General features: G+C 72.6%; 101 protein-coding genes and 2 riboswitches (2 of these 103 only partly in view). Of the genes, 67 read left to right on the top strand and 34 right to left on the bottom strand.

Annotation, left to right across the window (positions count from 1 at the left end; all coding sequences use genetic code 11):
* Positions 1-210, top strand: the 3' portion of a protein-coding gene (locus ACGFZN_RS07675; protein WP_055709718.1) for a hypothetical protein. The gene continues 3 nt to the left of window position 1, outside the view; the window shows 210 of its 213 coding nt (coding positions 4-213); its start codon lies off the left edge, out of view; the stop codon is at positions 208-210.
* Positions 211-280: 70 nt separating this feature from the next.
* Here ACGFZN_RS07675 and ACGFZN_RS07670 read toward each other — a convergent pair whose 3' ends face one another.
* The 3 genes from ACGFZN_RS07670 to ACGFZN_RS07660 all read right to left on the bottom strand — a co-directional run bounded on the left by ACGFZN_RS07670 (position 281) and on the right by ACGFZN_RS07660 (position 2,798).
* The gene (locus tag ACGFZN_RS07670; RefSeq protein WP_393857559.1) at positions 281-1,330 is read right to left on the bottom strand and encodes a S1C family serine protease; all 1,050 of its coding nucleotides are present in this window, start codon (positions 1,328-1,330) and stop codon (positions 281-283) included.
* A 56-nt stretch (positions 1,331-1,386) separates the two neighbouring features.
* Complete coding sequence (locus tag ACGFZN_RS07665; RefSeq protein ID WP_393857558.1) at positions 1,387-2,088, bottom strand: class I SAM-dependent methyltransferase; 702 nt, start codon at positions 2,086-2,088, stop codon at positions 1,387-1,389.
* Positions 2,089-2,171: 83 nt separating this feature from the next.
* Positions 2,172-2,798 (bottom strand): DUF3043 domain-containing protein, encoded by a 627-nt coding sequence (locus tag ACGFZN_RS07660; RefSeq protein ID WP_393857557.1) that lies wholly within the window; start codon positions 2,796-2,798, stop codon positions 2,172-2,174.
* A gap of 258 nt (positions 2,799-3,056) precedes the next feature.
* Here ACGFZN_RS07660 and ACGFZN_RS07655 point away from each other — a divergent pair, with 258 nt between their 5' ends.
* From ACGFZN_RS07655 to ACGFZN_RS07630, 6 genes are all read left to right on the top strand, one after another.
* Positions 3,057-3,848, top strand: a complete 792-nt coding sequence (locus ACGFZN_RS07655; protein ID WP_330340519.1) for a PspA/IM30 family protein — start codon at positions 3,057-3,059, stop codon at positions 3,846-3,848.
* Positions 3,849-3,881: 33 nt separating this feature from the next.
* Positions 3,882-4,160 (top strand): hypothetical protein, encoded by a 279-nt coding sequence (locus ACGFZN_RS07650; protein ID WP_393857556.1) that lies wholly within the window; start codon positions 3,882-3,884, stop codon positions 4,158-4,160.
* A 61-nt stretch (positions 4,161-4,221) separates the two neighbouring features.
* On the top strand, positions 4,222-5,439 hold the full coding sequence (locus ACGFZN_RS07645; protein ID WP_393857555.1) for a sensor histidine kinase: 1,218 nt from the start codon (positions 4,222-4,224) through the stop codon (positions 5,437-5,439).
* Positions 5,440-5,559: 120 nt separating this feature from the next.
* Positions 5,560-6,240, top strand: a complete 681-nt coding sequence (locus tag ACGFZN_RS07640) for a response regulator (RefSeq protein ID WP_393857554.1) — start codon at positions 5,560-5,562, stop codon at positions 6,238-6,240.
* Between the two features lie 153 nt (positions 6,241-6,393).
* Positions 6,394-9,495, top strand: a complete 3,102-nt coding sequence (locus ACGFZN_RS07635) for an efflux RND transporter permease subunit (RefSeq protein WP_393857553.1) — start codon at positions 6,394-6,396, stop codon at positions 9,493-9,495.
* Between the two features lie 124 nt (positions 9,496-9,619).
* Positions 9,620-10,771 (top strand): hypothetical protein, encoded by a 1,152-nt coding sequence (locus ACGFZN_RS07630; protein ID WP_393857552.1) that lies wholly within the window; start codon positions 9,620-9,622, stop codon positions 10,769-10,771.
* Between the two features lie 18 nt (positions 10,772-10,789).
* Here ACGFZN_RS07630 and nadA read toward each other — a convergent pair whose 3' ends face one another.
* On the bottom strand, positions 10,790-11,974 hold the full coding sequence (nadA, locus tag ACGFZN_RS07625; RefSeq protein ID WP_393857551.1) for a quinolinate synthase NadA: 1,185 nt from the start codon (positions 11,972-11,974) through the stop codon (positions 10,790-10,792).
* Positions 11,975-12,238: 264 nt separating this feature from the next.
* Here nadA and ACGFZN_RS07620 point away from each other — a divergent pair, with 264 nt between their 5' ends.
* Positions 12,239-12,595, top strand: a complete 357-nt coding sequence (locus tag ACGFZN_RS07620; RefSeq protein ID WP_028422454.1) for an iron-sulfur cluster assembly accessory protein — start codon at positions 12,239-12,241, stop codon at positions 12,593-12,595.
* 118 nt (positions 12,596-12,713) lie between these two features.
* Here ACGFZN_RS07620 and ACGFZN_RS07615 read toward each other — a convergent pair whose 3' ends face one another.
* Both ACGFZN_RS07615 and ACGFZN_RS07610 read right to left on the bottom strand, forming a co-directional pair.
* Positions 12,714-14,204 (bottom strand): hypothetical protein, encoded by a 1,491-nt coding sequence (locus ACGFZN_RS07615; protein ID WP_393857550.1) that lies wholly within the window; start codon positions 14,202-14,204, stop codon positions 12,714-12,716.
* 102 nt (positions 14,205-14,306) lie between these two features.
* Positions 14,307-14,516, bottom strand: a complete 210-nt coding sequence (locus ACGFZN_RS07610; protein ID WP_393857549.1) for a hypothetical protein — start codon at positions 14,514-14,516, stop codon at positions 14,307-14,309.
* Between the two features lie 129 nt (positions 14,517-14,645).
* Between ACGFZN_RS07610 and ACGFZN_RS07605 the strand changes: the two genes are divergently transcribed.
* Complete coding sequence (locus ACGFZN_RS07605) at positions 14,646-15,620, top strand: carbohydrate kinase family protein (RefSeq protein ID WP_393857548.1); 975 nt, start codon at positions 14,646-14,648, stop codon at positions 15,618-15,620.
* Positions 15,621-15,639: 19 nt separating this feature from the next.
* Here ACGFZN_RS07605 and ACGFZN_RS07600 read toward each other — a convergent pair whose 3' ends face one another.
* Positions 15,640-17,019, bottom strand: a complete 1,380-nt coding sequence (locus ACGFZN_RS07600; protein ID WP_393857547.1) for a cysteine desulfurase/sulfurtransferase TusA family protein — start codon at positions 17,017-17,019, stop codon at positions 15,640-15,642.
* Between the two features lie 246 nt (positions 17,020-17,265).
* Here ACGFZN_RS07600 and coxB point away from each other — a divergent pair, with 246 nt between their 5' ends.
* The 4 genes from coxB (at position 17,266) to ACGFZN_RS07580 (ending at position 21,807) form a co-directional block, all read left to right on the top strand.
* Positions 17,266-18,225, top strand: coding sequence for a cytochrome c oxidase subunit II (gene coxB, locus ACGFZN_RS07595; protein WP_330340530.1), 960 nt, complete (start codon positions 17,266-17,268; stop codon positions 18,223-18,225).
* On the top strand, positions 18,222-19,955 hold the full coding sequence (gene ctaD, locus ACGFZN_RS07590) for a cytochrome c oxidase subunit I (protein WP_393857546.1): 1,734 nt from the start codon (positions 18,222-18,224) through the stop codon (positions 19,953-19,955). The genes coxB and ctaD overlap by 4 nt, the downstream gene beginning before the upstream one ends.
* Positions 19,952-20,350: a cytochrome c oxidase subunit 4 gene (locus ACGFZN_RS07585; RefSeq protein WP_330340532.1), complete on the top strand. Its 399-nt coding sequence runs from the start codon at positions 19,952-19,954 to the stop codon at positions 20,348-20,350. The genes ctaD and ACGFZN_RS07585 overlap by 4 nt, the downstream gene beginning before the upstream one ends.
* Positions 20,351-20,547: 197 nt before the next feature.
* Positions 20,548-21,807, top strand: coding sequence for an Ig-like domain-containing protein (locus ACGFZN_RS07580; RefSeq protein WP_393857545.1), 1,260 nt, complete (start codon positions 20,548-20,550; stop codon positions 21,805-21,807).
* Positions 21,808-21,820: 13 nt separating this feature from the next.
* Here ACGFZN_RS07580 and ACGFZN_RS07575 read toward each other — a convergent pair whose 3' ends face one another.
* The gene (locus ACGFZN_RS07575; protein WP_393857544.1) at positions 21,821-22,222 is read right to left on the bottom strand and encodes a hypothetical protein; all 402 of its coding nucleotides are present in this window, start codon (positions 22,220-22,222) and stop codon (positions 21,821-21,823) included.
* A 167-nt stretch (positions 22,223-22,389) separates the two neighbouring features.
* Here ACGFZN_RS07575 and ACGFZN_RS07570 point away from each other — a divergent pair, with 167 nt between their 5' ends.
* The 6 genes from ACGFZN_RS07570 to ACGFZN_RS07545 all read left to right on the top strand — a co-directional run bounded on the left by ACGFZN_RS07570 (position 22,390) and on the right by ACGFZN_RS07545 (position 29,486).
* Positions 22,390-23,010, top strand: coding sequence for a heme-copper oxidase subunit III (locus ACGFZN_RS07570; protein WP_351203789.1), 621 nt, complete (start codon positions 22,390-22,392; stop codon positions 23,008-23,010).
* 63 nt (positions 23,011-23,073) lie between these two features.
* The gene (locus tag ACGFZN_RS07565; protein WP_393857543.1) at positions 23,074-23,886 is read left to right on the top strand and encodes a c-type cytochrome; all 813 of its coding nucleotides are present in this window, start codon (positions 23,074-23,076) and stop codon (positions 23,884-23,886) included.
* Positions 23,883-24,941, top strand: coding sequence for a Rieske 2Fe-2S domain-containing protein (locus ACGFZN_RS07560; RefSeq protein ID WP_393857542.1), 1,059 nt, complete (start codon positions 23,883-23,885; stop codon positions 24,939-24,941). Before ACGFZN_RS07565 ends, ACGFZN_RS07560 begins: the two co-directional genes overlap by 4 nt.
* A complete protein-coding gene (locus tag ACGFZN_RS07555) occupies positions 24,938-26,575 on the top strand; it encodes a cytochrome bc complex cytochrome b subunit (RefSeq protein ID WP_393857541.1) in 1,638 nt (545 codons plus the stop codon). Before ACGFZN_RS07560 ends, ACGFZN_RS07555 begins: the two co-directional genes overlap by 4 nt.
* Positions 26,576-26,694: 119 nt before the next feature.
* Positions 26,695-27,759, top strand: coding sequence for an anthranilate phosphoribosyltransferase (gene trpD, locus ACGFZN_RS07550; RefSeq protein ID WP_393857540.1), 1,065 nt, complete (start codon positions 26,695-26,697; stop codon positions 27,757-27,759).
* A gap of 91 nt (positions 27,760-27,850) precedes the next feature.
* Positions 27,851-27,967, top strand: a riboswitch (SAM riboswitch).
* A gap of 157 nt (positions 27,968-28,124) precedes the next feature.
* Positions 28,125-29,486 carry an aminotransferase class V-fold PLP-dependent enzyme gene (locus ACGFZN_RS07545; RefSeq protein ID WP_393857539.1) on the top strand — a complete coding sequence of 454 codons (1,362 nt, stop codon included), beginning with the start codon at positions 28,125-28,127 and terminating at the stop codon, positions 29,484-29,486.
* A 21-nt stretch (positions 29,487-29,507) separates the two neighbouring features.
* Here the strand turns inward: ACGFZN_RS07545 and ACGFZN_RS07540 are convergent, their stop codons facing one another.
* Together ACGFZN_RS07540 and ACGFZN_RS07535 are read right to left on the bottom strand one after the other, a co-directional pair.
* Positions 29,508-29,789, bottom strand: coding sequence for an Lrp/AsnC ligand binding domain-containing protein (locus ACGFZN_RS07540; RefSeq protein ID WP_330340541.1), 282 nt, complete (start codon positions 29,787-29,789; stop codon positions 29,508-29,510).
* Complete coding sequence (locus ACGFZN_RS07535) at positions 29,786-30,529, bottom strand: rhomboid family intramembrane serine protease (RefSeq protein WP_393857538.1); 744 nt, start codon at positions 30,527-30,529, stop codon at positions 29,786-29,788. The genes ACGFZN_RS07540 and ACGFZN_RS07535 overlap by 4 nt, the downstream gene beginning before the upstream one ends.
* A 165-nt stretch (positions 30,530-30,694) precedes the next feature.
* On the opposite strand from ACGFZN_RS07535, the gene ACGFZN_RS07530 reads away from it, so the two are divergent.
* The 5 genes from ACGFZN_RS07530 to ACGFZN_RS07510 all read left to right on the top strand — a co-directional run bounded on the left by ACGFZN_RS07530 (position 30,695) and on the right by ACGFZN_RS07510 (position 36,122).
* A complete protein-coding gene (locus ACGFZN_RS07530) occupies positions 30,695-30,934 on the top strand; it encodes a hypothetical protein (protein WP_014672226.1) in 240 nt (79 codons plus the stop codon).
* A gap of 40 nt (positions 30,935-30,974) precedes the next feature.
* A complete protein-coding gene (locus ACGFZN_RS07525) occupies positions 30,975-32,318 on the top strand; it encodes an NYN domain-containing protein (protein WP_393857537.1) in 1,344 nt (447 codons plus the stop codon).
* 220 nt (positions 32,319-32,538) lie between these two features.
* The gene (locus ACGFZN_RS07520) at positions 32,539-33,573 is read left to right on the top strand and encodes an NlpC/P60 family protein (protein WP_393857536.1); all 1,035 of its coding nucleotides are present in this window, start codon (positions 32,539-32,541) and stop codon (positions 33,571-33,573) included.
* Positions 33,574-33,868: 295 nt separating this feature from the next.
* Complete coding sequence (locus ACGFZN_RS07515; RefSeq protein ID WP_393857535.1) at positions 33,869-34,900, top strand: NlpC/P60 family protein; 1,032 nt, start codon at positions 33,869-33,871, stop codon at positions 34,898-34,900.
* Positions 34,901-34,928: 28 nt separating this feature from the next.
* Complete coding sequence (locus ACGFZN_RS07510) at positions 34,929-36,122, top strand: hypothetical protein (protein ID WP_393857534.1); 1,194 nt, start codon at positions 34,929-34,931, stop codon at positions 36,120-36,122.
* Positions 36,123-36,143: 21 nt separating this feature from the next.
* Here the strand turns inward: ACGFZN_RS07510 and ACGFZN_RS07505 are convergent, their stop codons facing one another.
* A complete protein-coding gene (locus ACGFZN_RS07505) occupies positions 36,144-37,379 on the bottom strand; it encodes a glycosyltransferase 87 family protein (protein WP_393857533.1) in 1,236 nt (411 codons plus the stop codon).
* A gap of 163 nt (positions 37,380-37,542) precedes the next feature.
* On the opposite strand from ACGFZN_RS07505, the gene ACGFZN_RS07500 reads away from it, so the two are divergent.
* Positions 37,543-38,685 carry a glycosyltransferase family 4 protein gene (locus ACGFZN_RS07500; protein ID WP_393857532.1) on the top strand — a complete coding sequence of 381 codons (1,143 nt, stop codon included), beginning with the start codon at positions 37,543-37,545 and terminating at the stop codon, positions 38,683-38,685.
* A gap of 53 nt (positions 38,686-38,738) precedes the next feature.
* On the opposite strand, the gene ACGFZN_RS07495 is transcribed toward ACGFZN_RS07500, so the two are convergent.
* Positions 38,739-40,535 (bottom strand): AMP-dependent synthetase/ligase, encoded by a 1,797-nt coding sequence (locus ACGFZN_RS07495; protein ID WP_393857531.1) that lies wholly within the window; start codon positions 40,533-40,535, stop codon positions 38,739-38,741.
* A gap of 295 nt (positions 40,536-40,830) precedes the next feature.
* Here ACGFZN_RS07495 and ACGFZN_RS07490 point away from each other — a divergent pair, with 295 nt between their 5' ends.
* The 6 genes from ACGFZN_RS07490 to ACGFZN_RS07465 all read left to right on the top strand — a co-directional run bounded on the left by ACGFZN_RS07490 (position 40,831) and on the right by ACGFZN_RS07465 (position 45,809).
* Complete coding sequence (locus tag ACGFZN_RS07490; RefSeq protein ID WP_393857530.1) at positions 40,831-41,628, top strand: metallophosphoesterase; 798 nt, start codon at positions 40,831-40,833, stop codon at positions 41,626-41,628.
* A 111-nt stretch (positions 41,629-41,739) separates the two neighbouring features.
* Positions 41,740-42,183, top strand: coding sequence for an SRPBCC family protein (locus tag ACGFZN_RS07485; protein ID WP_393857529.1), 444 nt, complete (start codon positions 41,740-41,742; stop codon positions 42,181-42,183).
* Positions 42,184-42,227: 44 nt separating this feature from the next.
* Positions 42,228-43,403: an ArsA family ATPase gene (locus ACGFZN_RS07480; protein ID WP_393857528.1), complete on the top strand. Its 1,176-nt coding sequence runs from the start codon at positions 42,228-42,230 to the stop codon at positions 43,401-43,403.
* 60 nt (positions 43,404-43,463) lie between these two features.
* Positions 43,464-43,964, top strand: a complete 501-nt coding sequence (locus ACGFZN_RS07475) for a DUF5304 domain-containing protein (RefSeq protein WP_393857527.1) — start codon at positions 43,464-43,466, stop codon at positions 43,962-43,964.
* A 67-nt stretch (positions 43,965-44,031) separates the two neighbouring features.
* Positions 44,032-44,985, top strand: coding sequence for an ROK family glucokinase (locus ACGFZN_RS07470; RefSeq protein ID WP_360149925.1), 954 nt, complete (start codon positions 44,032-44,034; stop codon positions 44,983-44,985).
* Between the two features lie 68 nt (positions 44,986-45,053).
* The gene (locus ACGFZN_RS07465; protein WP_393857526.1) at positions 45,054-45,809 is read left to right on the top strand and encodes an endonuclease/exonuclease/phosphatase family protein; all 756 of its coding nucleotides are present in this window, start codon (positions 45,054-45,056) and stop codon (positions 45,807-45,809) included.
* 56 nt (positions 45,810-45,865) lie between these two features.
* Here ACGFZN_RS07465 and ACGFZN_RS07460 read toward each other — a convergent pair whose 3' ends face one another.
* Complete coding sequence (locus ACGFZN_RS07460; protein ID WP_393857525.1) at positions 45,866-46,426, bottom strand: hypothetical protein; 561 nt, start codon at positions 46,424-46,426, stop codon at positions 45,866-45,868.
* Positions 46,419-47,198, bottom strand: coding sequence for an alpha/beta hydrolase (locus ACGFZN_RS07455; RefSeq protein WP_393857524.1), 780 nt, complete (start codon positions 47,196-47,198; stop codon positions 46,419-46,421). Before ACGFZN_RS07455 ends, ACGFZN_RS07460 begins: the two co-directional genes overlap by 8 nt.
* Positions 47,199-47,372: 174 nt before the next feature.
* Here ACGFZN_RS07455 and ACGFZN_RS07450 point away from each other — a divergent pair, with 174 nt between their 5' ends.
* The 4 genes from ACGFZN_RS07450 to ACGFZN_RS07435 all read left to right on the top strand — a co-directional run bounded on the left by ACGFZN_RS07450 (position 47,373) and on the right by ACGFZN_RS07435 (position 51,288).
* Positions 47,373-48,110, top strand: a complete 738-nt coding sequence (locus tag ACGFZN_RS07450; RefSeq protein WP_393857691.1) for a lysophospholipid acyltransferase family protein — start codon at positions 47,373-47,375, stop codon at positions 48,108-48,110.
* Positions 48,111-48,282: 172 nt separating this feature from the next.
* A complete protein-coding gene (macS, locus tag ACGFZN_RS07445) occupies positions 48,283-49,461 on the top strand; it encodes a MacS family sensor histidine kinase (RefSeq protein ID WP_393857690.1) in 1,179 nt (392 codons plus the stop codon).
* Complete coding sequence (locus ACGFZN_RS07440; protein ID WP_393857523.1) at positions 49,458-50,135, top strand: response regulator; 678 nt, start codon at positions 49,458-49,460, stop codon at positions 50,133-50,135. The genes macS and ACGFZN_RS07440 overlap by 4 nt, the downstream gene beginning before the upstream one ends.
* 124 nt (positions 50,136-50,259) lie before the next feature.
* A complete protein-coding gene (locus ACGFZN_RS07435) occupies positions 50,260-51,288 on the top strand; it encodes a 6-phosphofructokinase (RefSeq protein ID WP_393857522.1) in 1,029 nt (342 codons plus the stop codon).
* A 47-nt stretch (positions 51,289-51,335) separates the two neighbouring features.
* On the opposite strand, the gene ACGFZN_RS07430 is transcribed toward ACGFZN_RS07435, so the two are convergent.
* Both ACGFZN_RS07430 and ACGFZN_RS07425 read right to left on the bottom strand, forming a co-directional pair.
* Positions 51,336-53,198: an anthranilate synthase family protein gene (locus tag ACGFZN_RS07430; protein WP_393857521.1), complete on the bottom strand. Its 1,863-nt coding sequence runs from the start codon at positions 53,196-53,198 to the stop codon at positions 51,336-51,338.
* A gap of 90 nt (positions 53,199-53,288) precedes the next feature.
* Entirely contained in the window at positions 53,289-53,345 is a 57-nt protein-coding gene (locus ACGFZN_RS07425; RefSeq protein WP_115913573.1) for a trp operon leader peptide, read from the bottom strand.
* A 107-nt stretch (positions 53,346-53,452) separates the two neighbouring features.
* Here ACGFZN_RS07425 and ACGFZN_RS07420 point away from each other — a divergent pair, with 107 nt between their 5' ends.
* Both ACGFZN_RS07420 and ACGFZN_RS07415 read left to right on the top strand, forming a co-directional pair.
* Positions 53,453-54,805, top strand: coding sequence for a class II 3-deoxy-7-phosphoheptulonate synthase (locus tag ACGFZN_RS07420; RefSeq protein WP_393857520.1), 1,353 nt, complete (start codon positions 53,453-53,455; stop codon positions 54,803-54,805).
* 159 nt (positions 54,806-54,964) lie between these two features.
* Entirely contained in the window at positions 54,965-55,189 is a 225-nt protein-coding gene (locus ACGFZN_RS07415; protein WP_393857519.1) for a bacterioferritin-associated ferredoxin, read from the top strand.
* An 18-nt stretch (positions 55,190-55,207) separates the two neighbouring features.
* On the opposite strand, the gene bfr is transcribed toward ACGFZN_RS07415, so the two are convergent.
* The gene (gene bfr / locus ACGFZN_RS07410; protein WP_393857518.1) at positions 55,208-55,705 is read right to left on the bottom strand and encodes a bacterioferritin; all 498 of its coding nucleotides are present in this window, start codon (positions 55,703-55,705) and stop codon (positions 55,208-55,210) included.
* 184 nt (positions 55,706-55,889) lie between these two features.
* On the opposite strand from bfr, the gene ACGFZN_RS07405 reads away from it, so the two are divergent.
* Positions 55,890-56,522: a sulfite oxidase-like oxidoreductase gene (locus tag ACGFZN_RS07405; protein ID WP_393857517.1), complete on the top strand. Its 633-nt coding sequence runs from the start codon at positions 55,890-55,892 to the stop codon at positions 56,520-56,522.
* A gap of 50 nt (positions 56,523-56,572) precedes the next feature.
* Here the strand turns inward: ACGFZN_RS07405 and ACGFZN_RS07400 are convergent, their stop codons facing one another.
* The gene (locus ACGFZN_RS07400; RefSeq protein ID WP_393857516.1) at positions 56,573-57,469 is read right to left on the bottom strand and encodes a deoxyribonuclease IV; all 897 of its coding nucleotides are present in this window, start codon (positions 57,467-57,469) and stop codon (positions 56,573-56,575) included.
* 92 nt (positions 57,470-57,561) lie between these two features.
* Between ACGFZN_RS07400 and ACGFZN_RS07395 the strand changes: the two genes are divergently transcribed.
* The 4 genes from ACGFZN_RS07395 (at position 57,562) to ACGFZN_RS07380 (ending at position 61,135) form a co-directional block, all read left to right on the top strand.
* Positions 57,562-57,882, top strand: coding sequence for a CU044_2847 family protein (locus tag ACGFZN_RS07395; RefSeq protein ID WP_393857515.1), 321 nt, complete (start codon positions 57,562-57,564; stop codon positions 57,880-57,882).
* A 157-nt stretch (positions 57,883-58,039) separates the two neighbouring features.
* Positions 58,040-58,210 carry an FxSxx-COOH cyclophane-containing RiPP peptide gene (gene fxsA / locus ACGFZN_RS07390; protein ID WP_393857514.1) on the top strand — a complete coding sequence of 57 codons (171 nt, stop codon included), beginning with the start codon at positions 58,040-58,042 and terminating at the stop codon, positions 58,208-58,210.
* A gap of 7 nt (positions 58,211-58,217) precedes the next feature.
* Positions 58,218-59,375, top strand: a complete 1,158-nt coding sequence (locus ACGFZN_RS07385) for an FxsB family cyclophane-forming radical SAM/SPASM peptide maturase (RefSeq protein WP_393857513.1) — start codon at positions 58,218-58,220, stop codon at positions 59,373-59,375.
* Positions 59,372-61,135, top strand: coding sequence for an aKG-HExxH-type peptide beta-hydroxylase (locus ACGFZN_RS07380; protein ID WP_393857512.1), 1,764 nt, complete (start codon positions 59,372-59,374; stop codon positions 61,133-61,135). Before ACGFZN_RS07385 ends, ACGFZN_RS07380 begins: the two co-directional genes overlap by 4 nt.
* A gap of 32 nt (positions 61,136-61,167) precedes the next feature.
* Here ACGFZN_RS07380 and fxsT read toward each other — a convergent pair whose 3' ends face one another.
* The 7 genes from fxsT to thiO form a co-directional block, all read right to left on the bottom strand.
* On the bottom strand, positions 61,168-65,565 hold the full coding sequence (gene fxsT, locus ACGFZN_RS07375; protein WP_393857511.1) for an FxSxx-COOH system tetratricopeptide repeat protein: 4,398 nt from the start codon (positions 65,563-65,565) through the stop codon (positions 61,168-61,170).
* Positions 65,565-66,584 carry an AAA family ATPase gene (locus ACGFZN_RS07370; RefSeq protein ID WP_393857510.1) on the bottom strand — a complete coding sequence of 340 codons (1,020 nt, stop codon included), beginning with the start codon at positions 66,582-66,584 and terminating at the stop codon, positions 65,565-65,567. The genes fxsT and ACGFZN_RS07370 overlap by 1 nt, the downstream gene beginning before the upstream one ends.
* Complete coding sequence (locus ACGFZN_RS07365) at positions 66,581-68,521, bottom strand: hypothetical protein (RefSeq protein ID WP_393857689.1); 1,941 nt, start codon at positions 68,519-68,521, stop codon at positions 66,581-66,583. The genes ACGFZN_RS07370 and ACGFZN_RS07365 overlap by 4 nt, the downstream gene beginning before the upstream one ends.
* Positions 68,522-68,675: 154 nt before the next feature.
* Positions 68,676-70,592 (bottom strand): Stk1 family PASTA domain-containing Ser/Thr kinase, encoded by a 1,917-nt coding sequence (gene pknB / locus ACGFZN_RS07360; protein WP_393857509.1) that lies wholly within the window; start codon positions 70,590-70,592, stop codon positions 68,676-68,678.
* A gap of 90 nt (positions 70,593-70,682) precedes the next feature.
* On the bottom strand, positions 70,683-71,477 hold the full coding sequence (locus tag ACGFZN_RS07355) for a thiazole synthase (RefSeq protein WP_393857508.1): 795 nt from the start codon (positions 71,475-71,477) through the stop codon (positions 70,683-70,685).
* Between the two features lie 3 nt (positions 71,478-71,480).
* Positions 71,481-71,681 (bottom strand): sulfur carrier protein ThiS, encoded by a 201-nt coding sequence (thiS, locus tag ACGFZN_RS07350; protein ID WP_393857688.1) that lies wholly within the window; start codon positions 71,679-71,681, stop codon positions 71,481-71,483.
* A 2-nt stretch (positions 71,682-71,683) separates the two neighbouring features.
* Positions 71,684-72,847, bottom strand: coding sequence for a glycine oxidase ThiO (gene thiO / locus ACGFZN_RS07345; RefSeq protein WP_393857507.1), 1,164 nt, complete (start codon positions 72,845-72,847; stop codon positions 71,684-71,686).
* Positions 72,845-72,956, bottom strand: a riboswitch (TPP riboswitch). It overlaps the preceding gene by 3 nt.
* A 183-nt stretch (positions 72,957-73,139) precedes the next feature.
* Here thiO and ACGFZN_RS07340 point away from each other — a divergent pair.
* The 5 genes from ACGFZN_RS07340 (at position 73,140) to ACGFZN_RS07320 (ending at position 77,666) form a co-directional block, all read left to right on the top strand.
* Entirely contained in the window at positions 73,140-74,372 is a 1,233-nt protein-coding gene (locus ACGFZN_RS07340) for an NAD(P)/FAD-dependent oxidoreductase (RefSeq protein ID WP_393857506.1), read from the top strand.
* Between the two features lie 139 nt (positions 74,373-74,511).
* On the top strand, positions 74,512-74,877 hold the full coding sequence (locus ACGFZN_RS07335) for an Rv2175c family DNA-binding protein (RefSeq protein WP_393857505.1): 366 nt from the start codon (positions 74,512-74,514) through the stop codon (positions 74,875-74,877).
* Between the two features lie 93 nt (positions 74,878-74,970).
* The gene (thiE, locus tag ACGFZN_RS07330) at positions 74,971-75,618 is read left to right on the top strand and encodes a thiamine phosphate synthase (protein ID WP_393857504.1); all 648 of its coding nucleotides are present in this window, start codon (positions 74,971-74,973) and stop codon (positions 75,616-75,618) included.
* Between the two features lie 150 nt (positions 75,619-75,768).
* Complete coding sequence (gene metF, locus ACGFZN_RS07325) at positions 75,769-76,692, top strand: methylenetetrahydrofolate reductase [NAD(P)H] (RefSeq protein WP_393857503.1); 924 nt, start codon at positions 75,769-75,771, stop codon at positions 76,690-76,692.
* Positions 76,693-76,748: 56 nt separating this feature from the next.
* Positions 76,749-77,666, top strand: a complete 918-nt coding sequence (locus tag ACGFZN_RS07320) for a hypothetical protein (RefSeq protein ID WP_393857502.1) — start codon at positions 76,749-76,751, stop codon at positions 77,664-77,666.
* 34 nt (positions 77,667-77,700) lie between these two features.
* Here ACGFZN_RS07320 and ACGFZN_RS07315 read toward each other — a convergent pair whose 3' ends face one another.
* The 4 genes from ACGFZN_RS07315 to ACGFZN_RS07300 form a co-directional block, all read right to left on the bottom strand.
* Entirely contained in the window at positions 77,701-79,209 is a 1,509-nt protein-coding gene (locus tag ACGFZN_RS07315; RefSeq protein WP_393857501.1) for a phytoene desaturase family protein, read from the bottom strand.
* Positions 79,210-79,603: 394 nt separating this feature from the next.
* Positions 79,604-80,233 (bottom strand): TetR/AcrR family transcriptional regulator, encoded by a 630-nt coding sequence (locus ACGFZN_RS07310; RefSeq protein ID WP_393857500.1) that lies wholly within the window; start codon positions 80,231-80,233, stop codon positions 79,604-79,606.
* A gap of 56 nt (positions 80,234-80,289) precedes the next feature.
* Positions 80,290-82,374: a YhgE/Pip family protein gene (locus ACGFZN_RS07305; RefSeq protein ID WP_393857499.1), complete on the bottom strand. Its 2,085-nt coding sequence runs from the start codon at positions 82,372-82,374 to the stop codon at positions 80,290-80,292.
* The gene (locus ACGFZN_RS07300) at positions 82,361-83,227 is read right to left on the bottom strand and encodes an ATP-binding cassette domain-containing protein (protein ID WP_393857498.1); all 867 of its coding nucleotides are present in this window, start codon (positions 83,225-83,227) and stop codon (positions 82,361-82,363) included. The genes ACGFZN_RS07305 and ACGFZN_RS07300 overlap by 14 nt, the downstream gene beginning before the upstream one ends.
* A 180-nt stretch (positions 83,228-83,407) precedes the next feature.
* Here ACGFZN_RS07300 and ACGFZN_RS07295 point away from each other — a divergent pair, with 180 nt between their 5' ends.
* The 3 genes from ACGFZN_RS07295 to ACGFZN_RS07285 all read left to right on the top strand — a co-directional run bounded on the left by ACGFZN_RS07295 (position 83,408) and on the right by ACGFZN_RS07285 (position 85,630).
* Positions 83,408-83,971 (top strand): SAV_6107 family HEPN domain-containing protein, encoded by a 564-nt coding sequence (locus tag ACGFZN_RS07295; protein ID WP_393857497.1) that lies wholly within the window; start codon positions 83,408-83,410, stop codon positions 83,969-83,971.
* Between the two features lie 171 nt (positions 83,972-84,142).
* Positions 84,143-84,970: a methyltransferase gene (locus ACGFZN_RS07290; RefSeq protein WP_393857496.1), complete on the top strand. Its 828-nt coding sequence runs from the start codon at positions 84,143-84,145 to the stop codon at positions 84,968-84,970.
* 276 nt (positions 84,971-85,246) lie between these two features.
* The gene (locus tag ACGFZN_RS07285) at positions 85,247-85,630 is read left to right on the top strand and encodes a DUF3040 domain-containing protein (RefSeq protein ID WP_330340583.1); all 384 of its coding nucleotides are present in this window, start codon (positions 85,247-85,249) and stop codon (positions 85,628-85,630) included.
* 124 nt (positions 85,631-85,754) lie between these two features.
* Here the strand turns inward: ACGFZN_RS07285 and ACGFZN_RS07280 are convergent, their stop codons facing one another.
* The 4 genes from ACGFZN_RS07280 to ACGFZN_RS07265 form a co-directional block, all read right to left on the bottom strand.
* The gene (locus ACGFZN_RS07280) at positions 85,755-88,139 is read right to left on the bottom strand and encodes a DUF3488 and DUF4129 domain-containing transglutaminase family protein (protein WP_393857495.1); all 2,385 of its coding nucleotides are present in this window, start codon (positions 88,137-88,139) and stop codon (positions 85,755-85,757) included.
* Positions 88,136-89,497, bottom strand: a complete 1,362-nt coding sequence (locus ACGFZN_RS07275) for a DUF58 domain-containing protein (protein WP_393857494.1) — start codon at positions 89,495-89,497, stop codon at positions 88,136-88,138. Before ACGFZN_RS07275 ends, ACGFZN_RS07280 begins: the two co-directional genes overlap by 4 nt.
* Positions 89,497-90,573 carry an AAA family ATPase gene (locus tag ACGFZN_RS07270; RefSeq protein WP_393857493.1) on the bottom strand — a complete coding sequence of 359 codons (1,077 nt, stop codon included), beginning with the start codon at positions 90,571-90,573 and terminating at the stop codon, positions 89,497-89,499. The genes ACGFZN_RS07275 and ACGFZN_RS07270 overlap by 1 nt, the downstream gene beginning before the upstream one ends.
* Before the next feature lie 247 nt (positions 90,574-90,820).
* Complete coding sequence (locus ACGFZN_RS07265) at positions 90,821-91,369, bottom strand: beta-class carbonic anhydrase (RefSeq protein WP_393857492.1); 549 nt, start codon at positions 91,367-91,369, stop codon at positions 90,821-90,823.
* A 427-nt stretch (positions 91,370-91,796) separates the two neighbouring features.
* Here ACGFZN_RS07265 and rsmH point away from each other — a divergent pair, with 427 nt between their 5' ends.
* The 16 genes from rsmH to ACGFZN_RS07185 all read left to right on the top strand — a co-directional run bounded on the left by rsmH (position 91,797) and on the right by ACGFZN_RS07185 (position 109,639).
* Positions 91,797-92,801: a 16S rRNA (cytosine(1402)-N(4))-methyltransferase RsmH gene (gene rsmH / locus ACGFZN_RS07260; RefSeq protein WP_393857491.1), complete on the top strand. Its 1,005-nt coding sequence runs from the start codon at positions 91,797-91,799 to the stop codon at positions 92,799-92,801.
* 42 nt (positions 92,802-92,843) lie between these two features.
* Positions 92,844-93,443: a septum formation initiator family protein gene (locus ACGFZN_RS07255; protein ID WP_393857490.1), complete on the top strand. Its 600-nt coding sequence runs from the start codon at positions 92,844-92,846 to the stop codon at positions 93,441-93,443.
* A gap of 5 nt (positions 93,444-93,448) precedes the next feature.
* The gene (locus ACGFZN_RS07250; protein ID WP_393857489.1) at positions 93,449-95,416 is read left to right on the top strand and encodes a peptidoglycan D,D-transpeptidase FtsI family protein; all 1,968 of its coding nucleotides are present in this window, start codon (positions 93,449-93,451) and stop codon (positions 95,414-95,416) included.
* 163 nt (positions 95,417-95,579) lie between these two features.
* Positions 95,580-97,100, top strand: a complete 1,521-nt coding sequence (locus tag ACGFZN_RS07245; RefSeq protein ID WP_393857488.1) for a UDP-N-acetylmuramoyl-L-alanyl-D-glutamate--2,6-diaminopimelate ligase — start codon at positions 95,580-95,582, stop codon at positions 97,098-97,100.
* Positions 97,101-97,128: 28 nt separating this feature from the next.
* Positions 97,129-98,544 carry a UDP-N-acetylmuramoyl-tripeptide--D-alanyl-D-alanine ligase gene (murF, locus tag ACGFZN_RS07240; protein ID WP_393857487.1) on the top strand — a complete coding sequence of 472 codons (1,416 nt, stop codon included), beginning with the start codon at positions 97,129-97,131 and terminating at the stop codon, positions 98,542-98,544.
* On the top strand, positions 98,541-99,614 hold the full coding sequence (mraY, locus tag ACGFZN_RS07235; RefSeq protein ID WP_330340593.1) for a phospho-N-acetylmuramoyl-pentapeptide-transferase: 1,074 nt from the start codon (positions 98,541-98,543) through the stop codon (positions 99,612-99,614). Before murF ends, mraY begins: the two co-directional genes overlap by 4 nt.
* Positions 99,596-101,038, top strand: coding sequence for a UDP-N-acetylmuramoyl-L-alanine--D-glutamate ligase (gene murD / locus ACGFZN_RS07230; RefSeq protein WP_393857486.1), 1,443 nt, complete (start codon positions 99,596-99,598; stop codon positions 101,036-101,038). The genes mraY and murD overlap by 19 nt, the downstream gene beginning before the upstream one ends.
* Positions 101,039-101,121: 83 nt before the next feature.
* Positions 101,122-102,483: a putative lipid II flippase FtsW gene (ftsW, locus tag ACGFZN_RS07225; RefSeq protein WP_393857485.1), complete on the top strand. Its 1,362-nt coding sequence runs from the start codon at positions 101,122-101,124 to the stop codon at positions 102,481-102,483.
* A 6-nt stretch (positions 102,484-102,489) separates the two neighbouring features.
* Positions 102,490-103,578: an undecaprenyldiphospho-muramoylpentapeptide beta-N-acetylglucosaminyltransferase gene (gene murG, locus ACGFZN_RS07220; protein WP_393857484.1), complete on the top strand. Its 1,089-nt coding sequence runs from the start codon at positions 102,490-102,492 to the stop codon at positions 103,576-103,578.
* Positions 103,579-103,604: 26 nt separating this feature from the next.
* Positions 103,605-104,399, top strand: a complete 795-nt coding sequence (locus ACGFZN_RS07215; RefSeq protein WP_393857483.1) for a cell division protein FtsQ/DivIB — start codon at positions 103,605-103,607, stop codon at positions 104,397-104,399.
* A 279-nt stretch (positions 104,400-104,678) separates the two neighbouring features.
* Positions 104,679-105,893 carry a cell division protein FtsZ gene (ftsZ, locus tag ACGFZN_RS07210; RefSeq protein ID WP_393857482.1) on the top strand — a complete coding sequence of 405 codons (1,215 nt, stop codon included), beginning with the start codon at positions 104,679-104,681 and terminating at the stop codon, positions 105,891-105,893.
* Positions 105,894-105,910: 17 nt separating this feature from the next.
* Positions 105,911-106,618 (top strand): peptidoglycan editing factor PgeF, encoded by a 708-nt coding sequence (gene pgeF / locus ACGFZN_RS07205; RefSeq protein WP_393857481.1) that lies wholly within the window; start codon positions 105,911-105,913, stop codon positions 106,616-106,618.
* Between the two features lie 6 nt (positions 106,619-106,624).
* Positions 106,625-107,344 carry a YggS family pyridoxal phosphate-dependent enzyme gene (locus ACGFZN_RS07200; protein WP_393857480.1) on the top strand — a complete coding sequence of 240 codons (720 nt, stop codon included), beginning with the start codon at positions 106,625-106,627 and terminating at the stop codon, positions 107,342-107,344.
* 128 nt (positions 107,345-107,472) lie between these two features.
* Positions 107,473-108,114 (top strand): cell division protein SepF, encoded by a 642-nt coding sequence (locus ACGFZN_RS07195; protein ID WP_023551436.1) that lies wholly within the window; start codon positions 107,473-107,475, stop codon positions 108,112-108,114.
* A gap of 60 nt (positions 108,115-108,174) precedes the next feature.
* Entirely contained in the window at positions 108,175-108,462 is a 288-nt protein-coding gene (locus tag ACGFZN_RS07190) for a YggT family protein (protein ID WP_023551437.1), read from the top strand.
* A gap of 55 nt (positions 108,463-108,517) precedes the next feature.
* Positions 108,518-109,639 carry a DivIVA domain-containing protein gene (locus ACGFZN_RS07185; protein ID WP_055707296.1) on the top strand — a complete coding sequence of 374 codons (1,122 nt, stop codon included), beginning with the start codon at positions 108,518-108,520 and terminating at the stop codon, positions 109,637-109,639.
* A gap of 165 nt (positions 109,640-109,804) precedes the next feature.
* On the opposite strand, the gene ileS is transcribed toward ACGFZN_RS07185, so the two are convergent.
* Positions 109,805-112,948 (bottom strand): isoleucine--tRNA ligase, encoded by a 3,144-nt coding sequence (ileS, locus tag ACGFZN_RS07180; RefSeq protein ID WP_393857479.1) that lies wholly within the window; start codon positions 112,946-112,948, stop codon positions 109,805-109,807.
* A 595-nt stretch (positions 112,949-113,543) separates the two neighbouring features.
* Here ileS and ACGFZN_RS07175 point away from each other — a divergent pair.
* On the top strand, positions 113,544-114,979 hold the 5' portion of the coding sequence (locus tag ACGFZN_RS07175) for a TraR/DksA C4-type zinc finger protein (protein WP_393857478.1). Its footprint extends 4 nt past the window's final position; the window shows 1,436 of its 1,440 coding nt (coding positions 1-1,436); it begins with the start codon at positions 113,544-113,546; the stop codon falls past the right edge of the window.

Genomic DNA, 114,979 nt, shown 5'->3' with positions numbered 1-114,979 from the left:
ACGGCATGGACGTGGCGGTTCGAGAAGGCCGACGGGACGGAGGTCCAGCCCGCCGTGCAGCCCGAGGAGTTCACCACGCAGGGGGACGCCGAGTCCTGGATCGGCGAGCACTGGAAGGCGCTCCTCGAGGGCGGCGCCGACCAGGTGCGGCTGTTCGAGGAGAACACCGAGATCTACGGGCCGATGAGCCTGCACGCCGACGCGGCCTAGCCGGTGCGAGGGGTGCGGCCCCGGCGGCTCCCGCCGTCGTACGGGGGCGCCGCCGGCGCCGTACCCCTCGTCACTGCTCGCCCAGCGTCACCGTCGCCTTCTTCTCGTGGCCGTCCCGCTGGTAGGTCACCGTCGTCTTCTGGCCCGGCCTGTCCCCGGCCAGCGCCACCGCCAGGGACGTGAGGGTGGAGATGGACCGGTCGCCCAGCCTGGTGATGATGTCGCCGGTGCGCAGGCCCGCCTTGTCCGCCGCGCCACCGGACTTCACGCTGACCACGGCCACCCCGGCCGGCTGGTAGTTCTCGTCCACGACGGTCCGCGCGGTGATGCCGAGCGCCGCCCGCCCCGAGTTGGTGACCCGGCCCTTGTCCACGATCTGCGCGGCGATCGTCTTCACCATCGACGCCGGGATGGCGAACCCGATGCCGGGCGCCGCGCTGTTCCCGAGGCTCGGGTCGGCGGCGCCGAGCGTCGGGATGCCGATGACGTGCCCGGCCAGATCGACCAGCGCGCCGCCGCTGTTGCCGGGGTTGATGGGCGCCGAGGTCTGCACCATGTTCGCCAGGGTGGCGCCCGTGCCCCCGCCGGCCTCGCTGACGGTCCGCCCGGTCGCCGAGACGATGCCCTGGGTCACGCTGGAGGACAGCCCCAGCGGCGAGCCCATGGCCAGCACGATCTGGCCGACCTCCACCTTCTCGGAGTCGCCGAACACCGCCGCCTTCAGCCCGGACGGCACCTTGTCCAGCTTGATCACGGCCAGGTCCTGCTGGGGGTAGGAGTACACCAGACGCGCGGTGAGCGGCTGCTCGCTGCTGGCCGTGGTCACGTGGAACGTCTTCTGCGACGCGACCACGTGCGCGTTGGTGACGATGTGGCCCTTGCCGTCGTACACCACACCGGAGCCCAGCTCGCGGCTCGACTGGATCTGCACCACCGACGGCAGGGCCTGCTTGATGACCTTCTGGTACTGGCTCTGCAGATCGCTCGCGGCCATCGGCGCGTCCGCCACCCCGGGCGCGGAGGCGTTCTGCCGGGAACCGGTGGTGCAGCCGGCCGCCACGCAGCACACCAGCGTGGCGGTGGCCGCCTTCAGCAGGGCACGGTTCGGGGAAGCGTCCATACCCCGAGTCTCATCGGGCGCCGGTCGTCCGGCCCGCGGTGTTGGCCCGAACGGACTCAGCCCCGTACGCCGCACAGGTGCAGCAACGCCGCCACCCCGCGGTACGGGTCCGTGCGCCCGGCCCGCTCCTCGACCGCCAGCAGCGTCTCGAGGCCGTCCGGTATCTCCGCGTCGTCCGCCGCCGTGTCCGTGAACACCCGGACGCCGTACCAGGCGTGCAGCGGGGCGGCGATCCCGGCGAGGGTGGCGGTGAGGGAGGCCAGCCGGTCGGCCCGTACGTCCAGGCCGAGGCGGTTGCGATAGGCGGTGGTGTCGAAGGCGGCCAGCGCGCCCGCCCAGTCGCCGGCGAGGCCGGGCCGCATGGCGAGCGCGTCGCCGTTGCGCACCAGCAGCGACAGCAGCCCGCCGGGCGCCAGCATCCGCGCCAGGCCCGCCACCAGCGGATCGGGCTCCTCCACGTACATCAGCACGCCGTGGCACAGCACCACGTCGAAGCTGCCCGGCAGGAAGTGCACCCCGGTGTCCCGCCCGTCGCCCTGCACCAGCCGGACCCGCTCCCGGATGCCCTCGGGCTCGGCGGCCAGCGCCCTGCGCGCGGCGGCGATCATCGTCGGGTCCTGCTCGACGCCGGTCACCTGGTGGCCGAGCCGGGCCAGCCGCAGCGCCTGCGTGCCCTGGCCCATCCCGACGTCGAGCACCCGCAGCCGCCGCCCGACCGGGAACCGCCCGGCTATCTGCTCGTCCAGCTGCCGCGACACCAGCTCCTGGCGTACGACGTCCCGCAGCCTGCCCAGCTTGTCCAGCCAGGCCTCGGCCGCACCCCCGGTGAAAGCGTCTGCGCTCAGGGCCGCTCTCCGCGCTTGACCTGCGGCTTCGGCAGCCGGAGCCGGCGCATCTGGAGCGAGCGCATCAGCGCGTAGGGAACGGCGCCGCGCGTGTTCTCGTCCGGGAAGCGCTCCTTGAGGCGCTTCTTCAGCCGGAAACCGCTGACCGCCGAGTCCAGCACGATCAGCACGATCACCACGAGCCACAGCAGCAGCGCGATCGACTGGATCTGCGGCACCCGCACCACGCTCAGCACCAGGATGACCACGGCGAGCGGCAGGAAGAACTCCGCCGCGTTGAACCGCGAGTCCACCCAGGTGCGGGCGAACTTGCGGACCGGGCCCTTGTCCCGGGCGGGCAGATAGCGCTCGTCACCGGTGGCCAGCGCCTGGCGCTGCCGCTCCAGTGCCCGGCGCCGGTCCTCGCGCTGGCGCTTGGCGGCCTCCTTGCGGTTGGTCGGCGTGTGGGCCACGCTGCGCCGCTGGGACTGGGCCTCACTGCGCTTGGGCGTGGGCCTGCCCTTCGGGGCCTGCGGGTCACGGGGCTGCTTGGAGAGGGTCACCGGCGCCTTGTCGGCGGGGGCCTTCTCTTCCTTGGCACGGCTACGGAACACAAAACCCAAGGGTAAGGGCTTGACCGGCATGGACCCCAGCCCGACGGGGAACGATCCGGCAACACCGGACGTCTGTAGGGGGACAGAGGGGACGTTACGGCACGGGGTCGCGGGGGATACGGCAGGGCATCACCTACTCCTCACGCCGGAGCGGTACGGTCCGCAGTCGTCCTTGGGGATGAGCGCATCGGTCCCCGAACAGTGCGGTAATGGAGTCAGGGCCCGTACTGTGGGTTCTGTCGCAGGATCTGTGAGCTGGAGTCCGTCAGAAGGGGGCGCGCGAAGCCCATGAGCGGTGTCATGAAGCGTATGGGGATGATCTTCCGCGCGAAGGCGAACAAGGCCCTTGACCGGGCCGAGGACCCGCGCGAGACCCTCGATTACTCGTACCAGAAGCAGCTGGAGCTGCTGCAGAAGGTCCGCCGCGGCGTCGCCGACGTGGCGACCAGCCGCAAGCGTCTGGAACTCCAGCTCAACCAGCTGCAGCAGCAGTCCACCAAGCTGGAGGACCAGGGCCGCAAGGCGCTCGCGCTCGGCCGCGAGGACCTGGCCCGCGAGGCGCTGTCCCGCAAGGCCGCGCTCCAGCAGCAGGTCACCGACCTCCAGACGCAGCACGCCACCCTCCAGGGCGAGGAGGAGAAGCTCACCCTGGCGGCCCAGCGCCTGCAGGCCAAGGTCGACGCCTTCCGTACGAAGAAGGAGACCATCAAGGCCACCTACACCGCCGCCCAGGCCCAGACCCGCATCGGCGAGGCGTTCTCCGGCATCTCCGAGGAGATGGGCGACGTCGGCCTGGCCATCCAGCGCGCCGAGGACAAGACGCAGCAGCTCCAGGCCCGCGCCGGCGCCATCGACGAGCTGCTCGCCTCCGGCGCCCTGGACGACCCCTCCGGCATGGCCAAGGACGACATCGCCGCCGAGCTGGACCGGATCTCCGGTGGTAGTGATGTGGAGCTGGAGCTGCAGCGCATGAAGGCCGAGCTGGCCGGAGGCTCCCCGCAGCAGGCCATCGAGGGCGGCACCGGCCAGGGGCAGACCCAGCAGCAGCCGCAGGACACCCCGCGCTTCGACAAGCAGTAGCCCGGCGCCGGGACCCGAGCCGAGGAGGCGGACGTGATCGTACGGATCATGGGGGAGGGCCAGGTGCAGCTGGACGACTCCCACGTCGCCGAGCTGAACAAGCTGGACGACGAGCTGCTGGCGGAGATGGAGCGCGGCGACGAGGCGGCGTTCCGCCGCACCCTGGACGCGCTCCTGGGCGCCGTACGCCGTCTCGGCACCCCCCTTCCCGACGACGCGCTGGAGCCCTCGGAGCTGATCCTCCCGTCTCCGGACGCGTCGTTGGCTGAGGTCCGGGCGATGCTCGGCGACGAGGGCCTGATCCCGGGGTAGCGCCGTCGGGGCCCTCCTCGGCGGCACCGGCACCCGGACCACGGGCCGTACTGTTCCCTCCGTGAGCACTCTCGACCGCGCCCGCTGCAGTGTGAAGGCGCACCCCCTCGCGCTGGACGCGTCTATCGCCGCCGGCGTGCTGGTGTGCATGGTCGCGGGCTCCCTCGTCGTGCCCCGCGGAGCCAACGGCGTCACCTGGGGCCTGCGAACCCCCGACCTGCTCAGCCTGCTGCTGATGGTGCTGGCCGCGGCCGCGCTCGTCCTCCGCCGCCGCGCCCCCAAGACCGTGCTCGCCGTCACCGGCGTCCTGTCCGTGATCGAGTGCGTCACCGGCGACCCCCGCGCCCCGGTCGCGATGTCCGCCGTGGTCGCCCTCTACACGGTCGCCGCCACCACCGACCGCACCACCACCTGGCGGGTCGGCCTGCTCACCATGACCGTGCTGACGGCCGCCGCCATGCTGGCCGGCCCGCTGCCCTGGTACGCGCAGGAGAACCTCGGCGTGCTCGCCTGGACCGGCATCGGCGCCACCCTCGGGGACGCCGTACGCAGCCGCCGCGCCGTCGTCCGGGCGATCCGGGAGCGGGCCGAGCGCGCCGAGCGCACCCGTGAGGAGGAGGCCCGCCGCCGGGTCGCCGAGGAGCGGCTGCGCATCGCCCGCGATCTGCACGACGTCGTCGCCCATCACATCGCCCTGGTGAACGTGCAGGCCGGCGTCGCCGCGCACGTCATGGACAAGCGGCCGGACCAGGCCAAGGAGGCCCTGGCGCACGTCCGCGAGGCCGGCCGCGCCGCACTGGAGGAGCTGCGCGCCACCGTGGGTCTGCTGCGCCAGTCCGGCGACCCCGAGGCCCCGACCGAGCCCGCGCCCGGGCTCAGCCGGCTCCAGGAGCTGGCCGACACCTTCCGCAACGCGGGCCTGCCCGTGGAGGTGGCCCGCGCCGACCAGGGCGCCGAACTGCCCGCAGCCGTCGACCTGGCCGCCTACCGGATCGTCCAGGAGGCCCTGACCAACGTGCAGAAGCACGCCGGGACCGGGGCCAGGGCCGAGGTCAGCGTCGTACGGGTGGGGACGGACATCGAGGTGACCGTGCTCGACGACGGGGCGGGCGCGGCCGGGGTGCCCGGGGGCGGCGGCGGGCACGGGCTGATCGGCATGCGCGAGCGGGTCACCGCCCTCGGCGGCACCCTGACCACCGGGCCCCGCTACGGCGGCGGCTTCCGCGTCCATGCGATCCTGCCCCTCAAGACCCGCACCGAGACGCGCGAACACCGCTAGCCCGCGCCGGCCGCCCGGCCGCCGAGCCGGGCGGGCCCGTACAGACCAGACCGGCACGACCGTGAAGATCCGCGCCGAGACCCCTGCCGGGGCTCGTGCGACGGCCCCCGGGGGAGACCGATGACGATCCGTGTCCTGCTCGCCGACGACCAGGCCCTGCTGCGCAGCGCGTTCCGGGTGCTGGTCGACTCCGAGCCCGACATGGAGGTGGTGGGGGAGGCCTCCGACGGGGCCGAAGCCGTCCGGCTGGCCGGGGAGCAGGCCGCCGACGTCGTCCTCATGGACATCCGGATGCCGGGCACGGACGGGCTGGCCGCCACCCGGATGATCAGCTCCGATCCCTCCCTGGCGCAGGTCCGCGTGGTCATCCTCACGACGTTCGAGGTCGACGACTACGTCGTCCAGGCGCTGCGCGCGGGCGCCTCCGGCTTCCTCGGCAAGGGCAGCGAGCCGGAGGAACTGCTGAACGCCATCCGGGTCGCGGCCGGCGGCGAGGCCCTGCTGTCGCCCGCCGCCACCAAGGGGCTGATCGCCCGTTTCCTCGCCCAGGGCGACGGCGACGACGGCCGCGACCCCGCCCGCTCCGAGCGGCTCGGCGCCCTCACCGGGCGGGAGCGCGAGGTGCTGGTCCAGGTCGCCGGCGGCCACTCCAACGACGAGATCGCCGAACGCCTCCAGGTCAGCCCGCTGACGGTGAAGACGCACGTCAACCGGGCCATGGCCAAGCTGGGCGCGCGCGACCGCGCGCAGCTCGTGGTGATCGCGTACGAGTCGGGGCTGGTGCGGCCGAGGGCGGACTGATCTCCACCCTCGTGTACTGCGGATCTCCACCCCCGCGTACTGCGGGCGGAGTAGGGCCGGGACGACGAAATGGACCCAGGGCGTACAGGTGCGCGCTCTGCCATGGCCCAGGGTGAGAGGGTCTGCCGCTCACAGATTGAGAGACCCTGATCCATGTCCTGGCTGTCGAGATTCAGCCTCCGGCAACGGGCCCTGACCGGCCTGATGTCGCTCGTCGCGCTCGTCTTCGGGCTGATCGCGATACCCCAGATCAAGCAGCAGCTGCTGCCCACCATCGACCTGCCCATGGTGTCGGTGGTCGCGCCGTACCAGGGCGCCTCGCCCGACGTGGTCGAGAAGCAGGTCGTCGAGCCGATCGAGAACAACCTCCAGGGCGTCGACGGCGTCACCGGCGTCACCTCCACCGCGAGCGAGGGCAACGCCGTGATCATGGCGTCCTTCGACTACGGCAACGACACCAAGCAGATCGTCTCCGACGTCCAGCAGGCCGTGAACCGGGCCCGCAACCAGCTCCCGGACGGCGTCGACCCGCAGGTGGTCTCCGGCTCCACCGACGACATGCCGACCGTGGTCCTCGCCGCCACCTCCGGCAAGGACCAGCAGGCACTCGCCGACCAGCTGGACGACGTCGTCGTGCCGGCGCTGAAGGACATCGACGGCGTCGGCCGCGTCCAGGTCACCGGCGTCCGCGACCTGCAGGTCACCGTCACCCCGGACGACGCGAAGCTCGCGCGGGCCGGCCTCACCTCCGCCGCGCTCGGCCAGGCCCTCCAGGCGGGCGGCGCGACGGTCCCGGCCGGTTCCTTCGACGAGGACGGCGCCGGCCGCACCGTCCAGGTCGGCGGCGGCTTCACCTCGCTCACGCAGATCCAGGACCTCATGGTCGCCGGCCGGAGCGGCGGGAAGCCCGTACGGCTCGGTGACGTGGCCACCGTCAAGGAGCAGCCCGCCCCGGCCGACTCCATCACCCGCACCGACGGCAGGCCGAGCCTCGCCGTCACCGTGACCATGGACCACGACGGCAGCGCGGTCACCATCTCGAACGCGGTCAAGGACGAGCTGCCCGGCCTGCGCGAGCAGCTCGGCTCGGGCGCGCAGCTCACGGTCGTCAGCGACCAGGGCCCGGCGGTGTCCAAGTCCATCAAGGGCCTGACCACCGAGGGCGCGCTCGGCCTGCTCTTCGCCGTCCTCGTCATCCTGGTCTTCCTCGCGTCGATCCGCTCGACGCTGGTCACGGCCGTCTCCATCCCGCTGTCCGTCGTCCTGGCGCTGATCGTGCTGTGGACGCGCGGCCTGTCCCTGAACATGCTCACGCTCGGCGCGCTGACCATCGCGATCGGCCGGGTCGTCGACGACTCGATCGTGGTCCTGGAGAACGTCAAGCGGCACCTCGGCTACGGCGAGGAGCGGAAGAGCGCGATCCTGGACGCCGTGCGCGAGGTGGCCGGCGCGGTCACCTCCTCCACCCTCACCACGGTCGCCGTGTTCCTGCCGATCGGCCTGGTCGGCGGCATGGTGGGCGCCCTGTTCGGCTCGTTCAGCATCACGGTGACGGCGGCCCTGCTGGCCTCCCTGCTGGTGTCGCTGACCGTCGTGCCCGTGCTGTCGTACTGGTTCCTGCGCGCCCCGAAGGGCACCCCCGACGACGCGGCGGAGGCCCGCCGCCGGGCCGAGGAGAAGGAGGCGAACAGCCGCCTCCAGCGCGCCTACGTGCCCGTGCTGCGCTTCGCCACGCGCCGCCGCCTCACCAGCGTGCTGATCGCCCTCGTGGTCCTCGTGGTGACCTTCGGCATGGGCGGCCTGCTGAAGACGAACTTCTTCGACCAGGGCGAGCAGGAGGTCATCACGGTCAAGCAGGAGCTGAAGCCCGGTACGAGCCTGGCCGCCACCGACGCGCAGGCGAAGCGGGTCGAGAAGCTGCTCGCCTCCACCGAGGGCGTCAGGGACTACCAGGTCACCGTCGGCTCGTCCGGCTTCATGGCGGCCTTCGGCGGCGGCACGGACACCAACCAGGCGTCGTACCAGGTGATGCTGAAGGACTCCAAGTCCTACGGCACGGTGCAGCGGCACATCGAGGACGGCCTGAAGCGGCTCAAGGGCATCGGCACGACCACGGTGTCGGCCGGCGACGGCTTCGGCAACCAGGATCTCAGCGTGGTGGTCAAGGCGTCCGACCCGCAGGCGCTGCGTACGGCCGCGGAGCAGGTCCGTTCCACGGTCGCCGGCCTGGACGACGTCACCGACGTCACCAGCGACCTGTCCACGAGCGTGCCCCGGATCTCGGTCAAGGCGAACGCCAAGGCGGCCGCGGCCGGGTTCGACGACCAGAAGCTCGGAGCGGCGGTCGCCCAGGCGGTGCGCGGCACGACGGCGGCGAAGGCGGTCCTCGACGACACCGAGCGCGACGTCGTCGTGCGGTCGGCGAAGCCCGCGACCACCCTGGCCCAGCTGAAGGCGCTGCGCCTCGGCCCGGTGAAGCTCGGCGACATCGCCACGGTGAAGCTGGTGGACGGGCCGGTGTCCCTGACCCGGATCGACGGGCAGCGCGCCGCGACCATCACCGCCAAGCCGACCGGTGACAACACGGGTGCGATCAGCACCAAGCTCCAGTCGAAGATCAAGGCGCTGAAGCTCCCGGCGGGCGCGAAGGCCGAGATCGGCGGCGTGACCTCGGACCAGAGCGACGCGTTCAAGAACCTGGGCCTGGCCATGCTGGCGGCGATCGCGATCGTCTTCATGCTGCTGGTCGCGACGTTCCGCTCCCTCGCGCAGCCTTTGATCCTGCTGGTCTCCGTCCCGTTCGCGGCGACGGGCGCGATCGGTCTGCTGGTCGCCACCGGCACCCCGATGGGCGTCCCGGCGATGATCGGCATGCTGATGCTGATCGGCATCGTGGTGACCAACGCGATTGTCCTGATCGACCTGATCAACCAGTACCGGAGGCAGGGCCACGGCGTGGTCGAGGCCGTGATCGAGGGCGGCCGCCACCGTCTGCGCCCGATCCTGATGACGGCCCTGGCGACGATCTTCGCGCTGCTGCCCATGGCGCTGGGCGTCACCGGCGAGGGCGGCTTCATCGCCCAGCCCCTCGCGGTGGTCGTCATCGGCGGTCTGATCACCTCGACCCTGCTGACGCTCCTGCTGGTGCCGACGCTCTACGCGATGCTGGAACTGCGCAAGGAGCGCCGCGCGGCGAAGCGGGCGGCGAAGCAGCAGCCGGAGGCCCGGCGCACGCCGGAACCGGCGGGCGTGTAGGCGTCCGGTGACACCGGCGGCCGGGCCCGCACCACGGTGCGGGCCCGGCCGTTCGCCGTCGGTCACCGCCAAGGTGCCTGGCCGCTGTGGACGGCCGGGCTCCGGCCCGGCATGCTGATCATCCATGGACGACCACCCGCTGACGCCTCGACGGCCCGTCCCGCGCCCCTCGCGCCTGCGGTCCTTACTCGGCAGCGCCCTGCTGTGCCTGGTGGTGGTGGCGGCCGCCTCGGCGCCCCTGTACATCGGCGACGAGCCGGCCCGTTACGTCGCGCTGGGAGCGCTGGGCGTCACCCTGCTGTTCATCTACGTCTACGGGCTGGGGCTCAAGTCCCGGGCCGAGACGCACCGCGTCGCCGAGGGGCGGGAGCGGGTGCGGGAGGCGGAGGAGGGCCTGGAGCGCGCCCTGCGCCCGGCGTACGGCTACGCGCCCCAGGCCCCGTACGGCGGCTACCCCTATCCGGCCCCCTCGGGCCCGTACGGCGGTGTCACCGTGCCGTGGCCCACGCCGCCGTCCGATTCGCGCCCGCCGGACGGGGACCGGCCCGGGCCCTCGGCCGATCCGCAGGTGCCTCCGGTACAGCCGGGGGGACAGTACCCGGCGGAGGAGCGGGAGCCGGCGGAGCCGTACCCGTACCCGGCGGAGGAACAGGAGCCGGCGCAACCGCAGCCGGAGCCGTACCCGCAGCCGTATCCGATGCCGGGGCAGGGGCAGCCGTTCGAGTGGTACGGGCAGCAGCCAGCGCCGCAGCCGTACAGCCCGTACCAGCCCGGTCCCGGCCTCGCCGGAAGCCGGCTGAGCCTGCCCGAGCTGTGGGCGGTCACCCACCGGCGCCTGGACCTGTACCACGAGATCGCGCTCGGCCAGGCGGCACGGTCGTTCCGCAACGCCCAGGTCGCCATGGTGCTCGGCTTCCTGCTGCTCGCCGTCTTCGTGGTCGTGGCGCTGCGCGCGAGCACGACGGCCGGGAGCGTGGTCGCGGGTGGCCTCGGGGCTGTGGCGGCCGCTCTCGCGGGCTATGTGAGCCGCACCTTCATCCGCTCCCAGGAAGCGGCGGCCGGCCATCTGCGGGCCTACTTCGAGCAGCCCCTGGAGTTCTCCCGCTACCTGGCCGCGGAACGCCTCGTCGCCGAGGCCGCCCTCGGCGAGCAACGCCGCGCGGAGGTGCTGGGCACGCTGGTGGAGGCGATGGTGGCGGGGACGGGCTCACGGGTCCCGGAGAGCCCCGCACCGGCACGGGAAAGGGGCGCCCCCGACAGCGGGGGGCGCCCCTGACCGTCCGCGGGGTGCCGGCTACGGCAGCGCCAGCATCCGCTCCAGCGCGAGCTTGGCGAACGCCTCGGTCTCCTTGTCGACCTCGATGCGGTTGACCAGGTTGCCCTCGGCGAGGGACTCCAGGGCCCAGACCAGGTGGGGCAGGTCGATGCGGTTCATGGTCGAGCAGAAGCAGACCGTCTTGTCGAGGAAGACGATCTCCTTGCCCTCGGGCGCGAAACGGTTCGCCAGCCGGCGGACCAGGTTCAGCTCGGTGCCGATGGCCCACTTGGAGCCGGCCGGGGCCGCCTCCAGGGTCTTGATGATGTATTCGGTGGAGCCGACGTAGTCCGCCGCGGCCACGACCTCGTGCTTGCACTCGGGGTGCACCAGGACGTTCACACCGGGGATGCGCGCGCGCACGTCGTCGACCGAGTCCAGGCTGAAGCGGCCGTGGACGGAGCAGTGCCCGCGCCACAGGATCATCTTCGCGGCGCGCAGTTCGTCCGCCGTCAGGCCGCCGTTCGGCTTGTGCGGGTTGTAGACCACGCAGTCGTCCAGGGACATGCCCATGTCCCGGACGGCGGTGTTGCGGCCGAGGTGCTGGTCGGGCAGGAAGAGCACCTTCTCGCCCTGCTCGAAGGCCCAGTCGAGGGCGCGCTTCGCGTTCGACGAGGTGCAGATCGTGCCGCCGTGCTTGCCGGTGAACGCCTTGATGTCGGCGGAGGAGTTCATGTACGAGACGGGGACGACCTGCTCGGCGATCCCGGCCTCCGTCAGCACGTCCCAGCACTCCGCGACCTGCTCGGCCGTCGCCATGTCGGCCATCGAGCAGCCGGCGGCGAGGTCGGGCAGGACGACCTTCTGGTCGTCGGAGGTGAGGATGTCCGCCGACTCGGCCATGAAGTGCACACCGCAGAAGACGATGTACTCGGCCTCCGGGCGCGCGGCCGCGTCCCGGGCCAGCTTGAAGGAGTCGCCCGTGACGTCGGCGAACTGGATGACCTCGTCGCGCTGGTAGTGGTGGCCGAGCACGAAGACCTTGTCGCCGAGCTTCTCCTTGGCCGCGCGGGCGCGCTGCACCAGGTCGGGGTCGGACGGCGACGGAAGGTCACCGGGGCACTCGACGCCCCGCTCGCTCTTCGGGTCGGCCTCGCGGCCGAGCAGCAGCAGGGCGAGCGGAGTCGGCTGTACGTCGAGCTCCGGGGTCTGGGCGGTGGTCACGACACGCACCCTTTCTACTTTTCGTCTAACTGACGCTATCTATCATAACCGGTTCACGTCAGTTTGACGATGGCCATAGCGTCGATGTGACGTGAATCCCGCCCGTGTCCCCCTGCGGGGCGCTGTCGGCGTTCCCGGGCGTGTGCGAGCATGAAGGGGGAACCACCAATGCGACAACGTGACTGCCCGGCCCGGAATGAATCCGCGGAAGCGCCGGTTGCACTCGTCGGCAAGCAGTCTCCGTACAACCCGGGAGAGATGTAGATGTCCGTATCGGACGAGACCACCACCGTCACCGACGGCATCATCCTGACCGACGCCGCCGCGGCCAAGGTCAAGGCCCTGCTCGACCAGGAAGGCCGCGACGACCTCGCGCTGCGCGTCGCCGTCCAGCCCGGCGGCTGCTCCGGCCTGCGCTACCAGCTCTTCTTCGACGAGCGCTCGCTCGACGGTGACGTGGAGAAGGACTTCGGCGGGGTCAAGGTCGTCACGGACCGGATGAGCGCCCCGTACCTCGGCGGCGCCACCATCGACTTCGTGGACACCATCGAGAAGCAGGGCTTCACGATCGACAACCCGAACGCGACCGGCTCCTGCGCCTGCGGCGACTCCTTCAGCTGAGCCGAGCGCCGTACGGCCCGACGGCCCGAGAAAGGCGGCGGCCCCCTGCACGGGGGGCCGCCGCCTTCGTCGTACCGGTGTCCCACGGGCCCGCGGCGAGACGTGCCGCCGCGTTCTCCTACCGCGTCTGCGGCGAGGCGTCCGGCCGCAGCGCCCCCGGCTTGCCCCGCGGGATCCGGGCGCCGTCCGCGCCGACCACGGTCCGCCCGCCCAGCGGTGCGGCCAGACGGACGGTCTTCACGTACTCCTTGGCGATCAGCACGCACACCTTGCCCGGCCAGGGATGCTCCGTCACGCTCACGGTCACCCGCGCGCCGCTCTCCCGCGCCGCCACCGTGTAGTCGGCGCACACACCGCCGAAGAAGCTCACGGTCAGTTCACGGTCGTCGGCCAGGTAGCCGGTCACCTTCACGGTCCGGGGCGCCGCGGACGCGGTGGGCGCCGAGGGCGTCGCCGCGGACGCCAGGTACCGGGGGTCGACCGCCGGGTACGACACCGTGGACGCCCCCTGCCCGTCCGGCCCCCGCACCTGGAACAGCCAGGACGGCACCAGCGTCTGCCGCCCGGAGACCGGGTGCGCGGCCAGCCCGAACACCGCCTTCTCCACGACGGCCTCGTCCCTGCCCGGATCCGCCCCCCGCTCCGGCACACCCGTGGACGCGCCGCACGGCTGCTCCAGCCGGTCCTTCGGCGGCACCGGGCTCGCACATCCGCCGATGCCCATCCGGTGGTCGCCCTTCGGCGCCGCGTTCATCAGCTCCAGCGTCTTCGCGGCGCTCAGCACGGGGTACGCGGCGCCCTTCGCCGGCGCCCCCAGCAGCCCGTGCCCGCCGACCAGCCCGCCCTGCCGGTCCACCGTCAGGCCGGTGGTCCAGCCGTAGGTCGGCAGCCCGCCGACCACGGGATCGGCGTTGACCACCCGCTGGGCGCCCATCACCTGGCTCGCGTCGATCTTCGCGTCGTCCAGCCCGGCCGCCTTCAGCACCGGCGCCGCTGCCCGGGTCGCCTTCGCGGCGCTCACCGGGGCGCCGGCCGGGCCCATCGGGTCGTGCGTGCACAGGGCGCCCTTCCGGCAGTCGTCGGTGCCCGGCGTGTACCGGCTGAAGGTCCAGCTGCCCGGCGCGTCCCGCTGCACCGTCAGGCTCGGCCCGGTGCCGTCCTTGCCGCCGACCCGCCAGATCCGCCCCTCGGCCACCGGGGCGCCGTCCACACCCAGTGACTCGGCCAGCCGGGCCACCGCGGCCCGGCCGACCTCGCCCTCCGGCGCGTACACCGGCGCGGAACCGGGACCGGCCGGCAGGCGCCCCCGGGCGACGTACACGGCGCCGTACGGGTCGGGCTCGCCGGGCGCGACGCCGATGCCGAAGCCGTCCAGCGCGAGCGGCGGGGGAGTGGCGCCGGAGCCGGCCGCTCCCGCCTCGCCCGTACGACCGCCGCTGCCGCCGTCCGCCGCGAGGTAGGCGCCACCGCCGCCGGCCAGCAGCACGGCGGCGGCCACGCCGGCCACGACGAGCGGCGAGCGCCGTCCGGTCCGCGCGCCCGGGCCGGCCTCCTCGGCATGTCCGGAGCCGTCGGGGTGCTCGCGGTTCTCGGGTCGCTCGGTGTTCACCGCATCGCTCCTCGCTGGTCGTATCCCGCCTCCCCCGCGTGGGGGACGGCGATGGGACGCGGGAGGGGAGCGCGCGGTTCCCCGCGGAACGCGCCGCGCGCCTCAGTCGCCGTACTCGGACATGGCGTCCAGCAGCCGCGCGGAACGCGCCGGCACGCTCACCCCGTGGATCCGGGACGGCGGCACCGGCTGGGACTCGGGGTGCTCGGGAACCGCCCAGTGCGGAGCCATCCGGGCGCAGTCACCGCGCAGCGCGGCGAGATCGCCCTCGAGGTCGGCCGGGGCGGGGGAGTGGACCTTGAGGTTCGTCATGACGGCACCGTAGGCCTGCTCCGGGGTGCGAAGAAATATCTACTATCGGGTAGTTTCGGCAGCTGCAGCGCGGACGGACGACCGGGTAGCGTGAACTGTCAACACAGCCTCCCGCAGGAGAATGCCGTCGTGCGCATCGCAGTCACCGGCTCCATCGCCACCGACCACCTCATGACCTTCCCCGGCAGGTTCGCCGACCAGCTCGTCGCGGACCAGCTGCACACGGTTTCGCTCTCCTTCCTGGTCGACAAGCTCGACGTGCGCCGGGGCGGCGTCGGCGCGAACATCGCCTTCGGCATGGGCCAGCTCGGCACCAAGCCGGTCCTGGTCGGCGCCGCCGGCCCCGACTTCGACGAGTACCGGGCCTGGCTCGACCGGCACGGCGTGGACACCGCCTCGGTCCGCATCTCCGAGACCCTGCACACGGCCCGCTTCGTGTGCACCACCGACGCCGACCACAACCAGATCGGCTCCTTCTACACCGGCGCGATGAGCGAGGCCCGCCTCATCGAGCTGAAGACCGTCGCCGACCGCGTGGGCGGCCTCGACCTGGTCCTCATCGGCGCCGACGACCCGGAGGCGATGCTCCGCCACACCGAGGAGTGCCGCTCCCGCGGGATCCCGTTCGCCGCCGACTTCTCCCAGCAGATCGCCCGCATGGACGGCGATGAGATCCGGCTGCTGCTGGACGGGGCGACGTACCTGTTCTCCAACGAGTACGAGAAGGGCCTCATCGAGTCCAAGACCGGCTGGAGCGACGCCGAGATCCTTCGCAAGGTCGGCCACCGCGTCACCACGCTCGGCTCTCGCGGGGTGCGCATCGAGCGGGTCGGCGAGGACCCGATCGAGGTCGGCTGCCCCGAGGAGGAGCGCAAGGCCGACCCCACCGGTGTCGGCGACGCCTTCCGCGCCGGGTTCCTGTCGGGGCTGGCCTGGGGCGTCTCCCTGGAGCGCGCCGCCCAGGTGGGCTGCATGCTGGCCACGCTCGTCATCGAGACGGTGGGCACGCAGGAGTACCGGCTGCTCCGCGGGCACTTCATGGAGCGGTTCGTGAAGGCGTACGGGGACGAGGCCGGGGAAGAAGTCCGGACCCACCTGCGGTGAGGCAGGCGGCCGAGGGCGTTCAGCTCACCCGGCGGACCAGGTAGGCCGTTCCTCCGTCCGCCGGCTCCTCCCCGACGTACTCCTGCCCCCGCATCTCGCACCACGCCGGAATGTCCAGGCGGGCCGCCTCGTCGTCGGAGAGGACCCGCACCGTGCCGCCCACCGGGACCCGTCCGAACACCTTGGCCAGCTCGATGACCGGGATCGGGCAGCGCTTGCCGAGGGAGTCGACGAGCACCTCCCCGGGTCCCTCCTGGGCGGCCGGTGCGGCCGGTGCGCCCAGCTTCTCCCGGACCCCGGCGACCGCGCCCGGCAACACCTCGAGGAACCGCTCCACGTCCTCCTCGGCCGCCCCCGCCGGCAGGGACACCCGTACGTTCCCCTCGCTCAGCACGCCCATCGCCTTCAGCACATGGCTGGGCGTCAGCGTGCTGCTGGTGCAGGAGGAGCCGGAGGAGACGGAGAAGCCCTCCCGGTCCAACTCGTGCAGCAGCGCCTCGCCGTCGACGTAGAGGCAGGAGAAGGTGACGATCCCGGGCAGCCGGCGCTCGGCGTCGCCGACCACCTCGACGTCCGGCACCAGCCGCGGCACCCGGGTCCGGATCCGCTCCGTCAGCTCCCGCAGCCGTACCGCCTCCTGGGCCGCCTCGGCCCGCACCGCCCGCAGGGAGGCCACGGCGGCCACGATCGCGGGGATGTTCTCGAAGCCGGGCGCGCGCCCCGACTCCCGCTCGTCCGCGGGCCCTTGAGCGGCGAACCGCACCCCCTTGCGCACGGCGAGCAGCCCGACCCCGGACGGCCCGCCCCACTTGTGCGCGCTGGCCGTCAGCAGCGACCAGTCACCCTCGACGGGCCCCCACCCCAGCGACTGCGCCGCGTCCACCAGCAGCGGCACCCCGGCCGCCCGGCACACCCCGGCCACCGCGGCCACCGGCTGCACGGTGCCCACCTCGTGGTTGGCCGACTGGAGCACGGCGAGCGCGGTGTCCTCCCGCAGCGCGTCCGCGTAGCCCGACGGATCCACCGCCCCGGCCCGGTTCACCGGCACCCGGGTCACCGTCCCCCCGTCCGCCTCGAACACCTCAGCCGAATGGAGTACGGAGGAGTGTTCGACCGCCGACACGATCAGGTGGCGTCCCACCCGCCGCCGCCCGGCCAACGCCCCCGCGACGCCCGTGTGTACGGCCCGGGTCCCGGAGGACGTGAACACCACCTCGTCCGCCCGGCAGCCGACGGCCTCGGTAGCCGCCTCCCGCGCGGCGTCCAGCAGCATCCGCGCCCTGCGGCCCTCCCGGTACAGCCGCGCGGGATCCGCCCAGCCCTCGTCCAGAGAGGCCAACAGCGCCTGACGGGCAACGGGATGGAGAGGAGTGGCGGAGGCAGCGTCAAAGTAGGCCATACGGCAACGCTAAACCGCCGCTCCGGGCAGCGCCCCCAAGGGGCGCGACCAGCCATGACGGGCCCGCAGCCGCCAATCCAGCGAACCACCCGAGCCAGTAGGCACCCCTCCCCGCGAACCCTCGAAGAGGGTGGGCTAGGGTTTGGTCCGCATAAACATCCAAACCCCTGCCCGACGCAGGGCGGCGACCGACCAGCGAGAAGGCCGCAGCCGACCGCGCGGGCGAGACTCTCGGGAAGGCGCTACGTGAGTCCCAACGGCTCCGACCGCTCGCCGCGGCGCCCGATGCGGCGGAAGCTGCTGCAGGCACTGACCGCGGGCCTGGTCCTGGCGACCGCAACCGGTTGCACATACAAGGACTTCCCCCGCCTTGGCATGCCCACCCCGACCACGGAAGAGGCTCCGCGGATCCTCTCCCTGTGGCAGGGATCCTGGGCTGCCGCGCTCGCCGTCGGCGTGCTGGTGTGGGGCCTGATCCTGTGGAGTGCTTTCTTCCACCGGCGCAGCCGCACCAAGGTCGAGGTACCTCCGCAGACCCGGTACAACATGCCGATCGAGGCCCTGTACACGGTGGTCCCGATCATCATCATCTCGGTGCTCTTCTACTTCACGGCCCGGGACGAGTCGAAGCTCCTGGACCTCTCCAAGAAGCCGGACGTCACGGTCAACGTGGTCGGCTTCCAGTGGAGCTGGGGCTTCAACTACATCGAGAACGTCCCCGGTGTCTCCGGCGACGCCAAGACCGACAAGAACCTGGACGCCATTCCGGACCGGTTCAAGAAGGACTTCCCGGCGAACGCCGGCGGTGTCTACGACGTCGGTACCCCCGGCACGCGGAACCCGCAGACGAACAACCCCGGTCCGACGCTCTGGCTCCCCAAGGGCAAGACGGTCCGCTTCGTCCTGACCTCTCGTGACGTCATCCACTCCTTCTGGGTGGTGCCGTTCCTGATGAAGCAGGACGTCATCCCGGGCCACACCAATGCCTTCCAGGTGACCCCGAACCACGAGGGCACCTTCCTCGGCAAGTGCGCCGAGCTCTGCGGCGTCGACCACTCGCGCATGCTGTTCAACGTGAAGGTCGTATCCCCGGCGGCGTACCAGAAGCACCTCCAGGACCTCGCCAAGAAGGGGCAGACCGGTTACATTCCCGCCGGCATCGCGCAGACGAGCCACGAGAAGAACCGGGAGACGAACAACCTGTGAGCATCCTCAACGAACCCCAGGGTGCCGCGGCAGCTGAAGGCTCGTACGCGGACGAGATGCCGGTCCGGCGGAAGCAACCCGGCAGCGTCGTGGTGAAGTGGCTGACGACCACCGACCACAAGACGATCGGAACGATGTACCTCGTTACGTCGTTCGCGTTCTTCCTGATCGGCGGCGTGATGGCGCTGCTCATGCGCGCCGAGCTGGCCCGGCCGGGCCTGCAGATCATGTCGAACGAGCAGTTCAACCAGGCGTTCACGATGCACGGCACGATCATGCTGCTGATGTTCGCGACGCCGCTGTTCGCCGGCTTCACCAACTGGATCATGCCGCTGCAGATCGGCGCGCCCGACGTGGCGTTCCCGCGGCTGAACATGTTCGCCTACTGGCTGTACCTGTTCGGCTCGACCATCGCGGTCGGCGGCTTCCTCACCCCGCAGGGCGCGGCCGACTTCGGCTGGTTCGCCTACTCCCCGCTGTCCGACGCGGTCCGCAGCCCGGGCATCGGCGCGGACATGTGGATCATGGGTCTGGCCTTCTCCGGCTTCGGCACCATCCTCGGTGCGGTCAACTTCATCACCACGATCATCTGCATGCGTGCCCCGGGCATGACGATGTTCCGCATGCCGATCTTCGTGTGGAACGTGCTGCTGACCGCCGTGCTGGTCCTGCTGGCCTTCCCGGTGCTGGCCGCCGCGCTGTTCGCCCTGGAGGCGGACCGCAAGTTCGGCGCCCACGTCTTCGACGCCACCAACGGCGGCGCCCTGCTGTGGCAACACCTCTTCTGGTTCTTCGGCCATCCGGAGGTGTACATCATCGCGCTGCCGTTCTTCGGGATCATCTCCGAAGTGATCCCGGTGTTCTCGCGCAAGCCGATGTTCGGCTACATGGGCCTGATCGCCGCGACCATCTCCATCGCGGGTCTGTCCGTGACGGTGTGGGCGCACCACATGTACGTCACCGGCGGTGTGCTGCTGCCGTTCTTCTCCTTCATGACCTTCCTGATCGCCGTCCCGACCGGTGTGAAGTTCTTCAACTGGATCGGCACGATGTGGAAGGGCTCGCTGTCCTTCGAGACGCCGATGCTCTGGGCCATCGGCTTCCTGATCACCTTCACGTTCGGTGGTCTGACCGGTGTCATCCTGGCCTCGCCCCCGATGGACTTCCACGTCTCCGACTCGTACTTCGTGGTGGCCCACTTCCACTACGTCGTCTTCGGCACGGTCGTCTTCGCGATGTTCTCCGGCTTCCACTTCTGGTGGCCGAAGATGACCGGCAAGATGCTGGACGAGCGCCTCGGCAAGATCACCTTCTGGACGCTGTTCGTCGGCTTCCACGGCACCTTCCTGGTCCAGCACTGGCTGGGTGTGGAGGGCATGCCGCGCCGGTACGCCGACTACCTGGCCGCCGACGGCTTCACCGCCCTGAACACGATCTCGACCATCTGCTCGTTCCTGCTCGGCCTGTCGATCCTGCCCTTCCTCTACAACGTGTGGAAGACGGCCAAGTACGGCAAGCCGGTCGGCGTGGACGACCCGTGGGGCTACGGCCGCTCCCTGGAGTGGGCGACGTCCTGCCCGCCGCCGCGGCACAACTTCGTCACCCTGCCGCGGATCCGCAGCGAATCCCCGGCGTTCGACCTGCACCACCCCGAGATCGCCGCGCTCGAGCAGCTTGAGCACGCCGGTCACGGCAGCGCCATCGCGGGCAGCAAGGAGGCCGGCAAGTGAAGATCCAGGGCCGGATGTTCATCTGGCTGAGCTTCTTCCTCCTGATCATGGCCATCGTGTATGGCGTGTGGTCGAAGGAGCCGGCCGGCACCACGGCGCTCTTCCTGGCCTTCGGTCTGAGCGTGATGATCGGCTTCTACCTGGGCTTCACGGCCCGGCGGGTCGACGCGGGCGCCCAGGACGACAAGGAGGCCGACGTCGCGGACGACGCGGGCGAGCTGGGCTTCTTCAGCCCGCACAGCTGGCAGCCGCTGCTGCTGGGCTTCGGCGGTGCGATCGCCTTCCTCAGCATCGCGGTCGGCTGGTGGCTGATCTACTTCTCCGCCCCGTTCATCGTGGTCGGTCTGTTCGGCTGGGTGTTCGAGTACTACCACGGTGAGAACCGCACCCAGTAGCAGCCGGTAGCACCGATGTGCGTCATCCGGGAGCCCGGACCCTTCGTCAGGAGGGGTCCGGGCTCTCGTCTTCTACACAGGTGAAGGCGGCTTTCCGGTGCAGGCGCGGCCGGTGTGTCGTTCATTTGCAGCAGTGTCGATCCCTCGTACGGGTCACCTGCCGCGCCGATGGGGTCAGCGCCTCATAGCGTGATCGTATGAACCACACTCCGCGGACCCGCACCGTCGTCAGCTGCGCCCTGCTGGTGACCGCGCTCGGCATGGGCGTCACCGCCTGCGGTCCGGACGGCGACCCCCTGTCGGCCAAGCCGTACGACGCGGCGGACGTGATCTCCTTCAACGGCCCGACCGAGGCAGGGAAGAAGGCCGATCCGGACAAGCCCCTGGAGGTCACCGCCGACGGCGACGACCGCATCACCGACGTCACCGTCCAGGACTCCGCAGGGCGCCATGTGGCGGGCGAACTCGCCGCCGACGGCAGCAGATGGCACAGCACCGCCCCGCTGGCCGCCAACGCCCACTACACGGTCACGGTGAGCACCGAGGACGACGACGGCGCGCCCGGCCGCAAGGTCTACGCCTTCGACACCAGCACACCCAGCAGCAAGAAACGCCTGACCGTCACCTTCGGGCCGAAATCGGGCCGGTACGGCGTCGGCGAGCCCATCACCGCCCAACTCGACCAGGCGGTCAAGGACAAGGCGCAGCGCGCCGTCGTGGAGCGCGCCCTCCGGGTGGACTCCGTGCCGGCCGTGCAGGGCTCCTGGTACTGGGTCAACGACAAGGAACTCCACTACCGGCCCCAGGAGTACTGGCCCACCGGCACGACGGTCACGGTGCACAGCAACCTGGACGGCATCAAGATCGGCGACCGGCTGTGGGGCGGCCCGTCCAAGCCGGTGAAGATCACCATCGGCGACCGGATCCTGGCCCTCACCGACGCCGCGGCCCACCAGCTGACGTTCTACAAGAACGGCGAGGTGGTCAAACGGATCCCCGTCACCACCGGCAAGCCCGGCTACGACACCCGCAACGGCATCAAGGTCGTCCTGGAGAAGTCGTACGTCGTGCGGATGCGCGGCACCACGATCGGCATCTCCGCAAGCAGCTCCGACTCCTACGACCTGAACGTCTACTACGCCGCCCGGGTGACCTGGTCCGGCGAATACGTCCACGCCGCGCCCTGGTCCGTGGGCTCACAGGGCTACGCGAACGTCAGCCACGGCTGCACCGGCATGAGCAACGCCAACGCCGCCTGGTTCTTCGACAACATCCACCCCGGCGACATCGTCCAGGTCGTCAACTCGCGCGGCCACCAGATGGAGGACTTCGGCAACGGCTTCGGCGACTGGAACGTCGACTGGAAGAAGTGGACCCAGGGCAGCGCCCTGACGAACGCCAAGCAGACCACGCCGTCGGCCGCGGACACGGTGCGCCTCCAGCCGACGGCGCTGTAGGCGCCCCGCCCTGCTAGGCGCTCAGCAGCCTCTTCTGCCGCAGCAGGGAGGCGAGGGCCGAGGAGAACTCCACGGGATCCACCGGAAGGGTCACAGCGGCGTCCGCCCGGCTCCACGTCGCCAGCCAGGCGTCCTGCGGCCGCCCCATCAGAAGCAGCACCGGCGGGCAGTTGAAGACCTCGTCCTTGATCTGCCGGCACACCCCCATACCGCCCATCGGCACGGCCTCGCCGTCCAGCACGCAGACGTCGATGCCGCCCTTGTCCAGCTCACGCAGCACCGCGCCGGGCGTGGCGCACTCGACGAACTCGACGAGGGGCACGTCCGGAGCGGGCCTGCGGCCGGCGGCCAGCCGTACTTGCTCGCGGGTGTTGGAGTCGTCGCTGTAGACCAGCACCGTGGCGGTCGGCTGCATGGTTCCTCCGGGACGTCGGCGTCGTACGGACGGGACGGACAGGGCCGTTCGGGGCGGAGCTTACTCCCGTGGAAGTGCCCATGAACACCACGTCAACACCGGTTCGGCGGGGAGCAACACTCCGAACGGCACCCCCCGGAGTGAGGGCGGGATAAGCGACCGACATAATGTCGGTCGTGGCGACAGCAACGACAGTAGAAACCGGGCACGCGCACCCGTCGGTCAATCGGCCGAACCTCACCAGCGTCGGAACCATCATCTGGCTGAGTTCCGAGCTGATGTTCTTCGCGGCCCTCTTCGCGATGTACTTCACCCTGCGATCGGTGACGGGTCCGGCGCACTGGAAGCACATGGCCGACGCGCTCAATGTGCCCTTCTCCGCGACGAACACCACGATCCTGGTGCTCTCCTCGCTCACCTGCCAGCTCGGCGTGTTCGCGGCCGAGCGCGGTGACGTGAAGAAGCTCCGCGGGTGGTTCATCCTCACCTTCATCATGGGTGCGATCTTCATCGGCGGTCAGATCTACGAGTACACGAGCCTGGTGAGGGACGAGGGCATCTCGCTGTCCTCGGACCCGTACGGCTCGGTGTTCTACCTGACCACCGGCTTCCACGGCCTGCACGTGACGGGCGGTCTCATCGCCTTCCTGCTGGTCCTGGGACGCACCTACATGGCCAAGAGGTTCACCCACGAGCAGGCGACCGCCGCCATCGTCGTGTCCTACTACTGGCACTTCGTCGATGTGGTCTGGATCGGCCTTTTCGCCACGATCTACCTGATCAAGTAGCCGGGACCGGTTCCCGCACATCCAGAAGCACCGACGCAGAAGATCCTGACACCGGGGTAATCCGTGAAAAAGCTCTCCGCACGACGACGCCATCCGCTGGCGGCGGTCGTCGTCCTACTCCTCGCGCTGGCGGCCACTGGGGGGCTGTACGCCGCGTTCGCACCCGCGGGCAAGGCGCAGGCCGATGATTCCGCCCAGTCCCTGACCATCCAGGAGGGCAAGAAGCTCTACGAGGTCGGCTGCGCCAGCTGCCACGGCACCGGTGGCCAGGGCTCCTCCGACGGGCCGAGCCTGGTCGGCGTGGGCGCCGCGGCCGTCGACTTCCAGGTCGGCACCGGCCGTATGCCCGCGGCCACCTCGCAGGGCGCCCAGGTCCCGCGCAAGAAGGTCGTCTACAACCAGACGCAGATCGACCAGCTCGCCGCGTACATCGCCTCGCTGGGCGCCGGCCCGAGCGTCCCCACCAAGGACCAGTACGGTCCGGCCGGTGCGGACATCGCCAAGGGCGGCGAGCTGTTCCGCACCAACTGCGCGCAGTGCCACAACTTCACCGGCAAGGGCGGTGCCCTCAGCAAGGGCAAGTTCGCGCCCTCGCTGGAAGGTGTCGACCCGAAGCACATCTACGAGGCCATGCAGACCGGCCCGCAGAACATGCCGTCCTTCCCCGACACCACGCTGTCCTCGAAGAACAAGAAGGACATCATCGCGTACCTGCACGCGGTCGACAGCAGCGAGACGACGAACCCCGGCGGTCTGGAGCTGGGCGGCCTCGGGCCGGTCAGCGAGGGTCTGTTCGCCTGGATCTTCGGCCTCGGCGCGCTGATCGCCGTCGCCGTCTGGGTCGCCGCTCGGACCGCAAAGGCCAAGAAGTCATGAGTAGCCAAGACATTCCAGAAGAGAACCTGCCCGCTGAGCAGGACCACGCGCACGGCGCGGTAGGGATCGCGGACGAGGAGAACCCGTTCGCGGACCCGGGCCTGCCGCCCCACGAGCACCGCATCCAGGACATCGACGAGCGGGCCGCCAAGCGGTCCGAGCGCGCGGTCGCCCTGCTGTTCACGGTGTCGATGCTGGCCACCCTCGGCTTCATCGCCTCGTACGTGACGATCCCGCACGACAAGAGCATCTTCGTGTTCCCGATCGGGCACACCAGCGCGCTGAACTTCGCGCTGGGCCTGACCCTCGGCGCGGCGCTGTTCTGCATCGGCGCGGGCGCGGTCCACTGGGCCCGCACCCTGATGTCCGACGTCGAGGTCGCCGACGAGCGGCACCCGATCGAGGCCGCCCCCGAGGTCCGCGCGAAGGTCCACGCGGACTTCCGGCAGGGCGCCAAGGAGTCGGCGCTCGGCCGCCGCAAGCTGATCCGCAACACGATGTTCGGTGCGCTGGCGCTGGTGCCGCTCTCCGGCGTCATGCTGCTGCGCGACCTCGGCCCGCTGCCCGGCACCTCGCTGCGTCACACGCTGTGGGCCAAGGGCAAGCGCCTGGTCAACATGAACACGGGTCAGCCGCTGCGTCCCGAGGACGTCGCCGTCGGCTCCCTCACCTTCGCCAAGCCCGACGGGCTGGAGGAGACGAGCGAGGACTTCCAGACGGAGATCGCCAAGGCCGCCCTGATGATCGTCCGGCTCCAGCCGGGCAACATCAAGGACAAGCGCGAGCTCGACTGGTCGCACGAGGGCATCGTCGCCTTCTCGAAGATCTGCACCCACGTCGGCTGCCCGATCTCCCTGTACGAGCAGCAGACGCACCACGTGCTGTGCCCGTGCCACCAGTCCACCTTCGACCTCTCCGACGGTGCCCGAGTGATCTTCGGCCCCGCCGGCCACGCCCTGCCGCAGCTGCGCATCGGTGTGGACAGCGAGGGTTACCTCCAGGCGCTCGGCGACTTCGAGGAGCCCGTCGGTCCTGCATTCTGGGAGCGCGGATGAGTACTGCATCGAACGACGCACCCCGCTCTCGCGGGAAGGCACCGGCCGGCGAGCGGATCGCCGACTGGGCCGACGGCCGGCTCGGGATCTACTCCCTGGCCAAGGCCAACATGCGCAAGATCTTCCCCGACCACTGGTCGTTCATGTTGGGCGAAGTGTGCATGTACAGCTTCATCATCATCATCCTGACGGGTGTCTATCTGACGCTGTTCTTCCACCCGTCGATGAACGAGGTCGTGTACCACGGCAGCTATGTCCCGCTCCAGGGGCAGATGATGTCCGAGGCGTTCAACTCGACCCTGCACATCTCCTTCGACGTGCGCGGTGGTCTGCTCATCCGGCAGATCCACCACTGGGCCGCGCTGATCTTCCTCGCCGGCATGTTCGTGCACATGATGCGCGTGTTCTTCACCGGCGCGTTCCGCAAGCCGCGTGAGATCAACTGGCTGTTCGGCTTCCTGCTGTTCGTCCTCGGCATGTTCACCGGCTTCACCGGTTACTCGCTCCCGGACGACCTGCTCTCCGGCACCGGTGTCCGCTTCATGGAGGGCGCGATCCTGTCCGTGCCGATCGTCGGCACGTACCTGTCGTACTTCCTCTTCGGCGGTCAGTTCCCCGGCCACGACTTCGTCGCCCGGTTCTACTCGATCCACATCCTGCTGCTGCCGGGCATCATGCTCGGCCTGATGGTGGGCCACCTGATCCTGGTCTTCTACCACAAGCACACGCAGTTCGCGGGTCCGGGCAAGACCAACAACAACGTCGTCGGCATGCCGCTGCTGCCGGTCTACATGGCCAAGGCCGGAGGCTTCTTCTTCCTGGTCTTCGGTGTCATCGCGGCCATCGCGGCGGTCGCCCAGATCAACCCGATCTGGGCCATGGGCCCCTACCGTCCGGACCAGGTGTCCACGGGCGCCCAGCCCGACTGGTACATGGGCTTCTCCGAGGGCCTGATCCGCTTCATGCCGGGCTGGGAGATCAACTTCGCGGGCCACACGCTCGTCCTGGGCGTGTTCATCCCGCTGGTGATCTTCCCGCTGGTCCTGGCGGCGATCGCGGTCTACCCGTTCATCGAGGCCTGGGTCACCGGCGACAAGCGCGAGCACCACATCCTGGACCGCCCGCGCAACGCCCCGACCCGCACCGGCCTGGGTGTCGCCTGGATGACGCTGTACCTGCTTCTGCTGGTCGGCGGCGGCAACGACCTGTGGGCCACGCACTTCCACCTGTCGATCAACGCCGTGACCTGGTTCGTCCGGATCGGGTTCTTCGTCGGCCCGGTCATCGCGTTCCTCGTCACCAAGCGGATCTGCCTGGGTCTGCAGCGGCGCGACCGCGAGAAGGTGCTGCACGGCCGCGAGACCGGCATCATCAAGCGGCTGCCGCACGGTGAGTTCATCGAGGTGCACGAGCCGCTCAGCCAGGAGCAGCTGCACACCCTCACCGCGCACGAGCAGTACCAGCCGGCCGAGATCGGCCCGACGGTCGACGAGAACGGCGTCGAGCGCAAGGTGGGTGCCGGCCAGAAGCTGCGGGTGAAGCTGTCCAACGCCTACTACGGCGAGAACAACCAGATCCCGAAGCCCACCGTCGAGGAGTACAAGGAGATCACGAGCGGCCACGGCCACCACTGATCCCCGCGTCGCCACATGAAGGGCCCCGTCCGGCTTACGGACGGGGCCCTTCGGCGTGTACCGGGGTGGATAGGGTGGGAATCCACCACTGATTCCGTGTACGAACCCAGGAGCGGCTGATGAGCGCTGTGACCCCCGCTGGAGGCGACACCGCGGCGGGCCGTTCCTGGCCCGCCCTGCTGAACGGCCTGCTGGACGGCCATGACCTGTCCGCCGACGACACGGCGTGGGCGATGGACCTGATCATGCGCGGCGAGGCGACCGACGCGCAGATCGCCGGGTTCATGGTGGCCCTGCGGGCCAAGGGCGAGACGGTGGAGGAGATCACCGGGCTCGTCCGCACGATGTACGCGCACGCCAATGTGATCGAGGTGCCGGGCCCGGCCGTCGACATCGTCGGCACCGGCGGCGACGGCGCCAAGACGGTGAACATCTCCACGATGTCGTCGATCGTCGTGGCGGGCACGGGCGCCAGGGTCGTCAAGCACGGCAACCGCGCCGCGTCCTCCGCCTCCGGGTCCTCCGACGTCCTGGAGAAGCTCGGGATCAATCTGAACCTGACCCCGCAGCGGGTCGCCGAGGTCGCCGAAGAGGCCGGCATCACCATCTGCTTCGCGGTGAGGTTCCATCCGTCATTGCGTCATGTCGCCCCGGCGCGCGGCCAGTTGGGCATCCGCACCACCTTCAACGTCCTCGGCCCGCTGACCAACCCCGCGAACGTCCGGTCCCAGGCCGTCGGTGTCGCCGACCCGCGGATGGCGCCCATCGTGGCCGGGGTCCTCGCCGAGCGCGGCAACTCCGCCCTGGTCTTCCGCGGCGACGACGGCCTGGACGAGCTGACGACCACGTCCACCTCCCGGGTGTGGATCGTCCGCGACGGCAAGGTCACCGAGGAGACGTTCGACCCTAGGCACGTCGGCATCGACCTCGTTCCCGTCGAGGCCCTGCGCGGCGCGGACGCGTCGTACAACGCGGAGGTGGCGCGGCGCCTGCTGGACGGCGAGAAGGGCCCGGTGCGGGACGCGGTGCTGCTGAACTCGGCGGCGGCCCTCGTCGCCCTGCACCCGGCGGACGCCCCGCTCGCCGACCAGCTGCGCGCCGGCATGGCCAAGGCCGCCGAGTCGATCGACTCGGGCGCGGCGAAGCGCACCCTGGAACGCTGGGTGGCGGCCAGCAACGCCTAGCGGTCATCGCCAGCGGTCAAAGGAGGTCGTCGTCCCGCGATCCGGACACGGGTTGCGGGGCGACGATCTTTTCCCTTAAGTTCCCGTACCAGGTCATGAGTGACAGCCATCAGGCCCCGGCCGGCTGTCCGGCAACCCTCCGTCCGTGGCGGGGTGCCCCGGGTGAGGACCAGGCCGTAGGCAGCGAGGTCTACGGCAAGCGCGGACCCCTCGCGCGCTGCCCAGCGCGGGACCAGGGGTCCTGGTCGTCGAGGGAGTCTTCCGTGAGCAAGCGAATGCGATAGGGCCGCCGAGCCCCGCCTCCGCACACCCTTCTTCTCATCGTCCTGCGCCCTCGCGGGCGTGTTCCTCACGGGAGTTCCGCCATGTCCGTCTTCACCGCTGCCGCCGACCAGTCCGTTTGTGCCCCGCTGCCCGTTCTGGGCAGGGATGTCACCGTCCCGCTCGTCACCGGCGGCGAGGTCACCTACGCGGCCCTCGACTACGCGGCCAGCGCCCCCGCCCTGCAGCGCGTCTGGGACGACGTGGCCGCCTACGCGCCGTACTACGGCAGCGTCCACCGCGGCGCCGGCTACCTCTCCCAGCTCTCCACCGACCTGTTCGAGAACGCCCGCAGGACCGTCGCCGGGTTCCTCGGCTGCCGCGCGGACGACCAGGTGATCTTCACCCGCTCCACCACCGACTCGCTGAACCTGCTGGCCCGTGCGCTCCCCGCCGGCTGCCAGGTCTTCGTGTTCGAGACCGAGCACCACGCCTCCCTGCTGCCCTGGCAGGACGCGCGGGTGACCTACCTGGACGCCCCGCGCACCCCGCAGCAGGCCGTCACGACGCTGGAGCGGGCCCTCGCCGACCGCGACCCGTACGGCCCGGCCCTGGTCTGCGTCACCGGCGCCTCCAACGTCACCGGCGAGCTGTGGCCGGTGCGCGAACTGGCCGCCGCCGCCCACGCGCACGGCGCCCGGATCGTCCTCGACGCCGCCCAGCTCGCCCCGCACCACCCGGTGGACGTCCGCGACCTCGACGTCGACTGGGTGGCCTTCTCCGGGCACAAGCTGTACGCCCCCTTCGGCTCCGGCGTCCTGGCCGGCCGCGCCGACTGGCTGCGCGCGGCCGAGCCCTACCTCGCGGGCGGCGGCGCCAGCCGCAAGGTCACCCGGCGCCAGGACGGCGGCGTGGACGTGGAGTGGCACGACAGCGCCGCCCGGCACGAGGCGGGCTCCCCGAACGTCATCGGCGCCTACTCCATCGCCTCGGCCTGCAAGGCCCTCACCGAGGCCGGCTGGGACACCCTCGTCGCCCGCGAGCGGCACCTGATCGCCAGGGTCCGCGAGGGCCTCGCCGGGGTCCCGCAGGTGCGGATCCTGTCGCTGTTCGGCGACGACGCCCCGCGCGTCGGAGTCATCTCCTTCGTCGTCGAGGGCTGGAACAGCTCCCACTTCGCCGCCGCGCTCTCCGCCGAGTACGGCATCGGCGTGCGCGACGGCCTGTTCTGCGCCCACCCCCTGGTGCGCACCCTGCTCGGCAGCGACCCGCAGAGCCAGGGCGAGTGCGGCGCCCCCGAGGCCGCGCCGGGCGAGAAGTCCCTCAACGCCATCCGCGTCAGCTTCGGCGCGGGCACGCCCGACGAGCACGTGGACCGCTTCGTCACCGCCGTGAGGGAACTCGTGACCGAGGGCGCGAAGTGGACGTACCGCACGGAGGACGGCCGCTGCGTCCCGGCGGTCTGATCGATCAGTCGTCCAGGCCGGTCAGTTGTCCAGGCCGATCGAGAACGCCGCCTCCAGGTCGTGCTGGGAGTACGTCCGGAACGCGACGTGCGTGTCCGTCGCCTCGACACCGGGGATCTTGCTGATCCGGCCGGGGATGACCTCGGCCAGGTCGTCGTGGCGGCGCACCCGCACCATGGCGATCAGGTCGTAGGTGCCGGTGACCGAGAAGACCTCGCTGACGCTCTCGAGAGCGGCGATCTCCTCCGCGATCTCGGGGATCCGGTCGACACTGGTCTTGATCAGAACGATCGCGGTGATCACGGCTGGTTCTCTCCCTCGAGGGCCTGAGCAGGGGCGGCTTTCACTGTAGTCCCACGGCCGTGGCGGGCCCACGCGTAGCCGAAGCCCAGGCCGAAGCCGATCACGTGCGCCAGATACGCCACCCCGGGGCCGTCGGACGCGCGCCCGGCCGCCGCCCACTGCAGCGCCGCCCAGAACGGCAGCACCACCCACGCCGGAAACCGGAGCGGCAGGAAGAACAGGAACGGCAGGAGACTGGTCACACGCGCGCGGGGGAACAGGTAGAGGAACGCTCCGAGGACCGCCGAGATCGCCCCGGAGGCGCCGACCAGCGACTGCCCGGAGGTGGCGTTGGCGGCCGCGTAGCCCAGCAGGGCCAGGTAGCCGCAGCCGACGTAGAACAGGGTGAACTCGACCCGGCCCATCCGTTCCTCGGTCATCGTGCCGAAGACGAAGAGGAAGAGCATGTTGCCGAGCAGATGCACCCAGCTTCCGTGCACGAACAGGGCCGTGGCCGGGGTCAGGGCGTCGCGCACCGGCCTGGCGAACAGCTCGGACGGCACCACGCCCCAGCGCGCGAAGTACGCCCGCTGCGCGTCGAGCAGGGCCTGTCCGGAGCCGTATCCGGGGGTGAGCCCGGAGGCCGGGCCCAGCACGAAGAGCAGACAGCACAGGGCGATGAGGCCGTACGTCATCGGCGCCGAGGTGCTCCGGACCGCTCGCAGAACCCTGCCGGCCGCCGTACTCCACTGGCTGATCATGAATACAGAGCATGACGTAACGGGACGCAAGCTGACAGACCGCCTCGCCGCCGTGGACGGATCAGCGGCGAGTCGCTGCCAGGCCGTAGGGTTACCGCCACACGCGTCGGCCGGCGGCGCGTGCGGCGAGCACGAGCGATGACGAGAAGGAAGCGGACAGCGACGATGACGGTTCCCCTGCCGACCGCGACGACCCGATGGCGCTGCACCCTGTGCGGCAACCTCACCCGGTTCGACGTGACGCGTTCCTCGAAGGTCGTCGAGTACGTCCACCTCGATCTGGCGGGGGAGCCGACCGTGGAGGAGCGCGAGGTGGTCAGTGAGACCATCGAGTCGGTGCGCTGCCGCTGGTGCAACGCGGTGGACCAGGTGGAACTCGTGGACAGGCCGGGTGCCGGCTCCTGAGCGGAGCGGCCCCGGGCAGGGAAGTAGTGGGGTGTGACGGATGGCGGAGACCACGGGCGGGGGGCCGGGCGACGGCGCCGCCGAGGTGCTTGACCGTCCGCTGCCCGAGGGCGTGCGCCGCCGGGTCGTGCAGATCGTCTCGGACGGCTTCGGCGGCCTGACCCTGTCGGAACTGCCCGCACAGCTGAGGCAGTACGCCCGGTTCACCCCCACGCGCCGGGCGAAGTTCGCCGGGAACGCGATGGCGGCGGCGCTGGAGACCGACGCGCTGTTCCGGCAGCGGATCGGGGAGAAGCTCAGAGAGGCGCAGCCGGAACTCACCGGCGCCCTCGACTCCGGCTCCCCGCCCCCGGCCGCGGACCCGCTCGACGTGGCGGCCGCGGCCTACGTACTGCGCCCGGCGGGCTGGGTGAAGCTGGTCACCGCGGCCGGCGAGGAGGCCCAGCGCGCGGACGCCGAGCGCGCCGACGAGGAGACCCGGGCCGAGCTGGACCGGCTGCGCTCCGAGCTGGCCCACGCCCGCGAGCACACCCGCGCCGAGACCGAACGGCTGCGCGCGGAGCTGGAGTCGGCGAGGAGGGAAGCCGAATCGCTTCACCGCAAGCTCCGGGCCGCCCTCAGCGACGTCAAGCGCGGCGAGGCCGCCCTGCGCAAGGCCCAGGCCGAGACGGACGCCCTGCGCGCCGAGGCGCACACCCGGGTGTCGGCCGCCGAGAGCGAGACCCGCCGGCTCAAGGCCCGGCTCGGCGAGGCCGAGGCCGCGCTGGAGGCCACCCGCCGCGCAGCCCGCGAGGGCCGCAGCGTGGAGGACATGCGGGTACGGCTGCTGCTCGACACCCTGCTGGACGCCACCCAGGGACTGCGGCGCGAGCTCGCCCTGCCGCCGGTGTCCGTGCGCCCCGCCGAGACCGTGGACGCCGTCGAACCGGGCCGTATGACCCCCAAGGACATCGCGGCGCGCGCCCTGTCGGAGCACGACCCGGCCATCCTCGACCAGCTGCTCGCGCTGCCGCAGGCGCATCTGGTGGTCGACGGCTACAACGTCACCAAGACCGGCTATCCGCAGATGCCGCTGGAGAAGCAGCGGCTGAGGCTGCTCGGCCAGCTGTCCGCGCTCGCCGCGCAGACCGGCGCCGAGGTGACGTGCGTCTTCGACGGCGCCGAACTGGCCGCCCCGGTGCTGCTCGCGCCGCCGCGCGGGGTGCGGGTGCTGTTCTCCAAGCCGGGCGTCACCGCGGACGAGCTGATCCGCCAGCTGGTGCGCGCCGAACCGCCGGGCCGTCCGGTCATCGTCGCCTCCACGGACCGCGAGGTGGCCGACGGCGTCGCCAGGGCGGGCGCCCGACCGGTCGCGTCTGCGGTGCTTCTCAAGCGACTGTCCTGAAACTCCGCCGGACACAGGCAATGTCCGAATTGGAGTGATCTTCACGCCACCTAGTGTCAAACGCGCATCACTGCTTGTGAGTTGTGTGCAAAGAATGCATTGTGTGATGCGATTTTCTGGTGTGAGGATTTGAACTGATCACAACTGGGTCACTAGGGTCTGGGCTCGAACCTCCGAACGGGTGATCACTCACTCACTCACAAGAAGGAGTTCGTCCTCCGTGGCGTCCCATCGTCGACCCAAGCAGCAGAGTCGCGCCCGCGTGACCGTGCTGACCACCGCAGCCGCCGCCGCCGTCGTCCTGAGCGCGAACGCCGCCAATGCCGCGCCGAGCCAGAAGCTCACCAAGGACCAGGTCAAGGCCAAGGTCGACAAGCTCTACGAGGAGGCCGAGCAGGCCACCGAGAAGTTCAACGGGGCGAAGGACAAGCAGCAGAAGCTGCAGAAGGAAATCTCCACCATCCAGGACAACGTCGCCCGCGGTCAGCAGGACCTCAACAAGCTGCGCGACGGCCTGGGTTCGCTGGCCACCGCGCAGTACCGCTCGGGCGGCATCGACCCCTCGGTCCAGCTCTTCCTGTCCTCCAACCCGGACGACTTCCTCGACAAGGCCTCCACGCTCGACCAGTTGAGCGCCCAGCAGGTCGACGCCCTGAAGAAGATCCAGGACAAACAGCGCGAACTCGCCCAGGAGCGCGCCGAGGCCGCCGACAAGCTCAAGGACCTCTCCGCCACCCGCACCCAGCTGGAGGAGAAGAAGAAGGAGGTCCAGGCCAAGCTCGCCGAGGCGCAGAAGGTCCTCAACACCCTGACGGCCAAGGAGAAGCAGGAACTGGCCGCCCAGCAGGCGCGCGCCGACCGCTCCTCCAGCGAGCGCGTGAACCTGGGCGACGCCCCGCCCGCCTCCGGCCGCGCCGCCGCCGCCTTCTCCGCCGCCCAGAGCAAGCTCGGCTCGCCGTACGTCTACGGCGCCTCCGGCCCGTCCTCCTTCGACTGCTCGGGGCTGACCTCCTGGGCCTACGCCCAGGCCGGCGTCTCCATACCGCGCACCTCCGAGGCGCAGGCCACCATCGGCACCCGGATCTACGACCAGAGCCAGCTCAAGGTCGGCGACCTGGTGTTCTTCTACGGCGACATCCACCACGTCGGCCTGTACGCCGGCAACGGCCAGGTGCTGCACGCGCCGCACACCGGCGCCGTCGTCCGCTACGAGGCGATGTCCGACATGCCGTTCCAGTTCGGCGTCCGCGTCTGACCCCACGCCGCGCGGCACGGCCTGTTCCCCCCGCGGAACCCGCCCTGTTACCCGCGTACGCGCCCGGAACGCCTTCGGGATGGCGTCCGAACGGGCGAATCCCGTGGACCGGAGCTGACTCCACGCCCCGCCGGTGACCTGCGTCAGCGGCGGGGCGTCACTGTGCGTCGCCACGCCGGCCGTTGGTCGGCGCTCCCGCGCCCGGCTACTGTCTGCCGCGTTTCCCCGGCGCCGGGGTCTCCCCGTCCCCAGGCGCCGGGGAAACGGTCGTACGTCCGCCAGCAGAAGGACTGCCGTGGGGTCTCATCGCCGCCTTGCCTCCTTTGGATCCGACCGGGGCGCCGCCGCCCTGTGCGTACTGTCGGCCGCGACCGCCGCGCTCGGCGCCGTACCGGCGCACGCGGCACCGCACGCCGACGCCCGTGCCGAGGTCGACCGCCTCTACCAGGAAGCCGAGCAGGCGACCCAGGCCTTCGACAAGGCCCAGGAGAGCGCGGGGGTGCTGCGCCGCGAGGTGCGGGCCGCCCAGGACCACATCGCCCGGCAGCAGCAGCGCGTCAACACCCTGCGCGAACAGCTCGGCGCGCTGGCCGGCGCCCAGTACCGCGCGGGCGGCATCGACCCGGCCGTCGCGCTGCTCTTCTCCGACAGCCCCGACGACTACCTCGACAAGGCCACCACCCTCGACCGCATCACCGCCCAACAGGCCGGGCACCTGCGGGAGTTGCAGTCGGCGTTGCGGGAACTGGCCCAGGAGCGCGCACAGGCGGCCGGGAAGCTCGCCGAGCTGGAGCACAGCCGGGAGGCCGTGGCCGCGCACAAGCGGACCGTGCAGCAGAAGCTGGCCAAGGCCCAGCGGCTCCTCGGCACGCTGTCGCCCGCCGCACGCGCCGCCTTCGGCCGGGCCTCGCGCTCCGACGACGCCGGCCGCGCCGACCTGTCCGAGCTGGCCGGCCTGGCCGGCGACGGCGCAGCCCCCGACGCCCGCGCCGCCGCCGCGGTGGCCGCCGCCCGCTCCGCCCTCGGCCGGCCCTACGTGTGGGGCGCCAACGGCCCCTCCGGCTTCGACTGCTCGGGCCTGATGCAGTGGGCGTACGCACACGCCGGCATCCAGCTGCCGCGCACCTCGCAGGAGCAGCGCTTCGCCGGCCGGCACGTCCCGCTGTCCCGGATCCGGCCCGGCGACCTCGTGGTGTACCGCTCCGACGCCGGCCACGTGGGCATGTACGTGGGCGACGGCCGGGTCATCCACGCGCCCTATCCGGGAGCCGCGGTGCGTTACGACCCGGTCGGGATGATGCCGATCTCCTCGGTCACCCGGCCCTGATCCGCCCGCTCGCCGTTACGATCGGGAAGTGGCTGGTCGCAGACGGGTGTGGAGCATCGGGGCCGTGGGGCTCGTCCTGCTGCTGTCCTCGGCGGGCTGCGGCGGCACCCCGGCCGACGCCACCCGCACCGAGGTGCAGCACCTGCTCGACCGGCGCTCCGCCGCCCTGCTGCACCACGACGAGACGGCGTACGGGGCGACGGGCGCCCGCACCGAGTACACCCGGCTGCGCGCGCTGCCGCTGGCCTCCTGGGGCTACCGGGTCACCGACGTGCACCGCACCGGCTCCGGCGCCACCGCCGACGCCGACCTCCGCTACCGGGTCGCCGGGTACGACAGGGCCCCGGTCGACGCCCGCCGCACCCTCACCCTGCGCCGCACCGCGGACGGCGGGTGGTACGTCACCGCCGACCGGCCCGCCCGGGACGCCGGGCAGCAACTGTGGGACCAGGGCGCGGTGACCGCCGTCAAGGGCGCCCACAGCCTGGTGCTGGGCACCGGGCGGACCGGCGCGGACCTGCGCGGCTACGCGCGGCTCGCCGACCGCGCCGTCCCGGCCGTCTCCCGGGTCTGGGGCACCGGCTGGGCCCGCCATGTCGTCGTCCTCGTCCCGAGCTCCCTCGACGGCATGGCAGGGCTGCTGGGATCGCCGGCCGCCAACTACCGGGGCATCGCCGCCGTCACCACCGGGGAGGCGGGCGGCTCCGGCAAGGCTCCGGCGGACCGGGTGGTCGTCAACCCCGAGGCGTACGCCATCCTCGGCGACCTCGGCAAGCAGGTGGTGCTCACCCACGAGACCACCCATGTGGCCACCCGCGCGCAGACCACCGCGGCGACCCCGCTGTGGCTCTCCGAGGGCTTCGCGGACTGGATCGGCTACCTGGGCACCGGCCGCACCCCCACCGAGGCCGCGCCGGAGCTCACCCGTGCCGTCCAGGACGGCCACGCGCCCACCGCGCTCCCCACCGACAAGGACTTCGGCTTCACCAGCGCCCCCGCCGAGCTCGCCCGGGCCTACGAGGGCGGCTGGCTGGCCTGCCGGATGATCGCCGAACGCTGGGGCACGGCCCGGCTCGACGCCTTCTACCGCGCCGTGGGCGCCCACCGGCAGCGCGCGGGCGCGGTCGAGGAGGCCCTGAAGAAGGTGCTGGGCACCACGCCAGGGTCCTTCACCGACCAGTGGCGGGAGTACGTGCGCGAGCAGCTGACCCCGACCGAGTGACGGACGGGGCCGGGCGTCGGGTCAGGGGGAGACGGGGGTCCGGCGCGACCGGGCCGGCTCGGGTGGCAGGGGTGCGGCGGGGGCCGGGGTGACGGTCGAGCGCCACAGCCGGCGGGCCGCCGTGAGCGAGGCCGCCACCAGCAGGCCGTTGCGCAGCACCAGCAGCAGCACCCCGTACCCGTCGCTGACCACCACATGGCCGAAACCGATCGGGAACTCCAGCACCGTCACGAGGGACGCGGCCACCACCATCAGCGCGGGCGCGCCCATCCGGCTCGCCCGGTACGACACGCACACCGCGGCCAGGCCGACCAGCCACACCAGGTACTGCGGGCTGATCACCCGGCTGGTGACCGTGAACAGCAGCACCGCCGTGAAGGCCGCCTCCGCGAGCGTGTGCGGCGCCCAGCGGGTCGCGCGCAGCCGCCACAGCAGCAGCCAGGCGAACGCGAACACGGTCAGCGCCAGCGCCGCCGCGCTGACCTGCTCCACATACGGGCCGACGAACTCGATCGACCCGTAGTTCAGCAGCACCTGGCCCCGCCAGCCGAAGTGCCGGGCCACATGGAAGACCAGGGCGCCGAGCGACTCCACCTCGGTGCCCCGGTCCCGCTGGAAGGTCAGGAAGGCGAAGGCGCCCGGCATGGACACCGAGAACAGCGCGGCGAGGCCGGACGCGGTCACCGCCGCCGACCACCACGCCCGCCGCCGCACGGCGCCGACCAGCAGCAGCGCCGGCCACACCTTCAGCAGGGCGCCGAACGCCGTCAGCGCGCCCATCGCCTTCGGATGCCGGGCACCGGCGAGCAGCGCCGCCACGGCCACCGCGGTCACCATCACGTCGTAGCGGGCGTACACCGTCGGGCCGAGCAGCGGTACGCCCACCACCCACACCCACACACCGCGCGCGGAGCGGCCGGGGCGCCGGTGCGCCCACAGCAGCAGCACCAGGACGACCGCGTCGGCGAGGAACGCCAGCAGGAAGAAGGCGTGCTCGTACGACAGGAAGGGCAGCGCGGCGGGGGACAGGATCGGCAGGGCGGCGGCCGGCGGGTACTGCCAGGTCACGTCGTCCAGCGGAAACGTGCCCTGCCGCAGCACCTCGTACCAGCCCCGGTAGGTCACCGACACGTCGGAGGTGACGTCCAGGTCCGAGAAGGCGTACACCCGGAAGACGAACAGCAGCAGCAGCGTCCGGGTCGCGGCCCAGGTCGCGAGCGGCCAGGCCAGGGACCGCCCGGCGCCTTTGGTCTCCACGTGATCCCCTTGCCGTCCGATTCCCGTGCCGATCGCCTCGGTGCCGCCTCGGCACCATGATGGCGTGCCCGGCTGTGGGCATGCCACAGACTCGGCCGCGGCGGACCCGGTACCGCCCGTTCGACCCCGGCCGGGCACGGCCCGTTCGGTAGGGTCGGCGGCGATGCACAAGACCCTCATCGTCACCAACGACTTCCCGCCCCGGCCGGGCGGCATCCAGGCCTTCCTGCACAACATGGCCCTCCGCCTGGACCCCGGCCGGCTGGTCGTCTACGCCTCCACCTGGAAGCGCGGCCGGGAGGGCGCCGAGGCCACCGCCGCCTTCGACGCCGAGCAGCCCTTCACCGTCGTACGCGACCGTACGACCATGCTGCTGCCGACCCCGCAGGCGACCCGGCGGGCGGTGGGACTGCTGCGCGAGCACGGGTGCACCTCGGTGTGGTTCGGCGCCGCGGCGCCGCTCGGCCTCATGGCCCCGGCGCTGCGCAGGGCGGGCGCCGAGCGGCTGGTGGCCACCACCCACGGCCACGAGGCCGGCTGGGCCCAGCTGCCCGCCGCCCGGCAGCTGCTGCGCCGGATCGGTGAATCCACGGACACGATCACCTATCTGGGTGAGTACACCCGGTCGCGCATCGCCGCCGCGCTCACCCCCGAGGCGGCGAGCCGCATGGTGCAGCTGCCGCCGGGGGTGGACGAGAAGACCTTCCACCCCGGCTCCGGCGGCGAGGAGGTCCGTGCCCGGCTCGGCCTCACCGACCGCCCGGTCGTGGTCTGCGTCTCCCGGCTGGTGCCCCGCAAGGGCCAGGACACCCTGATCCAGGCCATGCCCCGCATCCTCGCCGCCGAGCCCGGCACCGTCCTGCTCATCGTCGGCGGCGGCCCCTACGAACGGGACCTGCGCCGGCTGGCCGCCGAGACCGGCGTCGCCGGTTCCGTCCGCTTCACCGGCGCCGTCCCCTGGTCCGAACTCCCCGCCCACTACGGCGCCGGCGACGTCTTCGCCATGCCCTGCCGGACCCGGCGCGGCGGCCTCGACGTGGAGGGCCTGGGCATCGTCTACCTGGAGGCGTCGGCCACGGGACTGCCGGTGGTGGCGGGCGACTCGGGCGGCGCACCGGACGCCGTCCTGGACGGAGAGACCGGCTGGGTGGTCCCGGGCGGCGACCCCGCGGCAGCGGCCGACCGCATCATCCCCCTCCTCCAGGACCCCGACCTCCGCCGCAGGATGGGCCAGCGGGGCCGACAGTGGGTGGAGGACCGCTGGCGCTGGGACCTCCTCGCCGAGCGCTTGAGGCAGCTGCTGTAGGACTGCGCCGGGGTGGGGAACCGGGCTTCGCCGGATGGGCGTGGCGTCCCGCGCTACTTGGTGTAGAGCGCCTCGATTTCGTTCGCGTAGTCCTTCGCCACCACGTTCCGCTTCAGCTTCAGGGACGGGGTGAGGTGGCCGGACTCCTCCGTGAACTGCGACGACAGGATGCGGAACTTCCGGACCGACTCCGCCTTCGACACCGCGGCGTTGCCGTCGTCGACCGCCGTCTGGATCGCCGCGATCAGGTCCGGGTCGTCCTTCAGCGACGCCGCGGTGGAGCCCGCCGGCTTGCCGTGCTCGGCGGCCCAACGGCCGAGGAACTCCTCGTCGATGGTGACCAGCGCGCCCACGAACGGCCGCCCGTCGCCCACCACCATGCACTCCGCGACCAGCGCGTGCGCCCGGATCCGGTCCTCGATCACTGCCGGGGCGACGTTCTTGCCGCCCGCGGTGACGATGATCTCCTTCTTCCGGCCGGTGATCCTGAGGTAGCCGTCCTCGTCCAGGGTGCCGATGTCCCCGGTGTGGAACCAGCCGTCGGCCAGCGCCTCCGCGGTGGCGCCGGGGTTGTTCCAGTACTCCTTGAACAGGTGCTCGCCGTGCAGCAGCACCTCCCCGTCGTCCGCTATCCGCACCACCGAACCCGGCAGCGGCTGCCCGACCGTGCCGATCTTCTGCCGGTCCCACGGGTTGAACGCCGTCGCCGCACAGGACTCGGTCAGGCCGTAGCCCTCCAGCACCGTGAAGCCGATGCCCCGGAAGAAGTGGCCGAGCCGCTCGCCCAGCGGGGCGCCGCCGGAGATGGCGTACTCGCCCCGGCCGCCGAGCACCGCGCGCAGCTTGCCGTAGACCAGCCGGTCGAACACCTTGTGCTTGAGCTTCAGGCCGAACGACGGGCCCGACGGGTTGTCCAGCGCCTTGCTGTAGGCGATCGCGGTGTCCGCCGCCTTGTCGAAGACCGCGCCCTTGCCGTCCGCCTGCGCCTTGGCGCGCGCCGAGTTGTACACCTTCTCGAAGACCCGCGGCACGCCGAGGACCAGCGTCGGCCGGAACGCGGCCAGTTCGTCGGTGAGGTTCTTGATGTCCGGGACGCAGCCCAGCTTGATCGGCGCCATCATCGGCGCGATCTGCACCAGCCGGCCGAAGACGTGGGCGAGCGGCAGGAAGAGCAGCACCGAGCACTCGCCGGTGCGGAACAGCGGGCGCAGCCGCTCCACGATGTTGCCGCACTCGGCGAAGAAGCTGCGGTGGGTGAGCACACAGCCCTTGGGGCGGCCGGTGGTGCCGCTCGTGTAGACGATGGTCGCCGGGTCGTCGGCCTTGGCCAGCGAGCCGCGCTCCTCGACCGTCTCGTCCGACACGTCCTGCCCGAGCCGTCCCAGCTCCTCCACGCCGCCGGCCTCGATCTGCCAGACGTGCTTGAGGGCGGGCAGCGACTCGCGCACCGACTCCACGGCCGCCGCGTGAGTGTCCAGCTCCACGATGCAGGCGGTGGCGCCCGAGTCGGACAGGATCCACTGCACCTGCTCCGGCGAGCTGGTCTCGTACACCGGCACGGTGACCGCGCCCGCGCTCCAGATGGCGAAGTCCAGCAGCGTCCACTCGTACCGGGTGCGGGACATCAGGCCCACCCGGTCGCCCGGCTGCACCCCGGCCGCGACGAGGCCCTTGGCGGCGGCGTGCACCTCGGCCAGGAACGCCCGGGCCGTCACGTCCTGCCAGACACCGGCCACCTTGCGGGCGATGACGGCGACGTCGGGATGCTGCGCGGCGTTTCTGCGGACGATGTCGGTCAGATTGCCGTCCGCAGGGACCTCGTACAAAGCCGGAAGGCTGAACTCGCGCAAGACTGCTGCTCCTCATAGGGCGCCGGCGCCACGACACTGTGTGATGCGACGGTGCGGTCCACGGCTCGGGCAGTGCTCGGGAATTCAGCTGTTGAAAACCAGAGCACGACTGGACTGCCCGGACGTTACCCGCCGGTATGGCGTCTAGGACAGGGGGTTCCGCCGAGATGTTCGCTGCGTCACACGCGTGGGCGTTCCTTCGCGCACAGTAGTCCACGGCCGAAGCGACCGGCGAGTAACCGCAGGCCGGACCGACACTGTTCACGCAGATCCCACAGGCCTACGCTTGATCGCCATGGCATCCACACGCCCCGGAAACCGAAGGACGCGCGTCCACGTGGTCAGCGACGTGCACGGCAACGTCCGCGACCTGGCGCGGGCCGGCGACGGTGCCGACGCCCTGATCTGCCTGGGCGACCTGGTGCTCTTCCTCGACTACGCCGACCACTCGCGCGGCATCTTCCCGGACCTGTTCGGCAAGGAGAACGCCGACCGGATCGTCGAGCTGCGCACCGCCCGGCGGTTCGAGGAGGCGCGCCGGTTCGGCGCCCGGCTGTGGGCGGGCATCGGCTCGGACCGGGCGGCGGCCATCGAGAAGGCGGTGCGCAGGCAGTACGCCGAGCTGTTCGCCGCGTTCCCCACCCCGACGTACGCCACCTACGGCAATGTCGACATGCCGCCCCTGTGGCGGGAGTACGCCGGCCCCGGCACCACCGTCCTCGACGGCGAGCGGGTCGAGATCGGCGGCTGGACCTTCGGCTTCGTCGGCGGCGGACTGCGCACCCCGATGCGCACGCCGTACGAGATCGGCGACGAGGAGTACGCGGCGAAGATCGAGGCGGTCGGCGAGGTCGACGTGCTGTGCACGCACATCCCGCCGGAGGTGCCGGAGCTGGTCTACGACACGGTCGCCCGCCGCTTCGAACGCGGCAGCCGCGCCCTGCTGGACGCCATCCGCCGCACCCGGCCCCGCTACGCCCTCTTCGGCCACGTCCACCAGCCGCTCGTCCGGCGCATGCGCATCGGCGCGACGGAGTGCGTGAACGTCGGCCACTTCGCCGGGACGGGCCGGCCCTGGGCGCTGGAATGGTGAGAAGCGGGACATCGGGTGAAGGCGGCAGGTCGGCGGCGCGGTAGCCTTCACGCTGCACACACGTGCGCACGACGACCTCTGTACCGGCCCGCATCTGGAGGAGCCACGGCGATGGCGGAACACACCAGCTCGAGCATCACCATCGAGGCGGCACCGGCCGACGTCATGGGGGTGATCGCCGACTTCGCCCGCTACCCCGACTGGACCGGCGAGGTGAAGGAGGCGGAGGTCCTCAGGACCGACGACCAGGGCCGCGCGGAGCAGGTCCGCCTCGTCATGGACGCCGGCGCCATCAAGGACGACCAGACGCTGGCCTACACCTGGACCGGCGACAACGAGGTCTCCTGGACCCTGGTCAAGTCCCAGATGCTGCGCTCCCTCGACGGCTCCTACATCCTCAAGCCCACGGGCCCGTCCACCACCGAGGTCACCTACCTCCTCACCGTGGACGTCAAGATCCCCATGCTCGGCATGATCAAGCGCAAGGCGGAGAAGGTCATCATCGACCGCGCGCTGGCGGGCCTGAAGAAGCGCGTGGAGTCGGGGCGGAAGTAGTCGCTCCCGTTTGAACCCCGCGCACGGCGGTACCGTTCACCCCCATGCGCACCATCCTGATCACGGGCCCGGGCGGCAGCGGCCGTACCACGATCGCCGCCGCCACCGCGCTCGCCGCCGCCCGCGAGGGCGCCCGCACCCTCCTGCTCGGCGCCGACCGCACCGACACCCTCGGCGCCGCGCTGGGCTCCGCGACAGGACCGGCGCCGCACGAGGCCGCGCCGCAGCTCACCGTCTGGCGCCCGGACGCCGCCGCGCGCTTCCGCGAGGACCTCACCGCCTTCCAGGACCGCGCCGGGAGCGTCCTCGACCTGCTCGGCGCCGCCCGGCTGGACGCCGAGGAGGTCACCCCGCTGCCCGGCGCCGAGGAGCTGTCCTTCCTGCGCGCCCTGAGGGACGCCGCCCTGTCCGAGCGGTTCGACCTCCTCGTCGTCGACCTCCCGCCGCTGCCGCAGGCCCTCGCGCTGCTCGGCCTGCCCGAGGAGCTGCGCCGCTATCTGCGCCGCCTGCTCCCGCCCGAGCGGCAGGCGGCCCGCGCCCTGCGCCCGGTCCTCGGCCGGCTGGCCGGCGTGCCGATGCCGTCCGACTGGCTGTACGAGACGGCGGCCCGCTGGGACGTCGAACTGGCCGCCGTCGAGGCCGTCCTCGGCGACCGGGACACCGTCGTGCGCCTGGTCGCCGAGCCCGGCCCGGCCGGCGCCGACGCCGTGCGGACCGCCGGTCTCGGCCTCGCCCTGCGCGGCCTGCGCACCGAGGCCCTGATCGCCAACCGCACCCTGCCCGAGAGCACCCCGGACAGCTGGCTGTCCTCCCTGCTCGCCCAGCAGCGCAAGACGCTCGCCGACTGGCAGGAGCAGCCGTACGACGTCCATCCCGTCCCGCACCTCGGCCGCGACCCGCGCGGCGCCGACGACCTCGCCGCCCTCGCCGTACCCGGCGCCGAACCGGCGCCCGCCCCGGTCGAGTGGCCCGTCGAGGACCGCAGGAGCGAGGACGGCGTGCTGGTCTGGCACATCCCGCTGCCCGGCGCCATACGGGAGGAGCTGGACCTGATCCGGCGCGGCGACGAACTCGTGATCAGCGCCGGCCCGTTCCGCCGGATCGTCCCGCTGCCCTCCGCCCTGCGCCGCTGCGGCGTCGCCGGCGCCGGCCTGCGCGAGGGCGAGCTGCGCATCCGGTTCGCCCCGGACCCCGACCTGTGGCCCGCGACCGGACGGTGATGATCCGGGCGCGGCCGTTCGGGTAACGTCGTAAGGGCGAACAGTAGTCAGGAGTCCGCCATGAGCGAAGAGCGTCCCGCATCCGACTCGCCCGAGGAACAAGCGGAACAGGGGCGGGCGACCGACGCCGACGCCTGGGCCACGGCCTGCGCCGAGGACCTCGCCGCCGAGAAGGCCCGCCGCCGCGCCGAGCACGGACCGCAGCCGGGCTCGGCCGCGGAGGAGCTGAAGAGGCTCGTGGACACGGTGGCCGAGAAGCTGTCCGGGCTGCAGTCACCGGTCCTCGGCGGCCTCGCCGGACCCGCCGCCCAGCAGGTGGTGCGGCAGGTCGTGCAGCAGGCCAAGGCCGCCGTGGAGCCCGTCATCGACCGCAACCCCGAGGTCTTCGACCATCTCGCCGCGGCCGGCAGCGAACTGCTCGCCGCCTACCGCTCCGCGGTCCAGGCCCAGGAGCGACGCTGGACGGCCCGCACGGCCGACGACCTCAGCCGCGAGGATCCCGGCGACGGGCGCGACGGAGGCGAGGGCACCGGCCCGGGCGAGCGCATCGACCTGGACTGAAGCCCTCCCACGGCGGGGCCTCGGGTACGGTTGGCCGTAGCGGGGCTCGACCGAAACTGAGGGATTCATGGGACTCACCATCGGCGTCGACATCGGCGGCACCAAGATCGCGGCCGGCGTGGTCGACGAGGAAGGCAACATCCTCTCGACCTTCAAGGTGCCGACCCCCACCACGCCCGAGGCCATCGTGGACGCCATCGCCTCGGCGGTGGAGGGTGCGCGCGCCGGGCACGAGATCGTCGGCGTGGGCATCGGCGCGGCCGGTTACGTCAACCGCCAGCGCTCCACGGTGTACTTCGCGCCCAACATCGACTGGCGCAACGAGCCGCTGAAGGACAAGGTCGAGGCCCGCGTGGGCCTGCCGGTCGTGGTCGAGAACGACGCGAACGCCGCCGCCTGGGGCGAGTACCGCTTCGGCGCCGGCAAGGGCCACCGCAACGTCATCTGCATCACGCTCGGCACCGGCCTCGGCGGCGGCATCATCATCGGCAACAAGCTGCGCCGCGGCCACTTCGGCGTGGCCGCGGAGTTCGGGCACATCCGGATGGTCCCGGACGGCCTGCTGTGCGGCTGCGGTTCGCAGGGCTGCTGGGAGCAGTACGCCTCCGGCCGCGCCCTGGTCCGCTACGCCAAGCAGCGCGCCAACGCCACCCCCGAGCGCGCCGAGGTGCTGCTGGCGCTCGGCGACGGCACGCCCGACGGCATCGAGGGCAAGCACATCTCCATGGCCGCCCGCCAGGGCTGCCCGGTGGCCGTGGACTCCTACCGCGAGCTGGCCCGCTGGGTCGGCGCGGGCCTGGCCGACCTGGCCTCCCTCTTCGACCCCTCGGCGTTCATCGTCGGCGGCGGCCTGTCCGACGAGGGGGAGCTGGTCCTCGACCCGATCCGCAAGTCCTACAAGCGCTGGCTGGTCGGCGGCAACTGGCGCCCGGTGGCCGACGTGATCGCCGCCCAGCTCGGCAACAAGGCGGGCCTGGTGGGCGCGGCGGACCTGGCGCGGGAACCCGACCCGATCATGTGAGAAGGCGTACGACCCTGCCCGCCACGTCCGGTCCCGGGACGGGCGGGCATCGTCGTATGTTGATCGGCATGGCGACCAGCACGCTGCTTCCCAACTCCCGTACCGAATCCGACGGTTCCGCGGTCCTCCGCGTCCTGAGCTACAACGTCCGCTCGATGCGCGACGACACCGACGCCCTGGCCCGGGTGATCACCGCCTGCGCCCCCGACCTGGTCCTGGTCCAGGAGGCCCCCCGCTTCTTCCGCTGGCGCAAGAAGCTCGCGCGCCTGGCGGCGGCCTCCGGCCAGGTGATCCTCACCGGCGGTGCCACGGCCGCCGGACCGGCGATCCTCTGTTCCCTGCGGGCGACGGTCGAGCGCACGGAGGACGTCCTCCTCCCGCTCACCCCCGGGCTCCACCGGCGCGGCTTCGCCACGGCCGTGATCCGGGTCGGCGGGGCCCGGCTGGGCGTGATCAGCTGTCATCTGAGCCTGGACGAGGAAGAGCGGTACCAGCAGGGCGGCATGCTCCTCGACCGCCTCGCCGGACTCGGCGCCGAGCACGCCGTCGCCGGCGGCGACCTCAACGAAGGCCCCGGCGGCCGGACCTTCCGCCGGCTCTCCGCGAGCCTCCAGGACTGCCGGGCCGCCGCCCCCTGGGGAGGCGGGACGACCTGGCCGCACAGCGACCCGCCGCGGCGCATCGACGCCGTCTTCGCCACCAAGGGCGTCGAGGTGCTCGGCTGCGGGGTGCCCCTGGACCAGCCGGGCGTCACCCGCGCGGACCTGACGGCGGCCACGGACCATCTCCCGGTGCTCGCCGCGGTCCGTGTACCTGCGGCGTGAGGACCACTACGAGGTCACCACTACGAGGTCCGGGACGCGGTGGCAGGGCCGCGCCGTCAGACCACCGCGCCCCGTCCCGGGTCGTCCTCCTCGTCGTCGTCCGTGCGCATCCGCATCACCAGCGTGGCGAAGCCGCCGAGGAAGCCCCCGACGCTCAGGGTGGTCAGCCACCAGGTCATGTCCCAGCCGAGCAGCATCGCCAGCAGCACCAGCACCGGACCGCCCACGACGCCCAGCCAGGCGAACTTCGCGGTGGCGTCGGCGTTCGGCAGCGGCGGCGGCTCCGGCGGCACGAAGTGGCCCTCGTCGTCCTCGTCGAAGTCGTCCTCGGAGGGCGCGGGCGGGGTGTGGTCGCGCGGGCCGACCCCGGGCGCGAAGGAGACCGAGCTGCCCAGCGGCGGCCGCACCGGCGCCTTGTCGGCGGCGTCGCTCTCGGCGTCCTGCTCCGGCTCCGGCAGCGCCAGGTCCTCCACCGGCCGGAACGGCGCGGCCCCCGGCGGGTCCGGCGGCTCCTCGCCGTACCCCGCGACGATGGCCCGCCAGGCGGCGTCCTCGTCGAAGGGCGGGTTCTGCTCGTCCGGCTCGCGGCCCTCGCGGTCGGACTCGTGCTCAGCCACCTGCGGCCGTCCCTTCCTCGCCGGGACCGGGTGCGAGCCGGCCCATGAAGCCGAGGCTCTCCTTGAAGATCCGGTCCGCATCCACGTCCAACGTCGCCACGTGGTAGCTGTGTTCCAGCACGATCTCCGTCACGTCCGTGGACGACACCCGGCTCAGCACCCGCGCCGAGTCGGCCGCCGGGACCACATGGTCCCGGGCGCTGCGCAGCAGCAGCAGCGGCTGGGTGACCTGGGGCAGCTCGACGTCCAGCCGGCGCAGGAACCGACGCAGCGAGTGCGCCGCGTGCAGCGGCACCCGGTCGTAGCCGAGCTCGGCCGCGCCCTCCTTCGCTATGTCGCTGGCGATGCCCTTCGTCGTGCGCACGAGATGCCGGGCCACCGGAAGGGCGTACGCCGACAGGCCGTGCACCTTGTTCGCCGGGTTGACGACGACGACGCCCCGCACGCGCTCGCCGTGCCGGGCGGCCAGCCGGAGCGCCAGCGCGCCACCCATCGACAGGCCCGCCACGAACACCCGGGAACAGCGCTCGGAGAGCATCCGCAGCTCGCGGTCCACCTCCGCGTACCAGTCCTGCCAGGTGGTGACCTGCATGTCCTCCCAGCGGGTGCCGTGGCCGGGCAGCAGGGGCAGCGACACGGTCAGGCCGTGCGCCGCATGGTGCTCCGCCCAGGGGCGCAGCGACTGGGGCGAGCCGGTGAAGCCGTGGCAGAGGAGGACCCCCACCTCCCCGCCCTCGTGGCGGTACGGCTCGGCTCCGGGGAGGACCGGCACCTTCGACGCTCCTGTTCCTGAAGAGGCCCCCGCCGGTGGCCGGCGCGGGCGTGAGGGAAACGTGCGGATGTGCTTCACCGTACGCGACGGCACTGACACCGACCAGGGTCGTCGGGTGCTTTGACGGTCCCGCGGGTTAAGGTCTGTTCGACGGAAACAGGAGGCACGCGGGTGTTGTACGGCACGATGAAGGTCGCCATCGGGGGGCCGCTGAAGGTCGCCTTCAGACCCTGGGTGGAAGGCCTGGAGAACATCCCGGCCGAGGGCCCCGCCATACTGGCGAGCAATCACCTGTCCTTCTCGGACTCCTTCTTCCTGCCCGCGGTCCTGGACCGCAAGGTCACCTTCATCGCCAAGGCGGAGTACTTCACGACGCCCGGCGTGAAGGGCCGGCTGACCGCCGCGTTCTTCAAGGGCGTCGGACAGCTCCCGGTGGACCGCTCCGGGGCGCGCGGCGCCGGCGAGGCGGCGGTCAGGAGCGGCATCGAGGTGCTGGAGCGCGGCGAGCTGTTCGGCATCTACCCCGAGGGCACCCGCTCGCCCGACGGCCGCCTCTACCGGGGCAAGCTCGGCGGCCTCGCGCGCGTGGCCCTCGCCACCGGCGCTCCGGTCATCCCGGTGGCGATGATCGACACCGAGAAGATCCAGCCGCCCGGCAAGGTGGTGCCGAAGCTGATGCGGCCCGGCATCCGCATCGGCAGGCCGCTGGACTTCAGCCGCTACCACGGCATGGAGCACGACCGCTTCGTCCTGCGCGCCCTGACCGACGAGGTCATGTACGAGATCATGAAGCTCTCCGGTCAGGAGTACGTCGACATGTACGCGACAGCCGCCAAGCGGCAGATCGCGGAGGCGGCGAAGGCGGCCAAGGAGGCCGAGAAGAAGGACGCCGGGAAGAAGGCAGAGGACTAGCGAGGCCCCGCAGCAGGGGCCGGGGGCGGGGGACATGGCCGAGCGCGAGCACGACGCGGCCGCGGGGCGCGTCGACGGCGCCGGGACGGGCACGCGCGCGCCCGACGGACCGGGCGAGGCCGGCGGCTCGGCGCCCCGCGGCGCGGGAGCCGGGCGGCGGCCCGCGCTGCGGATGTCGGTCGAGCTGCCGCTGTGGCGCGCGCTCACCGGCTACCGCGTGCTGACGATGGTGTACGCCATCGGCCTGTGCGCCGGCGCGTACTCCGACTTCGTACGGCCCTGGATCGCCGTCGCCTACTACGCCGTCCTGGTGGTGTGGACCCTCGCCACCCTGCCCCGGGTGCGGAACGCGGCGAGCTGCACCAAGGGCTTCCTCGCCGCCGACCTGGCCGTCGCGCTCGCCGGCGTCCTGCTCACCCCGCTCGCCGACAACCACGAGCGGATCGCCGGCGGCGGCCCCACCCTGCCGTCGATATGGACCGCCGGCTCGGTGCTGGCCTTCGCCCTCAAGGGCGGCTGGCGCTGGGCGGCCGTAGCCTCCACCGGCGTGGCCGCCGCCAACCTCGTCGAGCGCGGGCACCCCGCCCGGGACACCGTGCACAACGTGATCCTCGTCTGGGTGGCCTCGATCGCCATCGGCTACGTCGTGGAGGTCGCCCGCGCCTCCGAGCGCACCCTCGCCCGTGCCCTGGAGATCGAGGCCGCGACCCGGGAGCGGGAGCGGCTGGCCCGGGACATCCACGACGGGGTGCTCCAGGTGCTGGCGATGGTGCAGCGGCGCGGCGCGGTCATCGGCGGCGAGGCGGCGGAGCTGGGCCGGCTCGCCGGGGAGCAGGAGGTGGCGCTGCGCACCCTCGTCTCCGGCGGCCTGGCGCCGCTCTCCCCGGTGGCGCGGGACGCCGCCGGGGCCGCCGTCCCCGCCGCCGGGGAACCGGGCGGTGACGGACCGGTCGACCTGCGCGCGCTGCTGGCCCCCTACGCGTGCGCCCGGGTGAGTCTGGCCGAGCCCGGGGCGCCGGTCGAGCTGCCCGGGCCGGCCGCGCGGGAGCTGGCCGCCGCGGTCGGCGCCGCCCTGGACAACGTGCGCAGGCACGCGGGGGACGGGGCTCGCGCCTGGATCCTGGTCGAGGACGAGCCGGACGGGATCGTGGTGACCGTCCGGGACGACGGCCCGGGCATCCCCGAGGGCCGGCTCGCCCAGGCCGAGGGGGAGGGCCGGCTGGGTGTGGCCCAGTCGATCCGGGGGCGGCTGCGCGACCTGGGCGGCAGCGCCGCACTCGTCTCCGTGCCCGGACAGGGCACGGAAGTGGAACTGAAAGTACCGAAGAACGTGAAGGCGGGGCGTCGATGAGCGAGCAGCGGGACCCGATCAAGGTCATGGTGGTGGACGACCACCCCATGTGGCGCGACGCGGTCGCCCGGGACCTGACCGAGTCCGGCTTCCATGTGGTCGCGACGGCCGGCGACGGCGAGCAGGCGGTCCGCCGCGCCAGGGCCGCCGCCCCCGACGTCCTGGTGCTGGACCTCAACCTCCCGGCAAAGCCCGGGGTCCAGGTGTGCAAGGAACTGGTCGGCCACAACCCGGCGTTGCGTGTCCTCGTCCTGTCCGCGAGCGGCGAACACGCCGACGTGCTGGAGGCGGTGAAGTCCGGCGCGACCGGCTATCTGCTGAAGTCGGCCTCCACCGAGGAACTGCTGGACGCCGTGCGCCGGACCGCCGTGGGCGACCCGGTGTTCACGCCGGGCCTCGCCGGACTCGTCCTCGGCGAGTACCGCAGGCTCGCCGCCGAGCCGGCGCCCGCGCCCGACACGGACGCACCCGGCGCGCCCCGGCTGACCGACCGGGAGACGGAGGTGCTGCGGCTGGTCGCCAAGGGCCTGAGCTACAAGCAGATCGCCGAACGCCTGGTCATCTCGCACCGCACGGTCCAGAACCACGTGCAGAACACCCTCGGCAAACTCCAGCTGCACAACAGGGTCGAGCTGGTGCGGTACGCCATCGAGCGCGGCCTCGACGAGGAGTAGCCCCGGCCCGCTCCGGCCCGGCCGGAGGCAATGCCCCGAAATCACCCGTCCCGCCCCTCCCGGTGTGACCTGAATCACCATACGGTGACTCTCTGTCAGGGAACCGCGGTGAAGGGACATTTCCATGCGGGTCGGAGTACTGACCGGAGGCGGCGACTGCCCCGGGCTCAACGCCGTCATCCGGGCCATCGTCCGCAAGGGCGTGCAGGAGTACGGCTATGACTTCGTCGGCTTCCGGGACGGCTGGCGGGGTCCTCTCGAAGGCGCCACCGTCCGTCTCGACATCCCCGCGGTGCGCGGCATCCTGCCCCGCGGCGGCACCATCCTGGGCTCCTCGCGCACCAATCCCCTCAAGGAGGAGAACGGCATCCGCCGGATCAAGGACAACCTGGCCAAGCTGGACGTCGAGGCCCTGGTCGCCATCGGCGGCGAGGACACCCTCGGCGTCGCCGCCCGGCTGTCCGACGAGTACGGGGTGCCCTGCGTCGGCGTGCCCAAGACGATCGACAACGACCTGTCCGCCACCGACTACACCTTCGGCTTCGACACCGCCGTCAACATCGCCACCGAGGCCATCGACCGCCTGCACACCACCGCCGAGTCCCACATGCGGGTGCTGGTGGTGGAGGTGATGGGCCGTCACGCCGGCTGGATCGCCCTGCACTCGGGCCTGGCCGGCGGCGCCAACGTCATCCTCATCCCCGAGCAGCGCTTCGACGTCGAGCAGGTCTGCGCCTGGGTCACCTCCCGCTTCCGGGCGTCGTACGCGCCCATCGTGGTCGTCGCCGAGGGCGCCATGCCGAAGGACGGCGACATGGTGCTCAAGGACGGGTCGCTCGACTCCTTCGGGCACGTGCGGCTCTCCGGGGTCGGCGAGTGGCTGGCCAAGGAGATCGAGAGCCGCACCGGCAAGGAGGCCCGCACCACGGTCCTCGGCCATGTCCAGCGCGGCGGCACGCCCAGCGCCTTCGACCGCTGGCTGGCCACCCGGTTCGGCCTGCACGCCGTCGACTGCGTCCACGACGGCGACTTCGGCAGGATGGTCGCCCTGCGCGGCACCGACATCGTCCGCGTCCCCCTCGCCGAGGCGACGGCCAGGCTGAAGACGGTGGACCCGAAGCTGTACGCGGAGGTCGGGGTGTTCTTCGGCTGACCGCCCGGACCGGGCCCGGGGACCCCGCTGTCCCCGGGCCCGTCCGCTCACCGCGCCGTGCTCGCCCCGCGCAGCCGGCCGATCAGCTCCCGCACCACGGCCGCCCCGTTCAGGCTGAGGACCGACTCCGGGTGGAACTGCACGCCCGCGAAGCCGGGCCCGCGCAGCGCGTGCACCTCGCCGTTCGCGGCCCGGCTCACCTCGATGCCGTGCGCGGCCAGCTCCCGTGCCGCCTCGTCGTCGCACCGGGCCACGAAGCTGTTGTAGAAGCCGACGGTCTCCCTCCGGCCGAACAGGCCGATCTCCGTCTGGGCGCCCTGGTACGGCACCTCCTTGCGGACGATCTCCAGGCCCAGCTCCGCCGCGATCAGCTCGTGGCCGAGGCAGACGCCGAGCACCCCGTGCCCGTGCTCCCGGATCACCGTGGCGGTCAGCTCCCGCAGGATCCGCATCTTCGGGTCGGCGAGGTCGGCCGGGTCGCCCGGTCCGGGGCCCAGCACCACCGGTCCCGCGTGCGCGAGCACCGCCGCCCGCAGCCCCGGCTCGTCGTACCCCCGTACCGTCACCTCCAGGCCGCCCGAGCGCAGCACGTGCGCCAGCATCGCGGTGAAGGTGTCCTCGCCGTCGACGACCAGGGCGTGCCCCGCCCCGGCCGCGGAGGGCTCCTGCATCCGCAGCCAGAACGGCGCCAGCGCCGAGCGGCGCCCGTCCAGCGCGGCCCGCACCCGCGGGTCGTCGGCCAGCCGGGGCCGCTCCCGCTCCGCGCGCGGCCGGGACGGCCGTACCCCGAGTGCCGCCAGCACGCCCGCCGCCTTCGCGTGGGTCTCCGCGACCTCGCCCGCCGGGTCCGAGCCGCGCACCAGCGTGGCGCCGACCGGGACGCGCAGCCGGCCCCGCGCCGAGATGTCGGCGGTGCGGATCAGGATGGGGGAGTCCAGGGTCTGCGCCCCGCCGGAGTCACGGCCGAGCAGGGCGAGGGCGCCCGCGTAGTACCCGCGGCCGCCGACCTCGTGCCGCTCGATGACCCGGCAGGCGTTCTGCACGGGCGAGCCGGTGACGGTGGCGGCGAACATCGTCTCGCGCAGCACGTCCCTGACGTCGAGGGAGGACTTCCCGCGCAGCTCGTACTCGGTGTGCGCGAGGTGCGCCATCTCCTTCAGGCGCGGCCCGACGACCACCCCGCCCATGTCGCCGACGGTGCACATCATCTTCAGTTCCTCGTCGACGACCATCGACAGCTCCTCGATCTCCTTGCCGTCGGCGAGGAAATCGAGGAGGTGCTCGGGGGTCGGGCCCTCGGCGGGATAGCGGTAGGTCCCGCTGATCGGGTTCATGACGACCGTCCCGCCGGACATCCGCACGTGCACCTCGGGACTGGCCCCGACCAGCGTCCGGTCCCCGGTGTGCACGACGAACGTCCAGTACGCGCCCCGCTCGCCCTCCAGCAGCCGGCGGAACAGGGCGAGCGCGTCGGCCCGGCCGAACCCCGGGATCCCGCCCTCGTACGTCCGCCGGATCACGAAGTTCGCGCCCTCGCCCCGGCCGATCTCCTCGCGGAGCACCCGGCCGACGATCTCGGCGTATTCCTCGTCACCGACGTCGAAGCCGCCGCCCTCCACCCGTACGTCGTGACCGGGCAGCTGCCCCAGCGCCTGGTCCAGCGGGATCTCGTACGACTCCTCGGGCGTCAGCGCCAGCAGCGGGGTGCCGTCGTCGCGGACGTCGAAGCCGCGCTCGCGGATCTGCCGGAACGGCACCAGCGCGAGGCACTCGTCGGGCAGGTCGGCGAGCCGGTCGCGGCGGCTCACCGGGCCGGTCAGCACCTCCACGGTGTCCGCGTCGCGGCCCGGGGTGCGGCGGCGGAGCAGGGCGAAGGGGCGGTCGTCGTGCAGCAGCTGTGCCAGGTCCATGGTTCCTCTTCCGTCGATGGGGAGGAACGGCCCCGGACACGCCGAAGGCCGCCCCTCGGGCGGCCTTCGCGAAGTCTTGCGTACGCGCGATTAGTGGGCCGCCGGATGAGCGGTCCACCACCAGTTCTGGATCGACAGCGCGAACATGGCAGGAACCCTACCGCACGGGCCCCCTCGTCCACAGGACAACCCTCGCGTCTCACCCTTCGAGCCAGAAGATGGGGCACGCGACACGACCCCGTAATGTTTACGAGGTGACCGTGAACGCTAAGACCAGCCCCGGCGCTGGCAACACCTGGCGAAACCTGCCCGCGGCGCAGCAGCCCGAGTACCCCGACCCCGAGGCTCTGCGCGCAGTGATCGCGGACCTCGAGTCGTATCCGCCGCTCGTCTTCGCGGGCGAGTGCGACCAGCTGCGCGCCCGGATGGCGGCCGTCGCCAAGGGAGAGGCGTTCCTCCTCCAGGGCGGCGACTGCGCCGAGGCCTTCGACGCGGTGTCCGCCGACCACATCCGCAACAAGCTGAAGACACTGCTCCAGATGGGCGCCGTCCTCACCTACGCGGCCTCCGTGCCCGTGGTGAAGGTCGGCCGGATCGCCGGGCAGTACTCCAAGCCCCGCTCCAAGCCGACCGAGACCCGCGACGGCGTGACGCTCCCGGTGTACCGGGGCGACTCCGTCAACGGCTTCGAGTTCACGCCCGAGTCCCGCATCCCGGACCCCGAGCGGCTGAAGCGCATGTACAACGCCTCGGCGTCCACGCTGAACCTGGTGCGCGCCTTCACCACCGGCGGTTACGCCGACCTGCGCCAGGTGCACGCCTGGAACCAGGACTTCGTGAAGACCTCGCCGTCGGGCCAGCGCTACGAGCAGCTCGCCCGCGAGATCGACAACGCGCTGAACTTCATGCGGGCCTGCGGCGCCGAGCCGGAGGAGTTCAAGACCGTCGAGTTCTTCTCCTCGCACGAGGCGCTGCTGCTGGACTACGAGTCCGCCCTGACCCGGGTCGACTCGCGCACCGGCAGGCTGTACGACGTCTCCGCGCACATGGTGTGGATCGGCGAGCGCACCCGCCAGCTGGACGGCGCGCACATCGAGTTCGCCTCGCAGATCCGCAACCCGCTCGGCATCAAGCTCGGCCCGACGACGACGGCCGAGGAGGCGCTGCAGTACATCGACCGCCTCGACCCCGAGCGGGAACCGGGCCGGCTGACCTTCATCGTCCGGATGGGCGCCGACAAGATCCGCGACCGGCTGCCCGAGCTGGTGGAGAAGGTCACGGCGTCCGGCGCGACGGTGGCCTGGGTGACCGACCCGATGCACGGCAACACCTTCGAGGCGGCCTCCGGGCACAAGACCCGCCGCTTCGACGACGTGCTCGACGAGGTCAAGGGCTTCTTCGAGGTCCACAAGGCGCTCGGCACCCACCCGGGCGGCATCCACGTGGAGCTGACCGGCGACGACGTCACCGAGTGCGTGGGCGGCGGCGACGAGATCTTCGTCGACGATCTGCACCAGCGTTACGAGACGGCCTGCGACCCGCGGCTGAACCGCAGCCAGTCGCTGGACCTCGCGTTCCTCGTCGCGGAGATGTACCGGGACCAGTGAGCGGCCGGTGAGCCCGGCGTAGGACGTAAGGGGCGCGGATCACACCGGATCCGCGCCCCTGCCTCTTTTGCGCGTCCCCACCGGATGGGTAAGGTTAGGTTTGCCTCACCGAGATACGGGATGGCAGTCATACAGCGATCCCGTCGGGAGGTGTGCCGCGTGTACGTCTGCAGCTGCTTCGGCATCACCGAGGCCCAGGTCCGGCAGCACGCGGAGAACGGTGCCTGCACCCCCCGCCAGATAGCCTCCGCCTGCAAGGCGGGCACGGACTGCGGCGGCTGCGTACGGCGCATCCAGGCCCTCCTCGGCCGGGGCGCCTGCCCCCGCCGGGAGCTGATCGAGCGGCACGCCCCGGCGCTGGAGCGGCTGGACGAGGCGGCCTAGCGGCCGGTGCCCGGCCGCTCAGTGTGCGGAGGAGGAGTCGGGCTGGCTCTGCTCGATCACGGTCGAGAGGTAGAGCGACTCGCCCAGCTTGTCCAGGAGCTCCAGCTGGGTGTCCAGGTAGTCGATGTGGTGCTCCTCGTCGGCGAGGATCGCCTCGAAGACGTTCGCCGAGGTGATGTCGTCCTTCTCGCGCATCAGCCGGACGCCGCGGCGCAGCCGGTCGATGGCCTCGACCTCGATCTGCCGGTCGGCCTGGAACATCTCGGTCACCGTCTGCCCGACCCGGACGTGGAAGAGCCGCTGGTAGTTCGGCAGGCCGTCGAGCAGCAGGATGCGGTCGGTGAGGATCTCCGCGTGCCGCATCTCGTCGAAGGACTCGGCCCGGGTGTACCTGGCCAGCTTCGACCACCCCTTGTGATCCTGGAGCTTGGCGTGCAGGAAGTACTGGTTGATCGCGGTCAGCTCGGCGGTCAGCTGCTCGTTGAGCAGTTCGATGATCTCGGGGTCGCCCTGCATCGCAATGGACTCCTTCCAGGTAAGCCGGACCCGGCCGATAGCGCCGCATGATGGCACCGGCGATGAAGATCGTCCAGTAAGTGCGCACTTAGTAACTAAGTCATGAGTTGCTGGCCCTTGCTCGCCCTTGTCCGGTTTAAGGGGGTGGTCAAGGGCACTGCCCGGGGTCTGTCAGGATGGATACATGGGTCATCCGGTGGAGCGAGCGGCGGGAGCGACGGCAGGGTCCGAGCTTCCGCCGGGTCAGCGGCTCCAGCGCGGCTGGCCGGTCACGCACTACGGGCCCGTGCCGAAGTTCCGCCCCGAGCGCTGGGAGTTCCGGGTCTTCGGCGCCACCGCCGACGGTGACAAGCACGTCTGGAACCACGAGGAGTTCACGGCCCTGCCGTACACCACCGTGGTGGCCGATCTGCACTGCGTGACGAAGTTCAGCATGGTCGGCGCGGAGTGGGGCGGCATCCCGGCCGCGGTGATCCTGGACCTGGCCCCGCCGGCGCCGGACGTCACCCATGTGATGGTCTGGGCGGAGTACGGCTTCAGCTCCAACCTCCGCCTGTCGGACTTCGCCTCCGACCGCACCCTCTTCGCCACCCACAAGGACGGCGAGCTCCTCACCGCCGAGCACGGCTTCCCGGTCCGCCTGATCGTGCCGCACCTGTACGCCTGGAAGGGCCCCAAGTGGGTCCGCGGAGTGGAGTACATGACCGCCGACCGCCGCGGCTTCTGGGAGGAACGCGGCTACCACAACATCGGCGACCCGTGGAAGGAACAGCGGTACTCCTACCAGGAGGAACCGGGGGAGGGCCCCGAGCTGTGAGCCGGGCCGTCAGCCGGTCCGGAGCGGTGGGCCGGCCCTGACCCGGGCCGTCAGCCGTCCCTGAGCTTCTTCAGCCGCTCCACGTCCGCCGCGTGCCCCTCCTTGCCGCCGGGCGTCTCGATGACCAGGGGAACGCCCTGCGTCGCCGGGTGGGTCATCAGCGCCCGGAACGGGTCCTCGCCGATGTGGCCGGCGCCGATGTTCTCGTGCCGGTCCTTGTGCGCGCCGGCCACGTCCTTCGAGTCGTTGGCGTGGATCAGCTTCAGCCGGCCCTCGCCGACCGTGTCCACCAGCAGGTCGAGGGTCTGGTGCATGCCGCTCGGCCCGGTCAGGTCGTGGCCGGCGGCGAACACGTGGCAGGTGTCCAGGCACACCCCGAGCTTCGGATGCGCGTCCAGGGCATCGAAGTACGGGCCGAAGTCCCAGGTGCGCGAGCACAGCGAGGCCCCCTGCCCGGCCGTCGACTCCAGCAGCAGAAACGGGTCGTCGTCGTGGGTCAGCTCGTCCAGCAGCGGCAGCAGCCGCTCCCGCACCTGCTTCAGGGCCACCTCCCTGCTCCGCCCGCCCGTCGCGCTCCCGGTGTGCACGACCACGCCGAGCGCGCCGATCTCCCGCCCGCGCCGCAGCGAGTGCCGCAGCGACTCCACCGACCGCTCCACGGTCGCCTCGGTGTGCGAGCCGAAGTTGATCAGGTAGGGGGCGTGGACGTACGCCGGGAGCGACTCCTCGGCGCAGGCCGCCCGGAACGCCTCGTCCTGCCGGGGGCTGCCCGCGGGGGTGGCCCAGCCGCGCGGGTTGGCCACGAAGACCTGCACGGCCTCCGCCTTCAGCGCACGGGCGTAGGGGAGCCCCACCGCGTGCAGACCGCCGGCGACGGGCACATGGGCGCCGACGGGGTTGCGGGCGGCGGCGGGGGCCGGGAGGGAGGGGGAGGATGGTGAGGTCATGACCCACCCAGCATGCCAGGACGTGTGGGGACGGCCCCGATCAGGGTACGACTGCACCAGCGCGCCCGTGCGGGCGCCAGGGGAGGGTGCACATGGGGGACGTCGTCAGCTTCTCGCTCCCGGACGGCGGCAGGGTCCTCGTCGAACCGGTCGACGAGGACGTCTACGGCCTGGAGGAGATCTCGGTCAACGGCGGCACGGTCGTCAGACGGGCCCAGGAGGGCCTCGGGGAGGCGCTCGACGGCATCCGGCGGATGGCGGCGGAGGCGCACGCCCGGATCACCTCGCTCGCGGTCGCCCCGCGCCGCCTTGAACTGGAGTTCGGAGTGAAGCTCAGCGGGGAGACCGGAGCGGTCCTGGCCAAGGCGACCGGTGAGGCGCACCTGGTCGTCCGGGCCGTGTGGGAGAACTAGCGGGCCCGGCGCGGCCGCGCCGGGGTGTCCGGATCCGTCGCAGCGTGCGTACGGCCTTCTCCCGCAGCCGGGGGGGGACGCCTACCATGCCCAAGTGGCGCGGACGCCGCGGTGCGGGCCGTATGCCGGATGTCCCGGAGACGGAAGGGGCACAGGCATGGAAGAGACGACGGGGGTCGAGTGCGACCTGCCCGACGTCGCCGCGTTCACCGTCGACGAACTGCGCGCGCTGCCGGGCTCGGTGCTCGCGGCGGCCCTGGAGCGGCTCCGGGCGGAGGCGGCGGAGTCCGGCGAGGACGCGTACAACAGCTGGCAGTCGAGCCCCTGACGGGCCGATGGCAGACGTCGAGGCGCTGTACGAACACGGCTGGCGGCCCGTCCCGCTGCGCCAGTTCGTCGTCAAGATACGCAGCCGGTGCAATCTGGCCTGCGACTACTGCATCATCTACGAGCACGCCGACCGCACCTGGCGCCGTCAGCCCGCCGCCATGAGCCCGCAGACGGTGCGGCAGACGGCGCGGCGCATCGCCGAGCACGCGGCGCGGCACGGGCTGCGGCAGGTCCGGATCGTGCTGCACGGAGGCGAGCCGCTGCTGGCCGGACCGATGGGTATCGGCCGAATTGCGGGCACCCTGCGCGCGATCGTCGAAGAGGCGGGCGCCGAGGCCGACTTCACCGTCCAGACCAACGGCACGCTGCTCGGCCCCCGCATGCTGGACGCCCTGGCCGCACACCGGGTGCGGGTCGGGGTCAGCGTGGACGGGGACCGGCAGGCGCACGACGCGCACCGCCGCACCCGGTCCGGCGCCGGTTCCTACGACCGGGTGACGGCCGGACTGCACCGCCTGTCCACGCAGTACCCGCACCTGTACGCCGGGCTGCTGTGCACCGTCGACCCCGCCCGGGACCCCGTGACCGTCTACGAGTCGCTGCTGCCGACCCGTCCCCCGCTGATCGACTTCCTGCTGCCGCACGCCCACTGGGGCGCCCGCCCGCCCGCACCGTCCGGCGCCTACGGCACCTGGCTCGCGGCCGTCTTCGACCGCTGGGCCGGAGCGCCGCGCAAGGAGACCTCGGTGCGCCTGCTGGACGAACTGCTGCACGGCGTGCTCGGCGGCCGCAGCCGGCTGGACTGGGTCGGCGTCACCCGCTCGGTGTCCGCCTTCGTCGAGGCCGACGGCGGCATCCACCAGAACGACGCCCTGCGCACCGGCTACGACGGCGCCTCCGCCACCGGCCTGGACGTCTACCGCCACTCCTTCGACGACGTCCTGCGGCACCCCGGCTTCGCCGCCCGGCAGGCCGGCCTGCGGGTCCTCGCCGGGCAGTGCCTCGACTGCGCCGAACTGTCCGTGTGCGGCGGCGGCGAATACGGCCACCGCTACGGCCCGGGCGGCGGATACCGGCGGCCGAGCGTCTACTGCGCCGACCTGCTGCTGCTCATCCGGCACATCCGGCGCTGGGTGGCCCGCTGCGCGGAGCGGCCGGGGTGATCGCCACGCACGTCATCCCGGACCCCGTCTTCGACGCGCTCGCCGCCGGCGAGGGCGGCCCGGAGGCCGTACGGCTGCTGCGCCAGGCCCGCCGCAGCCGCAACCTCCTGCTGCTGCGGCGGATCCTGGACGGCCCCTGCGGGCCGGCCGCCGCGCCGGCGGCCGACCTGCTCGCCCGGGTGGAACGCGCCGACCCCGCCGCGGCCCGCGGCGTGATCGACGCCTCCTCGTTCGGCACCTGGGCCGCGCGCGCGGCGGGCGACTGCCCGGCCCACCGGCACGGCGGGTGCGGCGCGCGGGACCTCGCCGCCCTCGCCGCGGTCGCCGCCGTACGCGCCGGGACCGGCGCCGAGATCGCGGTACCGGTGCACGAGGGCACCCTGTATCTGCCCGGCCTGGGCACGGCCACCCGGCTCGGCCCCGCAGGCGAGGCGCTGGTGGTGGTCACCGACCGCCGCGAGGCGCACCCCGGCGCGGACGGCGCGCGGTCCCCGGGCCACGGCTGCCGGGTGGAGATCCGGCTGCCGGGCGAGGTACGGCCGCTGCCGCGCGACCCGGGCCGGGAGGGGCACGACTGGCAGCCCGTGGCCTTCCTGGAGGCCCGGCACCGGGGGCTGGCGCTGCGGCTCCCGCTGGAGACCGCGGACCCCCGGCTGCCCTCCCTCGACACGGCCAGCGCCCGGCCCGCCGCCTGGCAGGAACTGCTGCGCTCTGCCTGGCGGCTCCTGGTCGACAGCCACCCTGGGCGCGCCGAGGAGCTCGCGGCCGGACTGGGCGCCATCGTCCCGCTGCCCGCACCCGCCCGCGGGGTCACCTCCGCGACCTCACGGCACGCCTTCGGCACCGTCCTCGCCTCCTGGCCCGCCGACCCCGACCGGCTGGCGCTGACCCTGCTGCACGAGTTCCAGCACAGCAAGCTCAGCGCGCTCGCCGACCTGGTCACCCTGCACGAGCCGGACGGACGTGCCCGCCTGTACGCGCCCTGGCGGCCGGACCCGCGCCCGCCCGCCGGACTGCTCCAGGGCATCTACGCCCACCTCGGGGACCTGTCGTTCTGGCAGCAGCGCAGCGCCGGGCGGACCGCACCCGAACGCACCGACGCGGTGTGGCGGCTGGCGCTGACCCGGGCCCAGGCGGAGCGGGGCGTGACCGAGGCGGCGAGCCGGCTCAGACTCACCCGGCTCGGCGCCCGGTTCCTCGACCGGGCCGCGCAGACCGTGCGGGCCGTCCGTCTGGATCCCGGGCCCGCCCGGGTGGCCGCACGCGTGGAGGCCGGCACGGAGGCGGTCTGGCGGCTGCGCTGGGCCGTGCCCGACGGAACCGCCGTCAAGCAGCTGGCCGAGCAGTGGCGCGCCGGGCTGCCGGCCGGACCGCTGCCGCCCGGCGACATCCGGCCCGCCGCCGGCCCCGTGGCCGGGCCGGGCGCCGAGTTCGGCCGCTGGGCGGCCCGGCAGCGCGGCGCCCACCGGGCACCGCCCGCCCGCCAGACCGCCGAAGCGGTCGCCGCCGGCCCCGACCGGCTGGAACGCTGGGCCGCGCTGGCGGCCGCCGCAGCGGAGGAACGGCTCCCGGGCGCGGCCGTGCTGCGCCGCCGCACGGAACTCGTCCGGGACCTGCACCACGAACTCGCCGCCACCGCGGGGACTCACCCCCCGGACCCCCTGGTCCTCGCGGCCTGGCTGGCCGGGGGCCCGGCGGCGGCCACCGGCGCCGGGCCGGCCACCGGCGAACCCCGGGACACCGGATGGTCCGCCGGCTGAGGTGAGAACCCGGCCCGCCCGCGCGGCCCGGGTCAGAAGACCGGGGTCTCGATGTCGCAGAACGCGCGCTCGCCGCGGGAGAAGACCTCGGCCACCGGGTAGGCGGGGCCGAGCGTCCGGGCGAACCGGGTCAGGACGTCGGCGAGGAGCGTGTCGGCCTCCTCCTCGCGGCCCAGTGACCGCAGGTCGTGCACGAGGTTGCCGCCGCACACCAGCGTGACCGGATGGTCGGGACCGAGGGTGTCGCGCAGTGCGTCCAGATGGCGGGTGTTCGCCCGCATCGCCTCCTCGAAGCGGCCCGCCGAGTGCAGGTCGTTGGCGAGGTTCACCCCGCAGCGCAGCGTGCAGTTGTGCCCCGGGCCGAACCGGCGCTCCAGCTTCTCGTAGGCGGACAGGTTCAGCGACAGCGCACGCTCGTGCTCGCCGAGCGCCCGCAGGATCACGGCGTGATTGGTCTCCGTCATCGGCAGATAGGGGTGGTCCGCGCCGAAGAGCTGCTCGTACCCGTTCACGGTCAGCGCGGCCAGCCGCTCCGACTCCTCCAGTTCACCGCGCAGCAGCAGGTCGACGGCGTGGTTGCCGATCGCGGCCAGGGCGTTGAGGTCCCCCTCGCCGTACCGGGCCCGGCAGCGTTCCACCGTACGGCCGGAGCGCTCGTACGCCTCGTCGTAGGCGCCCATCGCCCGCAGCGAGACGGCGAGGTTCTTGGCCACGTCCAGGGTGTACGGGTGCTCGCGGCCCTGCCGGTCGCGCAGCTTCGGGTACAGGGCGCGCAGCGACTCCGTGGAGCCGTGGTAGTCGCCCAGCTCCCGCTGGTCGCGGGCGTAGTTCGCGGCCACCACCAGGGTCAGCGGGTCGTCCGGGCCGAAGATCCGCACCCGCCGCTCGTAGGTCTCCGCGTCCAGCTCCAGCGCCTCCTGGAACCGGCCCAGCAGCCGCAGGTCGAGCGCGCGGTTGGCCGCGGACATCAGGGCCAGCGGATGGTCCGGCCCGAAGCCGGTGATCAGCCGCTCCAGCGTGTCCGCGTCCCGCTCCGCCGCCGCCTCGAAGTCGCCCAGCACCCGCAGGTCGGCGGCGTTGCTGTTGGCGATCGCCAGGGTCTCCTCGTGGTCCTCGCCGTACACCCGGCGGGTGCGTTCGAGCAGCTCGGCGTTGAGCCGCCGGGCCTCGTGGAACTGCCCGAAGCTGCGGATCAGGTTGCCGTAGGCGCGGGTGATGCGCATCGTCTGCGGATGGTCCTCGCCGAGCCGCTCGCGCCACTCCCCGCGCGCGAACTCGGCGAGCTGGGCGCCGCCGGTGTAGTCGCCGTGCTGGTAGAGATAGCGGACCTCGTTGATCACCAGGTCGCGGACGTCCCGCTGCTCGCACTCCACCGCCCGGGTGGGCCGGATGTGCGGGCGCAGCTCGGCGTACCGCCGCCAGTTGGCGTCGTCCTCCGGCTCCTTGGGGTCGGCCGCAGCCAGCAGGACGTGGGTGAGGTGGTAGGTGTCCTCCTGCTCCTGCGGGGACATCTGGTTGAACAGCACCGCCTGCACCAGCCGGTGCATCTGCAGGCTGTTGCTGCGGTGGTCGATGCGGGCCAGCGCCAGCCGGCCGATCTCCCGGGTGACCAGGCCCAGTTCCACCGGGTCGCGCAGCGCCTCGGCGAGCGGGGACGGCAGCGGGGCGAAGGCGGCGCTGCGCAGCACCGCCCAGCTGATCGGCTCCGGCGCCATGCACGAGCACAGCCGCAGCAACTGCACGGCGGCCGGGCTGCGTTCGGCCAGCCGCTCCATCGCCAGGTTCCAGGTCGCCACCACGGAGTGCGGATAGCCGGACGGCACCGAGCTGTCCAGCAGCCGTCCCGCGTGCTCGCGCAGCAGCTGGAGGTACTCGTCCACCGACATCGCCGTCTCCGCGTGCCAGGCGCCCGCCTGCTCCACGGCGAGCGGGAGGTCGCCCAGCGCCTCGGCCAGCCGCGCGGCGTCCTGCGGGGGCATGCCCGGCACCCGGCGCTGCAGGAAGCGCACCGACTCCGCCCGGGAGAACACGTCCACCGCGATGGGGTGGGCGTGCCCCGCCCAGCTCTGGTTGCGCGAGGTGACCAGGATGTGGCCCTCGCCGGAGGGGAAGTACTCCTCCAGGTCCTCGGGCCGGTCGGCGTTGTCGAAGACCAGGAGCCATCTGCGGAACGGCGTACCCCGGCGCAGACTGTCCAGGACCAGCGGCAGCGCCTCGTCGCCGCTGGGGGCCGCGTCCAGGCCCAGGTGCGGGGCGAGCGCGGCGATGGAGGAGCGGACCAGCGCCGGGTCCTCGGCGTTGATCCACCAGATCAGCTGGTACTGGGACTGATAGCGGTAGATGTACTCCACGGCCAGCTGCGTCTTGCCGACTCCGCCCAGACCGAAGAACGCCTGCGGCACGATGGCGGCGCGGCGGTCGGCCAGCCGGTCGTGCAACTGCGTGATCAGTTCGTCCCGGCCGGTGAAGATGTGGTTCCGCGGCGGAATGCGCCGGCCCCACACCTGCGGGACGCTCTCCTCGAACCGCACCGGCCGGGTGTTCGTCGGCAGGGGAGCGGTGCCCGGCCCCCCGGGACGCGAAGGGCCGTCGACGCCGGCCAGGCGAGACGCGGACTCGGCCACGGATGATTCCCTTTCCGCTGATGGCCGGGGGGTCTGTGCCGCCCGGCCGGGTTCGACCGGGTGGGGACGGCCGGCCCCCGCTTCGGCAGTGCTGTCCAAGGATGTGGTGTCGGTCACGTCGTAATCGTAAGACTGCGCAGCGTCACCGCGACCCGCCGGGCGCTGCTGCCGGGAGATGAGTCCGCGCAGCTCGCGCGCCCGGGCGGCGAAGCTGCCGCCCAGCGCGTCGGCCACCGCCGCGTCGACCTTCGCGAAGGGCAGGCTCTCCGCGCTGATGCGGGAGGGCAGCCGCGCGGACGGATCGGCCAGCGTGGCGTCGAACCGGTACGGCGCCGACGAGTGCTCGGCCAGGTAGTCCGAGACGGCCGTGAGGACCCGGCGGCTCTCCTGCCGGTGCAGGGAGCCGAGCAGCAGCGAGCGCACGTCCTGCGGGAAGTCGAACTCCGTCTGCTCCGCCGGGCGCCGCCGGTCGCCGGGCACCGGGTGCAGCAGTCCCGACAGGAACACCTCCGCGAGGTGGGACGGCGTCGTCCGGGGCGCCATGACCTGCTGGACCAGGCGCATCACCGGCAGGAACAGCGGGGCGGCGGCCAGGTATCCGGCCAGCTCGAAGGCCTGGGGCGAGGCCTGCGCGCGGAAGGCGAGCACCCGGTCCAGCGGGGACAGCCGCTCCTCGGCCGGCCGCGGCGGCGCCGTCCGGGCCGGCGCCGGGCGCGCCGCGTCGCCGGCCACCACGGCGTACCCCTGGAACGGCGAGGACTCCGGCCGGGCGACCAGACGGGCCCACATCTGCAGGGCGGCGGGCGCGAGTTCCACCACCGGCACCAGTACCCCGGGGACACCGGTCCCGGCGTGCAGATCGGCGTTGGGGGCGCCGGGGCGGGAGGCGTGCAGGATGACGGGGACCGGGCGCAGCGCGGTGCGGTGCCACAGCCGCCGGTCGAGCGGCTGCACCAGCGCCGTCGGCCGGCCGCGCGCCCAGCGGGCCAGCAGCCGCAGCGCCGCGCCGGAGGCCCAGCCGGGACCGATGCCGTCGCTGAGGACCAGGACGGCGCCGCGCGGCGAGTGGTACGAGGGCGGACCGTGCCCGGCGCGGCGGCGCGGCCCGTCCCCGGACCAGGGAGGCGCCGTGGTGCGCACCGCGAGGGTGCCGTCCGCCAGGTGCTCCAGCCAGCGCACGGTGATCGAGCGGAAGGCCCCCACCCGGCGCAGCACCGTGCGCAACTCGCCGACCGCGCTGTCCCACAGCACCATGGACTCGCCGGTGTCGACCACCAGCACCAGATCGAGCCAGGGCTCCTCCTCCGGGACCAGCACCGGCTCCCAGACGTCGGTCTGCGCCGCGCGTCCGGCGGTGGCCTCCTCGTCCATCCGGTGCCGCACCGCGGACGGCGCCCGGCGCCTGAGCGGCCGCAGCGCCCGCCCCAGTTCGGCCGGCCGCGCCAGCGGCCGCACCCCGGGCGAGCGCACCGGCAGTGCCGGCACGGCCGTCGCGGCGTCGCCGGCCGGCGCGCGGAAATCCCGGGCGTGCAGCTCGGGTCCCCGCGTGCGCGGGGCCGGGATGTCCGCGCGCACCGCACCGTCCGGCCGCGCCTCGTCCGGCTCCTCGTCGCCCGGGGTGTCGCGCCGGCGCCTCGGCGGATCCGGCTCCAGCTGGCCCGTGAGCCCGGTCAGCGGATGCGGCCTGCGGACGGCCGGGCCGGCCTGCGCCGCGTCCTCGGCGTGCGCCAACCGCGCCGCGAGCCAGAGGACTTCGGCGATCTCCCGCGCGTCCGGAGTGGGGCGCTCCGGTGTTTCGTACGCCATCAGGGCCCCGTCTCGAGATGCCGCCACAGCGTGCGCAGCAGATCCTCCCACTGCTCGCGGTCCTCGTCCGCACCCGCGCGCGCCAACTGGATGGCGCTCAGCAGCTGGTCCACGGCCACGTTGCCGTTGCCCTGCTCCACGAGGAACGCCTCCACCAGCGGGCGCGCCTGCGCGAGCGCCTCCTCGCCCAGATGCGCGGCGACGATGGCGGCGAGCCGCTCGGGGCCCGGAGGCTCGATGTCGTACCGCAGGCAGCGCCGGGCGAACGCGGCGGGGAACTCCCGCTCCTCGTTGGAGGTGATGACCACGAAGGGGAAGGCCCAGCAGGAGATCTGGCCGTCCGTCACCCGGGCCTCGCCGCCGTCCGCCGTCCGCACGGACACGGTGCGCTGTTCCGGGGGCAGCCGCAGCAGCTCCTCGATCGCGAAGCGCCCCTCCTCCAGCACGGTCAGAAGGTCGTTCGGCAGGTCGATGTCGCTCTTGTCCAGCTCGTCGACGAGCAGGACGCGCGGCCTGCGGCGCGGCAGCAGCGCCGTGCCCAGCGGCCCGAGCCGCAGGAAGCGGCCGATGTCGCCGGTGCCCTCGCCCGTGTCCACCCCGGCCCGCTTCAGGTTCGCCTCGTGCAGCCGGCCGATCGCGTCGTAGGCGTACAGCCCGTCCCGCAGGGTGGTGCGGGAGGTCACCGGCCAGTGCAGGACGGGGCCGAGCCCCAGCTCGTAGGCGACGGCGTGGGCCAGCGTCGACTTGCCGGTGCCCGGGCGGCCCGTCAGCAGCAGCGGACGGCGCAGCAGCAGCGCCGCGTTGACCACGTCGACCAGTCCCCGGTCCACCTGGAAGACCCGGCCCCGCCGGGCGTCGGCGGGCTCGGGGGCGAGGGGTTCCTCCTTCTCGGGGGGCGTGCCCTGCTGGATCGGCCGCCAGCCCGGAGGGTCGGGGAGCCGTTCGATCGCGTTGTGCGGGACGCCGTTGCCGCGGTACAGCCACCACCCGGGTGTCTGCGGACTTCCGGTCTCGGTCACGAGGGGTCACCTCCGGGGGCGGGTACGGGTGCGGCCAGGGGGGTCTGTGGGGGCAGCCGGTCGAACGGGTCCCAGAGGAAGCCCAGGCGCAGCCCGCCGGCGATGCGCGGCCCGCCGCCCGCGGGCACCGGCGACCACTCGCCGCGCCGGGCCCGCAGCACGGCCTCGGGCAGGCCCCGCACGCCGGTCGAGCGCAGCCGGTCCGGCAGCTCCCGGGTGACGCGCGCCCCGTCCTGCTCGTCGTGCGCCCACACCAGCGCGGGGATCCCGGCGTCCAGGGCGGCGTCGAACTCCGGGTCGGGCGTGCGCTTCCGGGAGGCCCGCGGCGGGAAGCCGAGCACCAGCGCCAGCGGCCCGTCCTCGGGGTACAGGGCGGAGAACAGCACTTCGTACGACGCCGTGTCCTGGCTCCGGGCGGGCAACACATCGACCACCCGCTCCCCGGAGAGTTCGGACATCGCCCTCATCCTGTCCCACTTCCGGGACCAGTTATGCCCCCATCCGAGCCAAACCGATTCGTTCTGGCGCTCGAGGCTGCGCACGGCGACCGGGTGCACCACCCCCAGGCGCACCTCCGCGCCGCTGGGCGTGCTGATCGGGAGCGAGTCGACGGGTCGGCCGAGCAGTTCGCGGGGCAGCACGAACTCCACGAACAGATCGGGGGAGTCGATGGCCTTCGCCCGGCGCATCCGGATGATCTCTTTCCTGATCAGGCGCTCGACGTCGGCCATCCGCAGGGCCTCGGTGTACTGCTGCACGGCCTCGCGCGGCGAGCCCTCGTGCTCCTGGAAGACGTCGAGCAGATAGTGCCGGGACGGCGAGGCCGGCGTGATGCGGAACGTGGCGTACGTCCACCGGGCGCCGGCCCGCGCCGGACGCGAGCGCCGCTGCAGCAGCGGGCCCGGATCGACCACCGGCACGCAGTGTCCGGCCCGGCCGCGCACCCAGCGGGCCAGTTCCTGCCCGCGGGTGCCCGGGACCCGCTGGGACAGCGCGGCGACGAACGCCAGCAGGGGCGGCACCGGGCGGCCCGCCTGGGCGATCTGCTGCAGATCGTGCACGATCCCGAGGATGTCCTCGGGCGCGCCCTGCCAGGGGCGGCGCACCGGCCCGAGCGCCTCGTCGCGCAGCCCCACCAGACCCGGCAGCGGCACCGCGCCGTCCAGCAGCAGGCGGTAGAGGTCGTCCATGGCCTCCGCGTCGAACGGGCCGTCGTCCAGCGGCATCCGGTGCGGGCCGGCGTCCGGCTCGGCGCCGGGCGGGTCCGGGGGCAGCTCCCCGGACAGCGCCAGCGCGGCGCGCAGCGGGGGCCAGGCCCGCGCCAGCCGCGCCAGGGGGATCATCCACGTCACCCCCGCGTCCGGCGCCTTGTCCCGCAGCACGGCCAGCCCCGTCACCCGGGAGGTCGCCACGTCCTTCACGCCGCAGCCGCTGTACCCCTTGCCGACCCTGCGGCCGGTGTCGGGCGCGTCGTTCAGCTGGATCAGCGCCGCGTCGGGCCCTCCGGGGCCGGCCATGAGGCAGTCCGCCCACACGCCGTGCGGCTGCCCCTGCGGATAGCCGTACACCTGCATCCGCCGCTTGGCACTGTAGGAGCCCGCGGACAGATGGCCGTGCGAGGCGGGTAACCGGTCCGCGACCAGGGACAGATCGCCGTGCAGGGTCAGCACCGAGAAGTCCTCGTGGGAGTGCCCGCCGGCGTAGTGGTGCCCGCCGCCGGGGGAGCCGCGCAGCCGCACGCCGTTGCCCAGGCCGATCGTCACGGTGGCGCCCGGGTCGTCGTGCCACTGCCGGCCGAGGGCGCTCGTCACCACGTGCGCGCAGGTCAGCACGTACCGCGGCGGCATGACGACACCGCCGCCCACGGGGGTGCCCGTGGGCCCGAGGATGCTCACCTGCCAGACGTCGGTTGCGGTCAGCTCCGCGACCGGTTCCACCCCCAAGAGACCTCTCCCCCCGTCTGCCCCGGCACCGGACACGCGCCTGCGGAGCCGCCATAGTAGCGGCCTGGCAGGGGGTGGAAGCAGGGGGCAACGGGCCGTCGGCGGCGGGCAGTTGCCCCTGCCGCCGAGCAGCCCGCGGGCGCCCTGGTCAGCGGATGGTGATCGTGATGGTGGAGCCCTTGGGGGCCTTGTCGCCGGCCCGCACCGACTGCTTCTTCACGGTGTCGCCGAACAGGCCGAGCAGCCCGCGGTCCTCGTCCACCTTGAAGCCCGCGCCCTCCAGCGCCTTGTGGGCGTCGTCGACGCTGTCGCCGGTCACGTCCGGCACCTCGACCATCACCGGGCCCTTGGACAGCGTCAGCGTCACCGTGTCGCCGCGGGCGGCCTGGCTGCCGTCGCCCGGACTCTGCCGGGCCACCTTGCCCTTGTCGTACTCCGAGTTGACCTGTCCGGACGCGATCCGCACCTTCAGTCCGGCGTCCGTCAGCTCCTGCCGGGCGTCGGCGGGGTCGTCGCCGGTGACGTCCGGCACGTCGACCGGGCTGCCCTTGCTGACGGTCAGCGCGATCGCCGAGCCGGCGTGCCGCCTGGTCCCGGCCTGCGGGGTCGTGGCGATCACCGAGCCGGCGGGCACGTCCTCGCTGAACTGACGGGTGACCATGCCCGGCTCCAGGCCGTCCGACTTCAGCCGCGCCCGCGCCTCGGCCAGCGTGCGGCCCTCGACGTCCGGCACGTTCACCGTCTCCGGGCCCAGCGAGATGGTCAGCGTCACCTGGTCGTGGTCACGGATGCGGGCGCCCGGCGCCGGGTCGGTGCCGATGATCGTGCCCCGGGCCACGGTGTCGTTGTACTCCCGCTTGACCTGCCCGACCTCCAGACCGGACGACTCCAGCCGGGCACGGGCCTGCGCCTCGGTCTTGGCCAGCAGCGGCGGGACCTTCGTGAACTGGCCGGAGTTGATGTACCAAATCCCGGCGGCGGCGCCGAGCAGCACCAGCAGGGCGGCGACGACCGTCAGCACCAGCCGCCCGGACCTGCGCGGCGGCACCGGGGGCGCCTGCAGCCGGCTGGTGTGCCGCACGCCGTCCGCGTCCGGCTCCTCGTCGCCGACCGGCAGCGGCCGGGGCACGGTCAGGGAGCGCGGTATCACGCTCGTGCGGTCGCCGGCGTTGTCGTGCTCCGCCGTGACCGCCTGCGGCGGCATCGCGTCCAGCTGCGCGTCGCTCAGGCCCCGGCGCGCCTCGAGGGCCCGGGCGAGCAGTGCCACGGCGTCCTGCGGCCGGATCTCCGGGCTGCGCGCGGTCGCCGACGCGACCAGCTCGTCCAGGTCGTACGGCAGCCCCGGCACCAGCGCCGAGGGCGGCGGCACGTCCTCGTGGACGTGCTTGTAGAGCACCTGCGCGGCGGAGTCCCCCGCGTGCGGTCTGGCGCCGGTCAGCATCTCGTACAGCACGACACCGCACGCGTACACGTCGACGCGCGCGTCGGCGCCGCCCTGCTCGATCTGCTCCGGGGCGAGGTACGACACGGTGCCGAGGACGGCGCCGGTCGTGCCGGTCTGGGTGTCCACGGACCGCACGAGCCCGAAGTCGGCGACCTTGACCCGGCCGTCGTCGCCTATCAGCACGTTCTCCGGCTTCATGTCCCGGTGCACGAACCCGGCCCGGTGCGCCGCCCCGAGCGCGGCGAGGACGGGTTCGAGGATGTCGAGCGCCGCGCGCGGCTGCAGCGCCCCCCGCTCGCGCAGCACGTCCCGCAGGGTGCACCCGGCGACGTACTCCATCGCCAGGTACACGTACGACCCGTCGGTGCCCTGGTCGAAGACCTGCACCACGTTCGGGTGGGCCAGCCGGGCCACCGACTTCGCCTCCCGGATGAACCGCTCCACGAACGATCCGTCCGCCGCGAGCGCCGGGTGCATCACCTTCAACGCGAGCACACGGTCCAGACGGGTGTCCAGGGCCCGGTAGACCGTGGCCATCCCGCCGACGGCGATCCGCGCGTCGACGCGATAACGGCCGTCGAGCACCTGCCCGACGAGGGGGTCCTGAAGGGTCGTATCCACGACAGGGGAGTCTACGAGGAGCGACCGACAACGCCGCACGGTGCGCCGGTGCCGGTGACGGAATGCAGCACAGCTGTGACGGCGCCGCGATCAGAATGCCGGCCGCTCGGGATCCAGGCGGGCGCGTCCCTCGCTAGGGGAGGAGGCCTCGGCGAAGTGCCTGCGCGGAATCCGTCCGGCCAGCCGGGCCAGCCGGCCCCCTTCCACCGCGTGCCGCATCGCGGCGGCCATCGTCTCCGGCTCCTGCGCCCGGGTCACCGCCGAGGCGAGCATCACCCCGGCGCACCCCAGCTCCATGGCGAACGCCACATCCGACGCCGTGCCGGCCCCCGCGTCCAGGATCACCGGCACGCGCGCGTGCTCGACGATCAGCTGGAAGTTGTGCGGGTTGCGGATGCCCAGCCCGGACCCGATCGGCGAACCCAGTGGCATGACCGCGGCACACCCCACGTCCTCGAGCCGGCGCGCCAGCACGGGATCGTCATTGGTGTACGGCAGCACCGTGAACCCCTCGTCGACCAGCGTCTCCGCCGCATCCAGCAGCTCCACCGGATCCGGCAGCAGGGTCCGCTCGTCGGCGATGACCTCCAGCTTGATCAGGTCCGTGCCCAGCGCCTCGCGCGCCAGCCGCGCGGTCAGCACCGCCTCGCCCGCGGTGAAGCAGCCCGCCGTGTTCGGCAGCACCCCGATGCCCAGCTTCTCGAGCACCGACAGCACCGAGCCGTGCACGGACGGGTCCACCCGCCGCATCGCGACCGTCGTCAGCTGCGTGCCGGACGCGGCCAGCGCCCGCTCCAGCACGTCCAGGCTGGGCGCCCCGCCCGTGCCCATGATCAGCCGCGACGACAGCGTCGTACCCCCGAGGACCAAGAGATCGTCGGCCATGGCTCAGCCTCCCTGGACCGCGGTGAGGACCTCGACCCGGTCGCCGTCGGCGAGCGCCGTGGCGGCCCACCGCGCGCGCGGGACGACGGTCTCGTTGACGGCGGCGGCCACCCCGGACGGCGCCGGGGTCAGCGACCGTACGACCGCCTCGAGGGCGGTGCCCGGGGCGATCTCCCGGCGCTCTCCGTTGACAGAGATCGAGATGTTCATGCGGGCTGCTCCACGAGGGCGGGGGCGCCGAAGCGCCGCGGCGTGAACGGGCGGGCCTCGTCCGGCAGTTCGCCGTCGGCCAGCAGCCGTGCCATCACATCGCCGGTGACCGGCGTCAGCAGCACCCCGTTGCGGTAGTGCCCGGTTGCCAGCAGCAGCCCGTCCAGCCCGGACGGGCCGAGCAGCGGCGCGTTGTCCGGGGAGCCGGGGCGCAGCCCGGCCCGGGTCTCGGTGAGCGGCAGCTCGGTGATGCCCGGCACCAGCTCGTGGGCGTCGCGCAGCAGCTCGTACACCCCGCCCGCGGTGACGGTCGTGTCCCAGCCCAGCTCCTCGCTGGTCGCGCCGACGACCAGCTCGCCGTTCTCCCGCGGCAGCAGGTACACCTGGCTGCCGCGGACCACGGCGCGCACGGTACGGCTGAGGAAGGGCGCGTACCGGCGCGGCACGGTGAGCCGCAGCACCTGCCCCTTCACCGGGCGCACCGGCGGCAGCAGCGCCTCGGGCACGCCCGCGAGCCGCCCGCTCATGCTCCCGGCGGCGAGCACCACCTGCCCGGCGCGCAGCGCGGTGCCGTCGGCGGTGGTCACCCCGGCCGCCCGGCCGCCCGTGACGTCCAGCCGCTCGGCCCACGCGCGGTGGAAGGCGACGCCCGTGCGCTCGCAGGCGGCCACCAGGGCCGCCGTCAGGCGCCGCGGGTCGATCTGGTGGTCGCCGTCGACCCGCAGCCCGCCGCGCACCCCGGGCGCCAGCATCGGCTCCAGGCGCCGGCACTCCCGCCCGGACAGCCACTGCGAGTCCAGGCCCGAGCGCTGCTGCAGCGCGTGCAGCTCGCGCAGGTGGGCGCGGTCGTCGGCGTCGAGCGCGACCGCGAGGGTGCCGCAGCGGCGGTAGCCGAGGTCGTGGCCGGTCAGCTCGGTCAGCTCGGCCGCGAAGCGCGGATAGCGGCGGGCCGACTCCAGGTTCAGGGCGAGCAGCGTCTCCTCGCCGTAGTGCAGTTCGGTGACGGCGGCCAGCATTCCGGCCGCGACCCGCGCGGCCCCGCCGCCGGGCTCGGGGTCCACCACGGCCGTGGCCAGCCCGCGCTGCGCCGCGCGCCAGGCCGTGACCAGGCCGATGATCCCGCCCCCGATGACGAGGACGTCGGACGTACGTGACGACATGGGCGTCCAGCCCCTCCCTTCGCCGGCATGACCCGGATCAGGTTCGTACGGTCGGAGGCCGCCAGCCTCCCTCTCAGCCCGGTGCGTCCGGGCTCCCGCGAGTGCGTGTACGGGGGCCACCCTAGCCCGCCGTCCGTGCCGCCCGTAAGAGCGCCCCCGGCCGTGCGCGGCCGTCCGGTCGGCACCCGGGAGGGTGAGCCGCCGGGGGACCGGGTCCTGCTGCCGGGGGTGTGGAGCAGGTCACCGGGCATGGCCGCTGACTGACGCTCCGTCACGTGTCTATGGTGATCGGGTGGGCGAACAGACAGCACAAGAGGGCACGTCACAGGGGCGGCACGTGGTCGTGGTCGGCGCGGGCATGGCCGGCGTGCAGACCGCGGTCGCGCTGCGGGAGCAGGGCTTCACGGGCGCCGTCACCGTGATCGGCGCCGAACCGCACCAGCCGTACGACCGGCCGCCGCTGTCCAAGGCCGTGCTGCTCGGCAAGGCCGAGGACTCCGCCTTCGACGTGGACTTCGACTCCCTCGGGGTCGAGCTGCGGCTCGGCTGCGAGGTGCTGGGCCTGCGCCCCGCCGAGCGGGAGCTGGACACCGAGCAGGGCCCGGTGCCGTACGACGTCCTCGTCCTCGCCACCGGCGCCGAGCCGGTCACCCTGCCGGGCACCGAGGGCGTGCCCGGCGTGCATCTGCTGCGCACCCTGGACGACGCCGAACGGCTGCGGCCGGTACTGGCCCGGCAGCACGAGATCGTGGTCGTCGGGGCCGGCTGGATCGGCGCCGAGTTCGCCACGGCCGCCCGTCAGGCCGGGTGCGCGGTGACCGTCGTGGAGGCCGCCGACCGGCCGCTCGCCGGCGCCCTGCCCGCCGAGGTCGCCGCCCCCATGGCCGCCTGGTACGCCGACGCGGGCGCCGAACTGCGCACGCACGCGCGCGTGGAGCGCGTCGAGCCCGGCGCGGTGTTCCTCGCCGACGGCACCCGGCTGCCCGCGGGGGCCGTCGTCGTCGGCATCGGCGCCCGCCCCGCCACGGCCTGGCTGGCCGGCTCCGGGGTCGAGCTGGGCCCGCACGGGGACGTGCTCGCCGACGCCCGGCTGCGCACGTCCGTGCCCGGCGTGTACGCCGTCGGCGACTGCGCCTCCTTCCCCTCCGCCCGCTACGGCGAACGGCTGATGGTCCACCACTGGGACAACGCCCTGCAGGGCCCGCGCACGGTCGCCGCGGACATCCTCGGCGAGACCTCGGCGGTCTACGACCCGGTGCCGTACTTCTGGTCCGAGCAGTTCGGCCGCTTCGTCCAGTACGCCGGCCACCACCCCGCCGCCGACCGGCTGGTCTGGCGCGGCGACCCGGGGGGCCCGGCGTGGACGGTGTGCTGGCTGTGCGAGGACCGGCTGGTGGCCCTGCTTGCGGTGGGCCGACCGCGTGATCTCGCGCAGGGACGGCGCCTGATCGAGGCGGGCAGCCGTATGGACCCGGCGGCCCTGGCCGACCCCGGAAAGCCCCTGAAGGACGCGAAGGCCGCGTGACCGTCGCGCCGAAGGGCGCGCGGAACGGTCACGGCGTGCCGCCGCGCGCGAGCGAGCAGGTCACCGCCGCGCCCCGCCGGGCGACACAGCCCGGCACGACGCATCGCGACCGGACCGGCCGAGCGCCTACCCTGGTGCCGTGACCGAGATTGACGCAAAGATCGATGCTCTCGTCCCCGCCTGGCTCACCCTCCCCGACATCGCCGAACGGCTCGGCGTGGAGGTGACGCGCGTGCGGCAGCTGGTCAAGGAGGGCCAGCTCATCGCCGTCCGCCGAGGTGAGAACCGGGCGCTGCACGTCCCCGCCGCCTTCATCGACGGGGACAAGGTCGTCAAGGGCCTGTCCGGCACCCTGACGCTCCTGCGGGACGACGGCTTCACGGACGAAGAGATGATCGAGTGGCTCTTCACCCCCGATGACACCCTGCCCGGCACCCCCGCGCAGGCCCTGAGCGAGAATCGCGGCACGGAGGTGAAGCGCCGCGCCCAGGCGCTCGCCGTCTGAGCCGACCCGCACCACAAGGGGTGGCGTGCGGGCCGCAGTGCCCGTACGCCACCCGTGACAGCAGCCAGGGACACCGATCAGGGGGACCCACGTATGTCCGACGCCGCGCGTGCCGCGCTCACCGACGCCCGTCTGTACCTGTGCACGGACGCGCGCACCCGCCAGGGCGACCTCCCCGAGTTCCTGGACGCGGTCCTGGCCGGCGGCGTCGACATCGTGCAGCTGCGCGACAAGGGCATGGAGGCCGCCGAGGAGCTCGCGCACCTGGAGGTCTTCGCGGACGCCTGCGCCCGGCACGGCAAGCTGCTCGCGGTGAACGACCGCGCGGACGTCGCCCACGCGGCCCGCGCCGACGTCCTGCACCTCGGCCAGGGCGACCTGCCGGTACCGGCCGCCCGCGCCGTTCTCGGCGACGAGGTGCTGATCGGCCGCTCCACGCACGCCGAGTCCGAGGCGGCGGCCGCCGCCGTGCAGGAGGGCGTGGACTACTTCTGCACCGGCCCCTGCTGGCCCACCCCCACCAAGCCCGGCCGGCACGCGCCCGGCCTCGGCCTGGTCCGGTACACGGCCGGCCTGGGCACCGACCGCCCCTGGTTCGCGATCGGCGGGATCGACCTGGCCAACCTGGACGAGGTGCTGGACGCGGGCGCCCGCCGGGTGGTCGTGGTCCGTGCGATCACCGAGGCCGGCGACCCGGGAGCGGCCGCGGCGGAGTTCGCGAAGCGCCTCCGGCAGCTCTAGGAGCGGGCCGGCCGTTCCGGGAGCGGCGCCGGCCGTTCCGGCGGCACCATTGTCCGGGGTTTTGTCCAAGGAGTGGACAGCAACCCGGCAATCCGGGCAAATCGCCGTCCTCCGGTTGGGGGACCGCCCACCCCTGGCTAACCTGCCCGTATGGCCCTCGGAACCCCCTCCACCAGGACTGATCGCGCACGCACCGTGCGCGACATCCTCGCCAGCGGCAAGACGACGTACTCGTTCGAGTTCTCGGCGCCGAAGACCCCCAAGGGCGAGCGGAACCTGTGGAGCGCGCTCCGGCGGGTCGAGGCGGTCGCGCCCGACTTCGTCTCCGTGACCTACGGCGCCGGCGGCTCCACCCGCGCCGGCACCGTCAAGGAGACCGAGCAGATCGTCGCCGACACCACGCTCACCCCGGTCGCCCATCTCACCGCGGTCGACCACTCCATCGCCGAACTGCGGAACATCATCGGCCAGTATGCGGACGCCGGGATCCGCAACATGCTCGCCGTGCGCGGCGACCCGCCCGGCGACCCCATGGGCGAATGGGTCCCGCACCCGCAGGGCCTGACCTACGCGGCCGAACTCGTCCGTCTCATCAAGGAGTCGGGCGACTTCTGCGTGGGCGTCGCCGCCTTCCCGGAGATGCACCCCCGTTCCGCGGACTGGGACACCGACGTCGCCCACTTCGTGGACAAGTGCCGTGCGGGCGCCGACTACGCCATCACACAGATGTTCTTCCAGCCGGAGTCGTATCTCCGGCTGCGCGACCGCGTCGCGGCGGCGGGCTGTGACACCCCGGTGATCCCCGAGGTCCTGCCCGTCACCAGCGTGAAGATGCTGGAACGGTTGCCGAGGCTCAGCAACGCCCGCTTCCCGGACGCCCTGAAAGAGCGGATCCTCACAGCCAAGGACGATCCGGCGGCGGTACGCTCCATCGGTATCGACTTCGCCACGGAGTTCTGCGCACGGCTGCTCGCCGAGGGAGTGCCCGGACTGCACTTCATCACGCTCAACAACTCCACGGCGACCCTGGAAATCTACGAGAACCTGGGCCTGCACCACCCCCCGCAGGCCTAGACCGGCCGCACCGCGATACGACACACTGCGTAGCGGTCACTGGGAGAGGGGCGTACATGGGCTGGACGGTCCTCTACATCGCGTTCGGCATCGTCGCACTGTGGTTGCTGGGCGAGGTGCTGCTGCAGTACAAGGCGCGGCTGCGCTGGCGGCTGCTCGCCTTCGCCGGCTTCCTCGGCGTCGTGCTCGGCGTGCTGATGCCCTCGGTCGTCGTCATCGGGCTCGGCGCGATCGCCTTCGCGGTCGGCCAGACCTATGTCACGCTGTCGTTCCGCCGCGGCTTCGCCGCCGGCTGGGCGGTCAAGCGCCCCGACGCGGACGGCGAGGGCGGCAGCAAGCGCCGCCGCGGCAGGGCCGACCGGCACGACCCGGACCTCGACGGCGCCGAGCCCGCCGGCCCGCAGGACGACCGGGACGCCGAGGGCCACCACCCGGACCACGGCGCCTACGACGAGGACTACGACCGCGACGACGTCTTCACACCGGCCTCCCGGGGCGCCGAGCCCACCGCCGCCGGGACCACCGCCGTCTACGAACCGCAGCCCCTGCCCGAGGACACCGGCTCCTACGGCGTCTACGGCGACACCGCCTACGCGGCCGCCACCCCGTCCCAGGGCACCGACCAGCAGAACTACGCCTACGACTACTCGGGCTACGCCCAGCAGGGCTACGGCTACGACACCGGGGGACAGCAGGCGTACGCCAACTACTCCGACCCGTACATCGGCAGCCAGCCCTACGGCGGCGCCGCGTACGACACCGGCTACGCGCAGCAGTACGCCCAGCAGGGCTACGCCCAGGAGCAGTACGGCGGCGGCTACGGCGAGACCCCGGCCGGCGGGGTGTGGGTGCCGCAGCAGCGCACCGACGAGACCTACGGCGGCGAACTCCCGCAGGAGCAGCCGTACCCCTACCAGGGCCACGCCGAGCAGCCGCAGCACGGCGCCGGCTACGACGAGCAGTACCGCTTCTGAGGCGAGGAGCGCCCACCCCGAGGCCGCGCCCTGCTCACTGCGAGCCGCGGAACCCGGGGCCCTCCACGATCAGCCCCGCCACCAGCGCTCCCGACATGCCCGCGTGCGGCAGGCCGCCGCCGGGGTGCGACCAGCCGCCGACGGTGAGGAGACCGGCCACGGCGGTGGCGTTGCCCGGATGCAGGAAGCGCCCGGCGCCCGCCGCGAGCGCCGGGGCCGGTATCGCGCCGCCCACCGCGCCCGTGGCCTCCTCGACGGCGGCGGGGGCGAGCACCTCCGTCCAGAGGATGCGGTCCCGCAGCCCGGGCACGGCCCGCCCGGCCGCCTCGATCATGTGCCGCGCATGGCGGTCGAGCATCTCCCGGTCCTGCTGCCAGGGACCGGCGGGGACCACCGAGGACAGGACCACCGCCTCATGGGCGGTGTCCGGCACCAGCGCCGGGTCGTCCGGGCGCAGCACGGTGACCGTCGGACCCGCCACGGTCCCGCCCGAGCCGCCGAACACCAGCTCCCGCTCGGCCTCCCGATCGCGCGCGTGCACCACGGTGCGGTGCGCCGTGCCGTCCGGCCGGCCGCCGCGCAGCGCCAGCAGCACCGTGAGCCGGCTCGTCCGCCCGGGCTGCGGCGGGACCCCGCCCGCGCCGCGCGGGGCCGTGCCCGGCAGGAACCGGCCGAGGGCGTCCGGGGCCACACCGGCCACCACGACGTCCGCCTCGGCCACCGTGCCGTCCGTCAACTCCACGCCCGCCGCCCGGCCGTCCTTCTCCAGGATCCGGGCGACCTCCGCGCCGAAGACGAACTCCACCCGCCGCCGCACGCAGCGCTCGTACACCGCGCGCGCCAACTCCCGGACGCCGCCGCGCACATACCAGGTGCCGAAGGCGTGCTCCATGTAGGGCAGCACGGCCGCGCTCGCCGGGGTGGTCCGCGGATCCAGGCCGTAGCCGAGCGCGGCGCCGTCCAGCAGTGCGGCCAGGCGCTCGTCGCGCAGCTCCCAGGCGCCGATCTCGGACAGCGTGCCCGCCCGCCGGGTGCGCAGCAGCCGCTTGTGCGGCACGGCCGGATACGGCTCCTTCTCCGCCAGCACCTGCCAGTCGGGCCACAGCGGCTCCTCCAGCAGCGGTCTGCGGGTGCGGTCCCAGGCCTCCCGGGCCCGCACCAGGAAGTCGCCCCAGCGCTCGCCCGCTCCCGCGCCCAGCGCCTCGTCCAGGGCCTCGACCACACCCGCGCGCGAGGCGTTCGGCAGCGACACCTCGGTGCCGTCCGCGAACACATGCCGGGCGGACGGATCGACCTGGACCAGCTCGACGCAGTCCTCCAGCGGCTCCTTGCCGGTCTTGACGAACAGATCGCGGTACACGGCGGGCAGCGTCAGCAGCCCCGGGCCCGTGTCGAAGCCGAACCCGTCCCGCTCGAAGCGGCGCACCGCACCGCCGTACGTGTCCGTGCGCTCGTACACCGCCACCCGGTGGCCCGCGACGGCCAGCCGGGCGGCGGCCGCCATCGCGCCCATCCCGGCGCCGATCACCGCAATCCGTGCCATGCCTGCGACTCTACCGACCGCCACCGACAATCCCGGCCGGCGGGAGATCCCCGGGGCGGGCGCGGAGGCGTACGGCTGAGTATCCGTACCTAGGCGCCGAGATGAGTATCTGCGCGGATGGGCCGGCACCCGCGGAGACGGGAGAGTGGAGGCACGGCAAGGGGGCAGGCCCGGCACCGCCGACACGGGGCGGCGGAACGGCGCCCGCCGCCCGGCCGCTCCTTCCGCCGATCCGTCGGCGGAAGCGAGTCGGGGGACCCGGGGGACCACCGCCCACGGGGGACCACAGGGGGAAGACCGTACGGGGGAGTACGGGGAGTCGGGAAGGCGCCGGTCCGCACGCGGGCCGGCGCCTTCCCCATGTCCCCTGCGGGCGCCCGCGTGCGTGCCCCGCTCAGCCCTTTCCGCTCACGCGTCCCTGCAGCAGTCTGGACAGGGCCGCGTGGACGTCGTCCAGGGAGCGCTCCGGCTGGAAGGACTTCCAGTCCAGCGCGGCCACCAGCACCATGCCGACCAGCGCGGCCGCCGTCAGCTGGATGTCGATCTCCTCGCTGAACTCGCCGGCCGCCACGCCCTCGCGCAGCACCCCCTCGACCACCGCGACGGCCTCCTGCCGGACCACCATCAGCGTGGACTGCCAGGCCCGGTTGGTGCGCCACAGCTCGGCCACGTACAGCTGCGTGAAGGCCGGATAGCGGTCGATGAAGACCAGGCCCGCGCGGACCATCGCGTCCAGCGCGTCAACCCGGCTGCCGCCCGCCCGCGCGGTCCGCTCCGCCGCCTCCTTCAAGGAGGCCGTGAGCAGACCGACGCCATGCCGCAGCAGCTCCTCGAAGAGGACCGACTTGCTCGCGAAGTTGTAGTAGACCGTGCCCTTCGCGACCCCGGCCCGCTCGGCGATCTCGTCCACGGTGGTCGCGGAGAAGCCCTGCTCGGCGATGAGCGTGACGGCCGCCTCGTAGAGCTTCTGCCGGGTGGCCTCGCGGCGGGTGCTGCCGCCGGACCTGGTGCTGCTGCGTTCCATGGCCCCGATTCTCACAGGTACGCGCGCGTGCGGTGACCGCGCGGGGATCACGGACGTCACAGACTCAGCTCCGGGTGCAGCCGGTCCGGCGTCCACACCTGGCGGCGCCGGGCCGCGACGGCGGTCAGTGCGAGCGCGCCCGCGGTGAAGGCGGCCAGCACCGCGCACGCCTGCCAGACCGGGCCGAGCCCGCCGCCCGTGATCAGCCGGCGCAGCGCCGCCACGATGTAGCTCATCGGCAGGAACGGGTGGATCGCGTTGAAGAAGCCCGGGCTGGTCTGCACGGGATAGGTGCCGCCCGCCGAGGTCAGCTGGAGCATCAGCAGCGCCAGCACCAGGATCCGGCCCGCCGCCCCGAAGCGGGCGTTCAGCCACTGCACGAGGGCCGCGAAGCACGCCGCGACCAGGACCAGGAAGCCGATCGTGCCGGCCGCGCGCAGCATCTGCAGGCCGATCGCCCAGTGCAGGACGGCCATCAGCGCGGCCACCTGGAGCACGCCGACCGCGGCCACCGGCAGCCAGTCCGCGAGCGCGATCCGCCAGGCCGGCGAACCGGCCGCCAGGGCACGCCGGTTGAGCGGCGGGATGAGCATGTAGGCGACCATCGCGCCCACCCACAGGGACAGCGGGATGAAGTACGGGGCGAAACCGGTGCCGTAGTTCGGCGCCTTGTGCAGGTCGCGGGAGGCCAGCTGGACCGGGTCGGACATCACGCCGGTGCGCCGGTCGCGGTCCTTCTTGTCGTAGTCCGGGATCTTCCCGGCGCCGTCGTGGAGCCCGCCGGCGAGCTTGGCGGAGCCGTCGGACAGCTTGTAGAGGCCGCCGTTCAGGGTCTGGGCGCCCGACGCCGCGGTGCCGATGCCCTTGTCCAGCGTGGCCGCGCCGGTCTGGGCGGTGCCGAGCCCGGTGTGCAGCTTCTTGGCGCCGGCGGCGACCTTCTGCGCTCCGGTGTTCAGCTCGTCGATCTTCGCGACCGCGTCGCTGACGTCCTCGTACAGGTGCGGTGCGCGCGCCTGGAGGGCCTCGGCCTGCTGCTGGAGGGTGCCGAGGTTGTCCCGCATCGTCTTCAGGTCGCCGTCCTGGTCGGCGATCAGCGTGTCGAGGTCGTCGGCCACGGCAGCCACGTCGGCGGCGGCCGTCTTGGCCCGCTTCAGGTCGGGGCAGGCGGGGTCGGGGATGGCCGCCTTCTCGCAGCGCGTCCGGTAGACCTCGTCCAGCACGTCCGAGGACGCGTGGGCGGTCTTCGCGGCGCCGGGGGCGAGCTTCACCATGACGTCCAGGTTGTCCTTGACGGTCTTGGCCGAGTCGGCGACCAGACGGGCGGTGTCCCCGATCGTCTTCTCGTTGTCCTTCAGGTAGGGGCCGGCCTTGCCGTAGACGCCGTCGACCTTGTCGGCGAGCGCCTGGGTGCCGTCGGCGACCTGCCGGGAGCCGTCCTGGAGGTCGCCGGCGCCGGTGTTGAGCTTCTTCAGGCCCTTGGCCAGCCTGTCGCTGCCGTTCTTGGCGTCCTTCAGCCCGTCGGCGAGGTCCTTCGATCCCTTCTCCGCCTTGCCGATGCCGGTGTTCAGCCGGTCGGCGCCCTTCGCGGCGGTGACAGTCTTGTCGTGGATGTCGGAGAACGAGACGAAGATCCTGTCCAGGAAGCCGCGGGAGGCCTTGGCGGAGGCGGCCGAGCGGACCTCGTTGAAGACGGTCCGGGAGATCTGGCCGACGATGTAGTTGTTCGCGTCGTCGGTGCGCACCTGGAGCGCGCCGGTCTCCGGGGAGTCGCCGGAGCTGGAGGCGATACGGCGGCTGAAGTCGGCGGGCATGGTCAGCGACAGGTAGTACGTGCCGTCCTCGACGCCCTTGCGGGCCTCCTCGTCGCTGACCTCGTGCCACGCGAAGGTCCGGCTGTCGCGCAGCCCGGCCACGATGTCGTCGCCGGCGGTGATCCGCTTGCCGCCGGCCGTGGCGCCCCTGTCGTCGTTCACCAGGGCCACCGGGATGCGGTCCAGGCGGCCGTACGGATCCCAGAACGACCACAGGTACAGGGCGCCGTAGAGCAGCGGCAGCACGAGCAGCGCGACCAGCGCCGCGCGCGGCAGCCGCCCGCGCCCGAACCGCCTCAACTCGAGCGCGGCCAGCCTAGGCGTGCGCATCGACGTCCTCCTTCGGATCACTGTTCCGGGCCTGCGTGCTGCTGTGCGCGGGGCTCTGCTCGCCGCTGCCGGCGTCTCCCGCCCCGGCCGCCCTTCCGGCGTCCCCCGAGCCGCCGGTGCCGCCGGTGCCGTCCTCGTCCCGCGCCGCTGTGGTGTCCTTCGTCCCGGTCCGTACGGCCACGCAGTCGTCGGGGGCGGTGCGGCAGACGGCCGCCACCGTCGTGCCCGCGCGCGCGAGCGAGCGCAGCAGTGCCCACAGCTCGGCGCGCTCGGTGTCGGAGAGTTTGGTGTCGATGTCGTCGACGCCGAGCAGTCCGGGCCTGCCGAGCAGCGCCAGGGCGATGGACAGGCGCAGCTCCTGGGGCCGTTCCAGGTCGCGCACGGCCGTCCGGGAGCCCTTGGGCAGCGTTTCGAGGTCCAGTCCCGCGGCGGCGAGGGCCGCGTCGACGCGCAGCCGGGCCTCGTGCACGCGCTGGGCGCGGGGGCGCAGCAGCTCGCGGAGGGAGTCGCCGAAGCGGCTCTCCAGCAGGGCCCGCTCCCGCAGGTGCTCGCCGACGGTCAGCGCGGGCTCGAGATCGGTCACCCCGGCCACGTTGGCCACCGCGCTGACCCGGCGCAGCCGGGCCATGTGCCGGGGCAGTTTGAAGCCCCCGATGGTGGCCACTCCCTCGGTGGGCTTCATCCGGCCGGTGAGCGTGAGCAGCAGACAGGTGCGGCCGGAGCCGGACGGCCCCTCGATCGCGATGAGCGAGCCGGGTTCCGCGTCGACGGCGACGCCTCGGAAGGCCCACCCCCGTGGTCCTTTCAGCCCCAGGCCCTCTGCCCTGACGTCCACGCCGTCCGCGCCGTCCACAGGTCCCCCTGTCCCTTCGTCGTGCCGGTGAAAGCAATATTGAACTGACTGGTCAGTGCAAAAATACGCCCGAACCTACGATCGATGCAAAACCCCAGGTCAGAACGGATTGTCAGTGCCATACCTCACGATGGGCACATACGGCACCCGTGCCGTCACCCAGACGACAGGAGGTTCGTCATGGCCAACCCGTCCGCAGCCGCCGCCCGCCGGCGCCGCGTCACCGGCCCTGCCCCCTCACTGACCGGCCCGGCGAGCGACGTGCACCCCGTGCTCCGCCGGGTCACGGCCCCGCCCGCCGCTCTCGACCTGCTCGCCCAGGCCCGCGCCGGACTGGACGAGGCCGCCGTCCTGGAGACGCCGAACGAGCGCTATGCCACGGCCCACCTCGCCGCCCTGCGCACCGCCGCCGCCGTGCTCGCCGCCCGCGGCCGCCCCGAGACCTCGCCCCGGCGCCGCGCCCGGATCCGCAGCGCCTGGGAGGTGCTGCCCGAGATCGCCCCGGAACTGACCGAGTGGAGCGCGCTGTTCGCCTCCGGCGCCGCCCGCCGCGCCCGCGCCGAGGCCGGCATCCAGGGCGCGGCCAGCCGCCGCGACGCCGACGACCTGATACGGGACGTGGCGATGTTCCTGCGCATCGTCGAGCGGATGCTCGTCCTCCAGCCGGTCCTGCCCCAGCCCCGCCAGGACCCCGGAGAACCGGACGGCCCGAGAACGCGCGGCGACCTCCCGGACGCGGGCTGACCACCGCAGCACCGGGGTGCGGGACGCCGCGGGTCCGGGCCTGCGGGACGCCGTGGGGCCCGGCGCGCGAGACGCGCCGAGTCCGGTCCGCCTGCGGTGACCGGCGAAGCGGCGGAGGCAATAGGGTGGAGTCGCCTGAAGCCTTCCAGCCCTGCCGAGGAGTCAACCGCCGTGTCGGACCCGATGCGCCCGCCCGCCTCCCACCAGCACCCGCACCCGGCGTCGCCGCGCTCCGACACCCCCCGCTCCCGCGCCTCCCTGCGCACCGCCGTCGTCTGGGAGGTCCTCCAGGACGCCCTCGACCGCCGGGTCAAGGCCACCGGACGCGAGGCGCTGGACGTCCTCGACACCGGAGGCGGCAGCGGCAACTTCGCCGTGCCCCTCGCCCGGCTCGGCCACCGCGTCACCGTCGTCGACCCCAGTCCCAACGCGCTGTTCGCGCTGGAGCGCCGGGCCGCCGAGGCCGGCGTCGCCGACCGGGTCAAGGGCGTCCAGGGCGACGCGCACGGCCTGTTCGACGTGGTCGAGCGCGGGGGCTACGACGCCGTGCTGTGCCACGGCGTCCTGGAGTACGTGGACGACCCGGCCGAGGGGCTCCGCAACGCCGTCGCCGCACTGCGCTCCGAGGGCGTCCTCAGCCTGCTCGCCGCCGGCCTCGGCGGTGCCGTGCTGGCCCGCGCCCTCGCCGGTCACTTCACGGAGGCCCGGCAGGCGCTGCAGGACCCCGAGGGCCGCTGGGGCTCCGGGGACCCGATGCCGCGCCGGTTCACCGCCGAGCAGCTCACCGCGCTCGTCGAGGGCGCGGGCCTCAGGGTCGGCGCGGTGCACGGCGTGCGCGTCTTCGCCGACCTGGTGCCCGGCGTCCTCGTGGACACCGAGCCCGGCGCCCTCGACGCGCTCCTCAAGCTGGAGTCCGCGGCGGCCGAGCTGCCCGCCTTCCACTCCGTCGCCACCCAGCTGCACGTGCTCGGTGAGACGCCGGGTGCCGCCGAGGGCTGAGCGCACCGCCGTGACCCGCCGCTGATCAGGGGCTCGTCGGCGGATGGAGTACGCCACAAGCCCCCCGATCGTGGGGTTTGCGCCGTATGATCGAGGTAAGCCGCCCGGCATGACGGGTCGGCCGCCGGGGAATGGAAGCCTCAGCGAGCCGGGTCAGCCATGACGGACTCGGTTGGCCAATTGGCGTAGAGGGGCGGGTTTCACGGGGGCGATTCCCTGCCTATCCTGAAGGGACCCCCCGGGTCGCCCCGGCGACTGCACGATGAGGAGGACTCCGTGCCGCTCTCGGAGCACGAGCAGCGCATGCTCGAGCAAATGGAGCGAGCGCTGTACGCCGAAGATCCCAAGTTCGCGTCGGCGCTTGAGGGAAACGGGCTGCGGACGTACACCCGGCGGCGGGTCTACCAGGCGGTCGCGGGCTTCCTCGTGGGTATCGCGCTCCTCATGGCCGGAATGGTCGCGCAGCTGATCTGGGTCAGCGTGGTGGGTTTCCTCGTCATGCTGGGCTGCGCCGTACTCGCGGTCACCGGCTGGCGCAAGGCGCCCAAGCCGGGTGAGCAGCCGGCGGGCGCCGTCCGCCGCCAGGTGCGGCCGAAGCGCTCCATGATGGACCGTATCGAGGAGCGCTGGCAGCGCCGCCGGGACGGGCAGGGACAGTAGCGGCGGCCGTCCGGCGGCTTCGAGGAAGCGACCGGACGACGACGTCGACGGGCACGGACGAGACACAGACACAGACCACGTGTGAGGGGCGGCCACCGGCGGTGGCCGCCCCTCACACGTCGACTCAGCCCTGCTGCTGCGACGGCCGGCGCAGTCCGGGCCGGACCCGCGTGAGCCGGGTCCTGAGCGCCGACCAGCGGTCCGACACCGCCCACAGCACCCGCACCGACGAGCGGGGCAGGAGCAGTGCCCGCAGCCGCGTACCCGCGCTCACACTGCCGCGCAGGCCCGCGATCACCTGGCGCACGTCCTCGGCCGCACCCGCCGCCGGACGCGGCCGGGGCGCGTAGAGCGCCTGCTCCACCGCGTCCGCCAGCCGGTGCACCGCGGCACCGGCCGTCTGATCCAGCCCGCCCAGCCCGGCGATCCGGGCGGCCGCCCGGCGCGGGGTCAGTGACTCGTCGGGCGTGATGCCGTGGTCCCAGGCGCTGTCCGTCAACTCCTGCCAGGCCGCCAGGGTGTGCGCGAGCGCGCCCTCCTCCGTCCGGGCGTGCCCGCCGAGCCGCACCGAACGCACCCGCAGCCGCCACAGCATCGGCGCCAGCGGAACCGCCAGGACCAGCAGCGCGGCCAGACCGATCAGCAGATACCACCACGGGCCCGCGCCACCGCCGCCGCTGTGCGGGGCCGCCGCCGCGGACGCGGTGTCGCAGCCCTGCGCCCTGGCCAGGTCGGGCCCGCAGCTCTGGCCCTGCGAGGCCGTCGCCGAGGGCCCCGCCGACGCCTCGTGCGACGGCAGGTCCGGGTTGGGCAGCGAGGTGCCGGGCGTGTCCGACTGGGTGTACGACGGCATGGTGCCGCGGGTCGGGGTCGGCTCGAAGCGGGTCCAGCCCACGCCCTCGAAGTACAGCTCCGGCCAGGCGTGCGCGTCCTTCTGGCTCACCGTGACCGTGCCGTCGGCCTGCGGGGTGCCTGGCGCGAAGCCCACCGCGACCCGGGCCGGGATGCCGAGGGTGCGGGCCATCGCCGCCATGGCGAAGGAGAAGTGGACGCAGAAGCCCTCCTTCTTCTTCAGGAACGTCGCGATGGCGTTGGGACCGCGGCCGACCTCCACCTGGGTGTCGTACTGGAAGCCGCCCGAGACCGCGAAGTAGTCCTGGAGCTTGACCGCCTGCTCGTAGTGGCTCCGGGCGCCCGCCGTGATCTGCCGGGCGGTCCTGGCCACCACCTTCGGCACCGAGGACGGCACCTTCGTGTACTCGCGCTCCAGGGCGGAGGGCGGCTCGGGCGCCGTTGCCAGCTGCGCCGCCGTCGGCTGCACGTCCAGGCTGGTCACCTGGTAGGTCTCGCCGCGCGTGGTCTGGCCGTGGTCGCCGACGAGCGTCATGCCGACCGGTTCGTAGCGCCAGCGGCCGCCGATCCTCACCCCGCTCGGCGGGTACGGCATCGGCAGCCAGTCCTGGGCGTACCAGTCCGACGCCGAGACCGTCGTCGTCACCGTGGCCCGCTTGACGTCCCCGCCCAGACCGATGGGGGTGGGGAACCGGTCCGGCACCCCGACGATGTGCCGCTGGGCCGGCTTCCACGTGGTGCCGTCGAAGTCGTCCAGGGACACTATCCGCAGATACAGGTCCGAGATGTCGGTCGCACTGGTCCGCACGGACAGCACCTGCCGGTCCGTGTTCGTGTTCAGGCTGTCGCGCAGCGACACCAGGGGGTTGACCGCGGAGATCGTGCCGCCGTTGCCGTCGCCCGCTCCCACGCCCGTGCCGGCGGCCTCCAGCAGGCCGCCCTGCATCGCGGGCAGGGCGAGCGGCACCACCAGAGCCGCGCCGAGCGCGAGCGCGCCGATCCGGCGCCCGGTGCGCACCGGGGCCACCGCGCCGCTCTCCTGGGTACCCGCGGAGCGGGGCGCGCCGCCGAAGACCCGGCCCCACTGCGCCAGCCGGTCCCGGCCCTCCGCGAGCAGCAGCATCAGATAACCGGCCGCCGCCACCAGGAACCACAGCCAGTCCGCCCCGCCGCCGGACAGCCCGGCGGCCACCGAGTACAGCGCGAGCAGCGGCAGCCCGGCCGGGGCGGCGCTGCGGAAGGTCACCGCGAGGGTGTCCACCAGCAGACCGATCAGCAGCACCCCGCCGATCAGCATCAGCTTGATGCCGTCGGTCAGCGGCGCCGGTATCGCGTACTCGCTGACGTCGTTCGACCCCTGCTGGAGCAGGTCGCCGAAGTGCCGGAAGGCGTCCGGGCCCGGCAGCAGTCCGACGACCGCGTGCTCCCGGGCGAAGACCAGGGTCAGCAGCACCAGCGTGACCAGCGCCTGCGCCAGTACCGTCATGGTGCGGCCCAGCGGCACCCGGCGGGCCGCCGCGCCCACCCCGGTCTGCACCGCCAGCAGCGGGACCAGCTGCAGCAGCCAGGTCGGCGCGGCCACCAGGGGCAGCAGCGCGCAGGACGCCATCAGCGTGGCCGCCGCCGCGCACAGCGCCAGTCGTGCCCGCCCGCTCACCGCGCCGCCTCCCCGTTCACCGCGGCCAGGCCCGAACGCTCCCGGTCGGCCTGCTGCCACAGCGCGCCGAGCGCACCGCCGCGCGGCACGCTCAGCGCGGTCCAGCCGGCCTCGCGCAGCATGCGCAGCCGCTCGGCGTGCGGATCGCCCGGCCGCGGCACATCGGTCGCCTCCCGGGTCCAGATGTCCGGGTCCAGCAGGAAGGCGACGGCGCCGCCGCTGCGCCGGCTCATCCTGGCGACCGTCGCCGCCTGCTCCTCGTCCAGGTCGCCCAGGAAGGCGATCAGCAGGCCCTCGTTGCCGCCGCGCAGCATGTCGTACGCCCGGGACAGGCCCGTGCCGTCGGAGTGGTCGATCACCGCGAGTGTGTCCATCATCAGCCCGGCCGCCTCCGCCGTCTCCTGGCCGGCGCCCGCGAACCCGTCGGCGCCCGCACCGGGCACCATGCTGCCGCTGTCCGTCAACAGCCGCACCGAGAAGCCGCGTTCGAGCATGTGCACCAGCACCGAGGCGGCGCCGGAGACGGCCCATTCGAAGGCCGAGTCGGGGCCCGCACCCTCGTAGGCGCCGCCCCGGGTGTCCAGCAGGACCGTGCATCTGGAGCGCCGGGGCTGCTCCTCGCGGCGCACCATCAGCTCGCCGTAGCGTGCGGTGGACCGCCAGTGCACCCGGCGCAGATCGTCGCCGTAGCGGTAGCCGCGCGGAATCACGTCGTCCTCGCCGGCCAGAGCCAGCGAGCGCTGCCGCCCGTCGCCGTACCCCTTGGCCTCGCCGCTGAAGCGGACCGGGAGCAGCGGCTCCACGCGCGGGATGACCGTGAGGGTGTCGAACGTGGAGAAGGAGCGGGTCAGTTCGCACATCCCGAACGGGTCGGTCAGCCGCAGTTGCAGCGGGCCCAGCGGATAGCGGCCGCGCAGATCGGAGCGGACCCGGTAGGACACCTCGCGGCGGCCGCCCGGCTCCACCCGGTCCAGCACGAACCGGGGGCGCGGCCCGAGGACGTACGGCACCCGGTCCTGGAGCATCAGCAGGCCGGTGGGCAGCCGGGAGACGTTCTCCATCCGCAGGTGCACCCGGGCCTCGCTGCCGGCGGGCACGCGCGCGGGGGAGAGCCGGCGGGTGCCGGCCACCCGGTAGCGCGTGCGGTAGACCACGGTCGCGCAGATCAGGGGCAGCGCGGCCAGCAGCAGGCCGACCCGCAGCAGATCCCGCTGGCCGAGGACGTACGCGCAGATCGCGGCGGCGATCCCGGCCGCCAGGAAGGAGCGGCCGCGGGTGGTCAGGCCCGCGAGGGCCGTGCGCACACCGCCCGCGTCCTCGCGGCCGGCCTCCGTCCGCCCGGTCCCCCCGGGGCCCATCACAGACTCCGCGGGGGCTGCTGGGGATACGCCGGGGCACCCCGCCCGAGACCGCCGAAGCCGCTCGGCCGGCCCGGCGCGGCGGGCACCGGTGTCTGCTGGAGGATCTCCTGCACGACCTGCTCGGCCGTACGCCGGTTCAGCTGGGCCTGGGCGGTGGGCAGCAGGCGGTGCGCGAGGACGGCGACGGCGAGCGCCTGGACGTCGTCCGGCAGTGCGTACTCCCGGCCGGCCAGGGCCGCGGACGCCTTCGCCGCGCGCAGCAGGTGCAGCGTCGCGCGCGGGGAGGCGCCGAGTCTGAGGTCGGGGTGCGTGCGGGTGGCGGCGACCAGCTCCACCGCGTACCGCCGGACCGGCTCGGCGACGTGCACGCCGCGCACCGCGTCGATCAGCTTCACGATCTCATGGGCGTGCGCCACCGGCTGCAGGTCCTGGAGCGGACTGACCCCGCCGTGGATGTCGAGCATCTGCAACTCGGCCTCCACGCTGGGGTAGCCGACGGAGACGCGGGCCATGAAGCGGTCGCGCTGGGCCTCGGGCAGCGGGTAGGTGCCCTCCATCTCGACCGGGTTCTGCGTGGCCACCACCATGAAGGGGCTGGGCAGTTCGTAGGTCTGCCCGTCGATGGTGACCTGCCGCTCCTCCATGGACTCCAGCAGCGCCGACTGGGTCTTGGGCGAGGCGCGGTTGATCTCGTCGCCGATCACGATCTGCGCGAACACGGCGCCCGGCTTGAACTCGAAGTCACGGCGCTGCTGGTCCCAGATGGACACCCCGGTGATGTCCGACGGCAGCAGGTCGGGCGTGAACTGGATGCGCCGCACCGAGCAGTCGATGGAGCGGGCCAGCGCCTTGGCGAGCATCGTCTTGCCCACGCCGGGGACGTCCTCGATCAGCAGGTGCCCCTCGGCGAGCAGCACGGTCAGCGCGAGCCGTACGACCTCGGGCTTGCCCTCGATCACGCCTTCGACGGACGCGCGCACCCGCTCGACCGTGGCGGTCAGGTCGTCCCCCACCCCCGAATACGCTTGGGCGGGGGCGCCCCCATGGCTCGCTGGATCGTCATAGGTCGACACCCGGCCCTCCTCGGCCCCGTACTTTCCGGGCCGACGCTGTCTGCGAAACCGGCCCACCCCGAAACACGGACACCGCGCGGGAAAAGTTCCGCGCGACGCCACACCCCGCATTCTTGCTGCCGTTACCGATTCGTGTCACTCGCCTGTGGACAACTGCCCGCAGGATGTCGGTGTCACGTCCTCTCCGTTCCCGGTTTCGGCGAGAGGCGGGCGGGACGGCTCCGGGGTGGCCGGCCGGTGCGGCCGGTCAGGCCGGGTCGACCTCGCGCAGCAGGCCCGTGCGCACGTCGAACACGAAACCGCGCACGTCGTCGGTGTGCAGCAGGAACGGCGAGGTGCGCACCCGCTGCATGGACTGGCGGACGTCCTGGTCGACGTCCCGGAACGCCTCCACCGCCCAGGCCGGCCGCTGGCCTACCTCCATCTCCAGGTCGTGCCGGAAGTCCTCGGTGAGGGACTCCATGCCGCAGCCGGTGTGGTGGATCAGCACCACGCTGCGGGTGCCGAGCGCGCGCTGGCTGATGGTCAGGGAGCGGATCACGTCGTCGGTGACCACACCGCCCGCGTTGCGGATGGTGTGGCAGTCGCCGAGCTGCAGGCCGAGCGCCTTGTGCAGGTCCAGCCGGGCGTCCATGCAGGCCACGACCGCGACCTTGAGCACGGGGCGGGCGTCCATGCCCGGGTCGGTGAACTCGGCGGCGTACGCCTGGTTCGCCGCGACCAGGCGGTCCGTCACGGTGCCGCCGTCCGTTATGGCGCCTTCGGATCCAGTGGAAGATGCTGCGGAAGTCGTCATACTCATGACGTTACTGGTCACCTCCGGTGCCGTCTCCCGGTGAGAGCGGGGCAAACAACGTCATCACGGCGTGTTGTGAGCCGATCCACAGGCGGGGCAAACCTGCTCCGAGCGGGTGAACACCGCCGAATCCCGGCTCCCGCCCCGATGCGCCAGGCGACGCGCAGGCCGGTTGATTGACCGCGAGACACCGTGGACTAAAGTGGCGCGAAGCGGGAGGCGCGGCTCTCCCTGCTGGTGAAACCCCCGGAGACCCCGGCTCGCCCCCGGACCGTCTCCCCACGTGCGCGGCGCGTACGTACGGCTCGGCCTCCTCCCGCTCCCGGTCCGGCTGACGCTTCCGGCGCCGGCAGGCCTGTCCTCGACGAGCTGGCGGGGACCCGGCGGTGCGTGCGGCCCGCGCCGGACGACGAGAGGCCCCCAGACGATGAACGAGCGCGAAGCGCTTCCGCGTGAGAGCGGTGGTGGGCGCGGGGAGGGACAGGGCCGGCACGTCCCGGTGATGCTCCGGCGGTGCCTGGATCTGCTGGCGCCCGCCCTGGAGCGCCCGGGAGCGGTGGCCGTCGACTGCACCCTGGGCCTCGGCGGACACAGCGAGGCGCTGCTGGCCCGGTTCCCCGAGGTCCGGCTGATCGGCCTCGACCGGGACAAGGAGGCGCTGCGGCTGTCCGGCGAGCGGCTCGCGCCCTACGGCGAGCGCGCCACCCTCGTGCACGCCGTCTACGACGAACTGCCCGAGGTGCTGCGCCGGCTGCGCATCGCGCGCGTGCAGGGCGTCCTGTTCGACCTCGGAGTCTCCTCCATGCAGCTGGACGAGGCCGAGCGCGGCTTCGCCTACGCCCAGGACGCGCCCCTGGACATGCGGATGGACCAGACGACCGGCATCAGCGCCGCCGAGGTCCTCAACACCTACCCGGCGGGCGAACTCGTGCGGATCCTGCGCGCGTACGGCGAGGAGAAGCAGGCCAAGCGGATCGTGTCCGCGATCGTGCGCGAGCGCGAGAAGGAGCCGTTCACCAACAGCGCGCGGCTGGTGGAGCTGATCCGGGACGCGCTGCCGCAGGCCGCCAAGCGCACCGGCGGCAACCCGGCCAAGCGCACCTTCCAGGCGCTGCGCATCGAGGTCAACGGCGAACTGTCCGTCCTGGAGCGGGCGATCCCGGCCGCGGTGAAGGCCCTGGACGTCGGCGGCCGTATCGCCGTGCTGTCGTACCACTCGCTGGAGGACCGCCTCGTCAAGCAGGTCTTCGCGGCCGGCGCCGCCTCCACCGCGCCCCCCGGCCTCCCCGTCGTGCCGGAGCGCTACCAGCCGCGGCTCAAGCTGCTCACCCGGGGTGCCGAACTTCCCACCGAGGAAGAGGTCGCCGAGAACCGCCGGGCCGCCCCGGCCAGGCTGCGCGGTGCGGAACGCATCAGGGAGGACGCCGAGTGACCGAGACGGGCCGGTTGGATTCCCGAACCGACGGGGGGAGCCGTGCGTAGCAAACCCCAGCTGAGGGGGCGCGCCGCCCGGCTCGCGCGGCTCCTGCCGGCCGGCCGGGCCCGGGCCGCCCGCACCCCGTTCGTGCTGCTCGTCGTGCTGCTCCTGGGCGGTGGCCTGATCGGGCTGCTGATGCTCAACTCCGCGCTCAGCGAAGGCTCGTTCAAACTCGCCGACCTGCAGAAGCGGACGAAGAACCTCACCGACGAGGAACAGGCGCTGCAGCGGGACATCGACGCCTACTCGTCCCCCGACGCCCTCCAGCGCCGCGCCCGCCAGCTCGGCATGGTCCCGGGCGGCGACCCGGCCTTCCTGGGCCCCGACGGCAGGGTCAAGGGCGTCCCGAGCCCCGCCCCCGAGTCCGCCGCCTTCAGCGACCCGGTCGCCCCCGAGGCCCTGACCCCGGCCCCCGACTCCTCCCTGCCCCCGGCCACACCCGGGGCCCCCGCCCCGGCCGTCCCCGCCCCGGCCACGCCCGGCGCCGCCGCACCGCCCCAGGGCCTGCCCGCGGCCGCCGCTTCGGTCTCCGCGGCGGCCGTACCCCCGCCCCCCGCCAGCTCCCAGCCCACCCCCACCCCGACCCCCGGCAGGTGACGGAAGTGTCCGACAGGGAACCGCCGCGCCGACGTGTGCCCGGGCCCGCCAGGCCGCCGCGGCCGAGGAGCGCCGCCGCCCGGCGGCAGCCCGTGCCCGGCGCCCGTCCGGCCCGGCGCCCGAGCGGGGCCCGGCCCATGCCCGCGCCCCCGCTCCGGCTCGGCAGCCCCCGGCCCCGGCTGCGCATGGTCAGCCTCACGCTCACCCTGGTCCTGATCGCCTTCGTGGTACGGCTGCTGCAGGTGCAGGGCGTCGACGCGAGCGCGTACGCCGCCCGGGCCGAGCAGAACCGGTACGTCGTGCACACGCTGGCCGCCGAGCGCGGCGGGATCACCGACCGCAACGGCGTGGCCCTCGCCATCAGCGAGGACGCCTACGACATCACGGCCGACCCGACGATGTTCAGCAGGAAGCAGCTGAAGATCGGCGACGGCCCGGAGCAGGCCGCCGCGCTGCTCTCGCCGATCCTCGGGCAGAGCCAGGCCGACCTCGTGAGGAAGCTGCGGCCGAAGAACCCCAACTCCCGCTACGCCCGGCTCGCCACCCGGCAGACCCCGCAGGTCTGGAAGCAGATCAAGGACCTGAAGACCGCGCTCGCCGACAAGGCGGAGACCGACAAGAACACCGTCAACGTGCTCGCCGGAGTCTTCGCCGACCCCAGCAGCCAGCGCGTGTACCCCAACGGCGACCTCGCCGCCGGGATACTGGGCTGGGTCAACGCCGACGGCAAGGGCGGCGGCGGCATCGAGCAGGAGCTGAACAAGCAGCTCTCCGGGAAGGACGGCAAGATCCGCTACGCCCAGTCGGGCGGCCGCGAGGTGCCGACCGCGGGCTCCAACGAGACGCCCGCCGTGCCCGGTTCCGACGTCGAGCTGACCATCGACCGCGACATCCAGTGGGCCGCGCAGAACGCCATCACCGAGCAGGTGAAGAAGTCCAGGGCCGACCGCGGTTATGTCATCGTCCAGGACACCCGCACCGGCCAGATCCTGGCCATGGCCAACGCGCCCGGCTTCGACCCCAACGACCTGTCGAAGGCGGACGGCGCCGCCCTGGGCAACGCCGCCCTGCAGGACGCCTACGAGCCCGGCTCCACCGCCAAGGTGATGTCCATGGCGGCCGTGCTGGAGGAGAACGCGGCGACGCCGCTCACCCACGTCGTCGTACCCAACCGGCTGCACCGCGGCGACCGGCTCTTCTCCGACGACGTCGACCACGACACCTGGTACCTCACGCTGAACGGCGTCCTCGCCAAGTCCAGCAACATCGGCACCATCCTGGCCACCGGCCAGCTGGGCAAGACCCAGCCCCAGGCCAACAAGGTCCTCTACTCCTACCTGCGCAGGTTCGGCATCGGCAGCTACACCGGGCTCGGCTTCCCCGGCGAGACGCCCGGCATCCTCGCGCCGTACCAGAAGTGGTCCACCTCGCAGCAGTACACGATCCCTTTCGGCCAGGGTTTCTCCCTCAACGCGATGCAGGCCGCCTCCGTGTACTCGACCATCGCCAACGGCGGGGTGCGGATCCAGCCGACCCTGGTGCGCGGCACCAAGGGCCCCGACGGGCGCTTCGCCCCCGCGCCCATGCCCAAGCGGACCCGCGTGGTCAGCGAGAAGACCGCCAAGACCCTGGCGCGGATGCTGGAGTCCGTGGTGGACGACGAGCAGGGCACCGGCGCCAAGGCGCGCATCCCCGGCTACAACGTCGCCGGCAAGACCGGCACGGCCAACCGTGTGGATCCGGCCACCGGCCGGTACCGCGGCTACACCTCGTCGTTCGCCGGGTTCGCACCCGCCGACAACCCCCGGATCACCGTGTACTGCGCCATCCAGAACGCCACCTCGGGCAGCTACTTCGGCGGCCAGATCTGCGGCCCCATCTACAAGCAGGTGATGGAGTTCGCCCTGAAGACCCTCCAGGTGCCGCCGACCGGCGCGCCGGCCGCGAACCTGCCCGTCGACTACAAGCCCTGATCAGCACCGGAACACCAGGAACGAACCCGTGACGACGATCACCCCGGACCCCGGGAACCAAGGCGCCCGCAGCCCCTCGCTTCGCTCCGGACGGGGTACGCCCGGTACGCTCACCGCCGTGCCACACGCTGATCAGTCCCAAACCACCCAGAAAGGCGCTTCCGTGACATATCCGGGACCGCCGCGACCGGTCGAGGTCTCCGCCACACCCCTCGCGGAACTGGCCGATCAGCTGGGTGCCGCCGCTCCGGAGGCCGACGCCGGGATCACGGGGATCACCCACGACTCGCGCGCCGTCCGCCCCGGCGACCTGTACGCCGCCCTCCCGGGCGCCCGCCTGCACGGCGCGGACTTCGTCACCCAGGCCGCCGGGCTCGGCGCGGCCGCCGTGCTCACCGACCCGGCGGGCGCCGAGCGCGCCGCCGCGACCGGACTGCCGGTCCTGGTCGTCGACGACCCGCGCGGGCGGATGGGCGAGCTGGCGGCGACGATCTACGGCCACCCGGGCCGCGACCTGCTGCAGATCGGCATCACCGGCACCTCCGGCAAGACCACCACCGCCTACCTCGTCGAGGGCGGCCTGCGGACCGCGAAGTCCACCGGTCTCGTCGGCACGGTCGAGATGCGCATCGGCGACGAGCGCATCAAGTCCGAGCGCACCACCCCGGAGGCCACCGACCTGCAGGCCCTGTTCGCCGTCATGCGCGAGCGCGGCGTCGAGGCGGTCGCCATGGAGGTCTCCAGCCACGCCCTGGTGCTCGGCCGGGTCGACGGCTGCGTCTTCGACGTCGCCGTGTTCACCAACCTCAGCCCGGAACACATGGAGTTCCACTCCGGCATGGAGGACTACTTCCGGGCCAAGGCGCAGCTGTTCACGCCCGAGCGCAGCAGGCTCGGAGTGGTCAACGCCGACGACGAGTACGGCCGCCGGCTGGTCCGGGAGGCCACGGTGCCGGTCGTCACCTACTCCGCCGAGGGCCACCCCGACGCCGACTGGCGCGCCGAGCACGTCCAGGTCGGGCCCATGGACTCGACGTTCACCGTGCTCGGCCCGAACGGCGAGCGGATCCAGGCCAAGTCGCCGCTGCCGGGCCCCTTCAACGTGGCGAACACCCTCGCCGCCGTCGTCGCCCTCGCCGCCGCCGGTCTCGACCCGCAGACCGCCGCCGACGGCGTCGCCGCCGTCCCGGGCGTCCCCGGCCGGCTGGAGCGCGTCGACGCCGGGCAGTCCTACCTCGCGGTCGTCGACTACGCCCACAAGACCGACGCCGTCGAGTCCGTGCTCAGGGCGCTGCGCAAGGTCACCAAGGGCCGGCTGCACGTCGTCCTCGGCTGCGGCGGTGACCGCGACCGGACCAAGCGGGCCCCGATGGGCGCCGCCGTGGCCCGGCTCGCCGACACGGCCGTACTGACCTCCGACAACCCCCGCTCCGAGGACCCGCTCGCGATCCTCGCGACCATGCTCGAGGGCGCCGCCTCGGTGCCCGCGCACGAGCGCGGCGAGGTGCTCCTGTTCGAGGACCGGGCCGCCGCGATCGCCGCCGCCGTGGGGCGCGCCCGGGCCGGCGACACCGTGCTGGTCGCGGGCAAGGGCCACGAGCAGGGCCAGGACATCGCCGGCGTGGTCCGTCCCTTCGACGACCGCCAGGTGCTCCGCGAAGCCATCCAGAAGACCCAGGGATGAAAATCCCGAAGATCCAGGGGATGAACTTGTGATCGCCCTCTCCCTCGCCGAGATCGCAGCAGTCGTCGGCGGGCAGACGCACGACATACCGGATCCGTCCGTCCAGGTCACCGGACCGGTCGTCCGGGACTCCCGGGAAGTGGCGCCCGGCAGCCTGTTCGTCGCCTTCGTCGGCGAACGCGTGGACGGCCACGACTTCGCCGCGCAGGTGATCGAGGCCGGTGCGGCCGCCGTACTGGCGTCCCGCCCGGTCGGCGTGCCCGCGATCGTGGTCGAGGACGTGCAGAGCGCGCTCGGCGCCCTCGCCCGGCACGTCGTACGCCGGCTCGGCGCGACCCTCGTCGCCCTGACCGGCTCGGCGGGCAAGACCAGCACCAAGGACCTGATCGCCCAGGTCCTGCAGCGCAAGGCGCCGACGGTGTTCACGCCCGGCTCGCTCAACAACGAGATCGGGCTGCCGCTGACCGCCCTGTCCGCCACCGAGGAGACCCGCTTCCTGGTGCTGGAGATGGGCGCCCGCGGCATCGGGCACATCCGCTACCTCACCGAGCTGACCCCGCCGCGGGTCGGCCTGGTCCTGAACGTCGGCAGCGCCCACATCGGCGAGTTCGGCGGCCGGGAGCAGATCGCCCAGGCCAAGGGCGAGTTGGTGGAGGCGCTGCCCGCGGCCGGCGAGGGCGGGATCGCGGTCCTCAACGCCGATGACCCGCTGGTGCGGGCCATGGCCGCCCGTACCAAGGCGAAGGTGGTCCTTTTCGGAGAGTCGGCCGAAGCGGACGTACGCGCCGAGAACGTACGACTCACGGACAGCGGACAGCCGTCCTTCAGGCTTCACACACCCTCCGGTGCAAGCGATGTGACCATGCGCCTGTACGGTGAGCACCACGTGTCGAACGCGCTCGCCGCGGCCGCCGTCGCCCATGAGCTGGGCATGTCCGCGGAAGAGATCGCCACCGCGCTCTCCGAGGCGGGCTCCCTCTCCCGCTGGCGCATGGAGGTCACCGAGCGCCCGGACGGCGTGACCATCGTCAACGACGCCTACAACGCCAACCCCGAGTCCATGCGGGCCGCCCTTCGGGCGCTCGCGGCCATGGGCAAGGGGCGCCGCACGTGGGCGGTGCTCGGCAAGATGGCCGAGCTGGGGGACGAGGCGCTCGCCGAGCACGACGCCGTCGGACGGCTCGCCGTCCGGCTCAACGTCAGCAAGCTCGTCGCCGTCGGGGGGATTGAGGCCTCCTGGCTGCAACTGGGCGCATATAACGAGGGTTCGTGGGGTGAGGAGTCGGTGCACGTGTCCGACGCACAGGCGGCGATCGACCTGTTGCGCAGCGAGTTGCGCCCGGGGGACGTCGTGCTCGTGAAGGCGTCCCGTTCGGTGGGTCTGGAGAGCGTTGCCCAGGCGCTCGCCGAGACCGGTGCCGAGGGCGAGGTTGCCGCCCGATGATGAAGCAGATCCTGTTCTCAGGAGTCATTGGCCTCTTCCTGACGCTGATCGGCACCCCGCTGCTGATCAAGCTCCTCGCCCGCAAGGGCTACGGCCAGTACATCCGTGACGACGGACCGCGCGAGCACGCCAGCAAGCGCGGTACGCCGACCATGGGCGGTATCGCCTTCATCCTGGCGACCATCGCGGCGTACTTCCTGAGCAAGCTCATCACCGGTTACCCGCCCACCTACTCCGGGCTGCTCGTCCTCGGCCTGATGTTCGGCATGGGCCTGGTCGGCTTCCTCGACGACTACATCAAGATCGTCAAGCGGCGTTCGCTGGGCCTGCGCGCCAAGGCGAAGATGGCCGGCCAGCTGATCGTCGGCATCGCCTTCGCGGTGCTGTCGCTGATGTTCTCCGATGCGCGCGGCAACACCCCGGCCTCCACCAAGCTGTCCTTCATCACCGACTTCGGCTGGTCGATCGGCCCGGTGCTGTTCGTGATCTGGGCGCTGTTCATGATCCTCGCGATGTCGAACGGCGTGAACCTCACCGACGGTCTGGACGGCCTGGCCACCGGCGCCTCCGTGCTCGTCTTCGGCGCCTACACGTTCATCGGCGTCTGGCAGTTCCAGGAGTCCTGCGCCAACGCGCAGACCCTGACCAACCCGGCCGCCTGCTACGAGGTGCGCGACCCGCTCGACCTCGCGGTGATCGCCTCCGCGCTGATGGGCGCCTGCCTGGGCTTCCTGTGGTGGAACACCTCGCCGGCGAAGATCTTCATGGGTGACACCGGCTCGCTCGCCCTCGGCGGCGTCCTCACCGGCCTGGCCATCCTCTCCCGCACGGAGCTGCTGCTCGCCATCATGGGCGGCCTGTTCGTCCTCATCACCATGTCGGTCGTCATCCAGGTCGGCTCCTTCCGGCTCACCGGCAAGCGCGTCTTCCGGATGGCGCCGCTCCAGCACCACTTCGAACTCAAGGGCTGGTCCGAAGTCCTGGTGGTGGTCCGCTTCTGGATCATCCAGGGCATCTGTGTCATCGTCGGACTGGGCCTCTTCTACGCAGGATGGGCAGCGGACAAGTGACCTCCACCTCGGAGCTCTCCGACTTCCAGGGCAAGCACGTCACCGTCGCCGGGCTCGGCGTCTCCGGCGTCCCGGCGGCGAAGGCGCTGCACGCGCGCGGGGCGGTCGTCACGGTCGTCAACGACGGCGACGACGCACGCGCGCGTGAACAGGCCGCGGAGCTGCAGGCGCTCGGCGTCACCGTGCGCCTCGGTGATGGGGCGACCCTGCCGGAGGGCACCGAGCTGATCGTCACCGCGCCCGGCTGGAAGCCCGACAAGCCGCTGTTCCGGGCGGCCGAGAAGGCCGGTGTGCCCGTCTGGGGCGATGTGGAGCTGGCCTGGCGGCTGCGCGGACCCGGCGCGGCCCCCTGGCTCGCGGTCACCGGCACCAACGGCAAGACCACCACCGTCCAGATGCTCGCGTCGATCCTGAGCGCCGCCGGGCTGCGCACGGCCGCCGTCGGCAACATCGGCGTCTCCCTGCTGGACGCGGTCCTCGGCGAGGAGGAGTACGACGTCCTCGCCGTGGAGCTGTCCAGCTACCAGCTGCACTGGGCGCCCTCGCTGCGCGCCCACTCCGCGGCGGTCCTCAACCTCGCCCCGGACCACCTCGACTGGCACGGCTCCATGGAGGCCTACGCGCGCGACAAGGGCCGTATCTATGAGGGCAATCGGGTCGCCTGCGTCTACAACGCGGCCGACAAGCGCACCGAGGAGCTGGTGCGCGAGGCCGACGTCGAGGAGGGCTGCCGCGCCATCGGCTTCACCCTCGGCACCCCCGCGCCCTCCCAACTCGGCGTCGTGGACGGCATCCTGGTCGACCGCGCCTTCGTGGAGAACCGGCAGAAGAACGCGCAGGAGCTGGCCGAGGTCTCCGACGTCAACCCGCCGGCCCCGCACAACATCGCCAACGCCCTTGCCGCGGCGGCCCTCGCGCGCGCCTTCGGGGTGCCCGCCGGGGCCGTGCGCGACGGCCTCAGGGCCTTCCGCCCGGACGCCCACCGCATCGCGCACGTCGCCGACGTCGACGGGGTGGCGTACGTGGACGACTCCAAGGCGACCAACACCCATGCCGCGGAAGCCTCGTTGGCGGCATATGAACCGATCGTATGGATTGCGGGCGGCCTGGCGAAGGGCGCGACCTTCGACGAACTGGTCGCGAGGTCGGCCGAGCGGCTGCGCGGCGCCGTCCTGATCGGCGCCGATCGTGCCCTGATCCGCGACGCCCTCGCGCGACACGCGCCGGAAGTCCCCGTGGTCGACGTCGACCGGACCGACACTGGGGCGATGCTCCAGGCGGTGACGGAGGCGAAGCGGCTCGCACAGCCCGGCGACACGGTGCTGCTGGCCCCGGCCTGCGCCTCCATGGACATGTTCACCAACTACAACCAGCGCGGTGACGCGTTCGCGGCGGCGGTCCGCGAACTCGAAGCGGGCGCCTGACCGGGTCTCGGCCACACAGGGTGCTTCGGGACCCTCGAAGGAACGGGAGACTCGGATGTGGCTGAGGTCGGGAGGAGCCGGTGATGCCCGGTAGCCGTACAGGTCGTCCTCCGGCCGGGCGGGCCGTCAAGCGGCCCCCCGCGCCGCGCCTTGCGCGCGAGAACCCCGTGCAGCGCCTCTACACCCGCGCCCGGCGGGCCTGGGACCGGCCGCTGACCGCCTACTACCTGATCGTCGGCGGCACCCTGCTGATCACCGTGCTGGGGCTGGTGATGGTCTACTCGGCCTCCCAGATCACCGCGCTGCAGCTCTCGCTGCCCGGGTCGTACTTCTTCCGCAAGCAGTTCCTCGCCGCGCTCATCGGCGGCGTGCTGCTGTTCGCGGCCTCCCGCATGCCGGTGAAACTGCACCGGGCGCTCGCCTACCCGATCCTCGCCGCAGCCGTCTTCCTGATGGTCCTGGTGCAGATCCCCGGGATAGGGATGGCGGTCAACGGCAACCAGAACTGGATCTCCCTCGGCGGCTCGTTCCAGATCCAGCCCAGCGAGTTCGGCAAGCTGGCGCTGGTGCTGTGGGGCGCCGATCTGATCGCCCGCAAGCAGGAGAAGAAGCTGCTGACCCAGTGGAAGCACATGCTGGTGCCCCTGGTCCCGGTCGCCTTCATGCTGCTCGGTCTGATCATGCTCGGCGGCGACATGGGTACGACGATCATCCTGACGGCGATCCTGTTCGGTCTGCTCTGGCTCGCGGGGGCGCCGACCCGGCTGTTCTCCGGGGTGCTGAGCGTCGCCGGGCTGCTGGCGGCCCTCGCCATCTGGTCCAGCCCGCACCGGCTGAACCGGCTCAGCTGCATCGCCGCCACCGACCCCGGCCCGAACGACATGTGCTGGCAGGGCGCGCACGGCATCTACGCCCTCGCCTCCGGCGGACTCTTCGGCTCCGGCCTCGGCGCGAGTGTGGAAAAATGGGGTCAACTGCCCGAAGCGCACACCGACTTCATCTTCGCCGTCACCGGTGAGGAGCTGGGCCTGGCGGGGACGCTGTCGGTGCTCGCCCTCTTCGCGGCTCTAGGCTATGCGGGTATCCGCGTGGCCGGACGCACGGAGGACCCCTTCGTGAGGTACGCCGCGGGAGGCGTGACCACCTGGATCACCGCCCAGGCGGTGATCAACATCGGTGCGGTGCTCGGTCTGCTGCCGATCGCCGGCGTGCCCCTCCCGCTGTTCTCCTACGGAGGGTCGGCCCTGCTGCCGACCATGTTCGCCATCGGGCTGCTGATCGCCTTCGCGCGCGACGAGCCCGCTGCGCGGGCGGCGCTTGCGATGCGGCAACCTCGCTTTGGTAGAAAGCGGGGGACTGGGGGCTCCGGGTCCGGTCGGAGTCCCCGGAGATGGAACACGATGCGACGGCGTGCCTCGGCGGCGCGTCCGTCCGGAGAGCGGTGAATTTCGGTGCATGTCGTACTCGCCGGTGGGGGGACCGCCGGCCACATCGAGCCCGCGCTCGCCCTCGCGGACGCCCTGCGCAGGCAGGACCCGACCGTGGGGATCACGGCCCTGGGCACGGAGCGCGGCCTGGAGACCCGGCTCGTCCCCGAGCGCGGCTATGAACTCGCGCTGATCCCGGCGGTGCCGCTGCCCCGCAAGCCGACGCCCGAGCTGATCACCGTCCCGGGCCGGCTGCGCGGCACCATCAAGGCCGCCGAGCAGGTCCTGGAGCGCACCAAGGCGGACGTCGTGGTCGGTTTCGGCGGCTATGTCGCCCTGCCCGGCTATCTGGCCGCCAAGCGCCTCGGTGTGCCCATCGTGATCCACGAGGCCAACGCCCGCCCCGGCCTCGCCAACAAGATCGGCTCGCGGTACGCGGCCCGGGTCGCCGTCTCCACGCCGGACAGCAAGCTGCGCGACGCCCGCTACATCGGCATCCCGCTGCGCCGCTCCATCGCCACCCTGGACCGCGCCGCCGTGCGCCCGGAGGCCCGGCACCGCTTCGGCCTCGACCCGAACCTGCCCACGCTGCTCGTCTCCGGCGGCTCCCAGGGCGCCCGGCGCCTGAACGAGGTGACCCAGGCGGTCGCCCCCTGGCTCCAGCAGGCCGGCATCCAGATCCTGCACGCGGTCGGCCCGAAGAACGAACTGCCGCAGGTGCACCAGATGCCGGGAATGCCCCCCTATATCCCGGTAAGTTACCTGGACCGGATGGACCTCGCGTACGCCGCGGCCGACATGATGCTCTGCCGCGCGGGCGCGATGACCGTCGCCGAACTCTCCGCCGTCGGGCTCCCGGCCGCGTACGTCCCGCTGCCCATCGGCAACGGCGAACAGCGCCTGAACGCTCAGCCGGTGGTGAAGGCCGGCGGCGGACTCCTGGTCGACGACGCGGAACTCACGCCCGAGTGGGTGCAGCAGAACGTCCTGCCCGTGCTCGCCGATCCGCACCGGCTGTACGAGATGTCCCGCGCGGCAAGCGAGTTCGGCCGCCGGGACGCCGACGAACTGCTCGTCGGCATGGTGTACGAGGCGATCGCCTCACGCCGTTAGGACCATATGACGAAGGGGCAGTGAGCGTGGCCGGACAGACGACCGCCGAGCGCGGTGAACGCCAGCAGGAGTCGTCCGGCCCGCCGCCCGCCCGCAGGCTCCGGCGGCCGCGCCTTCGTACGATCGTCATCCTGGCCGTAGTTGCCCTACTGCTCGGCGCCGGCGGCGTCTGGGTGCTGTACGGCTCGTCCTGGGCGCGCGTCCGTCATGTCTCGGTGTCCGGCACGCGCGTGCTGACCCCCGCCGAGGTGCGCGGCGCGGCGGCCGTACCGGTCGGGGCGCCGATGGTTTCCGTCGACACCGACCGCATCGAAGCCCGACTTCGCCGGAAACTGCCCCGAATTGACACCGTTGACGTGGTCCGCTCCTGGCCTCATGGAATCGGTCTGAAGGTGACCGAGCGCAGTCCGGTGCTGCTGGTCCGAAAAGGGCGGGATTTCGTCGAAGTCGACCATGAAGGTGTCCGGTTCGCCACGGTTTCGCAGGCGCCGGGCGGTGTTCCCCTGCTGGAGATGTCCGTGTCCCGCACGGGTTCGGGCGCCGCGAGCTTCCGCCGCTTCGGCACCGACCGCCTCGTCCGCGAGGCCGTCCAGGTCGCGGGCGACCTGCCGGCCGCGGTGGCGCGGGACACCCGGACCGTTCAAGTCCGTTCCTACGACGACATCTCGCTGGAACTGGCCGGCGGCCGCACGGTGGCCTGGGGCAGCAGCGAGAACGGCCGCGCCAAGGCACGGACCCTCGCAGCTCTCATGAAAGCAGCTCCCGGCGCACGGCACTTGGATGTCAGCGTCCCCACCGCCCCGGCCTCTTCGGGGAGTTGACGCGCATCAGCGCAGGCCAGCACCCTGGTTGGGCACCGCTACGCCTGATCACATAGGGTGAAAAGAAAAACGGGAGGTTCGGCGTGTTCGTTGAACGGGCGCCACTTGTCGACTTAGTGTCCTGTTCAGAAGACTCCAGGGAACAGACACACTGGTAACCCTAAACTTCAGGGTTAGGGTTCGGGTCGGCGCTACGGACCGTCCCATTCGGCATCCGTCGTCACCGCGCGGGGCACCGCACGGCGACGACAACGTAATTCGAGGCGAGAGGCCTTCGACGTGGCAGCACCGCAGAACTACCTCGCAGTCATCAAGGTCATCGGTGTCGGCGGCGGTGGTGTCAATGCCATCAACCGGATGATCGAGGTCGGTCTCAAGGGCGTCGAGTTCATTGCCATCAACACCGACGCGCAGGCGCTGTTGATGAGCGACGCCGACGTCAAGCTGGACGTCGGCCGCGAACTCACCCGCGGACTCGGCGCCGGAGCCAACCCGGCCGTCGGCCGCAAGGCCGCCGAGGACCACCGCGAGGAGATCGAGGAGGTCCTCAAGGGGGCCGACATGGTCTTCGTGACAGCCGGTGAAGGCGGCGGCACCGGCACCGGCGGCGCGCCCGTCGTGGCCAACATCGCGCGCTCGCTGGGCGCCCTCACCATCGGCGTGGTCACGCGCCCGTTCACCTTCGAGGGACGGCGCCGCGCGAACCAGGCCGAGGACGGCATCGCCGAACTGCGCGAAGAGGTCGACACCCTCATCGTCATCCCCAACGACCGGCTGCTGTCCATCTCGGACCGCCAGGTCTCGGTCCTGGACGCCTTCAAGTCCGCCGACCAGGTCCTGCTCTCCGGTGTCCAGGGCATCACCGACCTCATCACCACCCCCGGTCTGATCAACCTCGACTTCGCCGACGTGAAGTCCGTCATGTCCGAGGCCGGTTCGGCCCTCATGGGCATCGGCTCGGCCCGCGGCGACGACCGCGCGGTGGCCGCCGCCGAGATGGCGATCTCCTCCCCGCTGCTGGAGGCGTCCATCGACGGCGCCCGCGGTGTGCTGCTGTCCATCTCCGGCGGCTCCGACCTCGGCCTGTTCGAGATCAACGAGGCGGCCCAGCTGGTCAGCGAGGCCGCCCACCCCGAGGCCAACATCATCTTCGGCGCGGTCATCGACGACGCCCTCGGCGACGAGGTGCGGGTCACCGTGATCGCGGCCGGCTTCGACGGCGGCCAGCCCCCGGCCCGCCGGGACAACGTCCTCGGCTCGTCCTCGGCCTCGGCGGGCTCCCGCCGCGAGGACCCCGCCCCGGTCCGGCAGCCCGAGCCCAGCCGCCCGTCCTTCGGCTCGCTCGGCAGCGTCAAGCCCAAGGAGGACCCGGAGCCCGCGCCCGAGCCGGTGGCCGACATCCCGGCCCCCGCCCCGCCGGTCACCCCGGCGCCGCGGCCGGCCTACACGGACAGCGCGGCCGAGGAACTGGACGTCCCGGACTTCCTCAAGTGATAAGACGGCGCGAGAGCGTGAGCGGCGCGCACTTCGCCTTCACCGACCGGTGGGGCGGGGTGAGCGCCGCTCCGTATGAGGAGCTCAACCTCGGCGGCGCGGTCGGCGACGACCCGGAGGCCGTACGGGCCAACCGGGACATCGCGGCCAAGTCGCTCGGCATCGACCCGGCCCGGGTCGTGTGGATGAACCAGGTGCACGGCGCCGACGTGGCCGTCGTCGACGGGCCCTGGGGCGACCGCCCGGTCCCGGAGGTCGACGCGATCGTCACCGTCCGCCGCGGGCTCGCCCTCGCCGTCCTCACCGCCGACTGCGTGCCGGTGCTGCTCGCCGATCCGGTCGCCGGAGTCGCCGCGGCCGCGCACGCGGGCCGGCCCGGCATGGTCGAGGGCGTCGTCCCGGCCGCCGTACGGGCCATGGTCGAACTCGGCGCGGAGCCGGGCCGGATCGTCGCCCGCACCGGACCGGCCGTGTGCGGACGGTGCTACGAAGTACCCGAGGCGATGCGCGCCGAGGTGGCGGCCGTCGAGCCGGCGGCGTACGCCGAGACCAGCTGGGGCACGCCGGCGGTCGATGTGAGCGCCGGGGTGCACGCGCAGCTCGACCGGCTCGGGGTGTGCGACCGGGCGCAGGCGCCGGAGTGCACGCGGGAGTCGGGCGATCACTTCTCGTACCGCCGAGACCGCACCACCGGGCGGCTCGCGGGCTATGTCTGGCTGGACTGATGGGGCATGACGGATCGTAAGACCGAACTCGCCGCAAATCTGGCGAAAGTGGAGGAGCGCATCACCGCCGCGTGCGTGGCGGCCGGGCGCAAGCGGGAGGAGGTGACCCTGATCGTGGTCACCAAGACCTATCCGGCGAGCGATGTGCGGATCCTGTCGGAACTCGGAGTGCGCCATGTCGCCGAGAACCGCGACCAGGACGCGGCGCCGAAGGCCGCCGCATGCTCGGATCTGCCCCTTAAGTGGCATTTTGTCGGTCAGTTGCAGACCAACAAGGTCCGTTCCGTGGTCGGTTATGCCGATGTCGTGCAGTCCGTCGACCGCGCCCGGCTCGTCACGGCCCTGTCGAAGGAGGCCGTGCGGGCGGGCCGCGAGATCGGCTGCCTGATCCAGGTCGCGCTGGACGCGGGGGAGAGCGCCCGGGGCGAGCGGGGAGGCGTGGCGCCGGTTGGAATCGAAGAGTTGGCCGACTTCGTCGGACAGGCGCCGGGGCTGCGGCTCGACGGGCTGATGACCGTCGCTCCGCTCACGGGGGAGTACGCGGGGCGCGAACGCGCGGCGTTTGAACGGCTCATGGATTTGTCGACTGACCTGCGCCGAGCCCATCCGGCTGCAACCATGGTGTCGGCAGGGATGAGTGCGGACCTCGAACAGGCCGTGGCCGCCGGGGCGACACATGTACGCGTCGGCACCGCGGTACTCGGAGTCCGCCCCAGGCTCGGGTAACGTCGCCAAGAAGTCGGACCACAGCAGAAAATATGGTCAGTGCCTGCGAAGGCGGGCACAACGACCTCGTGGATCGCGGGCACTTGGCAGTCGTCAGCCGATCCACCACAGAGCGGAGGACTCAGAGCATGGCCGGCGCGATGCGCAAGATGGCGGTCTACCTCGGCCTCGTGGAGGACGATGGGTACGACGGCCGCGGATTCGACCCCGACGACGACTTCGAGCCCGAGTTGGACCCGGAGCCCGAGCGGGACCATCGACGGCACGAATCGTCACACCAGTCGCACAGTGCACATCAGTCCCAAAGGGACGAAGAGGTGCGTATCGTGCAGCCGCCCGCGCCGCGCGAGCCGGTGGCCCGTTCGACTTCGCTCGCCGCGGAATCCGGGCGTCCGGCGCGCATCGCGCCCGTGGCATCCATCACACAAGAACGTCAGTCCCTCGAGAAGAACGCACCGGTGATCATGCCCAAGGTTGTGTCCGAGCGAGAGCCTTACCGGATCACCACGCTTCACCCCCGGACCTACAACGAGGCCCGTACCATCGGGGAACACTTCCGTGAGGGCACCCCGGTGATCATGAATCTGACTGAGATGGATGACACAGACGCGAAGCGACTTGTCGACTTTGCGGCCGGTTTGGTGTTTGGTCTACACGGCAGCATCGAGCGGGTGACGCAGAAGGTGTTCCTGTTGTCTCCTGCTAACGTCGATGTCACGGCGGAGGACAAGGCCCGCATCGCAGAGGGCGGGTTCTTCAACCAGAGCTGAGACGCAGACGACCGGATCAGGTTCGGAAGAGCACGGACAGGGGAGAGGGAAGCGCAGGCCATGAGCGTGTTCATCACGGTGGTCCACACCGCGCTGCTTGTGTTCCTCGTCGTGCTGATCTTCCGGCTCGTGATGGACTACGTGTTCCAGTTCGCCCGCTCGTGGCAACCCGGCAAGGCGATGGTGGTCGTACTGGAGGCCACCTACACTGTCACCGATCCACCGCTGAAGCTTCTGCGGCGGTTCATCCCGCCGCTGCGTCTCGGGGGCGTGGCGCTCGACCTGTCCTTCTTCGTACTGATGATCATCGTCTACATCCTCCTCTCCATCACGGGGAGCTTCATGTGATGAGGGTGGACGATACGGTCTTGCCGACTGCCGATGACTACGTTGAGGTGAAGAGATGCCGTTGACCCCCGAGGACGTGCGGAACAAGCAGTTCACGACCGTCCGCCTCCGAGAAGGCTATGACGAGGACGAGGTCGATGCCTTCCTCGACGAGGTCGAAGCCGAACTGACCCGTCTGCTCCGCGAGAACGAGGACCTGCGCGCCAAGCTGGCCGCCGCGACCCGTGCGGCCGCGCAGAACCAGCAGAACATGCGCAAGGGCCCGCCGGAGCAGGACCAGCAGCAGCACCCGCAGCAGCAGGGCATGCGAGGTCCCGGCGCGCCGGTGCCCGCCGGGATATCGGGCCCGCCGCAGCAGCAGATGGGCGGCCCCATGGGTGGCCCGCCCCAGCTGCCGAGCGGCGCCCCGCAGCTGCCCGCCGGCCCCGGCGGTCAGGGCGGCCCGCAGGGTCCCGGCCCGATGGGCCAGGGTCCGATGGGCCAGGGCCCGATGGGCGGCCAGCCGCCCATGCAGCAGATGGGCGGTCCGATGGGCGGCCCCATGGGCGGTCCGATGGGCGGCCCCGGTCAGGGCCCCGGCGGCGACAGCGCCGCCCGAGTCCTCTCGCTGGCCCAGCAGACCGCCGACCAGGCGATCGCCGAAGCCCGCTCCGAGGCCAACAAGATCGTCGGTGAGGCCCGCAGCCGCGCCGAGGGTCTGGAGCGTGACGCCCGTGCCAAGGCCGACGCCCTGGAGCGGGACGCGCAGGAGAAGCACCGCGTCGCGATGGGCTCCCTGGAGTCCGCCCGCGCCACGCTGGAGCGCAAGGTCGAGGACCTGCGCGGCTTCGAGCGCGAGTACCGCACGCGCCTGAAGTCGTACCTCGAGTCCCAGCTGCGCCAGCTGGAGACCCAGGCCGACGACTCCCTGGCCCCGCCGCGCACCCCGGCGACCGCGTCGCTGCCGCCGTCCCCGGCGCCCTCCATGGCCCCGGCCGGCGCGAGCGCCCCGTCCTACGGCGGCAACCAGACGATGGGCGGCAACCCCGGCCCGTCCGCCCCGTCCTACGGCGGCCAGCAGCAGATGACCCCGGCCATGACCCAGCCCATGGCCCCGGTCCGCCCGCAGGGACCGTCCCCGATGGGCCAGGCGCCCTCGCCGATGCGCGGGTTCCTGATCGACGAGGACGACAACTGAGCATCGGGCACTAGTACGACAACGGCGTCGGCAGCGCTCACCAGGGCGGGCCCCCGGACTTCGGTCCCGGGGGCCCGCCCTGTTTACGCGGGTTGCGTCACTCGCCCGTACACCAAGGGCCCGGCCTCCTCATGGAGACCGGGCCCTTCTCGAACCGCTCGGGGCTTACGCCTTGCGCAGGCGGAACGTCAGCGACAGTCCCTCGTCGGTGAACGTCTCACCGAAGGTGTCGTCCGCCTCACCCTGCGCGAAGTCGGTCGACAGGACCTCCTCGGCGATCAGCGCGCTGTGCTCGGTCAGCGCCGCGACCACCGCCGGGTCCGTCGAGGTCCAGCGCAGAGCGATCCGGTCGGCCACGTCCAGCCCGCTGTTCTTCCGGGCCTCCTGGATCAGCCGGATCGCGTCACGGGCCAGCCCCGCCTGCCGCAGCTCCTCCGTGATCTCCAGGTCCAGGGCGACCGTGGCACCCGAGTCGGAGGCCACCGACCAGCCCTCACGCGGGGTCTCGGTGATGATCACCTCGTCGGGAGCCAGGGTGACCGTCTCGCCGCCGACCTCCACCGAGGCCGTGCCCTCGCGCAGCGCCAGCGACAGCGCGGCGGCGTCCGCGTTCGCGATCGCCTTGGCCACGTCCTGCACCCGCTTGCCGAACCGCTTGCCCAGCGCCCGGAAGTTGGCCTTGGCGGTGGTGTCCACGAGCGAGCCGCCCACCTCGGACAGCGACGCCAGCGCGGAGACGTTCAGCTCCTCGGTGATCTGCGTGTGCAGCTCGGGGTCCAGGGACTCGAAGCCGGCCGCCGCGATCAGCGCGCGGGACAGCGGCTGACGCGTCTTGACGCCCGACTCCGCGCGCGTGGCGCGGCCCAGCTCGACGAGCCGGCGCACCAGCACCATCTGCTTCGACAGCTCCGGGTCGATCGCGGACAGGTCCGCCTCCGGCCAGCCGGCCAGGTGCACCGACTCCGGCGCGCCCGGGGTCACCGGCACGACCAGGTCCTGCCACACCCGCTCGGTGATGAACGGGGTGATCGGCGCCATCAGCCTGGTGACGGTCTCCAGCACTTCGTGCAGGGTGCGCAGCGCGGCCTTGTCGCCCTGCCAGAAGCGGCGCCGGGAGCGGCGGACGTACCAGTTCGACAGGTCGTCGACGAACGCGGACAGCAGCTTGCCGGCGCGCTGGGTGTCGTACGCCTCCAGGGACTGCGTCACCTGGTCGGTCAGCGCGTGCAGCTCGGACAGCAGCCAGCGGTCGATCAGCGGACGGTCCGCCGGGGCCGGGTCGGCCCCGCTCGGCGCCCACGCGGACGTGCGCGCGTACAGGGCCTGGAAGGCGACCGTGTTCCAGTACGTCAGCAGGGTCTTGCGGACGACCTCCTGGATGGTGCCGTGACCGACGCGCCGGGCCGCCCACGGGGAGCCGCCTGCCGCCATGAACCAGCGCACCGCGTCCGCGCCGTGCTGGTCCATGAGCGGGATCGGCTGCAGGATGTTGCCCAGGTGCTTGGACATCTTGCGTCCGTCCTCGGCCAGGATGTGGCCGAGGCAGACGACGTTCTCGTACGACGACTTGTCGAAGACCAGCGTGCCGACGGCCATCAGCGTGTAGAACCAGCCGCGGGTCTGGTCGATCGCCTCGGAGATGAACTGCGCCGGGTACCGGCTCTCGAACAGCTCCTTGTTCTTGTACGGGTAGCCCCACTGCGCGAACGGCATCGAGCCCGAGTCGTACCAGGCGTCGATGACCTCCGGCACGCGCGTGGCCGTCGCCCCGCAGCCCTCGTGCGGGCAGGCGAAGGTGACCTCGTCGATGTAGGGGCGGTGCGGGTCCAGGTGCGACTGGTCGGCGCCGGACAGCTCGGTCAGCTCCGCGCGGGAGCCGACGCAGGTGAGGTGGCCCTCCTCGCAGCGCCAGATCGGCAGCGGCGTGCCCCAGTAGCGGTTGCGGGACAGGGCCCAGTCGATGTTGTTGTTCAGCCAGTCGCCGTACCGGCCGTGCTTGACCGTGTCGGGGAACCAGTTGGTCTTCTCGTTCTCCTGGATCAGGCGGTCCTTGATCGCCGTCGTGCGGATGTACCAGGAGGGCTGTGCGTAGTAGAGCAGCGCGGTGTGGCAGCGCCAGCAGTGCGGGTAGCTGTGCTCGTACGGCAGGTGCTTGAACAGCAGGCCGCGCTGCTGGAGGTCCTCGGTGAGCTTTTCGTCCGCCTTCTTGAAGAAGACGCCGCCGACCAGCGGGACGCCCTCCTCGAAGGTGCCGTCGGGGCGGACCGGGTTGACCACCGGCAGGCCGTAGGAACGGCAGACCTTGAGGTCGTCCTCACCGAAGGCGGGGGACTGGTGGACCAGACCCGTGCCGTCCTCGGTCGTCACGTAGTCGGCGTTCACCACGAAGTGCGCCGGCTCGGGGAACTCCACCAGTTCGAAGGGGCGCTGGTACGTCCAGCGCTCCATCTCGGCGCCGGTGAAGGTCCGGCCCGTCGGCTCCCAGCCCTCGCCGAGCGCCTTGGCGAGCAGCGGCTCGGCGACGACGAGCTTCTCCGTGCCGTTCGTCGCGACGACGTAGGTGACCTCGGGGTGCGCGGCGACCGCCGTGTTGGACACCAGGGTCCAGGGGGTCGTCGTCCACACCAGGAGCGCGGCCTCGCCGGAGAGGGGGCCTGAGGTGAGCGGGAAGCGGACGTACACCGAGGGGTCGACGACCGTCTCGTAGCCCTGCGCCAGCTCGTGGTCGGACAGGCCGGTGCCGCAGCGCGGGCACCAGGGGGCGACCCGGTGGTCCTGGACCAGCAGGCCCTTGTTGAAGATCTCCTTCAGCGACCACCAGACCGACTCCACGTACTCGGGGTCCATGGTCCGGTAGGCGTCGTCCAGGTCGACCCAGTAGCCCATGCGGGTCGTCAGCTCGGCGAAGGCGTCGGTGTGCCGGGTCACGGACTCGCGGCACTTGGCGTTGAACTCGGCGATGCCGTACGCCTCGATGTCCTGCTTGCCGGAGAAGCCCAGCTCCTTCTCGACGGCCAGCTCGACGGGCAGGCCGTGGCAGTCCCAGCCGGCCTTGCGGGCCACGTGGTAGCCGCGCATGGTGCGGAAGCGGGGGAAGACGTCTTTGAAGACGCGCGCCTCGATGTGGTGGGCGCCGGGCATGCCGTTGGCGGTGGGCGGGCCTTCGTAGAACACCCATTCCGGGCGGCCCTGCGACTGCTCCAGGCTCTTGGCGAAGATCTTCTGCTCGCGCCAGAAGTCGAGCACGGCGTGCTCAAGAGCGGGCAGGTCGACCTGTGCGGGCACCTGGCGGTACGTCGGCGCTGTCATCTGCGAGCATCCTCCAACGGACTTGCTGCCTTCCGTCGGAGGGACGAGAGCCTTCGATCCTGCCAACGCCGTGTGCGGCGCGCTCCCGCGGTACCACCCTCCTTGGCTCCCCGCCGCGCCGTACGCGCCGGTGAGCCCCCTCATTGGGGTCGCGAAACCGGTTCTACTGACCCGTGCTGGGCTTTCTTCCGGCGGCTCCGGGGTGATCTTCACGTCGCGCTCGCCCCCGGGCTCACACCGTCCCCGGGTCGCTCTGGGCTGCGTACGCCGCTACTCGTCCCCATCCACGCTTTTCGCTCCGCCCAGTGTACGGCCCTTCGCGGACAGCGGCCGACCGGTTTTCCCCGCGGTGCGGCCGGGCGCTTCGCGGCGGCCCGGGGTGACCCGAATGGCCAGGGGCCGGGCGCCCGGATCCGGGGAGGCCTGGCGCGGCGGATTACCCGCCGGGGAGCTGGGCACAACGGATGCAGGCCCGCTGCGCGGGGGCGCGGGCGGGCGAATCGGGCGGTGTGCCCCGTTGCCGCGGGACTCAAGTCGATTTATCGTCCCAGCACGATTCGCGAACATGATCACAATATGTGAAGGGGTCGCGGCCATGGTGGCGAAAAAGACCGCCGTACAGCAGCCGGCGACCGGCCGGCGCCGGGGCGCGGCCGCCTCCGGCGCTGCGGCCGCCAAGGGAGCGGCCGGCAGGAAGAGGCCGACCGGGGGAAGGAGCGCGGAGCCGGCCGCGAGAAGATCGGCGCTGAGGGACCCGGCCCCGAAGGAGCCGGCCGCCAGGAGAACGACGGACAGCGGGGCGCCGGCGGGCACGGGTACGAGGGCCACGGCGGGTACGGGGACTACTGCGGGGGCGGGGGCGGATGCCGGCGCCGGGACGGCGGGTGCCGGTACGAGGGCGACTGCGGGCGGGGAGGCGGCTGCCGGCGCCGGGACGGCCGGTGCCGGTGCGAGGTCGGCTGCGGGCACGAAGGCGACTGGCACCGCCGGGGCTGCGGCCGGGAGGAAGACGGCCGCCGAGAAGAGCACCTCGTCCAAGGGCACCGCGTCCAAGAAGACCTCGGCCGCCTCGGCCGCCGCAGAGCAGAGCGAGGCCAAGGAGACGGCGGCCAAGAAGGTGGCGGCGAAGGAATCGGCGGCCGAGAAGAGCACGTCGTCCAAGCGGAACGCGTCCAAGAAGGCCTCGGCTTCGAAGACCTCGGCCCAGAAGACGTCCGCCCAGAAGACCTCGGCCGGCAAGGCCTCAGGTGAGGGCACCTCGGCCGGTACGGCCACGGCGCACAGGACCTCGACCCCCACGGCCCGGAAGGCCGCGGCCGGTGAGAAGGCCTCGGCAGCCGGCAGGAAGACGGCGGCCAGAACCGCGGCGACCGGGAAAGCCGGCGGCGCGGAACCTGTGGTGAAGGGAGCGGTGGGCGAGACGGCCGTACGGAAGCCGGCGGCGAAGGAGGCCGGCGGCGGGAAGGCGGCCGCAGCGGGCGTCTCCACGGAGGCGGCCGACACGAGCAGGGCCAAGAAAGCGGGCGCGGCGCGGGCCGCCAAGCAGACGGGAGCCACGACAGTGGTTGCGAAGAAGACTCCTGGCACGGCCACGGCGGAGACCGCCGTCCCCAAGGCGCGGATCGCCGCGGCGGAGCCCGGCGAGCTGGCGGTGCGCCCCGGCGAGGACCCCTGGACCGCGGAGGAGGTCGACGAGGCACGTGCCGAACTGCTGTCCGAGGCGGAGCGGCTGCAGGAGGAGATCAGCTCCTCCGAGGCGTCGCTCGCGGGCCTGATGCGGGACTCCGGGGACGGCGCGGGCGACGACCAGGCCGACATCGGCGCCAAGAACATCACGCGCGAGCACGAGATGGCCCTGGCCGCGAGCGCGCGCGACATGCTCGTCCAGACCCAGCGCGCCCTGGAACGGCTGGACGCGGGCACCTACGGCCTGTGCGAGAGCTGCGGCAACCCCATCGGCAAGGCCCGGATGCAGGCCTTCCCGCGGGCCACCCTGTGCGTCGAGTGCAAGCAGAAGCAGGAACGCCGCTC

Origin of the sequence: Streptomyces sp. NPDC048192 (genome assembly GCF_043202415.1) — a bacterium.
In the GTDB taxonomy this organism is placed as follows: Bacteria; Actinomycetota; Actinomycetes; order Streptomycetales; family Streptomycetaceae; genus Streptomyces.
The sequence above is the reverse complement of the archived record's forward strand: the minus strand, read 5'-3'. Positions and strand labels throughout refer to the sequence as shown.

Coding starts and splice junctions, on each gene's coding strand:
- ACGFZN_RS07670 (WP_393857559.1), bottom strand. CDS start 1,330: ATGGACGCTTCCCCGAACCGTGCCCTGCTGAAGGCGGCCACCGCCACG.
- ACGFZN_RS07660 (WP_393857557.1), bottom strand. CDS start 2,798: ATGCCGGTCAAGCCCTTACCCTTGGGTTTTGTGTTCCGTAGCCGTGCC.
- ACGFZN_RS07655 (WP_330340519.1), top strand. CDS start 3,057: ATGAGCGGTGTCATGAAGCGTATGGGGATGATCTTCCGCGCGAAGGCG.
- ACGFZN_RS07640 (WP_393857554.1), top strand. CDS start 5,560: ATGACGATCCGTGTCCTGCTCGCCGACGACCAGGCCCTGCTGCGCAGC.
- ACGFZN_RS07635 (WP_393857553.1), top strand. CDS start 6,394: ATGTCCTGGCTGTCGAGATTCAGCCTCCGGCAACGGGCCCTGACCGGC.
- ACGFZN_RS07630 (WP_393857552.1), top strand. CDS start 9,620: ATGGACGACCACCCGCTGACGCCTCGACGGCCCGTCCCGCGCCCCTCG.
- ACGFZN_RS07620 (WP_028422454.1), top strand. CDS start 12,239: ATGTCCGTATCGGACGAGACCACCACCGTCACCGACGGCATCATCCTG.
- ACGFZN_RS07610 (WP_393857549.1), bottom strand. CDS start 14,516: ATGACGAACCTCAAGGTCCACTCCCCCGCCCCGGCCGACCTCGAGGGC.
- ACGFZN_RS07600 (WP_393857547.1), bottom strand. CDS start 17,019: ATGGCCTACTTTGACGCTGCCTCCGCCACTCCTCTCCATCCCGTTGCC.
- ACGFZN_RS07580 (WP_393857545.1), top strand. CDS start 20,548: ATGAACCACACTCCGCGGACCCGCACCGTCGTCAGCTGCGCCCTGCTG.
- ACGFZN_RS07575 (WP_393857544.1), bottom strand. CDS start 22,222: ATGCAGCCGACCGCCACGGTGCTGGTCTACAGCGACGACTCCAACACC.
- ACGFZN_RS07570 (WP_351203789.1), top strand. CDS start 22,390: ATGTCGGTCGTGGCGACAGCAACGACAGTAGAAACCGGGCACGCGCAC.
- ACGFZN_RS07560 (WP_393857542.1), top strand. CDS start 23,883: ATGAGTAGCCAAGACATTCCAGAAGAGAACCTGCCCGCTGAGCAGGAC.
- ACGFZN_RS07555 (WP_393857541.1), top strand. CDS start 24,938: ATGAGTACTGCATCGAACGACGCACCCCGCTCTCGCGGGAAGGCACCG.
- trpD (WP_393857540.1), top strand. CDS start 26,695: ATGAGCGCTGTGACCCCCGCTGGAGGCGACACCGCGGCGGGCCGTTCC.
- ACGFZN_RS07545 (WP_393857539.1), top strand. CDS start 28,125: ATGTCCGTCTTCACCGCTGCCGCCGACCAGTCCGTTTGTGCCCCGCTG.
- ACGFZN_RS07535 (WP_393857538.1), bottom strand. CDS start 30,529: ATGATCAGCCAGTGGAGTACGGCGGCCGGCAGGGTTCTGCGAGCGGTC.
- ACGFZN_RS07530 (WP_014672226.1), top strand. CDS start 30,695: ATGACGGTTCCCCTGCCGACCGCGACGACCCGATGGCGCTGCACCCTG.
- ACGFZN_RS07525 (WP_393857537.1), top strand. CDS start 30,975: ATGGCGGAGACCACGGGCGGGGGGCCGGGCGACGGCGCCGCCGAGGTG.
- ACGFZN_RS07500 (WP_393857532.1), top strand. CDS start 37,543: ATGCACAAGACCCTCATCGTCACCAACGACTTCCCGCCCCGGCCGGGC.
- ACGFZN_RS07490 (WP_393857530.1), top strand. CDS start 40,831: ATGGCATCCACACGCCCCGGAAACCGAAGGACGCGCGTCCACGTGGTC.
- ACGFZN_RS07485 (WP_393857529.1), top strand. CDS start 41,740: ATGGCGGAACACACCAGCTCGAGCATCACCATCGAGGCGGCACCGGCC.
- ACGFZN_RS07480 (WP_393857528.1), top strand. CDS start 42,228: ATGCGCACCATCCTGATCACGGGCCCGGGCGGCAGCGGCCGTACCACG.
- ACGFZN_RS07475 (WP_393857527.1), top strand. CDS start 43,464: ATGAGCGAAGAGCGTCCCGCATCCGACTCGCCCGAGGAACAAGCGGAA.
- ACGFZN_RS07470 (WP_360149925.1), top strand. CDS start 44,032: ATGGGACTCACCATCGGCGTCGACATCGGCGGCACCAAGATCGCGGCC.
- ACGFZN_RS07465 (WP_393857526.1), top strand. CDS start 45,054: ATGGCGACCAGCACGCTGCTTCCCAACTCCCGTACCGAATCCGACGGT.
- macS (WP_393857690.1), top strand. CDS start 48,283: ATGTCGGTCGAGCTGCCGCTGTGGCGCGCGCTCACCGGCTACCGCGTG.
- ACGFZN_RS07440 (WP_393857523.1), top strand. CDS start 49,458: ATGAGCGAGCAGCGGGACCCGATCAAGGTCATGGTGGTGGACGACCAC.
- ACGFZN_RS07435 (WP_393857522.1), top strand. CDS start 50,260: ATGCGGGTCGGAGTACTGACCGGAGGCGGCGACTGCCCCGGGCTCAAC.
- ACGFZN_RS07430 (WP_393857521.1), bottom strand. CDS start 53,198: ATGGACCTGGCACAGCTGCTGCACGACGACCGCCCCTTCGCCCTGCTC.
- bfr (WP_393857518.1), bottom strand. CDS start 55,705: ATGCAGGGCGACCCCGAGATCATCGAACTGCTCAACGAGCAGCTGACC.
- ACGFZN_RS07405 (WP_393857517.1), top strand. CDS start 55,890: ATGGGTCATCCGGTGGAGCGAGCGGCGGGAGCGACGGCAGGGTCCGAG.
- ACGFZN_RS07400 (WP_393857516.1), bottom strand. CDS start 57,469: ATGACCTCACCATCCTCCCCCTCCCTCCCGGCCCCCGCCGCCGCCCGC.
- ACGFZN_RS07395 (WP_393857515.1), top strand. CDS start 57,562: ATGGGGGACGTCGTCAGCTTCTCGCTCCCGGACGGCGGCAGGGTCCTC.
- fxsA (WP_393857514.1), top strand. CDS start 58,040: ATGGAAGAGACGACGGGGGTCGAGTGCGACCTGCCCGACGTCGCCGCG.
- ACGFZN_RS07385 (WP_393857513.1), top strand. CDS start 58,218: ATGGCAGACGTCGAGGCGCTGTACGAACACGGCTGGCGGCCCGTCCCG.
- fxsT (WP_393857511.1), bottom strand. CDS start 65,565: ATGGCGTACGAAACACCGGAGCGCCCCACTCCGGACGCGCGGGAGATC.
- ACGFZN_RS07355 (WP_393857508.1), bottom strand. CDS start 71,477: ATGGCCGACGATCTCTTGGTCCTCGGGGGTACGACGCTGTCGTCGCGG.
- thiO (WP_393857507.1), bottom strand. CDS start 72,847: ATGTCGTCACGTACGTCCGACGTCCTCGTCATCGGGGGCGGGATCATC.
- thiE (WP_393857504.1), top strand. CDS start 74,971: ATGTCCGACGCCGCGCGTGCCGCGCTCACCGACGCCCGTCTGTACCTG.
- metF (WP_393857503.1), top strand. CDS start 75,769: ATGGCCCTCGGAACCCCCTCCACCAGGACTGATCGCGCACGCACCGTG.
- ACGFZN_RS07320 (WP_393857502.1), top strand. CDS start 76,749: ATGGGCTGGACGGTCCTCTACATCGCGTTCGGCATCGTCGCACTGTGG.
- ACGFZN_RS07315 (WP_393857501.1), bottom strand. CDS start 79,209: ATGGCACGGATTGCGGTGATCGGCGCCGGGATGGGCGCGATGGCGGCC.
- ACGFZN_RS07310 (WP_393857500.1), bottom strand. CDS start 80,233: ATGGAACGCAGCAGCACCAGGTCCGGCGGCAGCACCCGCCGCGAGGCC.
- ACGFZN_RS07305 (WP_393857499.1), bottom strand. CDS start 82,374: ATGCGCACGCCTAGGCTGGCCGCGCTCGAGTTGAGGCGGTTCGGGCGC.
- ACGFZN_RS07295 (WP_393857497.1), top strand. CDS start 83,408: ATGGCCAACCCGTCCGCAGCCGCCGCCCGCCGGCGCCGCGTCACCGGC.
- ACGFZN_RS07275 (WP_393857494.1), bottom strand. CDS start 89,497: ATGGGCCCCGGGGGGACCGGGCGGACGGAGGCCGGCCGCGAGGACGCG.
- ACGFZN_RS07265 (WP_393857492.1), bottom strand. CDS start 91,369: ATGACGACTTCCGCAGCATCTTCCACTGGATCCGAAGGCGCCATAACG.
- rsmH (WP_393857491.1), top strand. CDS start 91,797: ATGAACGAGCGCGAAGCGCTTCCGCGTGAGAGCGGTGGTGGGCGCGGG.
- mraY (WP_330340593.1), top strand. CDS start 98,541: ATGATGAAGCAGATCCTGTTCTCAGGAGTCATTGGCCTCTTCCTGACG.
- murD (WP_393857486.1), top strand. CDS start 99,596: ATGGGCAGCGGACAAGTGACCTCCACCTCGGAGCTCTCCGACTTCCAG.
- ftsW (WP_393857485.1), top strand. CDS start 101,122: ATGCCCGGTAGCCGTACAGGTCGTCCTCCGGCCGGGCGGGCCGTCAAG.
- ACGFZN_RS07200 (WP_393857480.1), top strand. CDS start 106,625: ATGACGGATCGTAAGACCGAACTCGCCGCAAATCTGGCGAAAGTGGAG.
- ACGFZN_RS07195 (WP_023551436.1), top strand. CDS start 107,473: ATGGCCGGCGCGATGCGCAAGATGGCGGTCTACCTCGGCCTCGTGGAG.
- ACGFZN_RS07190 (WP_023551437.1), top strand. CDS start 108,175: ATGAGCGTGTTCATCACGGTGGTCCACACCGCGCTGCTTGTGTTCCTC.
- ACGFZN_RS07185 (WP_055707296.1), top strand. CDS start 108,518: ATGCCGTTGACCCCCGAGGACGTGCGGAACAAGCAGTTCACGACCGTC.
- ileS (WP_393857479.1), bottom strand. CDS start 112,948: ATGACAGCGCCGACGTACCGCCAGGTGCCCGCACAGGTCGACCTGCCC.